This window comes from Flavobacterium sp. Arc3, from assembly GCF_041431375.1.
Classification (GTDB): domain Bacteria; phylum Bacteroidota; class Bacteroidia; order Flavobacteriales; family Flavobacteriaceae; genus Flavobacterium.
Map to the genome: position 1 here is coordinate 1 of NZ_JASMRI010000010.1, position 115343 is coordinate 115343.

Annotated in this window: 101 protein-coding genes and 1 pseudogene (1 of these 102 running past the window's edge); 55 read left to right on the forward strand and 47 right to left on the reverse strand. The window is 34.4% G+C overall.

All coding sequences use genetic code 11. The annotated features are described in order from the left end of the window. Positions 1-334: 334 nt before the first annotated feature. The 14 genes from QO200_RS08800 to dnaA form a co-directional block, all read right to left on the reverse strand. Complete coding sequence (locus QO200_RS08800; protein ID WP_371538789.1) at positions 335-871, reverse strand: hypothetical protein; 537 nt, start codon at positions 869-871, stop codon at positions 335-337. Positions 872-1264: 393 nt separating this feature from the next. Further along, positions 1265-1786: a hypothetical protein gene (locus QO200_RS08805; protein ID WP_371538791.1), complete on the reverse strand. Its 522-nt coding sequence runs from the start codon at positions 1784-1786 to the stop codon at positions 1265-1267. Between the two features lie 493 nt (positions 1787-2279). Further along, the gene (scpA, locus tag QO200_RS08810) at positions 2280-4424 is read right to left on the reverse strand and encodes a methylmalonyl-CoA mutase (RefSeq protein WP_371538793.1); all 2145 of its coding nucleotides are present in this window, start codon (positions 4422-4424) and stop codon (positions 2280-2282) included. A 49-nt stretch (positions 4425-4473) separates the two neighbouring features. Continuing rightward, positions 4474-5838 (reverse strand): methylmalonyl-CoA mutase subunit beta, encoded by a 1365-nt coding sequence (locus QO200_RS08815; RefSeq protein ID WP_371538795.1) that lies wholly within the window; start codon positions 5836-5838, stop codon positions 4474-4476. Between the two features lie 32 nt (positions 5839-5870). Continuing rightward, positions 5871-6194 (reverse strand): septum formation initiator family protein, encoded by a 324-nt coding sequence (locus QO200_RS08820; protein WP_371538797.1) that lies wholly within the window; start codon positions 6192-6194, stop codon positions 5871-5873. Positions 6195-6317: 123 nt separating this feature from the next. After that, entirely contained in the window at positions 6318-6926 is a 609-nt protein-coding gene (gene udk / locus QO200_RS08825) for a uridine kinase (RefSeq protein WP_371538799.1), read from the reverse strand. A 369-nt stretch (positions 6927-7295) separates the two neighbouring features. Further along, the gene (locus QO200_RS08830) at positions 7296-8177 is read right to left on the reverse strand and encodes an SDR family oxidoreductase (RefSeq protein ID WP_371538801.1); all 882 of its coding nucleotides are present in this window, start codon (positions 8175-8177) and stop codon (positions 7296-7298) included. A 76-nt stretch (positions 8178-8253) separates the two neighbouring features. Next, complete coding sequence (locus QO200_RS08835; RefSeq protein WP_371538803.1) at positions 8254-9381, reverse strand: methionine aminotransferase; 1128 nt, start codon at positions 9379-9381, stop codon at positions 8254-8256. Between the two features lie 127 nt (positions 9382-9508). Then, positions 9509-10003, reverse strand: a complete 495-nt coding sequence (locus QO200_RS08840; protein ID WP_371538805.1) for a DUF4440 domain-containing protein — start codon at positions 10001-10003, stop codon at positions 9509-9511. A 307-nt stretch (positions 10004-10310) separates the two neighbouring features. After that, positions 10311-10448: a hypothetical protein gene (locus tag QO200_RS08845; RefSeq protein WP_371538808.1), complete on the reverse strand. Its 138-nt coding sequence runs from the start codon at positions 10446-10448 to the stop codon at positions 10311-10313. 47 nt (positions 10449-10495) lie between these two features. Continuing rightward, positions 10496-10654: a hypothetical protein gene (locus QO200_RS08850; RefSeq protein WP_371538810.1), complete on the reverse strand. Its 159-nt coding sequence runs from the start codon at positions 10652-10654 to the stop codon at positions 10496-10498. 61 nt (positions 10655-10715) lie between these two features. Beyond that, on the reverse strand, positions 10716-11438 hold the full coding sequence (locus QO200_RS08855; RefSeq protein WP_371538812.1) for an SAM-dependent methyltransferase: 723 nt from the start codon (positions 11436-11438) through the stop codon (positions 10716-10718). 101 nt (positions 11439-11539) lie between these two features. Beyond that, positions 11540-12007 (reverse strand): low molecular weight protein-tyrosine-phosphatase, encoded by a 468-nt coding sequence (locus QO200_RS08860; RefSeq protein WP_371538814.1) that lies wholly within the window; start codon positions 12005-12007, stop codon positions 11540-11542. A 7-nt stretch (positions 12008-12014) separates the two neighbouring features. Next, positions 12015-13442 carry a chromosomal replication initiator protein DnaA gene (gene dnaA / locus QO200_RS08865; RefSeq protein ID WP_091084370.1) on the reverse strand — a complete coding sequence of 476 codons (1428 nt, stop codon included), beginning with the start codon at positions 13440-13442 and terminating at the stop codon, positions 12015-12017. 195 nt (positions 13443-13637) lie between these two features. Here dnaA and QO200_RS08870 point away from each other — a divergent pair. After that, positions 13638-14027: pseudogene (locus QO200_RS08870) on the forward strand (acyl-CoA thioesterase); the annotation flags it as partial. A 30-nt stretch (positions 14028-14057) separates the two neighbouring features. Here the strand turns inward: QO200_RS08870 and QO200_RS08875 are convergent. Genes QO200_RS08875 through ribD form a run of 3 tightly spaced genes read right to left on the reverse strand, consistent with a single transcriptional unit; the run spans position 14058 to position 16339 of the window. Next, positions 14058-14690 carry a YigZ family protein gene (locus QO200_RS08875; RefSeq protein ID WP_371538816.1) on the reverse strand — a complete coding sequence of 211 codons (633 nt, stop codon included), beginning with the start codon at positions 14688-14690 and terminating at the stop codon, positions 14058-14060. A gap of 10 nt (positions 14691-14700) precedes the next feature. Beyond that, a complete protein-coding gene (locus QO200_RS08880; protein WP_371538819.1) occupies positions 14701-15303 on the reverse strand; it encodes an HAD family hydrolase in 603 nt (200 codons plus the stop codon). Then, positions 15296-16339 carry a bifunctional diaminohydroxyphosphoribosylaminopyrimidine deaminase/5-amino-6-(5-phosphoribosylamino)uracil reductase RibD gene (ribD, locus tag QO200_RS08885; protein ID WP_371538822.1) on the reverse strand — a complete coding sequence of 348 codons (1044 nt, stop codon included), beginning with the start codon at positions 16337-16339 and terminating at the stop codon, positions 15296-15298. The genes QO200_RS08880 and ribD overlap by 8 nt, the downstream gene beginning before the upstream one ends. Before the next feature lie 120 nt (positions 16340-16459). On the opposite strand from ribD, the gene QO200_RS08890 reads away from it, so the two are divergent. Further along, positions 16460-16945 (forward strand): GNAT family N-acetyltransferase, encoded by a 486-nt coding sequence (locus QO200_RS08890; RefSeq protein WP_371538824.1) that lies wholly within the window; start codon positions 16460-16462, stop codon positions 16943-16945. 44 nt (positions 16946-16989) lie between these two features. Further along, positions 16990-17844 (forward strand): peptide chain release factor N(5)-glutamine methyltransferase, encoded by an 855-nt coding sequence (gene prmC / locus QO200_RS08895; RefSeq protein ID WP_371538826.1) that lies wholly within the window; start codon positions 16990-16992, stop codon positions 17842-17844. Between the two features lie 166 nt (positions 17845-18010). On the opposite strand, the gene QO200_RS08900 is transcribed toward prmC, so the two are convergent. Then, entirely contained in the window at positions 18011-19255 is a 1245-nt protein-coding gene (locus tag QO200_RS08900) for an ABC transporter permease (RefSeq protein WP_371538828.1), read from the reverse strand. A gap of 176 nt (positions 19256-19431) precedes the next feature. Here QO200_RS08900 and hisS point away from each other — a divergent pair, with 176 nt between their 5' ends. The 9 genes from hisS to QO200_RS08945 all read left to right on the forward strand — a co-directional run bounded on the left by hisS (position 19432) and on the right by QO200_RS08945 (position 28693). Continuing rightward, entirely contained in the window at positions 19432-21081 is a 1650-nt protein-coding gene (gene hisS / locus QO200_RS08905; protein ID WP_371538830.1) for a histidine--tRNA ligase, read from the forward strand. A 323-nt stretch (positions 21082-21404) separates the two neighbouring features. Beyond that, complete coding sequence (locus QO200_RS08910) at positions 21405-21977, forward strand: nucleotide exchange factor GrpE (protein ID WP_371538832.1); 573 nt, start codon at positions 21405-21407, stop codon at positions 21975-21977. A 57-nt stretch (positions 21978-22034) separates the two neighbouring features. Then, positions 22035-23159, forward strand: coding sequence for a molecular chaperone DnaJ (gene dnaJ, locus QO200_RS08915; RefSeq protein WP_371538834.1), 1125 nt, complete (start codon positions 22035-22037; stop codon positions 23157-23159). A gap of 128 nt (positions 23160-23287) precedes the next feature. Then, entirely contained in the window at positions 23288-24211 is a 924-nt protein-coding gene (locus tag QO200_RS08920; protein ID WP_371538836.1) for an ABC transporter ATP-binding protein, read from the forward strand. 68 nt (positions 24212-24279) lie between these two features. After that, positions 24280-25596: an ABC transporter permease gene (locus tag QO200_RS08925; protein ID WP_371538838.1), complete on the forward strand. Its 1317-nt coding sequence runs from the start codon at positions 24280-24282 to the stop codon at positions 25594-25596. A gap of 75 nt (positions 25597-25671) precedes the next feature. Further along, complete coding sequence (locus QO200_RS08930) at positions 25672-26835, forward strand: sigma-54-dependent transcriptional regulator (RefSeq protein ID WP_371538840.1); 1164 nt, start codon at positions 25672-25674, stop codon at positions 26833-26835. Positions 26836-26907: 72 nt separating this feature from the next. Next, complete coding sequence (locus QO200_RS08935) at positions 26908-27561, forward strand: DEAD/DEAH box helicase (protein WP_371538843.1); 654 nt, start codon at positions 26908-26910, stop codon at positions 27559-27561. A gap of 16 nt (positions 27562-27577) precedes the next feature. Beyond that, complete coding sequence (locus tag QO200_RS08940) at positions 27578-27796, forward strand: DUF2007 domain-containing protein (RefSeq protein ID WP_091431049.1); 219 nt, start codon at positions 27578-27580, stop codon at positions 27794-27796. A 99-nt stretch (positions 27797-27895) separates the two neighbouring features. Continuing rightward, entirely contained in the window at positions 27896-28693 is a 798-nt protein-coding gene (locus tag QO200_RS08945) for a Cof-type HAD-IIB family hydrolase (protein WP_371538847.1), read from the forward strand. A 5-nt stretch (positions 28694-28698) separates the two neighbouring features. On the opposite strand, the gene QO200_RS08950 is transcribed toward QO200_RS08945, so the two are convergent. Both QO200_RS08950 and QO200_RS08955 read right to left on the reverse strand, forming a co-directional pair. After that, positions 28699-29283: a hypothetical protein gene (locus QO200_RS08950; protein WP_371538849.1), complete on the reverse strand. Its 585-nt coding sequence runs from the start codon at positions 29281-29283 to the stop codon at positions 28699-28701. Positions 29284-29290: 7 nt separating this feature from the next. Next, entirely contained in the window at positions 29291-30907 is a 1617-nt protein-coding gene (locus QO200_RS08955) for an ABC transporter substrate-binding protein (protein WP_371538852.1), read from the reverse strand. Between the two features lie 87 nt (positions 30908-30994). On the opposite strand from QO200_RS08955, the gene mtaB reads away from it, so the two are divergent. Beyond that, positions 30995-32323, forward strand: a complete 1329-nt coding sequence (gene mtaB, locus QO200_RS08960) for a tRNA (N(6)-L-threonylcarbamoyladenosine(37)-C(2))-methylthiotransferase MtaB (protein WP_371538855.1) — start codon at positions 30995-30997, stop codon at positions 32321-32323. A 126-nt stretch (positions 32324-32449) separates the two neighbouring features. On the opposite strand, the gene QO200_RS08965 is transcribed toward mtaB, so the two are convergent. After that, a complete protein-coding gene (locus QO200_RS08965) occupies positions 32450-33166 on the reverse strand; it encodes a 3-ketoacyl-ACP reductase (RefSeq protein ID WP_371538858.1) in 717 nt (238 codons plus the stop codon). 186 nt (positions 33167-33352) lie between these two features. On the opposite strand from QO200_RS08965, the gene QO200_RS08970 reads away from it, so the two are divergent. Continuing rightward, a complete protein-coding gene (locus QO200_RS08970; RefSeq protein ID WP_371538861.1) occupies positions 33353-34222 on the forward strand; it encodes a L,D-transpeptidase in 870 nt (289 codons plus the stop codon). Positions 34223-34233: 11 nt separating this feature from the next. Here the strand turns inward: QO200_RS08970 and QO200_RS08975 are convergent, their stop codons facing one another. Then, positions 34234-35070: a hypothetical protein gene (locus QO200_RS08975; protein WP_371538863.1), complete on the reverse strand. Its 837-nt coding sequence runs from the start codon at positions 35068-35070 to the stop codon at positions 34234-34236. Positions 35071-35252: 182 nt separating this feature from the next. Here QO200_RS08975 and QO200_RS08980 point away from each other — a divergent pair, with 182 nt between their 5' ends. The 3 genes from QO200_RS08980 (at position 35253) to QO200_RS08990 (ending at position 39563) form a co-directional block, all read left to right on the forward strand. Continuing rightward, complete coding sequence (locus QO200_RS08980; protein WP_371538867.1) at positions 35253-36134, forward strand: PPK2 family polyphosphate kinase; 882 nt, start codon at positions 35253-35255, stop codon at positions 36132-36134. A gap of 129 nt (positions 36135-36263) precedes the next feature. After that, positions 36264-37706: a hypothetical protein gene (locus tag QO200_RS08985; RefSeq protein WP_371538869.1), complete on the forward strand. Its 1443-nt coding sequence runs from the start codon at positions 36264-36266 to the stop codon at positions 37704-37706. Between the two features lie 93 nt (positions 37707-37799). After that, positions 37800-39563, forward strand: coding sequence for a cytochrome-c peroxidase (locus QO200_RS08990; protein ID WP_371538871.1), 1764 nt, complete (start codon positions 37800-37802; stop codon positions 39561-39563). A gap of 78 nt (positions 39564-39641) precedes the next feature. Here QO200_RS08990 and QO200_RS08995 read toward each other — a convergent pair whose 3' ends face one another. Beyond that, positions 39642-40211 carry a hypothetical protein gene (locus QO200_RS08995; RefSeq protein WP_371538873.1) on the reverse strand — a complete coding sequence of 190 codons (570 nt, stop codon included), beginning with the start codon at positions 40209-40211 and terminating at the stop codon, positions 39642-39644. A 232-nt stretch (positions 40212-40443) separates the two neighbouring features. Here QO200_RS08995 and QO200_RS09000 point away from each other — a divergent pair, with 232 nt between their 5' ends. The 3 genes from QO200_RS09000 to QO200_RS09010 all read left to right on the forward strand — a co-directional run bounded on the left by QO200_RS09000 (position 40444) and on the right by QO200_RS09010 (position 43119). Next, the gene (locus QO200_RS09000) at positions 40444-41826 is read left to right on the forward strand and encodes an MATE family efflux transporter (RefSeq protein WP_371539107.1); all 1383 of its coding nucleotides are present in this window, start codon (positions 40444-40446) and stop codon (positions 41824-41826) included. A 74-nt stretch (positions 41827-41900) separates the two neighbouring features. Beyond that, positions 41901-42809, forward strand: coding sequence for a prohibitin family protein (locus QO200_RS09005; RefSeq protein WP_371538875.1), 909 nt, complete (start codon positions 41901-41903; stop codon positions 42807-42809). A gap of 73 nt (positions 42810-42882) precedes the next feature. Further along, on the forward strand, positions 42883-43119 hold the full coding sequence (locus tag QO200_RS09010; protein ID WP_371538877.1) for a hypothetical protein: 237 nt from the start codon (positions 42883-42885) through the stop codon (positions 43117-43119). 41 nt (positions 43120-43160) lie between these two features. On the opposite strand, the gene meaB is transcribed toward QO200_RS09010, so the two are convergent. Beyond that, positions 43161-44249, reverse strand: coding sequence for a methylmalonyl Co-A mutase-associated GTPase MeaB (gene meaB / locus QO200_RS09015; protein WP_371538879.1), 1089 nt, complete (start codon positions 44247-44249; stop codon positions 43161-43163). 176 nt (positions 44250-44425) lie between these two features. On the opposite strand from meaB, the gene QO200_RS09020 reads away from it, so the two are divergent. The 13 genes from QO200_RS09020 (at position 44426) to QO200_RS09080 (ending at position 56001) form a co-directional block, all read left to right on the forward strand. Then, positions 44426-45337, forward strand: coding sequence for an AEC family transporter (locus tag QO200_RS09020; RefSeq protein WP_371538880.1), 912 nt, complete (start codon positions 44426-44428; stop codon positions 45335-45337). Positions 45338-45614: 277 nt separating this feature from the next. Further along, on the forward strand, positions 45615-46253 hold the full coding sequence (locus QO200_RS09025; RefSeq protein WP_371538882.1) for a peroxiredoxin: 639 nt from the start codon (positions 45615-45617) through the stop codon (positions 46251-46253). Between the two features lie 1011 nt (positions 46254-47264). Beyond that, entirely contained in the window at positions 47265-47783 is a 519-nt protein-coding gene (locus QO200_RS09030) for a DUF2141 domain-containing protein (protein ID WP_371538885.1), read from the forward strand. A gap of 920 nt (positions 47784-48703) precedes the next feature. Further along, complete coding sequence (locus QO200_RS09035; RefSeq protein WP_371538887.1) at positions 48704-48850, forward strand: lmo0937 family membrane protein; 147 nt, start codon at positions 48704-48706, stop codon at positions 48848-48850. Positions 48851-49250: 400 nt separating this feature from the next. Beyond that, on the forward strand, positions 49251-49871 hold the full coding sequence (locus QO200_RS09040) for a hypothetical protein (protein WP_371538888.1): 621 nt from the start codon (positions 49251-49253) through the stop codon (positions 49869-49871). Positions 49872-49893: 22 nt separating this feature from the next. Then, positions 49894-50418, forward strand: coding sequence for a PRC-barrel domain-containing protein (locus QO200_RS09045; RefSeq protein ID WP_371538891.1), 525 nt, complete (start codon positions 49894-49896; stop codon positions 50416-50418). 140 nt (positions 50419-50558) lie between these two features. Next, positions 50559-51461: a mechanosensitive ion channel family protein gene (locus QO200_RS09050; RefSeq protein ID WP_371538894.1), complete on the forward strand. Its 903-nt coding sequence runs from the start codon at positions 50559-50561 to the stop codon at positions 51459-51461. A gap of 538 nt (positions 51462-51999) precedes the next feature. Continuing rightward, positions 52000-52434 carry a hypothetical protein gene (locus QO200_RS09055; RefSeq protein WP_371538896.1) on the forward strand — a complete coding sequence of 145 codons (435 nt, stop codon included), beginning with the start codon at positions 52000-52002 and terminating at the stop codon, positions 52432-52434. 395 nt (positions 52435-52829) lie between these two features. After that, complete coding sequence (locus QO200_RS09060) at positions 52830-53585, forward strand: MBL fold metallo-hydrolase (protein WP_371538899.1); 756 nt, start codon at positions 52830-52832, stop codon at positions 53583-53585. 175 nt (positions 53586-53760) lie between these two features. Further along, positions 53761-54744 carry a DUF389 domain-containing protein gene (locus QO200_RS09065; RefSeq protein ID WP_371538901.1) on the forward strand — a complete coding sequence of 328 codons (984 nt, stop codon included), beginning with the start codon at positions 53761-53763 and terminating at the stop codon, positions 54742-54744. Between the two features lie 219 nt (positions 54745-54963). After that, on the forward strand, positions 54964-55332 hold the full coding sequence (locus tag QO200_RS09070; RefSeq protein WP_371538905.1) for a hypothetical protein: 369 nt from the start codon (positions 54964-54966) through the stop codon (positions 55330-55332). Positions 55333-55497: 165 nt separating this feature from the next. Next, a complete protein-coding gene (locus QO200_RS09075; protein WP_371538907.1) occupies positions 55498-55728 on the forward strand; it encodes a hypothetical protein in 231 nt (76 codons plus the stop codon). A gap of 45 nt (positions 55729-55773) precedes the next feature. Then, on the forward strand, positions 55774-56001 hold the full coding sequence (locus tag QO200_RS09080) for a hypothetical protein (protein WP_371538909.1): 228 nt from the start codon (positions 55774-55776) through the stop codon (positions 55999-56001). A gap of 250 nt (positions 56002-56251) precedes the next feature. Here the strand turns inward: QO200_RS09080 and nudK are convergent, their stop codons facing one another. The 6 genes from nudK to QO200_RS09110 all read right to left on the reverse strand — a co-directional run bounded on the left by nudK (position 56252) and on the right by QO200_RS09110 (position 63656). After that, positions 56252-56833: a GDP-mannose pyrophosphatase NudK gene (nudK, locus tag QO200_RS09085; protein WP_371538911.1), complete on the reverse strand. Its 582-nt coding sequence runs from the start codon at positions 56831-56833 to the stop codon at positions 56252-56254. 105 nt (positions 56834-56938) lie between these two features. Next, a complete protein-coding gene (locus QO200_RS09090; RefSeq protein ID WP_371538914.1) occupies positions 56939-58210 on the reverse strand; it encodes an adenylosuccinate synthase in 1272 nt (423 codons plus the stop codon). Between the two features lie 75 nt (positions 58211-58285). Then, complete coding sequence (locus tag QO200_RS09095; protein WP_371539109.1) at positions 58286-58789, reverse strand: Fur family transcriptional regulator; 504 nt, start codon at positions 58787-58789, stop codon at positions 58286-58288. A 151-nt stretch (positions 58790-58940) separates the two neighbouring features. Then, a complete protein-coding gene (locus QO200_RS09100) occupies positions 58941-61160 on the reverse strand; it encodes a bifunctional (p)ppGpp synthetase/guanosine-3',5'-bis(diphosphate) 3'-pyrophosphohydrolase (RefSeq protein WP_371538916.1) in 2220 nt (739 codons plus the stop codon). 109 nt (positions 61161-61269) lie between these two features. Further along, complete coding sequence (locus tag QO200_RS09105; protein WP_371538920.1) at positions 61270-62823, reverse strand: serine hydrolase; 1554 nt, start codon at positions 62821-62823, stop codon at positions 61270-61272. Between the two features lie 47 nt (positions 62824-62870). After that, positions 62871-63656 carry a TrmH family RNA methyltransferase gene (locus tag QO200_RS09110; protein ID WP_371538922.1) on the reverse strand — a complete coding sequence of 262 codons (786 nt, stop codon included), beginning with the start codon at positions 63654-63656 and terminating at the stop codon, positions 62871-62873. Positions 63657-63869: 213 nt separating this feature from the next. Between QO200_RS09110 and QO200_RS09115 the strand changes: the two genes are divergently transcribed. From QO200_RS09115 to QO200_RS09135, 5 genes are read left to right on the forward strand one after another with little or no spacing between them, the layout of a single operon-like run. Continuing rightward, positions 63870-64472, forward strand: a complete 603-nt coding sequence (locus QO200_RS09115) for a trimeric intracellular cation channel family protein (protein WP_371538924.1) — start codon at positions 63870-63872, stop codon at positions 64470-64472. A gap of 35 nt (positions 64473-64507) precedes the next feature. Continuing rightward, positions 64508-65458, forward strand: a complete 951-nt coding sequence (locus QO200_RS09120) for a FemAB family protein (protein WP_371538927.1) — start codon at positions 64508-64510, stop codon at positions 65456-65458. Beyond that, positions 65455-66558 (forward strand): DegT/DnrJ/EryC1/StrS family aminotransferase, encoded by a 1104-nt coding sequence (locus QO200_RS09125; RefSeq protein WP_371538930.1) that lies wholly within the window; start codon positions 65455-65457, stop codon positions 66556-66558. The genes QO200_RS09120 and QO200_RS09125 overlap by 4 nt, the downstream gene beginning before the upstream one ends. A 3-nt stretch (positions 66559-66561) precedes the next feature. Next, complete coding sequence (locus tag QO200_RS09130; protein ID WP_371538933.1) at positions 66562-68049, forward strand: O-antigen translocase; 1488 nt, start codon at positions 66562-66564, stop codon at positions 68047-68049. After that, positions 68039-68776 carry a transferase gene (locus QO200_RS09135; RefSeq protein ID WP_371538935.1) on the forward strand — a complete coding sequence of 246 codons (738 nt, stop codon included), beginning with the start codon at positions 68039-68041 and terminating at the stop codon, positions 68774-68776. Before QO200_RS09130 ends, QO200_RS09135 begins: the two co-directional genes overlap by 11 nt. A gap of 4 nt (positions 68777-68780) precedes the next feature. Here QO200_RS09135 and QO200_RS09140 read toward each other — a convergent pair whose 3' ends face one another. Beyond that, positions 68781-69665, reverse strand: coding sequence for a glycosyltransferase (locus QO200_RS09140; protein ID WP_371538938.1), 885 nt, complete (start codon positions 69663-69665; stop codon positions 68781-68783). Positions 69666-69713: 48 nt separating this feature from the next. Between QO200_RS09140 and QO200_RS09145 the strand changes: the two genes are divergently transcribed. The 3 genes from QO200_RS09145 to QO200_RS09155 are packed head-to-tail and all read left to right on the forward strand — an operon-like array spanning position 69714 to position 72320. Continuing rightward, complete coding sequence (locus QO200_RS09145; protein WP_371538941.1) at positions 69714-70817, forward strand: glycosyltransferase; 1104 nt, start codon at positions 69714-69716, stop codon at positions 70815-70817. A 4-nt stretch (positions 70818-70821) separates the two neighbouring features. Continuing rightward, positions 70822-71226, forward strand: coding sequence for an FdtA/QdtA family cupin domain-containing protein (locus QO200_RS09150; protein ID WP_371538943.1), 405 nt, complete (start codon positions 70822-70824; stop codon positions 71224-71226). Then, positions 71223-72320, forward strand: a complete 1098-nt coding sequence (locus QO200_RS09155) for a glycosyltransferase family 4 protein (protein ID WP_371538946.1) — start codon at positions 71223-71225, stop codon at positions 72318-72320. The genes QO200_RS09150 and QO200_RS09155 overlap by 4 nt, the downstream gene beginning before the upstream one ends. Here the strand turns inward: QO200_RS09155 and QO200_RS09160 are convergent. Both QO200_RS09160 and QO200_RS09165 read right to left on the reverse strand, forming a co-directional pair. Continuing rightward, the gene (locus tag QO200_RS09160) at positions 72303-73211 is read right to left on the reverse strand and encodes a glycosyltransferase family 2 protein (RefSeq protein WP_371538948.1); all 909 of its coding nucleotides are present in this window, start codon (positions 73209-73211) and stop codon (positions 72303-72305) included. The two genes, QO200_RS09155 and QO200_RS09160, sit on opposite strands and share 18 nt — an antisense overlap. Beyond that, the gene (locus tag QO200_RS09165; protein ID WP_371539112.1) at positions 73211-73894 is read right to left on the reverse strand and encodes a cell division ATP-binding protein FtsE; all 684 of its coding nucleotides are present in this window, start codon (positions 73892-73894) and stop codon (positions 73211-73213) included. The genes QO200_RS09160 and QO200_RS09165 overlap by 1 nt, the downstream gene beginning before the upstream one ends. 277 nt (positions 73895-74171) lie before the next feature. Here QO200_RS09165 and QO200_RS09170 point away from each other — a divergent pair, with 277 nt between their 5' ends. From QO200_RS09170 to QO200_RS09180, 3 genes are all read left to right on the forward strand, one after another. Further along, complete coding sequence (locus QO200_RS09170) at positions 74172-77186, forward strand: tetratricopeptide repeat protein (protein ID WP_371538950.1); 3015 nt, start codon at positions 74172-74174, stop codon at positions 77184-77186. A gap of 59 nt (positions 77187-77245) precedes the next feature. Next, entirely contained in the window at positions 77246-78112 is an 867-nt protein-coding gene (locus QO200_RS09175; protein WP_371538952.1) for a PhzF family phenazine biosynthesis protein, read from the forward strand. A 97-nt stretch (positions 78113-78209) separates the two neighbouring features. Further along, positions 78210-79961 (forward strand): TonB-dependent receptor, encoded by a 1752-nt coding sequence (locus QO200_RS09180; RefSeq protein WP_371538954.1) that lies wholly within the window; start codon positions 78210-78212, stop codon positions 79959-79961. Positions 79962-80045: 84 nt separating this feature from the next. On the opposite strand, the gene QO200_RS09185 is transcribed toward QO200_RS09180, so the two are convergent. Then, positions 80046-80591, reverse strand: coding sequence for a DUF2911 domain-containing protein (locus QO200_RS09185; RefSeq protein ID WP_371538956.1), 546 nt, complete (start codon positions 80589-80591; stop codon positions 80046-80048). A 203-nt stretch (positions 80592-80794) separates the two neighbouring features. On the opposite strand from QO200_RS09185, the gene QO200_RS09190 reads away from it, so the two are divergent. From QO200_RS09190 to QO200_RS09225, 8 genes are all read left to right on the forward strand, one after another. After that, on the forward strand, positions 80795-81244 hold the full coding sequence (locus QO200_RS09190) for a hypothetical protein (protein WP_371538959.1): 450 nt from the start codon (positions 80795-80797) through the stop codon (positions 81242-81244). Between the two features lie 231 nt (positions 81245-81475). Then, the gene (gene asnB / locus QO200_RS09195; protein ID WP_371538961.1) at positions 81476-83152 is read left to right on the forward strand and encodes an asparagine synthase B; all 1677 of its coding nucleotides are present in this window, start codon (positions 81476-81478) and stop codon (positions 83150-83152) included. Positions 83153-83375: 223 nt separating this feature from the next. Next, positions 83376-85001 carry an amidohydrolase gene (locus QO200_RS09200; protein WP_371538963.1) on the forward strand — a complete coding sequence of 542 codons (1626 nt, stop codon included), beginning with the start codon at positions 83376-83378 and terminating at the stop codon, positions 84999-85001. A gap of 187 nt (positions 85002-85188) precedes the next feature. After that, positions 85189-86805 (forward strand): asparagine synthase B, encoded by a 1617-nt coding sequence (gene asnB / locus QO200_RS09205; RefSeq protein ID WP_371538965.1) that lies wholly within the window; start codon positions 85189-85191, stop codon positions 86803-86805. A gap of 179 nt (positions 86806-86984) precedes the next feature. Continuing rightward, a complete protein-coding gene (gene gyrB / locus QO200_RS09210) occupies positions 86985-88928 on the forward strand; it encodes a DNA topoisomerase (ATP-hydrolyzing) subunit B (RefSeq protein ID WP_371538967.1) in 1944 nt (647 codons plus the stop codon). 47 nt (positions 88929-88975) lie between these two features. Next, positions 88976-89911 (forward strand): malate dehydrogenase, encoded by a 936-nt coding sequence (gene mdh, locus QO200_RS09215; RefSeq protein WP_371538969.1) that lies wholly within the window; start codon positions 88976-88978, stop codon positions 89909-89911. A 224-nt stretch (positions 89912-90135) separates the two neighbouring features. Continuing rightward, on the forward strand, positions 90136-93105 hold the full coding sequence (gene secDF / locus QO200_RS09220; protein ID WP_371538970.1) for a protein translocase subunit SecDF: 2970 nt from the start codon (positions 90136-90138) through the stop codon (positions 93103-93105). 139 nt (positions 93106-93244) lie between these two features. After that, positions 93245-93862 carry an acyloxyacyl hydrolase gene (locus tag QO200_RS09225; RefSeq protein ID WP_371538972.1) on the forward strand — a complete coding sequence of 206 codons (618 nt, stop codon included), beginning with the start codon at positions 93245-93247 and terminating at the stop codon, positions 93860-93862. 107 nt (positions 93863-93969) lie between these two features. On the opposite strand, the gene lgt is transcribed toward QO200_RS09225, so the two are convergent. From lgt to QO200_RS09250, 5 genes are all read right to left on the reverse strand, one after another. Next, positions 93970-94896, reverse strand: coding sequence for a prolipoprotein diacylglyceryl transferase (gene lgt, locus QO200_RS09230; RefSeq protein WP_371538974.1), 927 nt, complete (start codon positions 94894-94896; stop codon positions 93970-93972). Between the two features lie 111 nt (positions 94897-95007). Beyond that, positions 95008-95262, reverse strand: a complete 255-nt coding sequence (yidD, locus tag QO200_RS09235) for a membrane protein insertion efficiency factor YidD (RefSeq protein ID WP_371538976.1) — start codon at positions 95260-95262, stop codon at positions 95008-95010. A 38-nt stretch (positions 95263-95300) separates the two neighbouring features. Continuing rightward, entirely contained in the window at positions 95301-96779 is a 1479-nt protein-coding gene (cysS, locus tag QO200_RS09240) for a cysteine--tRNA ligase (RefSeq protein ID WP_371538977.1), read from the reverse strand. A gap of 126 nt (positions 96780-96905) precedes the next feature. Continuing rightward, positions 96906-97577, reverse strand: coding sequence for a GTP cyclohydrolase I FolE (gene folE, locus QO200_RS09245; RefSeq protein ID WP_371538980.1), 672 nt, complete (start codon positions 97575-97577; stop codon positions 96906-96908). A 260-nt stretch (positions 97578-97837) separates the two neighbouring features. Next, positions 97838-99031, reverse strand: coding sequence for a pyridoxal phosphate-dependent aminotransferase (locus QO200_RS09250; RefSeq protein ID WP_371538982.1), 1194 nt, complete (start codon positions 99029-99031; stop codon positions 97838-97840). A 125-nt stretch (positions 99032-99156) separates the two neighbouring features. On the opposite strand from QO200_RS09250, the gene QO200_RS09255 reads away from it, so the two are divergent. Continuing rightward, complete coding sequence (locus QO200_RS09255; protein ID WP_371538985.1) at positions 99157-100485, forward strand: PDZ domain-containing protein; 1329 nt, start codon at positions 99157-99159, stop codon at positions 100483-100485. Between the two features lie 65 nt (positions 100486-100550). Here the strand turns inward: QO200_RS09255 and QO200_RS09260 are convergent, their stop codons facing one another. Further along, positions 100551-100940: a DUF1573 domain-containing protein gene (locus tag QO200_RS09260; protein WP_371538988.1), complete on the reverse strand. Its 390-nt coding sequence runs from the start codon at positions 100938-100940 to the stop codon at positions 100551-100553. A gap of 160 nt (positions 100941-101100) precedes the next feature. On the opposite strand from QO200_RS09260, the gene QO200_RS09265 reads away from it, so the two are divergent. After that, a complete protein-coding gene (locus tag QO200_RS09265) occupies positions 101101-103734 on the forward strand; it encodes a valine--tRNA ligase (RefSeq protein WP_371538990.1) in 2634 nt (877 codons plus the stop codon). A 250-nt stretch (positions 103735-103984) separates the two neighbouring features. Further along, positions 103985-104368, forward strand: a complete 384-nt coding sequence (locus QO200_RS09270) for a hypothetical protein (RefSeq protein ID WP_371538991.1) — start codon at positions 103985-103987, stop codon at positions 104366-104368. Positions 104369-104453: 85 nt separating this feature from the next. Here the strand turns inward: QO200_RS09270 and QO200_RS09275 are convergent, their stop codons facing one another. From QO200_RS09275 to QO200_RS09305, 7 genes are all read right to left on the reverse strand, one after another. Next, on the reverse strand, positions 104454-105002 hold the full coding sequence (locus tag QO200_RS09275; RefSeq protein ID WP_371538993.1) for a PepSY-associated TM helix domain-containing protein: 549 nt from the start codon (positions 105000-105002) through the stop codon (positions 104454-104456). A 50-nt stretch (positions 105003-105052) separates the two neighbouring features. Beyond that, positions 105053-107455 carry a TonB-dependent siderophore receptor gene (locus QO200_RS09280; RefSeq protein WP_371538996.1) on the reverse strand — a complete coding sequence of 801 codons (2403 nt, stop codon included), beginning with the start codon at positions 107453-107455 and terminating at the stop codon, positions 105053-105055. Positions 107456-107599: 144 nt separating this feature from the next. Next, positions 107600-108739 carry a PepSY-associated TM helix domain-containing protein gene (locus tag QO200_RS09285; protein WP_371538998.1) on the reverse strand — a complete coding sequence of 380 codons (1140 nt, stop codon included), beginning with the start codon at positions 108737-108739 and terminating at the stop codon, positions 107600-107602. Between the two features lie 75 nt (positions 108740-108814). After that, positions 108815-111136 (reverse strand): TonB-dependent siderophore receptor, encoded by a 2322-nt coding sequence (locus QO200_RS09290; protein ID WP_371539000.1) that lies wholly within the window; start codon positions 111134-111136, stop codon positions 108815-108817. Positions 111137-111514: 378 nt separating this feature from the next. Beyond that, on the reverse strand, positions 111515-112174 hold the full coding sequence (locus QO200_RS09295; RefSeq protein WP_371539002.1) for a hypothetical protein: 660 nt from the start codon (positions 112172-112174) through the stop codon (positions 111515-111517). Positions 112175-112376: 202 nt separating this feature from the next. Then, on the reverse strand, positions 112377-114689 hold the full coding sequence (locus QO200_RS09300) for a DNA topoisomerase 3 (RefSeq protein ID WP_371539004.1): 2313 nt from the start codon (positions 114687-114689) through the stop codon (positions 112377-112379). Between the two features lie 338 nt (positions 114690-115027). Beyond that, positions 115028-115343, reverse strand: the final stretch of a protein-coding gene (locus QO200_RS09305) for a formate/nitrite transporter family protein (protein ID WP_371539005.1). The gene runs 530 nt beyond the window's last position; only the last 316 of its 846 coding nucleotides appear in the window; its start codon lies beyond the right edge, outside the window — the gene reads right to left on this strand; it ends in the stop codon at positions 115028-115030.

Below are 115343 nucleotides of genomic sequence, written 5' to 3' on the forward strand. Positions count from 1 at the left end.
GGACTTAAATGTCCTTTCTTTTGAAAAAATTATCCTATCTTTTTTCCTGAGAGTTGCATTAATTAATTGAATCTAGTGTATTTATAAAGCGATGCTATATAAAGTTAGTTGTTTTTCTGAATCTATTGTGTTATTTTTTTTATTATTCATCTTAATGGAAATTACTTTTTTATTTGTTTTTTGATTAATTGGATTCCATTATTAAGAAAAGAATAGATGTTATTAATGAAAAAATTTGAAATGCGTGTAAAAATAGATTAAAGTCACCCTAATTCGAATACAAAAAAAGCTCCCCAAATTTGGGGAGCTAGAAGTTAATCTATTTTTAAAGTGCTTACCTTACAGAAAGAATTTCACCATCGGCATGAACCTTTAATTTCTTGCTTTCTTTTCCTTTTTTAATTTTTAAATTATATTGTTTTTTCAAGACATCTCCTTTTTCTTGAGAATATAAATACTTGTCATTTACAATTTGCCATCCTGGATAAGTCTTGTATACAGAATAGATGACAGAAGAAGGCAACTTAACATTCTTGTAATTTTCTACAACACGAATTAACTGTCCGTTTTCATTATAAGTTGCAGATAAAGTTCCTCCTTTTAGTTCCATATAAACAAGGTATGTTTCGTACCCTTCATAGTTTTTACCCAAATCATAGGCGATGAAATTATCTTCCAAGGCTCTTACCTTGGGATCTGCGTTTCTGTCTGGCAGATATATTGAGAAGTCATCTCCTGCACTTTTAATTACCACAGCTGGTAAATCTTCTATTTTGATAACTCCTTCTTTCGTAACTTTCTCCATTTTATCTTGCGCATAAGATGAAGTGGTCAAACCTAATAACAATAAAATAATAATAAATGCTTTCATGATAGATAGTTTTTAAATTAATATTCAGTTTAGGTTAAATAATTGAAATTTAAGGACTTGTTATGTGATCGTTAATTTTCATGATCTTTATTTGTTGAATTGTGTTTTATTGCACTGTATAATTATAGACTTATAGTAAATTTAGTCTTTTTATTGAAAATTTCATGTTAAAGCTTTCCTTTTGACATGTTAATATTTTCCGTCAATACTTTGTTTTTTTATTAGGATAAATCATCTCCTTGCGATAAAAAAATCAAACTTTATAAATATTTGATGAAGGAAATTAGCTGATTAGAGAAGGAAGTGTGTTGATAATGGGGTACTTTAATCTTGATATAAAAGGAAACTGCCCAATGTTAATTGGACAGTTAAAAAGGTTTCTATTTTGTAATTTTAGTTTTCAGCGATAAGTTCGCCATCAGGATGAACCTTTAATTTACGGCTTTCATTTCCTTTTTTTATTTTTATGTTATATTGTTTTTTTAAGATGTCTCCTTCTTCTTGAGAATACAAGTACTTATCATTTACGATTTTCCATCCAGGGAACTTGCGATAAATTTCGTAGATTAATTTACTGGGTAATACTACATTCTTGTAATTTTCTATAACACGAATTAGTTTTCCGTTTTCATTATAAGTGGCTGACAAAGATCCTCCTTTTATTTCTATATACACAAGATATGTTTCATATCCTTCATAGTTTTTACCAAGATCATAGGCAATGAAATTATCTTCTAAGGCTCTTACTTTAGGATCTGGATTTCTGTCAGGCAGATATATCGAAAAGTCCTCTCCAGCACTTTTTATTACTACAGCTGGCAAATTTTCCATACTTATGTTTCCAGTATTTTTTACTTGTGAGTAAGATGTAGTTGTCACTCCTAGGAATAACAATATTATAATATAAGCTTTCATAACAGTCGAATTTAAATTAGTAATAACTTAATTTAGAATAAATTTTAAGGTCTATGAGTTTCTTCCCCTTTTTATTACGTCAATTTAGTCTAAACTCTTTTTTTAAATAATACTTTGCGTTTTGGAGCTTTTAAATAAAATTATAATTATAGACAAATTTAAGGGTTATCGAATTTACCACTAGTTAAGGCGTTATTTAAGTTTTGTTAATTAACAATATGTTTGTAGTGTTATTAGCTTTGTTTACAGGGTTTTACTAGTTATGTTGAGGATTTGATTTCAGTAATTGCTGCCTTTATTATTTTTTCTGAATGATTAAATAATCGTTTTCTTGTAGCTTTAGGAGTACTGTTATTGAATGGTATCTATCTCATTTAAAGGTTTAGTTTTACTTTTCTTTTTCAGTTTTCAGGATGTATTTATTGTCGATTATAAATAGAAAAGCACCAACTTTTGGTTGATGCTTTTCTATTTAGTAGAGTATTTTAACTTGCTATTCTCCTATAAGAATTTCTAATATCTTTATAGCAGCATCACTAATTTTTGTTCCAGGGCCAAAAACGGCAACCGCTCCAGCATCAAATAAGAATTGATAGTCCTGTGAGGGAATTACGCCACCCACAACCACCATAATATCTTCTCGACCGTATTTTTTTAATTCTTCAATTACTTGAGGAACTAAGGTTTTATGTCCTGCGGCCAATGAGGAAACACCCAGAATATGAACATCATTTTCTATAGCCTGTTTCGCTGCTTCGGCTGGAGTTTGAAATAAAGGGCCAATATCCACATCAAAACCTACATCGGCATATCCAGTGGCAACCACTTTAGCACCACGGTCGTGACCATCTTGCCCCATTTTAGCAATCATTATTCTAGGGCGACGGCCTTCTTGTTTTGCAAAGGTATCGGCTAGTTGTTTGGCTTTTTGAAAGCTTTTGTCGTCTTTGATTTCTTTACTATACACGCCACTAAAGGATTTAATTTGTGCTTTATATCGTCCGAAAACCGTTTCTAAGGCATCACTGATCTCGCCTAATGTAGTTCGGTTTCTTGCTGCATCCACTGCTAATTCCAGTAAATTTCCTTCTCCTGTCTTTGCGCAAAGCGTTAGCTTTGCCAATGATTCCTTTACTTTTTCACTGTCTCTGGTCGCTTTAATATGATCCAATTGTTCTAATTGTTGCTTGCGAACCATTTGGTTGTCCACATCTAATATAAGCAATGGATCTTCTTTTTCCAGTCGGTATTTATTAACACCCACAATAATATCCTGTCCGCTATCAATGCGCGCTTGTTTTCTTGCTGCTGCTTCTTCAATTCTAAGTTTCGGAATTCCGGCTTCAATAGCTTTTGTCATTCCACCAAGCTCTTCTACTTCTTCGATAAGCTTCCAGGCACTTTCAGCAATGTCATTGGTTAAACTTTCGACATAATAGCTTCCGGCCCATGGATCGACCGTTTTAGTTATTTTTGTTTCTTCCTGTAAAAATATCTGTGTGTTTCTCGCAATTCGAGCGGAGAAGTCTGTCGGTAAAGCAATGGCTTCATCCAGTGCATTGGTGTGCAAGGATTGCGTTCCTCCAAAAGCTGCCGCCGATGCTTCAATGCAAGTACGAGCTACATTATTAAAAGGGTCTTGTTCTGTTAAGCTCCAGCCGCTGGTTTGACAATGGGTTCTTAAAGCCAATGATTTATCGTCTTTTGGGTTAAACTGTTTCACTAGTTTAGCCCAAATCATTCTTCCGGCACGCATCTTGGCAATTTCCATAAAATGGTTCATCCCAATTGCCCAGAAGAAGGAAAGACGTGGAGCAAATTCATCGATTTTCATTCCAGTTGATAACCCAGTTCTAATATATTCTAGTCCGTCGGCCAGCGTATACGCTAATTCAATATCAGCGGTTGCACCAGCTTCCTGCATGTGATAACCAGAAATGGATATGGAATTGAATTTTGGCATTTTCTTGCTCGTGTATTCAAAGATATCGGCAATAATTTTCATCGAAGGAGTAGGAGGGTAGATGTATGTATTACGCACCATAAACTCCTTTAGAATATCATTTTGTATCGTTCCTGACAGTAGCTCTGGTTTTACCCCTTGTTCTTCGGCAGCAACGATATAAAAAGCCATAATAGGCAATACCGCGCCGTTCATAGTCATCGAAACTGACATTTCGTCTAAGGGAATCTGATCAAATAATACTTTCATATCTTCGACAGAGTCAATGGCAACGCCTGCTTTTCCTACATCACCCACAACGCGTTCGTGATCTGAATCATAGCCACGGTGCGTAGGTAAATCGAATGCGATAGACAATCCTTTCTGTCCTGCTGCAAGATTTCGTCTGTAGAAAGCATTACTTTCTTCTGCGGTTGAAAATCCGGCATATTGACGAATTGTCCAAGGACGGCGCACATACATAGTAGTATATGGCCCTCTTAAATTTGGCGCAAAGCCAGCCCCAAAATCAAGATGCGTGAGGTTTTCAATATCTTTTTTAGAATAGGTGGGTTTGAGTTCAATGCCTTCAGCCGTAAAAAAGTCCGCGGCCGATTCATCTGCTTCGTGCAACGCTGGTTCTTCTTTTGACTTTTGACTATCTAATTGAATATGTTGGAGGTTATTTCTTATCATTTGTGACACTAATTTATACTTATTGTTGACTGATTGCAATTCTACACTATTATTCTAAATCCAGACGTTCTTGTTCTACTTTTTCGGCTAATCGTTTTTCGATTATTGGAGTTATCAACGTTTTTCTAGGTTGCACTTTTACAAAAGGAAACAATTCTAAATCTTGTTTCATCTTGTCGTCTTTGTTTGGATACTTGTTAGTTCCTAGTAAGACTTCTTTTCCTGAGTCAAAAAGTTCCTGTTCTTTGTCAGCACTTTCTTGAATTTTTCTTTTGATGATACCTTCATTCAATTGTTTTAGAAAACCACCGTTAGCTTCGATGTCTTTAAATAATGTCAATGCTTTCTCGGCTAATTGAATGGTCAGTGTTTCGATATAGTAACTTCCGTCAGCAGGGTTATTTACCTTGTCGAAGTAGCTTTCGTTTTTTAGAACTAACAATTGGTTTCTGGCGATTCTATCTCCAAATTCATTGTCTTTATGATATAGTGAATCGTAAGGTAGATTCGCAATTGCATCAGCTCCTCCTATAATTGCCGCCATACATTCTGTTGTAGTACGCAACATATTTACGTTGTAATCATACAGCGTTTTATTCCGTTTTGTAGGCGAAACTAAAAGATGGCATTCTAAATTATGATTGTATTCGTTAGCTACTAAATTAAAAAGCAATCGCAATGCTCTGAGTTTTGCAATCTCAAAGAAATAATTGGTACCCACAGCAACGGCAATAACTATCGGCTGACTAATAACAGGAATTCTATTAAAATATTCATTGGCATGTGCTAAGGTGTAAGCAAGTTGCTGTACCATGTTAGCTCCTGCATTTTGATATAAGGTAGCGTCAACACTAATTATGGAACTATTTGGAATCGCTGTGGAAAGTAAATTCAGCGAATCAAAATTATTTTTATCCTTAGTAGTAAACCAGTTTCCATCTCGGGCTAATTGCCCTATTGGGTCGAGGTTATAGTACGCAACAGCTTTTTTCTTCTGAAGGATTGCATCAATTTTTTTAACGAAATCGATTGAGAAAAAATTAAAATTGAAGTAAACAGCAACGTTTTCTAAAGGAAGTTTTTCCAAAAGTTTAGCTACGTCAATGGTGTCACTTTCTATCGTAAAACGAAGACTGTCTGCGCCTCTGCTTAAGGTGTCTAAAGCTCTTTCTACTGATTTTTCAATGTCGAAAACAAAAATGTTTTGACAAATTTCAAATTCAGAGGCTTTAGTATTTACGTCAGCTGATTTTGTAAATTCATCTCTATGATAAAAAGGTTTTACCTTAATGTCTTCTGGCGAATTCCAGATTAAGGTTTCATTGTAATCTGCCCCTTTGAGTTCAAACTGGATTTTTTGTTTCCATTGTTTGGAAGAAACAGGATCGAAATCTTCGAATAGATTAGTAGCCATTTTGATTTTGATTTTTAATAATTCAAGATTTATTATTTTTTTTCTATGCTGTCACCTTCAAATTCTATGATGTAAATATCCTCGCTGTCCTTTTTCATATAGTACTTTTCGCGAGCATATTTTTCTATTTGTTCTGGGTTCTTTAACTGCTTGATTTGCTCTTCGTCTTTTTTAATCTCTTCCTGGTAGTATTCTTTGTTGTCCTCCAGTTCGCTAACTTGGTTGTCTAGAAATCTATGGTCAAAATACGAATAGTTATCTAGAAAAACCATCCATGTTGAAAAAAACAACAACACCCAAACATATTTATTGCTTAAAAATTTAAACCAAGGTTTGTCTTTATGCGGATTTGTCATGTTTTATTTATTTCCGAGTACGGTAAAAAATTAATAGTATTGGCCTGTATTGAAACAGAAAACGCCTCCCGATAGCTATCGGGATCGTTTCTCAACTTGTAATGGTATAAAATTACAATAAATTTATAGAATTCTTTGATTTATTACGGCACGAACTACGTCAATTGCAACCGTATTGTATTTGTCATTAGGTATGATAATATCTGCAAATGCTTTCGTAGGCTCAATGAACTGCTGATGCATAGGTTTTAGGGTGTTTTGATATCTGCTAAGAACCTCGTCCATATCACGTCCACGTTCGGCAATATCTCTTTTCATACGGCGAATCAGTCTTTCGTCAGAATCGGCATGAACATAAATTTTCACGTCAAACATATCGCGTAACTCAGGGTTTGCTAGTATTAAAATCCCTTCCACAATCATCACTTTTCTAGGATGAGTAGTAATGGTATCTTCTGTTCTGTTATGAGTTACAAAAGAATAGACCGGTTGCTGGATTGTTTTCTCTTCTTTAAGCTCTTTTAAATGGGCAACTAACAATTCGAAATCTATAGCGCGAGGATGATCAAAATTAATTAAAGCACGCTCGTCAAAAGATAAGTTGTGGTTCTCTTTATAATAAGAATCCTGTGATATTATCCCGACTTCCGCCTCGGGTAATTCATTCATAATCTGATGTACTACGGTAGTTTTTCCGCTTCCTGTTCCGCCTGCAATCCCTATAATGAGCATAAAATGGTGTTGTTATAAATTGGTGGTGCAAAAATAGGAATTAAATCGGGAGTGGTTTTTGTTTTTTGTATAAAATATTGGCCTTTAAATTGAGGAGCTATTCCAGCTATCCGTTTCAAGTTTTTGTCCTCAAGCTACTTTTCTAATGCCCTAAAAAGAGCTTCTTTCAGTCGCTTTTTTAGGACAGGAAAAGCAAAGCTTTTAGACTGCAAACCTTTTCACTGCTATCTGGGCTATTAAACGATTGGCGGTTAAAAAGACGAAATTTACCAAGTTGAATTAGTGGTAAGGAAAATGAAGTGTTGTTAAACACAAAAAGAGAGAACCAAACAAATGGTTCTCTCTTTTTAAAAAGAATTCAGATCTTACTTATTTATTCTTCTTTGCTTTTATCATCATTTCCAGTTGATCCCAAAGTTCCTCAGGAATTGCTTCTAATATATTAAATTGGCCAGCACCTTTCAACCATTCACCACCGTCTATAACCACGACTTCACCGTTTACATAAGCAGAGAAATCAGAAACCAAATAAGAAGCTAAATTGGCTAATTCCTGGTGGTCTCCCACACGTTGTAGCGGCACTTTTTTTGCCATGTCAAATTTTTCAGCAAGATCCCCAGGCAACAATCTGTCCCAAGCTCCTTTGGTTGGGAAAGGGCCGGGCGCAATTGCGTTTGTACGAATACCATATTTTGCCCATTCTACAGCAAGACTTCGGGTCATTGCAAGAACTCCTGCTTTTGCAGTAGCGCTAGGAACAACATAAGCTGAACCCGTCCAAGCATAAGTAGTTACGATGTTTAACACCGTAGAAGATGTTTGTTTGCTGTCGATCCAATGTTTACCAAAAGCGAGTGTACAGTTTTTAGTGCCTTTTAAAACGATATCAATAACCGTATCAAAAGCATTGGCTGACAATCTTTCTGTTGGCGAAATGAAATTTCCAGCTGCATTATTCAATAAAACATCTACTTTTCCAAAAGTTTTTAATACGCTTTGTAACATGTTTTCGACTTCTTCATAATGACGTACGTCACATTGTATCGGCAAACAAGTTCCTCCAGTTGCTGCTTCTAGTTCTGCAGCAGTATTTTTTAGTTTGTCTAAGTCTCTGGAAGTAATCGCTACTTGCGCACCCAGTTCCAGAAAATACTTTGTCATCGCTTTTCCTAAACCGCTACCGCCACCAGTAACAACTATTACTTTTCCTTTTAACGCATCATCGCGTAACATTTTATCGGTATAGCTCATAATTTTTTTTTTTGGTATTGTAAATATAGAAAAATTAAATAGTATGCATGCATATTAAAATCAAAAGTTCAGGGACTTATATTTTGCATAATCTTTTCGCCGCCTCTTCCAGAGTTGCATTGTCTTTTGCAAAACAAAAGCGGATTAAATGAAGATCTTTTCCATTTTCATAGAAAGTCGAAATAGGAATCGCTGCCACACCATATTCCGTGATCAATCTTTTACAGAAGTCTACGTCATTTTCAGTAGAAATGGCTGCGTAGGAAGCCACCTGAAAGTAAGTGCCTTCACAAGGCAGGAGTTCGAACCGACTTGTCGTAAGTAATTTTATAAAATAATCCCTTTTTTCCTGATATAAAGTTCTAATTTCGTCAACAGAAACAAGATCTAGGTACTCGCTAATTGCCACTTGGCATAGACTATTGACACTGAAAACCAAAAACTGATGTACTTTTTTAATTTCTTTCATTAAATGTTGTGGAGCCACTAGATATCCTATTTTCCATCCAGTTACATGAAATGATTTCCCAAACGAGGAAACCATTACGCAGCGGTCTAAGAGTTTGATACGGGTGTGCGCCGAAATGTGTTTTTGTTCAAAAGTGATGTATTCGTAAACTTCATCAGAGAGTACAATAATTTTCGGATATTTTTGTAATAAGGATTCCAAGGCTTCAAAATCAGTTTGGGTCAGAATTTTTCCAGTTGGATTATGTGGATTATTGATGATGATCATTTTAGTATTGGCCGAACATGCTTTTTTGATGGTACTCCAATTAGGCGTGTAATCGTCGTTGAGTGAAACACGCACTGGCTTTGCGTTGCATAGTAGAACGGGAGCTTCATAGCAGTCATAGCTTGGATCCAGTATAATTACCTCGTCATCAGTTTGTACTAAAGCTTGAATAGTTGTAAAAATGGCCTGTGTAGCACCCGCAGTCACCAGTATTTCGATTTCTGGCAAAATGATTCTTCGGTAGGAGTTTTTGACCAGAAGTGCTATGTTAGATAGGAGAGGAGGATAACCCGCCATGGGAAGGTATTGGTGTACGTTTTCTTTGGCTAAGCGAATGACAATATCGGTTAATAGGGAAGCAACAGGAAAATTCGGGAATCCCTGCGAAAGATTTATGGCACCATGCTCTGCAGCCATTTTTGACATTACAGTAAAAATACTCGTACCAATGTTTGGAAGTTTTGACATACCTATCTTTTTAATACTCTAAAAGTACGCAAATGGTTTTAGTTAATAAACTGTTTCTATGAGATTCAGAAGTATTAGATGAAATAAAGAAAGACCCTTCGCGTGGAGTGTCTTTCTTTGTTTCTTTTTATTTTTTTTCCATGGGCATATCAGAATTTCCCATATCTCTAGTGCAAACGTATTTTCCGTCCCTTTTCTCAAAAAGACTGATAAAATGCCCGCTGTTGATTTTTGTGTCTGTGGAGTCTGTTACCTTGTAACCCCCAATTTCTACTACCATATTCCCATCATTTGAAGGATGGATTTCTTGAGTTTCGAAGGCGATTTTCGCGCCGATTGGGAAGGTAAGTAATTCACTCTTCATAGATTCATGAATCGCTTTTTTTCCTTCTAACGGCATTTTACCATTTGAAAAACTAATGGCATCTTCGGCATAATAATTTATTCCATCCGTAGCCCTGTTATTGTAGGCTTCTGCAAAAGCATTTTCCATTGCTTGAATTTCAGTTTTAATTGCCTCTTTGTCAACTATAACTGCGGGGACTTCTTTCTTTTGATTGCAGGCTGCCATCAAAGACATGATAACTACCATTAATCCTCCTTTTAAGATCTTGTTTTTCATAATTAAATTTTTAAAAATTTATAATTGTGATTTTTTTTTCAAGATAAGGGGAACTAAATTTAGTTATAAAATATTGATTATCAGGCTTAAAAGGTGTTTTTTTTATAAAACGATCTTTTGTAGCCTTCGAAGTAATGAATGTATTTTATCGCAGATTTACTTTTTTTTAGATGGAAGATTACTAAAATAACAAGCTCAAAAAAAACCAGGCTATTATAAAACGTGTCCGTTTTTGTAATAGTCTGGTTAATTATTTTTTATAGATGTTTCGTTCCCTGTTTAACAGATTTTATTTTTTGTCAATACTTTAATCAGAATTTCGACCGTTATGATATCCATCCATAAAGGCGGCTTTAGATTCTTCCCAATTATAGATTGATTCGAATACTAAAAAAGCTAGCATGCCTAATACAAATACACGAACATCTCTACTAGTTACTTTCATTTTAGATAGTTTAAAGGTTTAATTTATGAGACTAAAATAAAGCTGTTCTATTTTTTTTCAATTGCATTACCGCCTGCTGCGTAACCATCGTGAAAACCTGTAGAAATATCTTCTTTGACTTGTTTCCAATCGTAGATTGTTTGAAATGTAAAAAGTGCAAACATTCCTAGCGCAAATATTTTAATTTCTCTTTTATTTATTTTCATCTTATTTGGTTTTTAGATTAGTTAATTTTCTAAAGGTAATAATAATAATGTATTCTAAAAATTACATTTTATGGATAATAAAAATAGTTGGGCGTTTATGCAAGTCAATTGTCTCTTTTTTCCAAGCCGAAATTCTCTTAGTTTTTATGTATTCGGTTGGTAGTGTGATGTCTGTGGCAACACATAAATGAGTTTCTGGATGTAAAGTCTGTAATAAATCTTCTAGTAAGTTATTATTACGATATGGTGTTTCAATGAAAATTTGAGACTGATTTTTTTCGAAAGAGGTTCTTTCTAGAGTTTTAAAACTGGCTCTTTTCTCATCTTTATCAATAGGTAAATAACCGTGAAATGTAAAACTTTGCCCATTCATTCCTGAGGCCATCATAGCCAAAAGGATAGAAGAAGGTCCTACTAATGGTACTACTTGTATGCCTTTTTCGTGTGCCAGTTTAACGATTACAGCGCCAGGATCTGCCACGCCAGGGCATCCTGCTTCACTCATCAGACCAACATTTTCACCTTCTAATAAAGGTTGGATGAAGTCTTGGTGCTCTTTTACTTCGGTACGTTTGTTTAAAACAAAAAGAATTAATTCTGATTGTTTTTTTTCAGGATGTACTTCTTTGATTGACTTACGAGCTGTTTTTTCATTCTCAACGATATAGTAATCAATGAAATCTATGGTTCTTTTTACAGTCTGTGGTAAAACATCCATCGGGTCACAATCTCCCATTGTGGTAGGGATTAAATATAGTTTTCCTAAAAGAGTAGCTGATTTCATTATGGGTGTGTTTATATTTTTTAATCGATGTTATTTGACAAAAATACAGGATAAAATAGAGAATTAAACCTTCGTTCGATAAAAATCCAACGAATGCTAATCTAAGCGTGTTTGCTAATTAATTTGTCGGCTATTATGTCGCAAACTTCATCGAGCATAGCATAGACAATTTCGAATCCGTTTGTCATTCCGAAGTAAGGATCGGGAACATCAACATTTTCATTTGGATACAATTCATTTAGAATGATTTTCACTTTGTCTTTATGTGCTGGGTTTTCTGTAAGATCAAGTACATCCGAATAATTGGAATTATCCATCACATAAATATAGTCATAGGTGTCAAAATCAGCTGTTTTAAATTGACGTCCTCTTTGAGTGGAAATGTCAAGATTATGATTTTTTGCCTCTGCAATCGAACGTGCATCAGGAGCATGACCTATATGCCAAGAACCTGTTCCTGCAGAGTCTACAGTGAATTTGTTATTGGGAAGTTTTGAGGCTAAAATACCTTCGGCCAAAGGTGACCGACAAATATTTCCCAAACATACCATTAGAATTTTTACGGACATGATGCGTTTATAGCGTTAGTTTTTTATGGATATCCTCAACAAATTTCTTGAACTGTTTGTCAGTAGCCACTAGATTATCGACCGTTTTACAAGCGTGCAATACCGTCGCGTGATCACGATCCCCAATTTGAGAACCAATATTTGCCAATGATGCTTTTGTAAATTTCTTAGCAAAGAACATAGCTAACTGTCTTGCTTGCACGACATGTCTTTTTCTGGTTTTAGACTGTAACGTTTCTAAATCCAATTGGAAATAATCAGAAACTGTTTTTTGAATATAATCGATAGAAATTTCGCGCTTTACATTCTTCACGAATTTTTCAACGACGCTTTTTGCTAATTCGATTGTTACTTCTTTTTTGTTGAAAGAAGATTGAGCGATTAAAGAGATTATAGCTCCTTCAAGTTCTCTAACATTCGATTTGATGTTGCGGGCTACATATTCTATTATTTCTTCTGGAATTTCAACACCGTCACGATACAAGATGTTTTTCAAGATAGAAATCCTTGTCTCGTAATCTGGTTGGTGTAATTCAGCAGAAAGTCCCCATTTGAAACGAGATAATAAGCGTTGCTCGATATCTTGCATGTCAACTGGCGCCTTGTCAGAAGTAAGGATTACCTGTTTTCCATTTTGATGTAAGTAATTGAAGATGTGAAAAAATACATCCTGTGTTCCAGATTTACCAGACAGGAATTGTACATCATCAATTATTAAGACATCAATAAGTTGATAGAAGTGAATGAAATCATTTCGGTTATTTTTCTTTACCGAATCAATATATTGTTGGGTGAAAATTTCAGCTGAAATGTATAAAACTGTTTTTTCTGGATATTTATCTTTAATTTCTACACCTATCGCGTGCGCTAAGTGTGTTTTACCTAATCCTACACCACCAAAAATAAGTAATGGATTGAATGATGTTCCTCCAGGTTTATTGGCAACAGCCATACCTGCTGAACGAGCTAATCTGTTTGAATCTCCTTCAAGGAAATTGTCAAAACTATAGTTTGCGTTCAGTTGTGATTCTATTTTTAAATTTCTGATTCCAGGGATTACAAAAGGATTTTTTAATTCTGGGTCTAGATTTTTAAAAGGAGCATCAATATTTTGGGGTTTCATAGGTGCGCGGTTTGCACTTGGCAATTGTTCCGTAAACGGTTGTTTGTTGCCATAAGTGTTTTCCATCTTAATTTTATAAAGTAACTTTGCGTTTTTACCAAGTTCTTTAGTTAATGCTACTTTTAATAATTTTACATAGTGCTCTTCTAACCATTCGTAAAAAAATTTACTTGGTACTTGAATGTATAATGCGTTATCGGTAAGTTCAACTGATTTAATAGGTTCAAACCAAGTCTTGAACGCTTGATCTTGAATGTTGTCTTTTATAAAAGACAAACAGTTTTCCCACACTGATTGAGCAGTTTTGTTCATAAATTCTATGTAAATTATTTTATTTAGTAATCGTTGTCTTATTAAATAATGCTTAAAAAAGCACTATTTTTCGGGGTAACAAATATGTGAACAAATTTCTGTAAAAAAAAATATTTAGGGGTTGATTATGTAGTATTATTGTTGTAAGTAGTATTTAGAGGGTAAAATTTTGATACAAAATAAATAAATTATATAATGAAAGAACACGAATTTAATGTAAGGGTAAGGTACGCTGAAACAGATCAAATGGGGGTTGTTTATCATGGAAATTATGCCCAGTATTTTGAGATGGGACGCGTGGAATGGCTTAGAAACCTTGGGATTTCTTACAAATGGATGGAAGATAACGGAATTATGCTTCCGGTGGTTTCGTTAAATGTAAATTATAAAAAACCAGCGCGCTACGATGACCTTTTGAGGGTAAAAACTATTTTTAAAAGTCAGACTTCTGTAAAGATTGAGTTTGATTATGAAATTTATAATGAAGAGGGGGAGTTGTTAACAATTGCTAACTCAATTTTGGTTTTTGTGAACATGAAAACGGGTCGACCTACTGTTCCTCCAGAGTATGTTACTGAGAAGCTTTTAAAAAAAAAAATTAAGGAAAAAAAATATTTATTCTTTAAGTTTTATGTCTATTTCAAATATAGAATTGAAAATGTCGAATATCATTTCGGCATTTTTTTTTCGTGTTTTTACCTCGATTTTTCCTATTGGCAAACCTGATTCTTCGTTAATCTCCATTTCTTGAGTTACGATTTCTAGCTTCTTTTCTTTAATTACACGCATGACTTTATTCATGTTTTTATAATCAAAAGAAACCTGATAATGGATATCTATCGTTTTTTCGATAATCTCACAGCTTTCAAGCGTGAGTTGTGCGGTTGTTTTATAAGCGGAGATTAATCCGCCAACGCCTAGTTTTACGCCTCCAAAAACCCTAGCAACTACAATAAGTACATTCGTGAGAGAAAACGATTGAATTTGGCCATAAATAGGCATTCCGGCGCTATTGCTTGGTTCTCCATCGTCATTGGCTCGGTAAGAAAGTATATCGGTGCCTATTTGGTAGGCATAACAGAAATGACCTGCATTTGGATGTTTTTTTCGTAAACCGTCAATAATGACTTTTACTTCGTCTTCTGATTGAATGGGAAAAGCAGAACCAAAAAATTTACTGTTCTTTTCTTTGTGTAGTATTTCTTCTGATGCTAATTCGATGGTGTTGTAGGTGTCTTTTACTTCCAAAAGGGGTTTTCTAAATTATATTTTTATTGAATAAGTCTACTACATCTTCCTGACCTACCTGTAAATTCCATACTTGAAGGCCTAGAGATAGAGCAGCATCCGTGTTTTCTTTTTTGTCATCTATGAATAAAGTGCGTTTTGCCTGTAAATCATGTTTGTTTAAAACGTATTTGTAAATTTCAGGATTTGGTTTTCTCATTTCTATTTCAAATGAGAAATAGACTTTTTCAAAGCACTTGTAGAAATCACCGTAAAAAGAGGCGCCGTTATTTTGTTCGAATGTTTCGATATGGATTGCATCTGTATTGCTGAGTAAAAATAAGCGGTATTTTTTAGACAGCATTTGTAAAAATTCCAATCGGTATAGTGGGAAATCGAGTAAAATTGCACTCCATGCTTTTAAGATTTCCTCGGTGCTAGCATTCGGAATGTGTTTTTGAATACCTTCAATAAAATTATCTCGGGTAATTTGGCCGGTTTCAAATTGAATGTTTAACTGGTCGAGATCATCATTCCAGTGTGTAAGTCCTAAATTCCTTAGTCCGTCAACAGTGGCTTGTTTGTCTAAATTAATAAAGACATCTCCAAAATCAAAAATAATTGCGTTAATCATAGTTTCGGGATATTATAAGTTCATCTTGACCGATTTTATGTTTTTCCAAATAAGGTCCACCTAGAATCGGAGCCTTTGTGCCTTCTTTAAAAAAGAGATTGCCCTTAAAAACACGTGCTTCATCCCAGAGATTTGCGTCAATGAAAGTTTGTAGTGTTTGTCGGCCTCCTTCAATGATCACCGATTGAATTTGATGTTTGTACATTGCGTCTGTCACTTGACTTGCAATGTTTTTTTCAAAATCAACGATTTCAAAGATAAGGTTTTCTTTGTCGGCTTTTGTTTTTATTTTTGAAAAAACAATAGTTTTCAATTGATTGTCAAGTACTTGGCTGTTTTTTGCGATGCGATTGTGTTGATCTAAAACGATTCGTACAGGATTGTTTCCCGCCCAATCTCTCACGTCTAATTTGGGATTATCATCAATGACCGTTTGTGTTCCTACAAGAATAGACTGTTCTTCACTTCTCCATTTATGAACTAATTGTCTGGAATAGATATTAGTAATCCAAACCGGTTTTTGTTCTGATTTTACTTTTGGCGAAATGAAGCCGTCTTGACTTTCGGCCCATTTCAAAATTAGGTAGGGTCTTTTCTTCTGATGAAAAGTAAAAAATCGTTTGTTCAGCTCGTGGCATTCATTTTCAAGAATACCGACTGTCACATTTATTCCGGCTTCTATTAATTTTTTTATTCCGTTCCCTGCCACTTTTACATTTGGGTCAACCGTTCCGATAACTACCTGTGGGATTCCATTTTTTATGATTAAATCAGAACAGGGTGGTGTTTTTCCAAAATGACTGCAAGGTTCCAAACTCACATAAATGGTGGCTTTTTTTAATAGCGATTTGTCTTTTACCGAATTGATGGCATTTACTTCGGCATGAGGTTCACCCGCTTTTTTATGCCAGCCTTCCCCTATAATTTTATTTTCATAAACAATTACGCTGCCCACCATCGGATTTGGGTAGGTAGTTCCTAAGCCGTTTTTGGCTAATTGAATGCATCGCTCTATGTATTTTTCATGTATCTTCACGATGTAAAAGTAGTTATTTTTGAGGTTAGCCTATAAATTTCGAGATTAGTTTTCCAACTTCCGAAAATTACAATAAACTATTTCTATTTTTGTATTTTTATAAACAAGCAGTTACAAAGAATGGAAAATTTGATTATTAGAAAAATTGAAAAAAAGGATAATGAAGCCGTTGCCCAGTTAATAAGAGCGGTTTTTGACGAATTGAATATCCCAAAAGTTGGAACGGCGTATGCGGATCCTTATTTAGATTTGATGTTTGAAGAATACAATAAGCCTAAATCGGTTTACTATGTTGTTGAAAATAATGGAAAAATAGTAGGTTCGGCCGGAGTGGCTCCTCTTGAGAATGAAGCTGAAACCATTTGTGAATTGCAAAAAATGTATTTTTTACCTGAAACACGTGGTCAGGGAATAGGCAGTCAAGTAATGGCTGTATGTCTGGAAAGTGCAAAAGATTTTGGCTTCGAAAACTGTTATCTGGAAACAATGCCTTTTATGCATGATGCTCAAAAATTATACAAAAAAGTAGGTTTCGAATACATAGATGCTCCCATGGGAAGTACGGGGCATGTCTCTTGTCCGGTCTGGATGTTGAAGAAATTATAAGTTATGAATTATGAGTTTTCAATTCATAAAGTAATAAAGATACGATGAAAATTAAAGAATACAGAAGCCAATTTATTCAAGAACTACTTCCGATTTATGATGAAGGCGAAGCAGAAAGTTTTTTTTACCTGATACTGGAGGAGAAACGTCAGTTAAAAAGAATTGACTTGGCTCTGGATCCGCAGTTGGTTTTTTTGAATGAAGAAATTACGCTTTGGAATTCGATTTTGGAGCAACTGAAGTTGGAGATTCCCATTCAGTATTTGCTAGGGAAAACTAGTTTTTATGGTTTGGAATTCGAGGTAAACGACGATGTATTGATTCCTAGACCTGAGACCGAAGAATTGGTAGAATGGATTATTCAAAGTACGATGAGCGAAGTTACGAATACAAAGAGGAACGTATTAGATATAGGAACAGGAAGCGGTTGTATTGCTATTTCATTGGCTAAAGCCATCCCGAATGCCAAAGTGTATGCAATTGATGTTTCTGAAAAGGCTTTGGCTATAGCCAAAAGAAATGCGGTATTAAATCAAGTCAATGTAACATTCATAACTCAGAATATTCTAGAAACTGAGGACTTAAATCGACAATTTGATATCATTGTTTCTAATCCTCCCTATGTTCGAAATTTAGAGAAGCAGGAAATTAAAAAAAATGTTTTGGACAATGAGCCTCATTTGGCTCTTTTTGTTGAAGACGATGATGCCTTAATTTTTTATAAAAAAATAGCGGCATTAGCACAGAAAAATCTTTCGGACAAAGGACAGTTATTCTTTGAAATCAATCAATATTTAGGGAAAGACATGGTTGCTTTGCTCGAGAAAATGAACTTTAAAAACATTGAATTGCGAAAAGATATTTATGGCAATGACAGAATGATTAGGGGGACGATTTAAGATTTTTGACAACTACTTAGAACTCAATAAAAAGACTTGCTTTGTTATCCTGACTAAAGAGTAATCTCTATTTCTCAGCAAATTGAAACTATTTTTTATCTAAAGAACAACTACTCCTTTAATTATAAAAGGAGTAGTTGTTCTTTAATCTAAAACATATTAAACGTTACTCGTATCGCAAGGCTTCGATTGGATTTAGGTAAGCAGCTCTAATTGCAGGGTACAAACCAGAAACGATGGCAACCATGAAACTCGTAAAAAAGGCAGCCATGATCGCGCCCCAAGGAATGACAAATGCAAAGCTTAAAGCAGTTGCGATTCCGAAACCTATTAAAATGCCTAAAATTATTCCAACTATACCGCCTAGTTGACCAATGAGCAAGGTCTCTATAAAAAACTGAATAGCGACGGTAGATCTTTTGGCTCCCAACGCTTTTCTGACACCTATTTCTCGCGTTCTTTCGGTTACCGAAACAATCATAATATTCATTAATGCAATAGAAGATCCTAAAACGGTAATAATTCCTATAAGCCATGAAGCTAAACCAAGGTATTTTGTAATACCAAGGATTTTATTGATAAGGTCGTCACTACGTACAACCCCAAAATTGTTGTCTCTTACGGGGCTTAACTTTCGAACATTACGCATGGTAATGATGGCGTGGTCTATTGCTTGATCTAATAATTCCTTATTGGAAACCATGACGCTCATCGTGTAATTAATGTTTGGCGCGGTAAATAACGATCGGGCGACTTGTATTGGAATCAAAACTCTTAAATCTTGTTTGTTACCAAAAGTAGAGCCTTTCTCTTTCAGGATACCGATTACTTTGAATCGGGCACCGCGTATCGAAATTGTTTTACCAATAGGGTTAATGTCTTTAAGGAGTCCTTTTCCAAAATCAGAACCTACAATACATACATAGTTGTTGTTGTCAATGTCAAAACCTGTAAAATTTCTTCCTAAGCTTGTTTCTAAACCAGAGTTGGTCATAAAATATTCGTCAACACCAACAATAGCAATTTCCGGGTCGGTTTTTGTCGCTTCATATTTTACCTCTGCAGTTGAAGTTGCTGTAAATGAAAGGGAAGTTTCTGTAAAAGGGTAGTCGTATTTATTTTTAAAATCGACAGCTTCGGGGTAGGAAATAATAGGATTTATAATTTCACGTTCCTCTCCTCCTCGTCGTTGCGCTGTGTTTTCGTATTGTTTGACGTTAAAAGTATTAGCTCCCATGGATGCAAAATCAGAAGAGATGGTGTTCTCCAAGGCAGAAACCACAGTCAGAATACCTACTAAAGCTGTAATTCCTATAGCGATAATTAATACGGTCAGCGAGGTACGCAATATTTGGGTTCTAATGGATCCAAAAGCAATTCGTACGTTTTCTTTGAATAAATTTAGCATCATGGTAGTTTGACACGAAAATACAATTTTTGTTACAAGTTTGTTTTGGAAGGAGTATTATTTATTTTAAAAATAAGATATTTGCAACCTGAATTTACGATTTGGGAGTTTGCAGATTGGAAATTTTTGCCAATTGATATTATCCCGAATCCTAAATAGTAAAACCTAAATTAAAAATAATGGCATCAAAACCGAGCATCCCTAAAGGAACAAGAGATTTTTCACCTGCTGAGGTGGCAAAACGTCAATATATTATTCAAATCATTAAAAATAATTTTGAGAAATTTGGTTTTCAACCGATAGAAACACCATCATTTGAAAATTCAGAAACCTTAATGGGGAAGTATGGAGAAGAAGGAGATCGTTTGATTTTCAAGATTTTGAATTCGGGCGAGTATGTTTCTAAATTTAACGATACACTTGTTGAATTTATTCGCTTTTCTATAATTTATCATAAAGATTATTTAGAAAAGAAAAATGAATCTTTTGATATGAAAGATTATGATTTTCTGTATAAAAAAAATCTTACCACATATTTAAAAAGTAAAAGCTTATATATTTTTAAAGATGGAACAATATCGGAAATAGAATTATTAGATGATGTTTTCTATTTTATATTAAAGCGTCTTAAAAAAGATAATTTGCTTTCAAAATCAGATTCGGAGCTTGATGATTTTGTTAAAATCATTTTTGCAGACTTTTATTATGAATTGAAGTATAAGTATTTGACTGGTTATATTTCAGAAAAAGCCTTGCGGTATGACTTGACCGTTCCTTTTGCTCGTTACGTGGTGCAACATCAAAACGATATCGAATTCCCGTTTAAAAGATACCAAATCCAACCCGTTTGGCGTGCAGACAGACCGCAGAAAGGACGTTTTAGAGAGTTCTTTCAATGTGATGCTGATGTAGTAGGTTCAAAGTCTTTGTGGCAGGAAGTGGAATTAGTGCAGCTTTATGATACTGTTTTTACAGAATTGGGTTTGAAAGGAGTGACTGTTAAAATTAATAATAGAAAAGTATTATCTGGAATAGCTGAGGTAATTGGTGCTTCTGATAAATTGATTGACTTCACTGTTGCGCTTGATAAATTAGATAAGATAGGTGAGGACGGTGTAAAAAAGGAAATGATTGAAAAGGGAATTGGGGCCGAAGCAATTGAGAAGGTTCAGCCACTTTTTAATTTCACTGGAACTATAGCAGAGAAAATTGAAAAACTAGGGCTGCTTTTAACTTCTTCGGAAGAAGGAATGAAAGGAGTGGAAGAATTGAGGTTCATTTGTGAAAATGTAATGAAGTTAGGATTGTCGTCGGCAATATTAGACCTTGATGTTACGCTTGCGCGCGGATTGAATTACTATACTGGAGCAATATTTGAAGTAGCACCTCCTAAAGAAGTAGCTATGGGTTCTATCGGTGGTGGAGGTCGATATGATGATTTGACCGGTATTTTTGGATTGAAAAACATGAGCGGAGTTGGAATTTCTTTTGGACTAGATCGTATCTATTTGGTTGTAGAAGAGTTGAATCTTTTCCCAGAAACCGTTACGGCAACATCACAAGCGTTGTTTATTAATTATGGAGATGCCGAAGCATTTTATGCTTTACAGGCAATACAAAAATTAAGAGCCGCAGGAATAAAAGTAGAACTGTATCCAGATAATGCAAAAATGGCAAAACAGTTTCAACATGCTGATAAGAGGAATATTCCTTTTGCAGTAATTATAGGAGAGCAAGAGATTGCTTCAAATTCTTTTTCACTGAAGAACTTAGTGAGTGGAGAGCAGGTTTCTCTTGATTTTGAAGGTTTGAAAAACGCATTACTTTAAATTAAATTTTGCACATAAAAAAAAAGCTTTGTCTAAAGACGAAGCTTTTTTTAATATAAGGTAATCACGAATTAATAATATTTAGAAACCAACCTAAAATTTGTTTTTAACAGATTAAAAATTTAATCCAGATTAGATCCAGTAACAAACTTATAGAAACTAAAGTGTAATAGTCTTAAAATTTTATTAAAATTTAAATTAATATTAAAAAGATAAGCTATAGTGTTCTCCATTATAAATAGTTGCTATTAAAAAAAAGAATGACAATTTGACATTTAGTGAGAATTGGCAGTACTTTTGCAATTCAAAGAAAAGTGTAAAAAATGAAGTTTAAGAATATTTTTAAAAATACGGGTAATATGACTACTGAAAATACAGAAATCGATAAAGAGATGGATGATGTAACATTAGATAACAATGCGGCTGAAGAGCAAATTGTTGCTGATGAGTTAAGTGTTGAAGAGCGATTGACGCAAGACTTAGCGAAAGAAAAAGATAAATATTTACGATTATTTGCAGAATTTGAAAATTATAAAAGACGAACTTCAAAAGAACGTATTGACTTGTATAAGACAGCAAATCAAGAAGTTATTTTAGCTATGTTGCCTGTTTTAGATGATTTTGACAGAGCGATGGTCGAAATAGGTAAATCAGATGACCAATTACTTATGAAAGGGGTAGAACTTATTCATGAAAAATTGAAAAGCACTCTAGTTTCAAAAGGATTAGAACAAGTAGAAGTTAAAGCTGGAGATGCATTTGATGCTGATTTTGCTGAAGCAATAACACAAATTCCTGCTCCTAAGATGAAAGGGAAAATTGTAGATGTACTTGAAAAAGGATATAAATTAGGGGATAAAATTATTCGATTTCCTAAAGTTGTTATAGGACAATAATGTAGACAAGTGTAAACGCAATTATTTGCGTCAATACTTTCACAAGAAAAAATAAAAATGAAAAAAGATTTTTACGAGATATTAGGCATTTCAAAAGGTGCTGATGCAGCAGCGATAAAGAAAGCTTACAGAAAAAAAGCATTAGAGCATCATCCTGACAAAAACCCTGGAGACAAATCGGCAGAAGAAAAGTTCAAAGTAGCTGCTGAAGCGTATGAAGTTTTAAGCGATCCGAACAAAAAAGCAAAATACGATCAATATGGTCATCAAGCTTTTGATGGTTCAGGAGGTTTTGGCGGAGGCGGAGGTCATGCTGGAATGAATATGGATGATATCTTCAGTCAATTTGGTGATATTTTCGGTAGCGCCTTTGGTGGTGGTGGCGGATTTGGCGGCGGCGGCGGAGGCCAACGCAGAACTAAAGGAAGCAATTTACGAATCAAAGTAAAATTGACATTAGAAGAAATTGCAAATGGTGTTGAGAAAAAAGTAAAAGTAAAACGTAAAGTTCAGGCGCCAGGTGTGTCTTATAAAACATGTTCTACCTGTAATGGACAAGGACAAGTAATGCGTGTTACTAATACAATCCTAGGAAGAATGCAATCAGCATCTACCTGTCCTACCTGTGGTGGATCAGGTCAGATTCTAGATAAAAAACCTTCAGAGGCAGATTCTCAAGGGATGATTGTTGAAGATGAAACAGTTTCTATTAAAATTCCTGCGGGTGTAGTTGATGGAATGCAGTTGAAAGTTTCTAATAAAGGAAACGATGCTCCAGGAAACAGTGTTCCAGGTGATTTGATTGTAGCTATCGAAGAATTAGAGCATGAATTTTTGAAGCGTGAAGGAGAGAACTTGCATTATGATTTATACATCAGTTTTCCAGAAGCGGTTCTTGGAGTTTCCAAAGATATTGAAGCTATAAATGGAAAAGTTAGAATCAAACTAGAAGAAGGAATTCAATCTGGTAAGATTCTTAGACTTAAAGGAAAAGGTATTCCAAATATAAATGGCTACGCAAGTGGAGATTTATTAGTTCATGTAAATGTATGGACTCCTAAAACGATAAGTAAAGAGCAAAAGTTATTTTTTGAAAATAATATTAGTGATGAACATTTTATTCCAAATCCTGAAAAATCAGATAAATCATTTTTCGAGAAAGTAAAAGATATGTTCTCTTAATTTTTATAAAGGTTAAAAATTAAATATAAGTTTCCCATCCTTGTGAAAATAAGGGTGGGTTTTTTTATGTAACAATTATATCTATTTCGATACTAATTATTTACTTTTACACAAATTCAAATTTCAGCATGAGTACTCTACTTGAAGTCAATAAAGTCGTAAAACAATATGGCGATTACGTGGCGCTTAACGAAGTTTCATTATCAGTTCCTAAAGGCAGTATTTATGGACTCTTAGGTCCAAATGGTGCAGGAAAAACATCCTTAATCCGAATCATAAATCAAATTACGTTGCCTGATAGTGGTGAGATCATCCTTGATGGTGAAAAACTGCAGCCCAAACACGTACAATATATAGGCTATCTTCCGGAGGAAAGAGGGCTGTATACTAGTATGAAAGTAGGGGAGCAATGTTTGTATTTGGCTCAAATGAAAGGACTGTCAAAAGCAGAAGCCAAAAAGCAATTAGAATATTGGTTTGATAGATTAGGAATTCAAGGTTGGTGGAATAAAAAAATTCAAGAGCTTTCTAAAGGAATGGCTCAAAAAATTCAATTTGTCGTTTGTGTGTTGCACAAACCTAAATTGTTGATTTTTGACGAACCTTTTTCTGGTTTTGATCCTGTTAATGCTAATGTGATTAAAGATGAAATTCTAGCATTGCGAGAAGAGGGTGCTACGATTATATTTTCTACACATCGTATGGAAAGTGTGGAAGAACTGTGTGACCATATAGCACTAATCCACAAATCAAATAAACTGATTGAAGGAAAGTTAGACGATGTGAAAAGACAATTCAAAACTAATAGTTTTGAGGTGGGTATTGTATCTGATAATGTCGAAGGTCTGATGTATGATATCACTCAAAAATTTACTGTAGCTCCAGCGAATTTTAAATCATTGGGCAAAGAATTGAAACTTGAAATCCAATTGGGGAATGCCAAGCCAAATGAATTGCTACAGGTTTTGACGCAAAGGGGGCAAGTGACTCATTTTGTCGAAAAAATTCCAAGTGTCAATGATATCTTTATTCAAACGGTAAGCGAAAAGTAAATAATTTTTAATGTTATAGTTTTAGATTTCTGAAATCTAAAATCGTTAATCATAAATCATAAATCTAAATGAGTATTATTTCATTAATCATAAAAAGAGAGTTTGTTGCCAAAGTGCGTAATAAATCTTTTATTGTTATGACCTTTTTAAGTCCGTTGCTATTTGTGGGTATTGCCGCATTTGTGGGATATTTAAGTTCGATGAAAGCAGAAACGAAGCGAATTGCAATTCATGATGAATCAGGTTTGTTTGTCAAAGAGTTTTTAAAACAAAACAATCCAAAAAGTGAATACAGATACCTTGATTTATCTTTAATTGATGCGAAATTCCTGAAGGATAGTATCACTAATCTAAATTATGAGGGTTTGTTGTTGATTCCGAATACCGCTAATGTTACCGATTTAGAAAATAGAATAAAATTTATATCTAACAGTAGCCCTAGTATTTCGTTTATTGAAAAGGTTCAGGATATCGTTGCTAACAAAATCACTAAAACGAATCTGGAAAAAGCAAATTTAGATACTTTAGCGATTAAAAATGCCCAGTCAAAGGTCAATATAAGCTTGGCGAAAGCCTCAGGAGAGCAAAGTATAAAAGGCCTTAATGAAATAAAAATTGCTATTGGTGGTGGATTTGGTTACCTGATTATGATGTTTATTATCATTTATGGTAATATGGTGATGCGAAGTGTGATAGAAGAAAAAACAAATCGTATTATTGAAATAATCATCTCCTCGGTGAAACCGTTTCAGCTGATGATTGGTAAAATTATCGGAACCTCATTGGCCGGGATTCTGCAGTTTGTTATATGGGCTGTAATAGGGCTTTCACTTATGTTTGCCGCTTCTGTATTTTTTGGCGTTAATGTGGGGCCAACAGCAAGAGTTTCCCCAGAATTAATGGATCAGGCACAGCATCAATTGTCTGGTACCGCACAAATGTATATCAAGGAGTTGTGGAGTTTGCCAATAGCTAGTATATTGATCGGTTTTGTAGTTTATTTCATAGGCGGGTACTTTTTATATAGTTCTTTTTATGCTGCAATTGGTGCTGCTGTTGACAATCAGACCGATTCTCAACAATTCCTTTTGCCTATAATAATGCCTCTAATGCTTAGTGTTTATGTTGGTTTTTTTAGTGTAATGAATGATCCGCACGGTACTTTAGCAATTGTTTTTTCTATGATTCCGCTTACATCGCCTATTGTTATGCTAATGCGAATTCCGTTTGGCGTACCTTTGTGGCAAATTGTCATTTCTGTAAGCCTATTATTTGCGACCTTCTTTTCAGTGGTATGGTTTGCAGCAAAAATATATCGTGTGGGAATCCTGATGTATGGAAAGAAACCGACATGGAAGGAATTGTACAAATGGCTTAAATATTAAAGTTTACTTGGTTGCTTGTTACTTCGTTTAGTTGGAAGAATTGCAGGAAGCCAAATACTAATAATAAAAATAGATATGAGTAAAATATTAATCATAGAAGACGAAGCCGCGATCCGAAGAGTACTTAGTAAAATACTTTCTGAAGAGAACGATACCTATCAGGTTGAAGATGCAGAAGATGGTGTGGCTGGATATGAAAAAATAAAAAATAACGACTACGATCTAGTTTTGTGCGATATAAAGATGCCAAAAATGGATGGTGTTGAATTGCTTGAAGCAGTTAAAAAAATTAAACCAGAAATTCCAATTGTTATGATCTCTGGTCATGGTGATATGGAAACGGCTATAAATACAATGCGATTAGGTGCCTTTGATTATATCTCAAAACCACCAGATTTAAACCGACTATTAAATACGGTTAGAAACGCATTAGATAAAAAACAACTTGTAGCTGAGAATAAGATTTTAAGAAAGAAAGTCAGCAAGAACTACGAAATGATTGGCGAAAGTGAAGCAATAGGTCACATAAAAGTGATGATTGATAAAGTAGCCCAAACAGATGCGCGTGTACTTATAACGGGACCAAATGGAACTGGTAAGGAATTAGTGGCGCATCAGTTGCATGAAAAAAGTGAACGTGCTAATTTTCCTTTAATCGAAGTAAATTGTGCTGCGATTCCTTCTGAATTGATAGAAAGTGAATTGTTTGGACACGTAAAAGGAGCGTTTACATCAGCAGTAAAAGATCGAGCGGGGAAATTTGAAGCTGCCGATAAAGGAACTATTTTCTTGGATGAAATTGGTGATATGAGTCTTTCGGCTCAAGCCAAAGTTTTACGAGCATTACAAGAAAGTGTAATTACAAGAGTAGGAGCAGATAAAGATATTAAAGTGGATGTTCGTGTAATGGCGGCTACCAATAAAGATTTGAAAATAGAGATTGCCGAAGGCCGTTTCCGTGAGGATTTATACCATAGACTGGCTGTAATCTTAATCAAAGTGCCTTCATTGAATGAAAGACGCGAAGATATTCCGATGTTGATTTCTCATTTTGCAAACAAGATCGCTTCTGAGCAAGGTAATGTAATGAAGAAGTTTTCCGGAGATGCTGTGAAGTTACTTCAGGAATACGACTGGACCGGAAATATTCGGGAATTGCGTAATGTCGTGGAACGTTTGATCATCCTTGGAGGAAGTGAGATTTCTGAAAATGATGTGAAGCTGTTTGCCAGTAAATAAAAATAATTTAATGATTAAAAAACAGAGATTGGGATTCAATTTTGATGTTTTTTACTCTTTCAATCATACCAAATGAAATTAAAGAAAATAAACGAAAAGTTACGAGAAGGATTAGTTGATAACGGTTTAACCGAAGCCAATACTTTGCAAAAAGAAACTTTTTCTACTTTGAAAAGTGGAGCAGATTGTATAATTATCGCACCAAAAGGAAGCGGAAAATCGACTACTATTGTGATCAATGTGATCCAACAGTTAGTTTGTGAGGGGGAGCAATCGCCTCGTGCTTTGATTATCGTTGAAGATAAAGCAAAGGTCTTAGAAATGGAAGCTATCTTTGAAAAATTTGAAAGGTATACTGATTTGGTGGTTTACGGAGTTCACGATAGAGGTGATATGGAATATGATAAAAATTATATTTCTGGTGGTGTTGATGTATTAATTGGGACGCCAATTAAGTTGAATGAAATGTTTACGACTGCAGGTTTTAATGTGAACAGATTGAAAATGTTTATTATTGATGACGCAGATCCTATATTGAAATTACGTCATGAAACTAAACTGATGCGTATGTCTAATAGTATCAATAAAACACAACGGATTATCTTTGCAGACCGACTTTCAGAGCGAATAGAAAGTCTTGCTGATAAAATGATGGTAGAGCCTTATCTATTTGAAATTGAAGAAGGCGAAGAAGAGGATGAGGAAGAAGAAGAGGATACAAAATAACATAAAATAAATTACCATGGGATTAATGAAAGTGTTTTCAGGAAGTGAAATATTAGCATTGGCTTTAAAAGAAAAAATCGAAGCAATTGGCGTAGATGTAGTGAAGAAAGACAATATCCAGTCAGCAAGATTGGCAGGTTTTGGAAGTTCAGGATCGGCTGTTGAGCTTTTTGTTCAGGAAACTGAGTATGGCAAAGTGAGCCCTGTGATTGAAGAATTTAGACTTAGTATTTAATACTTGTCTGTTGCTTTAAATATAGAACCCTTGATGCTTTTCTTTGCATCAGGGTTTTCTTTTTAAAACTAGATTCGAATTATAAATTATAAAGAATATATGAAATACAAAATGTTGGTTTTAGACATGGATGATACCTTGTTGACAGATGACCATAAAATTTCGGAAGAGAATAAAGAAATGCTTTCAAGAGCACAGGAGCTAGGTGTTTATGTGATTCTGGCATCAGGGAGACCAACTCCTGCAATGACTGCTTATGCCAAAGAGTTGAAGTTGGATAATTCCTATATGATATCTTATAACGGAGCAGTAATTTCTGATTTAAAAGAGGACAAAGTAATTTTTGAACAAACCTTGACCCAGGAACAAATACACGAGTTGTATGATTATAGTCTAAAAAGCAAAACCCACATCATTACATATCTTGATGGTAAAGTAGTGAGTGAAACAAATTCAGAGTATATAGACATTGAGCTAAATATTACAGGATTAGTACACAATAAAGTGTTGGACTTTAAAGCGGCTGTTAATTCATCGGCTGTGAAATGTATTTTACTGGAAGAACCAAGTTATTTGAAAGAAGTTGAAAAGGACTTGAAACTAGCCATGCCTCATTTGAGCGTGAGTATGTCAAAGCCTTTTTTCCTCGAAGTGGCACAAAATGGTATAGACAAAGCCGCAAGCATAAAGATATTAGCAGAGAAACTGGGTATTCACCAAAGCGAAATCATCGCTGTAGGAAATGCAGGAAATGATTTGACAATGATAGAATATGCTGGACTTGGTGTTTGGGTCGATAACGTAACCCCTGAATTAAGAGGCAGAGCAAATGTTATTGTCGCGTCAAATAATGATCATGGTGTTGCTGAGGTAGTACGTAGATTTATTTTGAATTAGAGATTTTATTTCTTTTTCTTAGGTGGTTTGCAACTTTTACAAAAATCAGGATAGCTCTCAATTTGTTTTAAGACTTCGGTATGCAGCGCAGCAAGTTTTGTTGTATCAGTACCCATATTAGTATTTTTTGCTGCCATGCCATGCTCTTCGGTATATTCCTTTTGTATTTGGTCGTATAGGACTTTTAAAAAACTAATGTCAGAAAAAGTTCCTTTCTGCTCGTAGATTTCTTTGCGCAATTTACGAGCATAGAGTTCAGACAAGTCAAATTCATAACGAGCAAAATCCAGTAGTTTGTTAGCTGTAATAGCATCGGGAGCAATTACAGATCCTGCATCCCGTTGGAAAGAGCAGTTTACTTTAGAGTTGAAATTTTTGGTAAACATAAACTCTATATTACTCATCATGAATCCAAAATCAAGGCTTGAAGCAGTATGGATGCTACTGATGGTAACCCCACTTCCAATTTGTGTAGCTTGTGATTGAAAATCTGATAATTGCAGTTGGTATATACCGTCCCATTCAATACTATTTTGAGCATTTGCAGTTAGGACGTGAAAAAAAATAAAGAATATAATAGCTTTTTTCATTTGTTTATTACGATTTAGGGATGTTCTTTTTTACTTTTTTCAAACTCAACAAATTCAACGGATTAATTCCTAAGCCGCTCACCTCTTTTCTGGTGAATCTGGCTACTTTGTCATAGAAGAGTGGGATTATTGGTGCTTGATCAATAATAATTTTGTCCATTTTTTGGTATAAAACATAACGTTTTTGGTCGTCAGTTTCCTTGAATGCCTGTTCGTATAAACGATCAAATTCCTCGTTTTTAAAATGGGTATAGTTTGGCCCATTTGGAGAGAAATTTTTGCTGTAAAAAAGGGATAAATAATTCTCGGCATCGGGATAATCAGCAATCCAACTCGCTCTGAAAAAAGAAACTTTTCCAGTAGAAATAGCTTGGCGCAACGTAGAAGGAGGACTAATATCTACTTGAACGTCAAGCCCAATTTTTTGCCACTCCCTCTGTAAAAATTCTCCAATGTCTACATAAGAAGCATTAGTACTTAATTGAATTACGGGGTTTTTATCTCCAGTAGCTTTCTTGTATTCAGTCACTAACTTTTTTGCTTTTTCGATATCATAGCTGTATCCTTTAGCGTTATTAAAACTGGGTAAACCCGCAGGAATAATCCCGTTTACTGCTGGCGTTCCCATGTTATTTCGCAAATAAGTAATCATTTTTTGGCGGTCGAAACCGTAATTCATGGCTTGGCGAATACGCAAGTCTAATACAGCTTTGTCGTCGCCGTCCATTCTAAACCCAAGGTACTCTGTATTAAGATAGGGCCCAGTAATTAGGTTGATCTCATTTTTGTATTTGGGTTGTAGCTCTCCTGTTTGTGTCAGAATATCATCTTTGTAGGAAGGATCAAGACCTGAGGTGAAATCTAATTTACCTTGTATGAATTGTAGAAATCCACTTTGCTTGTCTGGTAAAAAAGTAATGGCAACGGCTTCCAGATAAGGCAGCGCATTTCCCTCTTCGTCTTTTTCGTAAAATAAAGGGTTTTTTCTTAAGACCAGTTTTACGTTTTCTTCCCATAATTTCAATTGGAAAGGGCCAGTTCCTATTGGATGTGAACGAAAATCGCTTCCATAATAGGATACAACTTCTTTTGGAACTACTGATGCATATTTCATCGTCATTAACCCCAGGAAAGCAGGAAAAGGTTTGATTAGTTTGATTTCAAAAACACTGTCGTTTTTTGCTTTGAAGCTGTCTACGTTTTGTAGAACCCAACCACCAGGAGAAGCGACTTTCTCGTCTAATAATCGGTTTAAGCTGTATTCAAAATCGGAGGCCGTTACAGTTCTAGTGCTGTCTTTACCAAATAAAATGTGTTTTTGGAAATAGATATCATTTCGCAATGTAAAAGTATAGGTTTTTGCATCGGGAGAAATAGTCCATGATTTGGCAATATCGGGTTGGATATTTAATTTTTCATCCAGTTGAAGCAAACCATTGAAAATGTGGTTGCAAGCCCATATATTCGATTGAACTTTTGAGAAAGCGGGGTCAAGAGAAGTAATATTAGAACTTTCATTGTAGCGAAAAACAAGATGATCTTTATTTTCTGTACTGTCTTTTCCACAGGAAAGAAATGTTAATACAATACAAAGCGTTGATATATAGTGAATTATTGATTTCATTTTAAAGAATATTGTACGTAAATTTGCAAACTCTTTTTACAAAGATGTAAATATAATAAGTTACTACTAAAAACGTAGTTTATCCCTATGGAAAACAGAAAAAAAGTTGCCTTTTATACGCTTGGTTGCAAACTGAATTTTTCAGAAACCTCTACGATTGCGAGAAATTTTGAAGATGAAGGTTTTGATCGTGTTGACTTTGAAGAAGTCGCTGATATGTACGTAATCAATACGTGCTCCGTTACTGAAAATGCGGACAAGCAGTTCAAGCAAGTGGTCAAGAAAGCAATGAAGCTCAATAATAAAGCCTTTGTAGCCGCTGTGGGTTGTTATGCACAGTTGAAACCGGAAGATTTAGCTGCAGTTGATGGAGTTGATTTGGTTCTTGGAGCTACAGAAAAATTTAAAATTACTGATTATATCAATGATTTGTCCAAAAATGATTTCGGCGAAGTACATTCTTGCGAGATAGCTGATGCTGATTTTTATGTGGGCAGTTACTCGATAGGTGACAGAACCCGTGCTTTCTTGAAAGTGCAGGATGGCTGTGATTATAAATGTACCTATTGCACGATTCCGCTTGCCAGAGGGATTTCCAGAAGTGACGAATTGAATAATGTTTTGAAAAATGCTTACGAAATTTCGCAGCAGAATATCAAAGAAATTGTTCTTACTGGAGTAAATATTGGAGATTACGGAAAAGGGGAATTTGGAAACAAAAAACATGAGCACACGTTCTTAGAACTAGTTCAGGAATTAGACAAAGTAGAAGGGATAGAGCGTTTGCGAATTTCTTCAATTGAGCCTAATTTATTGAAAAATGAAACTATAGAATTTGTTTCGAAAAGTAGAACTTTTGTGCCTCATTTTCATATTCCGTTGCAATCTGGAAGTAATGCTATTCTCAAATTGATGAAGCGTCGTTACCAACGTGAAATATATACTGAAAGAGTAAATAAGATTAGGGAAGTGATGCCTCATGCTTGCATTGGCGTGGACGTGATTGTTGGTTTTCCTGGTGAAACTGATGAGCATTTCTTAGAAACGTATCGCTACTTGAATGAAATGGATATTTCTTATTTGCATGTTTTCAAGTATTCTGAACGTGATAATACGGAAGCAGCAGAAATGGGTGGAGTTGTGCCTGAAAATGTACGGGTAAAAAGAAGTAAAATGATGCGTGGATTATCGGTTAAGAAACGCCGTTCTTTCTATGAAAGCCAGTTGGGAAGCACGAGGACAGTTCTTTTTGAAAGTGAAAATAAAGAGGGTTACATTCATGGTTTTACAGAAAACTATGTAAAAGTAAAAACGCCTTGGAATCCAGAATTAGTGAATACGTTGCATGAAATTAACTTGACTACAATTGATAGTGATGGTAGCGTTAGAATGGAATTTGTAGCGGTTGAGGCCTAAGTATTTTAAAATAATTATAATTTAAACTATTAAGAGATTAAGAAAATTAAGGTAAAACTTAATGAACTTAATCTCTTAATGGTTTTTTTATTTAAGTCAAAGTCTTTTTGACCTTTGTATAAGTTATTATGGGTTTGTTGACCAAATTCCTGCGTCTTTAATAAATACGCGTCGGTTTAATTTTAACTGAGCAACGATTAATTCAGCTACATCCTCAGCTTGCATTACGTTTTCAGGGTTTCCGTCAGTTAATTTTAAATCTTTAGCCATTTCGGTAGCCACTGTACTTGGGGTTAAAGCCGTAACACGAATGTTGTGTTTGCGAACTTCCTGCATTAACGATTCAGTTAGACCTAAAAGGGCAAATTTAGAAGCACTGTAGGCACTAGTCAATGCATTTCCTTTCAATCCTGCAGTAGAAGAAATATTTATGATGTCTCCAGTTTGTCTTTCGATCATATTAGGTAAAACCGCGCGGGTTATATAATAAGTTCCCATTAAATTCACCTGAATGATGCGCTCCCATGTTTTAGGTTCTAATTCTAAAAACTTACCAAAAGCGGCAATTCCTGCACTATTGATTAATATGTCAATGGTTTTAAATTTATCTAAAGCTTCTGCTACTGCTGTATCTACCGAACTCATATCAGCGACATCAACTGTAACTGCTAATGATTTCACACCTAATTTATTTACTTCATCAGCTACCTCGTCTAAATCAGATTGGGTGCGTGACATTAAAATTACATTCACGCCTTCTTTTGCCAATGCGATAGCGATTGCTTTACCAATTCCTTTTCCTGCACCTGTGATTAGTGCATTTTTGTTTTTTAAGTCAATCATTGTGTTCAAATTTTAGTTTGTTATCAGCAAAGTTAAGCCATTCTATTTTTTTAATGGCAGAACAGAAAGTAAATAAAAAGTTAATTTCTAAGGGGACGAAAATATTTAAATTTGATAAATTATTCAAATAATTATGTAACACTTAAACTGCTGAAATTGGTGAGTTTTGTAGTATAAATAATAACTATGAAAAAATTAACCCTTCTTTTTAATATTAGTGTCATGATTCTTTTTGTCTCATGCAAACAACAAGCTCAAACTGAGGTAGAAACTGTTGAAAGCGATCCAATAATTAAACGAGTAGAACCAAAAAGTGTTTCTTATCATTTAGAAAACACGAAACAGTGGTTGGCTGCACATGATAAAGATGCTAAAATGCTTCGAATAGCTTATGCTATTAACCGAACCGATGCAACCAACTTGAAGCAAAGGGATTCGATTATAATTCCAGGGGATATGAGCGGAGATGTTGAATTCTATCTTCCATTCCCAATGACTGTTTCGTACTTAAAAGACGTAAAGAAAATCATCTTTTTTTCTTATCCCACACAAACATTTGCTGCTTATGAAAAAGGGCAATTGATTTATGCCGGACCCACTAATATGGGGAGTGAAAAGCACAAAACACCAACTGGGCTCTTTTTTACCAATTGGAAAGCAGAGGAAACAACAAGTACATTTGATGATGAGTGGGATTTACGTTGGAATTTTAACGTAGAGAATAAATTAGGTGTGGGATGGCATCAATATAGCTTACCGGGTTATCCGGCGTCTCATTCTTGTTTGAGACTTCAGGAGACGGATGCTAAATACTTATATGATTGGGCTGATGAATGGCAATTAGCCGATCCAGAAACCGTTAAAGTAAAAGGGACTCCTGTGATTGTTTTTGGTAGTTATGATTTTGGTGCACCTAGACCATGGCTACAATTAGTTACTGATCCAAAGGCGTTAGCTATTTCAGAAAGTGAAATTGAGAAACAAACATCACCTTTTTTAAGTGAAATTCTAAAAGAACAGAAAAACCGAGACGCAGTTCAGTCTTCTAAAAAATAAAAAATGTCTCGTTATTTCAGGTCCACACTTAGTTTGTAAATCTTACTTTCTAAGACAGCTGTGTCTGTATCCTCACAAATTAAAAACTGGATTTGGTTCTTGGTTTTTGAAAATAAGGTTAGCCCTTCAAATTTATTTGTTGGGCTAATTTTTTTTGTAAAATCTATCTTCATGGTCTCTAAATCAATGCGACCAAGGGTGCTTCCCATAATTTCTCCATCATCATAAGTAGAGGAAGTGTTTTCGGCTGTAGCTAAGAAATAAATTTTATCGTCAACGAGAATGGCATCAGTAAAGCTGGTACGAACGCCTTTTATTTTGGGCAATTTGTACTCGTTAGAAATTAAGCTAAATTCTTCATTTAGTTTTTTAGCGTGCAAAGTATAAATGACATTCTTATTATTGCTTCCATTGGCACGGTTAAAGAAATACCAATTTTCGCCATCATAAATAGCGCCTTCTAAATTAAAATCTTCCGGTTTGATTTTCCCAAAACTCTGCATGACTGCATACAAATCAACCAAATTATTAGTAGTGGCTTTTTTTCTTGTTTTTAAATCAAATTGGATCATTGTATTCCTTTTTTCGGTGGATCCTGAACCAAAGATATAAAGCGTGTCTTGAAAATGTGTGATGGATTCAAAGTCGGGTTTGTCCTTTTTAGGAATGTTCTCGCTCGGGTTTTGCAACAGCGGATATTTGTTAAGGCTAGTGTCAGTAATGTTGTATTCGTATAAAAAGCCACTGTTGTCTCCTATTAAGTAAAGAGAATTGCCTTGAAAAAAAAGGCCTGAGGCAGAACCGATACCGATAATCGTTGTGAATAATTCTAATGTAAATTTTTTCATAGTTTGAAGTTGAAACCGAAAAGCCCTAGCCCAGATAGCAGCGAAAATCCTATTGTGCCAGTCCCGACACTTCGGGGCGGTACAATAGATTATAGCGGATAGCTGGAAAAAGCTTCAAAAAATCATCAAGACTAATCCTGATTTTTTGTTATATTTGAGAAAGTAAAGATAAAATATTTCTTATGAAGTCTATTGATCCCGATGATTTTAAAGTGACAGGTAAAATTGATTTGTCTAAAATTCCTACGAACCTATACAACAAAGCCAGTGATGATGATAAGGAGGAGAAATTAGATAAGGTGCAAGAGAAGTTGAGTGCGTTGCAGGATGTGATGTATGCGCATAATCGTTATGGCGTTTTGATTTGTCTACAAGGAATGGATACTTCTGGAAAGGATAGTTTGATTAGGGAAGTATTTAAGGAATTCAACCCGCGTGGAGTAGAGGTTTATAGTTTTAAAACGCCAAATTCGACAGAGCTGGAACATGATTATTTATGGAGGCATTATCTTGCTTTGCCTGAAAAAGGGAAATTTGCCGTTTTTAACAGAACGCATTACGAGAATGTTTTAGTGACGCGTGTGCATCCTGAATATATATTGAACGAAAATTTACCAGGCATTGAGAAAGTCGAAGATATTACGCCTCAGTTTTGGGAAAACAGAATGGAGCAAATCAATAATTTTGAAAAGCATATTACTCAAAACGGAACAATTGTAATGAAGTTTTACTTCCATATGAGTAAGGAGGAGCAGCGTCAACGCTTGTTGAGAAGACTGGAAGAAGAGGAACACCACTGGAAATTCTCGCCAGGGGATTTAAAAGAGCGTGAACACTGGGATGAATATATGCAATATTATCAGGAGGCGATTAATAAAACGGCTACTGAAAATGCGCCTTGGTATATTATTCCTTCTGACGATAAGGATATGGCTCGATATATAGTTGCCAAAATTATCTGGGAAGAAATGCAGAAACATACAGATATAAAAGAGCCGGAATTAGATGATAAGGTAAAAGCTAATTTTCAGATGTATAAAGATATGCTGAAGAAAGAAAAGTAAGTTTTTGAGTGTTAAGTTAATGTTTTTAAATATTGGAAAACGGACAAAACATTTATGTTTTAGTAATGTTTTGTTGGTTTCCTATTAAAGTATGGGCTGTTTCTTTGCTTCGAACAAAAAAACAACCAAATGAAAAAAATTATTCTTCCATTACTATTATTAACATCATTATTATCTTGTAATGATGACGCAACGGCTACAAAAACTGACGTTGTATTAGCAAGTCAATCCGTAACTCCAGTTTTATTAAAAAAACAAGCGGGATTTGAAAATTTAGAATTGTTCTCTTTAATTACTTCAGATGATGTTTTACCAGCGAGTCCAAATTTCGTTTTTGGAGGGTCAGCTGATGGATCAGGTTTACTGAAAAATGCTGATGGGACTTTTACTTTTTTAGTAAATAACGAAGATAACTTTTCAGTTTCAAGAATTACACTTGACAAAACTTTCAAGCCTGTAAAAGGGGAGTACTTATTGAATTCTAATGGGGGAACTTGGAGATTGTGTGGTGCCACTATGGCAACTCCTGCAGAACACGGTTTTGGCCCATTGTATTTAACTTGTGGAGAGTCTGGTCAAGAATCACGTACCCATGGGCTAGATCCTTATGCTGACGCAGGAACAAATAGTGTCTCAAAAGAATTAGCAGGTTTAGGACGTTTAAGTGCTGAAAACGCTTTGCCACTAAGAGCAACTGCATTTGCTGGTAAAACGGTGGTAGTTATAGGTGATGACGATTCAGGAACTTATGGAGGTCAATTATTTATGTATGTTTCAAATACTGTAGGAGATCTAGCAAATGGATCATTATACATGATGAAAAGAAATGATGACAACCAAAGAGAAAAAGATATGGTTACTAATCAAAGTTATGGAGTTTCATTTGTGAAAATTGATAATCACACTACTTTAACAGGAGCGCAAATTAATGCTTCAGTGAATACATTGAAAGCCATAAAATTTGGTAGAGTTGAAGACTTAGATTATCGCAAAGGAGGAAAGGATGCTGATCGCGAATTGTATTTTAATGTTACAGGACAAAATATTTCAGGGACTAATGCTGATGCTTCCAGAACTAAATACGGAAGAGTTTACAAATTAAATTTAGATGCCAAAGACCCTTTAAAAGGAACGTTAGAAGTTGTTCTTGACGGAGATAACCGTACAGGAATAGCGGGTAAGTTTCAAAACCCAGATAATATATGTGTTACTAAAAACTATGTATATGTTCAAGAAGATGCTAATGGGTATGGAGATGAAACTCATGATGGTTATATCTACCAATACAATATTGCTACTAAACAATTAAAAGTAGTTTTTGAATTGGATCACCGTCGTACTGCAGCTGATGCGGCAAAGTATAATGTAGGTGGTACTTCAAGTTTTGGAGATTGGGAATATGGTGCATTAATAGATGTTTCAGAGCAATTAGGAATCGATGACACCTTTTTATTAAGTGTTCAACCACATACTTGGACAGGTGATAAATACAAAGGAGTTGATGGAGGAACAGGTCGTCCTAATGAAAATCAAGCTAGCCAGATATTATTAATCAAAGGATTAGCCAGATAATTACTTAATATACTAAAATTTATAAAGCCTACAGTTTCTTAATTGGAACTGGGGCTTTTGGCTTTCAAAATTATCTCTAGTTGTTTTATTATTATGAAAAAATATTTTCCCTTATTCCTATTATTTGTTTTATTCTCTTGTCAGAAAAAAGAAAAATCACAAGAAATAAAAGACTTGTATAAAATAGACATTCAGCACGTACTACAAGAAGTTGAAAAGTTGCAAATAGCAGTAATTGCAAATGAAAGTGAGCAGCAGTTGCAGCAGCAATTTTTAAAAGCGCATGAGCAGTATAAAACTATTGAATTATTGAGCGAGTATTATTTTCCGTCAGTTACTAAGGCTGTAAATGGGCCTGCAATTCCTGAATTTGAGGAAAATGACGGAAAGCTGATTGCACCAGAAGGGTTTCAGGTAATCGAAGAGTTAGTGTTTCCTGTTTATGAGCGACAATCAAAAGAAGAGCTTTTAAAACAAATAGGAATTCTTACTGCAAATTTAAAGCGTATTCAAAAAATAGCAGATACAAATACATTAACCGATGCGCATATTTTTGATGCAATGCGTTTAGAAGTTTTTAGAATTGTGACCTTAGGAATTACTGGTTTTGACTCACCTATTGCCAAAAATTCTATTCCGGAAGTTATTCCGGCTCTACAAGCTATCCAGCGTTATTTTAAGGTTTATGCTCATAATAATGAGGAAGTATCATTAGTTTTAAAAACGATAGATAGCGGCATCAATTCATTAAAGGAGAATACAAATTTTGACAGTTTTGACCGTGCTTCCTTTATCTTGAACACTGCTAATCCATTAAGTAGAAGTTTGTATCAGGCTCAGATGAAGTTAGGTATTCCTGTTTTTAAAGAAGTAAGAGGTTTACGAACAACTGCTCAAACACTGTTTGATAAAAATGCTTTTGATCCTGAAGCTTTCTCAGGTTTTCCGGATTATAAAACAACCCCAGAAAAAATAGCCTTAGGGGAATTGTTGTTTAATGATTCTATTTTATCAGGAGATAACAGCAGGTCTTGTACTTCTTGCCATCATGCTGATCAAGCATTTACTGACGGAATGGAAAAAGCAGTTTCATTTGACGGCAAAACAGTGGTAAAAAGAAATACTCCAACCCTTAGAAATATCGCTTTTCAGCGTACTTTTTTTGCAGATTCAAAAGTTAATTATCTTGAGGACCAAGCCATAGCAGTAATTACAAATAAAGAAGAAATGCATGGGGATATGGAAGAGTCTGCAGTAAAAATTAAAACAAATAAAGAGTATGTTAAGCACTTTAAAAAGGCTTTTCCCAATAAAGAAATTAATGCTTTTACTATAAAAAATGCTTTAGGTTCTTACATACGATCACTAAGTAATTATGATGCTAAGTTTGACGGTTATATGCGTGGAGAACTTTTATTTACCCCTGATGAGAAGGCTGGTTTTAATATTTTTGCCGGAAAGGGTAAATGTGCAAGTTGCCATTTTATTCCTTTGACTAACGGAACCGTACCACCACATTTTGATCGGTCAGAAAGTGAAGTGTTAGGCGTGCCAGATAAAAACAATAAGTTAGATAGCGATTTAGGTAAATATAGGGTTACAAAAGCAAGCATACATAAATACTCGTTTAAAACACCAACATTAAGAAACATAACATTGACAGCGCCATACATGCATAACGGAGTATTTAAAACACTAGACGAAGTAGTTGATTTTTATAACGAAGCAGGAGGAGAGGGACTTGGTTTTAATCTTGATAATCAGACATTGCCAATAGATAAATTAAGTTTAACAGACTTAGAGAAAAAACAGCTTGTTGCTTTTATGAAGACGCTTTCTGACCGCGATAGTAATTAATAATAGTTTTCATAAAAATCTAAAACAAAAAAAATGCTCTGAAATTCAGAGCATTTTTTTTACTAATTCAGAATTGTATTATAGTTCAAACCCGTAAGCTAAACGTACACCAATTTGTCCAACACCTTTTCCTGTAGTTCCATTGTTGTTCACTGTTCTAAAATCAGAATAGTGCTCGTAACGTAATGAAACGTCAATGTATTTAGATGCATAACCAATACTTGGCGCTAAGATTAAAGAAGTTTGGTCAAAACCGTTAGTAACTGCAAATGCAGCACCAGCTTCTCCCATTACATAAAATTCGTCATTCCAAACGAATGCTTTAAAACCTACTTTAGCTGGAATGAATCCTAAATCTTTTCCAGTAGCTTCACCTGGAAATGCATCAGCTTCACTTACAAAAAGATTTGTAAAACCAGTAGTTAAAGTTAAAGAGTATCTTTTTGTTAAATCATATTGTAATCTTGCATCTGCACCCAAAGCTAATTTATATGGGTCCTTAGTAGCATATCCACCACTAACACCAAATCCTAATTTAAAACCTTGATCGTAATTTTTTACTGCTGTGTCTTGTGCTTGTGCATTATTTGCAAACATCATTGATACTGCAAATACAAATAACATTTTAATTTTTCCTGTAACTTTCATAATCGTATTAATTGGGTTATATAATATGTCTTTTTTGAGATGCGTAATTACACTCCTTTTGACAGGGACAAATGTATATATGAACATAGGCTGAAATGTTATAGAATTATTTGATTTTGTTACATAATATTAGACAATGCAAAAAAACACCATAAAATAGTAGTGTATATTAATTGAATATTGCAAGAACATTAAAATGGTTCTAATTATATTTGCCATCAAAAAAGAGAAATTGAATTTAGCTATCTACACAAAAGAGTTTTCGTATAATTTAAGATTAGCCTACCCAATAATTTTGGGAATGCTTGGACATACAATTGTTGGCATAGTAGACAATATTATGGTGGGAAAACTAGGGCCAACAGAACTAGCAGCGGTCTCTTTAGGTAATAGTTTTGTTTTTGTAGCCATGTCAATAGGAATTGGTTTTTCAACTGCAATTACGCCATTGGCCGCACAAGCTGATGGAAGAAAAAACATTGAAGAAGGGCGAAGTGTCTTTCATCATGGATTATATTTATGCACCATTTTAGGAGTGATCCTTTTTGGTTTGATTTTTTTCTCGAAACCATTAATAGGTTTTATGGGACAGCCAGATAATGTGGTTGAACTAGCCAAACCTTATTTAGATATAGTGGCTTTTTCTTTGATTCCGTTGATTATTTTTCAAGGATATAAACAATTTGCCGATGGAATGAGCGAGACTAAGTATTCTATGTGGGCAACTATTTTAGGAAACGTGGTAAATGTTATCTTAAATTATTTGTTTATTTACGGTGTTTGGATTTTTCCAGAATTAGGAATTATTGGTGCAGGGATAGGAACTATAGTTTCGCGTTTTGTAATGCTAGGTTATATGCATTATATGATGCAAAAAAAGGAAAGATTTCATCCTTTTTTCGAAAAGTTTTCTCTGAAAAACATTAAAAAAGAGATGAATATGAAAATTATTCATATAGGAGCGCCTTCTTCCATGCAAATGTTTTTTGAAGTGGGTTTGTTTACTGGGGGAATTTGGCTTTCAGGTCTTTTAGGGATAGTGAATCAAGCAGCAAATCAAATTGCATTAAGTTTGGCTAGTTTTACATTTATGTTTGCCATGGGTTTAAGTGTTGCGGCTTCAATTAGAGTGGGGAATCAAAAAGGTTTAGGTGATTACAAGCAATTGCGTTTAGTTGCCTTTTCTATATTTTTATTGGTTATCGTAGTAGAAACTTTTTTTGCACTAATATTTGTACTGTTCCATACACAATTGCCTGCTTTGTTTGTTGATATGAATAATGCACACGATTTAGCAGTAAATACTGAGGTAGTAGGTATCGCGGCACAATTGTTATTAGTTGCAGCAGTTTTTCAAATCTCAGATGGGATCCAGGTAGTGTTCTTAGGTGCGTTAAGAGGTTTACAAGATGTAAAAGTCCCAATGTACATCACTTTTGTGGCTTATTGGGTTGTTGGTTTTCCAATTTCAATTTATTTAGGACTCTATACGGATTTAAAAGCTGTTGGAATTTGGATTGGATTACTGGCAGGATTATCTTTTGCGGCTTTATTTTTGTATCTTCGCTTTTCTCGATTGACAAAAATGTTAATCTTAGAGAAATCTAATCTATAATGTTATTCTAACATTATAACTTCTAATTCGTTTATTGCTCTTATTTGACCAATAAACATTCTAAATTAAAAAACATGATAATAATTATTATTCTAGGCATAATCTTAGTGGTTACGAGCTTTACTTTGAAAAAAGATCAAAATCCGTTGTCAAAATTTTCCACTCTTTTTAAAATCATTGGGGTTTTATTAATTCTAGTGGGAATTTTCTCTTCTGCATTTAAGCAAATTGATGCTGGTACCGTGGGGGTTAAATCCTTGTATGGGAATGTGGAGCCGGGTATTCTTGAAAGTGGTCTGAATGTTATAAATCCACTTTTGGATGTGACTGTTTTTGACATCCAAACACAAAACTACACCATGTCTTCTACTCAAGCTGAAGGAAGTCAAGAGGGCGATGACGCGATTCGTGTATTGTCAAACGACGGACTTGAAGTAGTTATTGATTTAACGGTTTTATACCGCGTATCTGGTGTTGATGCTCCAACAATTTTTAAAGAAATAGGAGTTAGTTATATGGATAAAATTGTACGACCAGTTACTAGAACACGTATCCGTGACAACGCAGTTTATTATGATGCCGTAGCTTTATACTCTACTAAAAGGAATGAATTTCAAGACCGTATTTTTAAAACTATTGAAGCTGATTTTAAATCAAGAGGGCTTATTTTGGAGCAATTACTGATTAGAAATATCAATCTTCCCACTTCAGTAAAAGCATCTATTGAAAGTAAAATTAATGCAGAACAAGATGCGCAGAAAATGACGTTTGTACTTCAAAAAGAAAAACAAGAAGCAGAACGTAAAAGAGTGGAAGCGCAAGGTATTGCTGATTACCAAAGAATTATTTCTACTGGTTTAACAGCTAAACAACTGCAATATGAATCTATAAAGGCTCAAAAAGAACTAGCTGCATCGCCAAACACTAAAATTATTTTTATGGGTGATAAAGGAAGTTCTTCAATAATTCTTTCTGATAAATAGATTATATTTGTTGCAACGATTATTAATTTAGTCGTTGCAATGAATTTAGCAATTAATGATTTAATATTTATAAATGGAATTACCAAAATTTTTACTAGGCGACAACACTGATTTTCAAGAAGATATTTTTATCGTTCACTTAGATTATCCAAGATTTATTATCAATCTTAAAGATGATGAGGTAGAATTTATTGAAGAAGCGGAAGATCTTGATGAAGGAGAATTGAATGCCGAAATGGAAGGGCTTATAGTTTTGGCTAACGAATTTTATGATAGAGAAATGGAACGTTACGAGAAAGATAACGGTTAATATTTTTTTTACCATAAACCTGGCTGAAATATCAAATAGGTTTATCGTTTATAATACGTTTCTAATAATATTTGAGCGGCTGCAAAAGGTGATATTTCACCATTTTGCACCGCTTTTTTCGTTGAATCTAATAATTTTTGAATTTCGGTATTATTATAAAAATTAAGTTTTAGTTGTTCGTTTATGGTTTCGAGCATCCAATATTCATTTTGCTCTGAACGTTTTACATTAAAATAATCGTTGCCTTTTGTGAGTTCGACAAATTTAGAAATCGTTTCCCAAACGTCAGGGATTCCATCTTGAGTAATCGCACTACAGGTTGCGGTTGTGGGAATCCAGCCAGATCTTTTTGCAGGAAACAAATGCAATGCTCTGTTAAACTCAGTTTTTGCGAGTTTTGCTTTTCTAATGTTATCACCGTCTGCTTTATTGATGACAATCGCATCTGCCATTTCCATAATACCTCGTTTGATGCCTTGCAATTCATCACCGGCTCCGGCAATCTTCAACAACAAAAAGAAATCCACCATACTATGTACCGCGGTTTCGCTTTGTCCAACACCTACCGTCTCAATGATGATGGTATCAAAGCCGCAAGCCTCACAAAGTGTAATTGTTTCGCGTGTTTTTCTAGCTACGCCACCTAATGTATCTCCAGAAGCAGAAGGGCGAATATAGGCGTTTTTGTCCTTGACCAATTCCTCCATGCGGGTTTTATCACCCAGAATACTTCCATGAGAAATTGTACTGCTAGGATCGACAGCAAGAACAGCTACTTTTTTTCCTAATCCAGTTAAATGTTTTCCAAATGCTTCAATGAAAGTGCTTTTACCTACACCGGGAACACCAGTTATTCCTATTCGAACTGATTTATTGGCATGCGGCAAACAAGCCTTAATAACAGCATTGGCTTTAGCCAAATGATCAGGATTTGTACTTTCTATTAAAGTAATCGCCCGACTTAATGCTGTTATATTACCTGACAAAATTCCCTTTACTAGTTCATCCGAGGAAGGCTGAACTTTTCTGAATTTCTGAATATTTTTCACAACAGATGGGCTAAAAATTTCAGGTGGTGAAATTCCGGCTTTCTCATTAAGGGCAGTCTGTTTTATTTTGTCGTTTTCCAAAGCTTAAAATCATTTTAGTAAAATTAGCATTTAAACATGGATTATTAGAACTTATTCTGCTTTTTCAAGCGAATTAGTTATGAAACCGTGTTGTTGAAAAATAGTTTATTTCAACACTAAAAATTTTGAATTATACGAAGTGATAGTAGTAAATTAGCTGCTATATTTACTACAACATGACTAACTTCATTCTTATCTTTTTTTATTTAGTCCTTGGGATTGTCCTGCAACGTATAAAAAGGTTTCCTACTAACAGTTATAAGTTACTAAATAAGGTTGTAATTTATATTTGCCTTCCCGCTTTGGCCTTGTATTTTATTCCAAAAATTCATTGGAATAATCAGTTACTGTTTCCTATTGGCGTAGCATGGATTGGATTTGCAGGTTCGTTTTTACTATTTCGTTTTCTAGGAAAAAAATATGGTTGGTCTAAAAAACTTACGGGATGCTTAATCTTAACTGCAGGTCTGGGGAACACCTCTTTCCTTGGATTCCCTATTATTGAAGCGCTATATGGTCAGGAAGGCATGAAAACAGCGATATTAGTGGATCAACCTGGAACTTTTGTGGTACTTTCTACTTTAGGGATTTTGGTAGCCACAATGTATTCAAAAGGGGAGCCAAATGGTATTCAGATTTTTAAAAAAATCATGTTCTTTCCTCCGTTTATTACCTTTATTGTAGCTTGTGTGATGAACATATTAAATTTTGATTTCCATGAATGGATACAGTATATTCTCCAGAAGGTAGGTAGTGGGGTTACGCCATTAGCATTGGTTTCTGTAGGGCTGCAGCTGCGTTTTGAAAGTAGAAGCCAGCATTGGCAGTTTTTAGGACTTGGACTTTTGTATAAACTGATATTGACTCCCGCCATAATCTATGTGTTGTACGTTGTGATTTTGAATCAAAACTCTAAAATGATTGAAGTGGCCATCATGGAGTCGGCAATGGCACCCATGATTACTGCCGGTATATTAGCAACGACTCATGGTTTAAAACCTCGTTTAAGCAGCATGATGATTGGTTTTGGTATCCCTATATCCTTTATCACTTTAGCCTTTTGGTACTTTGTACTTCGTTTTATTTGATTTTTTCTATAACGATATGATTTTAAATACGGATTGAAAAACAGACAATCCTGCACTAGTTCAATAAAACGTTAATTTGTTTTGAACCAGAATAGTAGCAATAGTTATAGGAATTGTTGATGGTTTAGTATTTCTGACAATTTTCGTATTTCCACTTCGTTTTTACTCACATTAAAAGAAAGTTATTCGCAGTTAAATTTGGTTTTATTTATGAATATTCGTTGTTCATTTCGTGATTTTTTGATTAATTTTAGATGAATTTAAAAACAAAAAAGTCATGGCAACATTGCGATTAGGAGATATAGCTCCAGATTTTGAAGCAGAAACAACAATGGGTGAAATTAAATTTCACGAATGGTTAGGAGATTCTTGGGGTGTTTTATTTTCGCATCCTGCTGATTTTACTCCTGTTTGCACTACAGAGTTGGGAGCGGTTGCAAATTACTACCCTGAATTTGTTAAACGCAATACAAAAGTGATTGCGCTAAGTATTGATGGACTGGAGTCGCACTTGGAGTGGATAAAAGACATTGAAGAAGTTCAAAATGTTACTTTGCAGTACCCAATTATTGCAGACGAAAGCAAAACTGTTGCTAACCTCTACGATATGATTCACCCCAATGCAAATGAAACTTTAACTGTTCGTTCTGTTTTTATAATCGGGCCAGATAAAAAGATAAAATTGATACTTACTTATCCAGCATCGACGGGAAGGAATTTTGACGAAATCCTTCGTGTTATTGACAGTTTGCAATTAACGGCAGATTATAAAGTGGCAACTCCGGCAAACTGGAAAGATGGTGATGATGTAGTGATTTCTACTTCTATTCCAGATCATGATATACCTGCGAAGTTTCCAAAAGGATATCAGCAAATAAAACCTTATTTGAGAATGACTCCTCAGCCTAACAAATAGGAATAAATAAGAGTTAAAAAAGGAAATTCGGCAGCAGTTGAGTTTCCTTTTTTTATGGGATTTTATTTTTTGGAGCAGAAGGAGTTGTTTTAAAAACAGCTTCTAGTCCTGCTGTACATTACAATCCTCGCCCTTTAGCTTCATGCTCCGCAAAGGCTCGGGATTTTCATTTCCATCAGGGCTATTGAGAACGTTTTTGTTTCTATAATCCCGTTACAAGGTTTGTAAAGAATTAGTTCTATATTTTATATAGGATATTACGTTGTAAAATAGCGGCAATTTACTAGTTGTGCGTCATTTTAAAAAACCGAAATTCATAATGGAAAATACTTTTGAAATATTTGATATATTTATAATTTTGCTTATTTTCAGTAGGTGCAGGAATTATATCAAAAAAGGGATGTAATCGTGTTCTTTGTAGAAATTTGCCTTTAGAAACTTTGAGAAAGAAATTGAAAGATTTGGGATATACAATTAAATCCTTAACGATAATCGAAAAAAAATTATTACCTCAAAATATTGTCTTCAATCAATTCTTGATTTTTTCGTGTTTGTACTATATAAAAAACTATTATAAAACATTACTTATAAATGATTTAAAAAATAATGAAGAGTTTATTTATATGAAATATTACCAATCATTATTCCAAAGCAACAAATTTGATTTGAAAAGTAGCATAGAAAATCATTATTAATAAAAACGCTTGCTACAATTGATTCGGGCAATTGGCTTAATTTGAAAATGGTTTTATATTTGGGAGTTTTGAGACAACCGAAAAATAAAAATTTATTTAACCCCAAATCACTTGTAGCAAGGGAACGTTGTGGTGCATTTACAAAATGAACCCACGTATCTTGCACGAATTAGAATTCTATTTCAAAGATGGTAAAAATACACAATGATATTTCTATTGACTCGGCTATTTCAAGCTAACAGTCTTATTTTGTTCTCTCTAAGTTGTATTGTAACGCAAAAATGATTAACTTAGAATTTACTAAATAATATGCAAAATGGTGACTACTATTCTTTACAAGCTTTTTTTTCGCAATACTAGACATTCTAAAAAGGTCAGCATTGGCCGAAAATCTTCACAACTGCTTTTTTGGCTGGCCATAAGTTTAGTATTGCTGCCGTCAAGCGGTTTTGCTCAGATAGAATGCCCTTCCATTAATGTCAAAATCCAAAATATAAGTAACAATAGTGGGGTTATCGCCTGTGCGATTTTTGAATCCGAGGAAGGTTTTCCTAATAAATTCATGAAATTCGCATCAAACATCATGTTAACACAAATAGGAGGAAAAGATGCGAGTTTTGAGTTTTCAGATATTAAAGCGGGAAAATATGCTATTGTGGTGATCCATGATGAAAACCGCAACGGCGAACTTGACACTAATCTATTTGGGATACCGACAGAAGGTTATGGTTTCTCTAGTGGTGCAGTAGTCACAATGAGTGCTCCTTCGTTTTCTGATGCTGAATTTTCATACGATGGAGGACATCTGCAAATGACTATATCTCTTAACTATTAAATTATAAAATTCGTTTTTGTTTTTCCGAGACAAAGTTCTATTTAACCTCATTATATTAATGCCGTTGTGAAGCAAATCGAAAACTTCAGCGCATTGGACTGCAGTAAAAAGTAGCGAAGGTTGCGCCGTAATGAAATGGTAACGCGACAAACATTACGTACCACAACATCGCATTTACGCAAGAACTAGTTTTAAGTTAATTGAAGGTTTTTCCAAACCAAGAAAGTTGTAAGTTAACGGAGCGAACTCTGTTCCTATTTCCGCTCCTGCGCAAATGCGAGAGGCGTTATTAAAAACTTCACTTTCGTCCATAAAAAGCGTTTTCCATGTACCGGATTTTAATAGTAATAAGAAATTGATTGTATTGGATTCGATAGATATTTTTAAAATTTGTTGTAATAAAATGCAAAAATTAGGAGAGACATAATGCTAATTATTCATTTCAGATTCAGCCTGTTGATAGTACGATTAGATTGTTCAATTGCTTTCTGATAATTTTCTAACTCCTCGCATTGTTGCGGGCAGTTTAAAAATCAATGCTTTAACCGCTATCGTGAGTTTGTTTATTGGTACTGCTGTTTGAGGACTGGCCCGTATGGTTCTGTTTTTCCCCCTTTACCGCCTTGTTAAAGGTTGTTTGTGAAGAGTTTAATGAGCTCAAACAAATTGTAATGATCATTGGCTGAAAAAATATAAAAGAGAGCGATGGCACTGAACAATTCTTCTCTCGATGGTGGGAAAAACAGAAAACTTTTTTATAAAATACTACTATTCAGGTGATTAATGTGTGAATGATGTAACTAATTCATGATATTATGTAACACAATATAGCGTGTTAAAACATAACTTCGTATTACAAATTCAAACGGTCACAATACTATCAAAACACTAATAATACTAATAACTTAAAAAAAACAATCATGAGAAATTTACTTTACATCGTAGCGGTAATTTTAATTATTGGCTGGGCAATCGGATTTTTTGCTTTTCAAGTCGGTTGGTTTATACATTTATTGCTTGTTATTGCAGTTATCGCAATAGTTGTTAAACTCATTCAAGGCAATTGAACACTATAATTAAATGTCGATTACCTGAAAGGTTCCATTTCAGGTAATCTAAAAATTCTATATTTAATATATCTCCTTTGTATTCTTTCTGGCGATAGCTGAAAAAGAAAATGTTATCGAAGGTAGGTGCGATGCTTTTTACAGCGTAAAAAACTTAGCTTAAACTCTTTCCTTGACATGTTTCTATTATTGCTAGACCTTAAGATCAAATAATGAATATTGTTCTATATTCAAGATATTTAAATTTTTGAGAATCTAAAAGATCGGAATCAAATAATACTTTATGAAAATTCCTTAACATATTTTTAGATTAAATTTCATTAACTTTATTCTTTCAGTCATTCACTGCTGAAAAATTAATTTTTTCAAATAAATATTTTAACACTTAAAAAAAATTATTATGGCAGAAATTAAAATTGAACAGAAAAAACAGATTTGGCCGTGGTTGTTAGTTGGCCTTGTCATCATTGCATTCCTTTTATATTTTCTGGTATTTCGTGATAATGGCGAAAATACAGAGGCAGTAACTGAAACAGAGGCAGTAACTGAAGGGGATAACAGCACTAATACAAACGAATCTGACCTTTTAGGGGTAAAAGAAAATAATGGCACCGTTGTGGCTTATGTAAATTTTGTGGAAAACAGTAAAGAAAAAATGAGTCTGGATCATGAATATACAAATGAAGCGCTATTAAAATTAATTGAGGCTACTGATGCTATGGCCACTGAGGTTGGGTATGAAGTACAGACAGATTTAGAAAAGGTAAGGGAATATGCAAAAATGATTGAAAAAGACCCTTTTGAAACAACACATGCGGATAATATTAGAGAGGCGGATGATATTTTAACCAATATATTGCAAAACATCCAAAAGGCAAAATATCCAGGTTTGGCAGATGAAGTTACAGCATTAAGAAGTGCGTCAGAATCAATAAAACGGGGAGTACTTGCGCTTGAACAAAAAGATGCAATCAAGAATTACTTTGCAAAGGCTTCTGACCTTCTTCAAAAAATGAATTAGTTAATCTTTAAAAATTAAAATAATGACAGATACAAATAAAAATCTTTTTAATCTGGATGAATTATCAGGTTACAAAGTAAGCGAAAATTATAACGATGTACGGGGTTGGGATGTGAAAGATGCAAATAACCGCATCATTGGGAAAGTCGATCATTTGCTGGTGAATAAAACTGCAGAACGAGTGGTTTACCTTGATGTTGAAGGAGATACAACCTTGATTGAGGATGGGCATAAAACGTATCAAAATCGTGTAAACACCGGTGTTCATGAGTTTTTAAACAAGGAAGGGGAAAATCACCTGATTATTCCTATCGGAATGGTAATTATTGATGAGAAGAACAAACTTGTAAATACCAATCAAATTGATAGTTCGACTTTTGTTAAAGCTAAACGGTTCAAAAAGGGAGATGTTATAGATTTTGAATACGAATTAAATTTACTTCGCCACTATAGCGGAGATAACACGATTCACAGTTCGAATAGTGTTGATGGATTTTATGATCGTGAAGAGTTTAACAATACTTTTCATCACAGAGATTTGGAGTAAAATGTTATGTAATTAATCTCCTTATAATGTTTTGAAAGATGCTGGAGTAATAATTGTGACAGGACGCAGAGGAATGGTAGGCTCAGCATTAATTCATAAAATTGCTGCCCATTAAATAAAAGTCAATTTATAATAGCACAATGACACAAGACATACAAGAGCAAGTAGCGGAACCAGTACAAACGGTAGTACAAAAGTTAGAAAACTGGCTTGATACCTTCATCAACATGCTTCCCAATATGGCAGTGACCTTGTTGTTATTGATCATCTTTCTTGTGCTTGCCAAGCTTGGAAGTAAATTGTTTAGAAAACTTTTCTACAAAGCATCAAATAACGAAGCATTGGGCCATTTATTTTCCACTATAGTTTATGGCGCAATCCTGAGTATTGGGCTTTTTATTATGCTTGGCGTTCTTGGGCTAGATAAGGCTTTAACCTCAATATTAGCAGGAATTGGTGTGATAGGTTTGGCATTGGGTTTTGCTTTTCAGGATATCGCTGCTAATTTTGTTTCGGGTATTATCCTAGCCTTTAATAGACCTTTTAAAATTGGGGAAATCATAGAAGTAAATGATATAATGGGTCAAGTAACCCGAACTGGCTTGCGCGATACAGCTATTGAGACTTTTCAGGGCCAAGAAGTTTACATTCCAAATAAAGACTTTTTACAGCATGCCTTTTACAATTTTTCTGTCTTAGAAAAAAGGCGGATTGATATAGCCGTTGGAGTTTCTTACGCAGATGATCTTGATAAAGTTGAAGATGTTGTATTGAGCACAATAAAAAACTTGGACGGAGTGATAGATAAAGATTTGATGATTTTTGACTATTCTGAATTTGACTCTAGTTCCATCAATTTTAATATTCGATTTTGGATAGAATATCCTGGAGAACCCAGCTACTTCACGATGAGAAGCAAAGCCATGAAAGCGATTAAGAAAGCATTTGATGAACAAGATATTACTATTCCTTTTCCAATTAGAACATTGGACTTTGGAATTAAAGGTGGGCAAAAACTCTCCCAAATGGAATTGAATAAGTAGCGAGATGTTTAATGCGATGATTCAAATGATGAAAGACAAACCGGAAAGATGGTGCTGATGTATTGATTTCTACTTCAATTCCAGACCATGATATGCCTGCGAAGTTTCCAAAAGGATATCAGCAAATAAAGCCTTATTTGAGAATGACTCGTCAGCCGAACAAATAGGAATAAATAAGAGTTAAAAAAGGGAATTCGACAGCAGTAGAGTTTCCTTTTTTTATGGGATTGTGTTTTTTGAAGCAGAAGGATTTGTTTTCAAAACAACTTCTAGTCCTGCTGTACATTACAATCTTCGCCCTTTAGCTTCATGCTCCGCAAGGGTTCGGGATTATCATTTCCATCAGGGCTATGGAGACCGTTTTTGTTTCTATAATGTCGTTGTAAGTTTTGTAAAGAATGAGTTATATATTTGAGAGTGTATAATATGGATTCAAGTAGGGACAATCTAGCCGATTATAGGTGTATAGGCGCTATTTTGTAGCTGGTATATACAAGTTGCCTACAATGTAGCCTCAGAGTCAATAAAAATCATCTAAATGACTGAAGATAAAATAAAATTTATAAATGATATTATTAAACCTTGGGAAACTTTAAATAGAGAATTAAGTTTTCCTTTTTCTATTAATACATCCATTTCAGATTTTACAAACAGAGCAACCTCACTCGCTGTTACTCTCAAATATTTTCCAGAAAACACTCATAATTTAAAACCGAAAAATTTACTTGCGGAATCTGATGCATATAAAATATTTTCAGACTTAGCAGACTCTTTAAAACATGGTAAACTTACTGATGAGAGAAGACAATGTGTAATTTATGTCGGCTCAATGTTTGAAAGAAGTAAAGATGGATTGGTTCGCTTTCTCAGAAATACTGTTAATATTAAGCACAATACTTATGGTGAATTAGATTTTATGGAAATTTCTAGAGAAACTGCTTTTTATATAGCCTCAAAAGTTGATTTTAGGTGAGATTAGAATCCAATAATTTTAAATAATAAAGAAGATTTCTCAGATAAAATACATGTACATCCTAGTAGTGAAAACCAAATTGCATGGCAAAGTATGATATTACAATTTGTTGAACTTTCAAGCGATAACAAATGCAAAAGAGTAGACTTGAATTCTACAATTGAATTTAGGTTAACAGTTGACGATAATCTTAATACACCCACATAAATACAATGCAGGTAGCACACGTTTGTGGCTATTGCGGAATTTAGTGGAATTTCCGTTTTTATTCGTATTTTCGTTTAGCCAAAAATACTCGTTTTCAAAACTCCCGAACACGGCAAAGCGTGAGAATGTGGTGCTTAATGCTATGCGAACCGATCAAACAAACAGAAAATAAATTAAAATCAAAATAAATGGACTTACAACTCATCCGTAACGCAACAATCAAAATCAAGTTTGCTGGCAAAACTATTTTAGTTGACCCTATGTTTTCCCCAAAAAACACCTTCGACCCTTTTGCGGGAATAGCAAGAAACCCAACCGTTGATTTAACAGTTTCAATCGACAATATTTTAAATGATGTGGATTTTGTAATTGTTACACACACGCATTCCGACCATTTTGACACTTTAGCAAGCGAAAAACTTCCAAAAGACATTAAATTATTTTGTCAACCTACCGACAAAGAATTTATGGAAAAAGCAAACTTTGTAAACGCAGAAGTGGTAGAAACAAAAACAACCTTTGAAAATATTACCCTCACAAGAACAGGCGGAAAACACGGAAGTGGCGAAATATTGGCACATATGGGAGAGGTTTCAGGATTCGTGTTGCAAGCCGAAAACGAACCGACTTTATATATTGTTGGTGACAGCATTTGGTTGGAAGAAGTAGAAAATGCAATCACAACTTTTAAACCAGAAATAATTGTGACAAATTCAGGCGGAGCAATCATTCCAGGATTTGAAAACAATCCAATTTTAATGAACGAGGAACAAACTATTTTACTTGCACAGTCTGCGAAAAACGCAAAAGTTATCGCCGTTCATTTGGAAAGTTTAGACCATTGCAGAGTTACGAGAAATTCATTACGGCAAAAAGCGACCGAACACGGAATTGACGAAAATCGATTAATCATCCCAACTGACGGACAATTGGTAACACTATAAAAATGCACCGACAAATAAGTACTACGCATAAGATCGGTTTGGCAATATGGCGGCTGAAGTGCTTCTATTAAATATTTGTGCAAGGTTCAACATTCAGAATTCCATTGAAATTTTGTGCTAAAAATTCGCCACATCGCTAAGCCGAGAACCTTATGCATAATTAAATCAACACAACGTGCAAATAGACCCGAACGAAAAGGACATATATATCGAGAATAATTTCTTTTCTCAAGACATTCCTTTTGAAGAAAGAAACGCTGTTTTCAATAAACTTTTTTTTCATTACAAGAAAGACTGGCAAATTTCATTTGCGCTAATGCTAATTTTAAGTATAGGCATTGGGTCTTTAGGACTTTCTGAAAACTCATCAGCAACCATAATCGGTGCAATGATTGTTGCTCCATTGGGGCAGCCAATTGTAGCACTTGGCGGTGCTATTGCATTAGGTTGGAGAATTCAATCCTTTAGAATGTTAGGAGTAATTATTCTTGGAATGATTAGTTCTATCCTAATAGCTTATATCATAAGTCTGACATTGCCCGATATAACTCCCAATAAAGAAATGTTAATTAGGACTTCACCTGATTTAAGAGATATTGGAATAGCGATATTGGCAGGTACAGCGGGTTCTTGGGGGTATTACAGAAGTGAATTTTCCACAATATTATCAGGTGTTGCAATAGCAGTAGCGTTAGTACCTCCACTTTGCACGTGCGGTATGATGCTTGAACAGGGGCATTTTATTTTAGCATATGGAAGTATTTTATTGTTTGTTACCAATCTCATAGGAATAACATTTGCATCAATTTTGGTCTTCTTTATATTGGGATTAAAAAACAGTAAAAGTCGAAAATGGCTTTTTAAAGGCACAATTGCGACAGTCATTCTTGGCACAATCATTATTTTACCACTATCGTTAAATTACCAAAAGTTTAATTCAGGAATTTTATTCTATAATTCGATCTATGAAAAAGCGGGAAAAGTCTGTGAATTATCAGTAAATTCTCCTTCCATTAAAAAGTTATCAATACAAGGGACTGGAGTCATCATGACAATTGAACCTTTTCCGAGTGACAAAGTCGAAGAACAACGATTAAAAATCGAATTGGAACGGACGACCGGATTGCAAGTTTTTTTCCAAAGTTCTGATGGACAATAAGACAATGAATAAGAAATTAACTATACATAACAGCACATTTGTAATAGGCGGTGTTTCGTGCTCCGCAGACCATTTTGTGGTTGCCTAAATTTTTGTGATCCGCATCAACATTTGGGGTAAAAAGCGCGCCCATCGCAAATCTGCAAAACGTTATATGCCGCTTTAGGAAAGGAAGCGCACCAATGATTCAAGAAATAAAACTAATATTTATTTGAGAGAATGAAAAAAATTACCCTTGGCATATTGATCTTTTTTGTACTAACCATTGGAGTTTATTTTATATGGTGGAAATTGCCTTTGACAATTAATAGAAGTTCGGACATAAAACTTGGAGAACAGTTAATAGAAAACATTGAAAGCTATCAAAAACAAAACGGATTGCCTAACAATAACGATTGGAAAACATTGCGAAAATTTGGTTTTGAAGACAAAATCGACTTTTTACAACCAGAATATAGAAAATTAGATGACGACAACTTTGAGCTAATTTATGTGGAAGGTTTTGACGAACCATATTTAATGTGGACTTCAACAGAGAGAAAATGGAAAGAAGGATATCCGACTTTTGACAAACCGACGAAAAAATAGAATAAAAAGTGGTATGTAAGAGCGGTTTTGAAAGATTGCGATTTTTTTAGTAAATTCATATTTACGTTTCGCAATAAATTTATATTATAAAAGAAAAATAAAATGTTACGAATTGGCAGCCATCTCAAAGCGGCCAAACACTGGCAACAAGCTAAAAATAAACCTATGATACATTTAATTTGGTCAATAATAAACGGAATAATTATTTTATACTTTTTCTATCTGATTATCGGATTCATTGTAAAAGGAAAACGAATTTTTAAACCACAATTTAAAGTTGTTTCAATTTTTATGATGGTTATTGGAATTGTTCAAATCATTTCCGCTTCTAATTCGGAAAAAAATACGAACCGAATAACAATAACTAAAGATTACAACAAAAAGAATGATTTATAAATTAAACAAATAGTACTTGAAGATAATTTGACTTTTGACATAAATATGATTGTCAAATACTCGATTGACGTAAATAAATACATTCCAATAGAAAGCAACAGTTTTTTGACAGGACTGGTTAGTGGTTATGTTTGGGAATTTAATTCAATTGAAACGAATAATTACGAAACGAATTCAAAATCTGAATTTATTGCTAACGGAATTTTAAAATGGAATCTTTTTGGAATTACAGTGTATAGTGAATCAAAAAGTTTTAACGGAACCATTGAGTAAAACCCGACCCACTCCCATATGCGCAGAGGTTGGCGCAGAATTGTATTCTACCGCACAAAGAGCAGCGGCAATCAAGATCTAGAAAGTAAAAAAATCCAATAATACGCTCTTTTCCTATCTGTCTTCTGATGGAATATGGCCTTTTATACCGCTTGCAATCACAAAATTCACTAACTAAAGTAAGGTAGCGCACAATGCGAATAAAAGACCTTTTGCGTAGTTATTTTTATTCTTAAAAAAAGGGATGGTTTTATATGAGCTTGTTAATTTTAGCATGCTGCAATAAGATGATTGTCTTGGCATCTTTAATTTCGCCAGACGCAATCATCGCATAAGCTTCGTCATAAGACATTTCCATCACATCGATATTTTCCTCTTCATGTGCTACTCCGCCGCCTTCATTCACTTTCATAGATTCGTCATATTCGCCCACGAATAAGTGTAGAATTTCAGTAACAGCACCCGGAGACATATAGGATTCCATTACTTTTTCGACTTTTTTAATGCGATATCCTGTTTCTTCTTCCGTTTCTCTAATGACGCATTGTTCTGGATTGTCTTGGTCTAACATACCCGCACACACCTCAATCATCATCCCCGTTTTGTTTCCGTTTAAGTAGGTTGGTAAACGAAACTGTCTTGTAAGAATTACTGTTTTTTGTTTCGAATTATAAAGTAAAATAGCGGCTCCGTTTCCACGATCGTACACTTCTCGCTTTTGAGTAATCCAGCTATTATCGTTTTTTTGGTAGTCGAAAGTTACTTTGTTTAGTATATACCAGTTGTCAGAAAGTAGTTCGGTTTTTTTTATGTCTATTATAGGATCCTTCATTCGTATGTAGTTGTAAACTAAAGTTTTATTTTTTTTGTTTTTTGAAATGGACTTGGATAAAGTTAAAATAAAAAACGTCCCGATGAATCGGGACGTTAGTTAAACTTATTTAAGGATAGTTTGTTTTCTATCTGGTCCTACAGAAACAATCTTTATAGGAACTTCAATTTCTTGCTCAATATATTCGATATATTCTTTTAGTTCGATAGGCAATTCCTCGTATGTTGTCATACCAGTCAAATCTGCTTCCCAACCTTTGAATTCTTTGTAAACTGGAGTTACATTTTCTGGTTCAATGTTGTATGGGAAGTGAGCGATGTTTTTACCTTTATAGGTGTACTCAGTACATATTTTTAACGTTTCAAATCCTGAAAGAACATCACCTTTCATCATCATCAATTGTGTAACGCCATTTACTTGAACTGCATATTTAAGTGCAACTAAGTCTAACCATCCACAACGTCTTTGTCTTCCTGTAACAGATCCAAATTCGTTTCCTACGCGTGCCATTGTAGTACCGTCTTCGTCAAAAAGTTCAGTAGGAAATGGTCCGCTACCTACACGTGTTACGTAAGCTTTGAAAATTCCGTAAACTTCTTTGATTTTGTTAGGAGCAATTCCTAAACCTGTACAAGCTCCTGCAGCAGTAGTATTAGAAGAAGTTACAAATGGATATGTTCCAAAATCTACATCTAGTAAAGAACCTTGCGCTCCTTCACATAGTATTGATTTACCTGCTTTTTGAGCTTGGTGTAAATATTCTTCACTGTCAATAAAATCTAATTTTTTCAAATCTTCGATAGATTCAAAAAATTCTTTTTCAAGTTCCTCTAGATTATATTGAATGTTCACATCATAAAATGCAATCATTGCTTCATGCTTGTCAGCAAGCGCTCTATATCTTTCTTTGAAGTCTTCTAGTTCAATATCTCCAACACGAATTCCGTTTCTACCCGTTTTGTCCATGTAAGTTGGTCCAATTCCCTTAAGAGTAGAACCAATTTTAGCTTTCCCTTTTGAAGCTTCAGAAGCTGCATCAAGTAAACGGTGAGTTGGTAAAATTAAATGTGCTTTTCTTGAAATGATTAATTTCGATTTAATATCTAAATTAAATTTAGCTAAACCGTCAACTTCACCTTTGAAAACAACTGGGTCAATTACAACACCATTTCCAATAACATTAATATTATTGTCGTGAAAAATTCCAGAAGGAATAGTTCTAAGGACGTGTTTTATTCCGTCAAATTCTAAAGTATGTCCCGCGTTTGGTCCACCTTGAAAACGAGCAATAATATCGTATTTTGAAGTAAGAACATCAACGATCTTCCCTTTTCCTTCATCTCCCCATTGTAATCCTAGTAATAAATCTACAGTCATTCTAATTATTATTTGTTATTGAGACCACTTTTATGTTGTCCGTACTAATTAATTTTTGCTATACTATTTTAACCTTTAGTCAAGTTTTTGTTCTTCAACTTCAGCTTCAACTTCGCTTTCGAGTTTTGGTTTTTTCTTAACTCCGTATAGATATAAGGAGTGATTTGTGATTTCAATATCAAATATTTCTTCGATTGTTTTTTTGATGCTTTGTATTCTTGGATCACAAAATTCAATCACTTCTCCAGTATCTGTCATGATAATATGATCATGTTGTTTGTCGAAGTATGATTTTTCGTAATGTGCTTGATTTTGACCAAACTGATGCTTGCGAACTAAAGCACAGTCTAATAACAACTCAATTGTATTGTATAAGGTCGCTCTACTAACACGGTAGTTTTTATTTTTCATCTTGATATAAAGATTCTCGATATCAAAATGTTCCTGACTTTCATAAATTTCTTGTAGGATGGAATAACGTTCAGGAGTTTTTCTGTGCCCTTTTTTTTCAAGATACATTGTAAATACATTTTTTACAATTTCTTGGTTTTTGTTGTTATCTGTTGAAATGAGTGTCATATCTGGCAAAGATAAATTATTTATTCTAATAGTTTTCAAGTTTAAGGACTTATAAGAGCATAATTTGTGAGTTTTGAAACAAAAAGAACTTAAATCCTGTAGTCTTGAATGTATCAAAAAAATCGATAATTATGATTTCATCCCAATGCTTTTATTTTTTGTAAACACGTGTCACCTTATCGATTCCGTCAATTTTTTTAATATTATCGATTAGTTTATTCAGTAAAGTGCTATTCTGAACCACAACAATTAACTGCCCTTTGAATAGTCCGGCATCGCCGTTTAATGATATACTTTGAATATTGACCTGCATATTATTCGAAATTACCTTAGTCAACTCATTTGTAAGTCCTAAAGTATCCATTCCTGTAATATTTATGATGGCCTTAAATTCTTGTTGTGAAGAATCAATCCATTTAGCTTGCATGATACGATAGGCGTAGTTGGACTGCATTGCGATTGCATTTGGACAGTCTTTCTTATGCACTTTTATACCTTCATTAATGGTAACAAATCCAAAAACAGGATCTCCTGGAATGGGGTTACAGCAGGTTGATAGTTTGTAGTCTAGTTTATCTTGTTCCTTACCAAATACAAGCATGTCATAGTTGCTGCTCAATACTTGTTTGTGGACGTCTGCATCAGCAGTTGGTCCAGAACGTTTCATTTTACTTTTAAAGAAATTGATTAAAGTATTGCTTTTTTGAGCAGCATAATCTTTCAGTTGCTGGTTGTCAATTGAGCCCACACCAACTCTATAAAACAAATCTAAACTGGTTTTTAGTTTAAAAAAATTGACTAATTCATTAACAACACCTTCGTTTAAAGTTATTTTAAGATGTTTTAATTTACGTGTTAGAACTTCTTTTCCGTCTTCAGCAATTTTTTTAGTATTCTCATTTAAGACATTTCTAATCTTATTTTTTGCTCTGGACGTGGTAACGTAATCAAGCCAGTTGATTGTTGGTTTTTGATTTTGGGAAGTGATAATTTCTACCTGATCCCCATTTTTTAATTCATAATTTAGAGGAACTAATTTTCCGTTTACACGCGTTCCACGGGTCTTTATCCCTATTTCAGAATGTATGCCAAAGGCAAAATCCAGCGAAGTAGCTCCCTTAGGTAAGGATTTGATGTCTCCTTTTGGAGTGAAAACATAGATCTCTTTTGAATAAAGATTCATTTTAAAATCCTCAACAAAATCTACGGCACTGGTTTCTGAATTTTCGAGTGCTTCTTTAAGTAAGTTTAACCAAACATCCAAACCACCTTCTTCTGTGGCGCCGTTTTTATATTTGTAATGTGCTGCGTATCCTTTTTCTGCAATTTCGTCCATACGTTCACTGCGAACTTGTACTTCTACCCAGCGTCCTTTTGGTCCCATTACCGTAATGTGCAATGCTTCATATCCGGTAGATTTAGGCGAGGAAATCCAATCGCGTAAACGACTTGGACTTGGACGATAATGGTCGGTTACAATAGAGTATATTTTCCAAGCAAGAAACTTCTCATCATGCGGGTTTGCTTTGTAAACAATGCGAAGAGCAAACTTGTCATAGACTTCATCAAAACTTACATTTTGAGTCAGCATTTTTCTTCTGATTGAATAGATCGATTTTGGACGACCTTTTATAATGTATTCAACACCTTCAGCATCTAAAGAGGTTTTAATCACGTCAGAGATGTCTTTTATATAGGCATCCTGTTGGTCTTTGGTCTCTTTTATTTTACTTACTATATCATTGTAAATGGGTGGTTCAGTATATTTTAACCCTAAATCCTCTAGTTGTGTTTTGATGTTGTATAACCCTAGACGATGGGCAAGCGGTGCATAGATATATAAGGTTTCAGAGGCAATTTTGACTTGTTTATGGTTTTCCATGGATTCCATGGTTTGCATGTTGTGCAATCTATCGGCAATTTTTATCAGGATAACGCGCACATCATCATTAAGCGTCAATAACATTTTACGGAAATTTTCGGCTTGCATCGATACGTTCATGTCCTTTTGAACCAGAGAAATCTTAGTTAATCCTTCGACAAGTTGCGCTACTTTTGGATTAAAAATCCGTTCAATGTCTTTAACAGAAGTAGGAGTATCTTCTACAACATCATGCAATAATGCTGCAGCAATAGAAGTGGCACCAAGACCTATTTCTGAAGCGACTATTTTTGCCACAGCAATAGGATGAAATATATAGGCTTCTCCTGATTTTCTTCTTTGTTCTTTATGGGCTTCTACAGCAACGTCAAATGCCTTACGTATTAGTTTTTTGTCTTCTGGAGACAAGGTTTGGTAACTGATACGAAGTAATTCTTTGTATTCCTGAGCAATTGCTTTGTTCTCTTTTTCTATATCTATTTCTGTCATAGCGGCATGGTTCATTTTCTAAAAATAACTATAAGTTAGCATATATGCAAGCGATAAATTAAGGCCTGATATTTTATATTTTGCCTGCTCTTTCAAGGATATTTTAGGGTTATTTTTTTTCAATTCGAACAAAATCCAAATCCTGAAAATCATAACTAAAATCGGTTAGATTAGATATAGGATTCATTTTTAGAGTAATAGCTTTTTCGTTTTCATCAAAGGTAAAAAAGAGATGGGCATCTGCATGTAAATAAGCATTGTTCCATTTTACCACATAGTTTCCTTTTTTATAGAAAAACACCTCTCCACTAAGCTGAGAAGAACGTTTAGATTCAAAGAATAACCTCCCTTTTTTCTCGTTTATAACAACATCTCCAAACCATTTGTCTTGGTAGGTTCCTGTAATTGAAGCTAGGTCAACTTTTACTTTGTCTTTTTTGTTTTTTGCAACGGTAGCCCACACTTCATCGGTTACTTTATCAGCGCTCTCTTCATTAGCTTTAATGCGGTTGCTGTATATTGTAACATAATCCTCTGAAACAATATCTAAATAACTATCTTTTATGGTGTTTGTAATCGCATTAAATGCAGAACCTGATTGCTGGTTTGTCAATACAATAATACCGAGCTGTAATTCTGGAATATAAGTAGTCTGAGTTACAATTCCTTCTAAACCTCCAGTATGCGTAACTTGTTTGTACCCTTTTACATCGCTTAAAAACCAACCTAATCCATAACCATTGAAATGTGTGTTATAGGGAGCTTTCGTTTTAGTTGGAATAATAGTTTGCAATTGCCACATTTCATCATGCTCTTTCTCTGAAAATAACTGCTTGTTTTCAGGACCATATTTTCCATTATTCATTTGCATAATCGCCCATTTGCTTAAGTCATTTACGCTAGAATAGATTCCGGCCGCTGCATCAAAAAGCTGGTTTTTGTAGCGTTTGATTACTTTTAGCTTTCCATCTATAGGTACGTGAGGGGCAATAATATTAGTGGAGTCTTTTAAGCGAACAAATGAAGCTGCGCTGTGATTCATTTCTAATGGTTCCATAATACGCTCTTCAATAAAGTCACCCCAGCTTTTTCCACTAACTACATGAATCACTTCTCCCGCTACAATATACAACAGATTGTCATAATCATATTTAGTTCTAAAAGCCGAAACAGGCTTCAAATATTGTAAGTTTTGAATAATGTCAGTGGCAGTAAAATTACTTCCGTCAGGCCAAATCATTAAATCACCTGCTCCAAGACCAAGTCCGCTTCTGTGTGTTAATAAATCACGAATAGTGAATTCCTGAGTTACATAATCATTGTACATTCTAAAATTAGGAAGGTATTTAATGACTTTATCATCCCATTTTATTTTTCCTTCATCCACTAGTATGGCTAATGATGCACTTGTAAAAGCTTTACTATTAGAAGCAATACCAAATAAAGTATTGGCGTCTACTTTTTCTTTAGTATCGATAGATTTTACTCCGTACCCTTTGGCAAGAACTACTTTTCCGTCTTTTACAATGGCTACTGCAATTCCAGGGACATTAAATGCAGTTAAGGTTTTATTTACCAATGCGTCCACTTGTGGCTCTGTTATTTGAGCGAAAGAAAGTGTTGTTGTGATTAGCGTTATTAGTGCGAATAATTTATTTTTCATACTCTTGTTTTTTTTCTTGTTTAATTCTGGAATTAATAAATGTTATTTTAAAATCCTCTTTGCCTTTTGGCCTCAAAAATCAATATCGCTGCGGCAACCGAAACATTCATGCTGTCGATTTCGCCCTGCATAGGAATTATAATATTTTGGGTAGCAGCATCACGCCATTCTTGCGTTAAGCCTGTTGCTTCTGTACCAACAACTAGCGCTGTTGGTGTCGTGTAATCTTGGGTATGATATGATGTTGAGTTTTGCAAAGTAGCACAGTAGAAATTGATTTTTTTCTCTTGTAAAAAAGCAATGATTTCTGCCGTTGTTCCAGTTGCAATTTGGTTGGTAAATAAACAACCGACACTCGAACGCACAACGTTTGGATTGTACAAATCACTTTTGGGATTGGCAATAATTACGGCATCAAGATTAGCAGCATCTGCTGTTCGCAATAAAGCACCAATATTTCCAGGCTTCTCAGTAGCTTCGGCAACAAGAATCAATGGGTTGTCTGATAATTTTAAATCAGACAGCTGTTGTGATTTTGCTTTGGCTATGGCCAAAATACCCTCAGTAGTATCACGATAAGCCAGTTTTTGAAATACATCTTTGTTTATTTCAATTAGCTCCGTAGTATTTGATATCTTTTTTGCCTCAATTTCAGTGCAGATTTCAGGGTAAAATAAGAGCGTTTCTATTTCATAACCTCCTTTAAGTGCTAAGGAAATTTCTCGTTTTCCTTCAATTAAAAAAGTACCGGTTTGCTTGCGGTTTTTAGCTTTTTCTTGTAATAATACCAAAGATTTTATGAATGGATTTTGAATTGAAGTGATTTGTTTCAAGTGATTCTAAAATTTAATTATTATTGAGGAAACAAAGATACGCAGAGAACGGGCAGTTTTAAAAATTTGAAACAGAATATTTGTAAACCTGAAAAGAGATTCTACAGATATGTCTGTCAGAACTACTTTCCACAAGTATTTTTCTTTAATTTTGCAGCAATTGTTTTTAGAAAAAACAATACATTTTTCTCAATTTAAACTCACAAAAAAAACATGTTTCATTTATTGGATATCATAGGGACAATTGCTTTTGCGTTATCGGGAGCGTTGACTGCGATGAGTAAAAAATTGGACCTCTTTGGTGTGTTTATTATTGCCTTTGTTACTGCTGTAGGCGGAGGGACTTTGCGGGATGTAATGATTGGAACAACACCTGTGGGATGGATGCTTAATTTAGAGTATGTATATGTGATATGCATTGCTTTTGCTTTAGCACTGATATTTAGAAAGAAATTCGAGAGACTCCGTACATCACTATTTTTGTTTGATACTATTGGGCTTGGTGTTTTTACGCTAATTGGTCTCGAAAAAGGAATTAGTGTTGGTCTACATCCTATCGTTTGTATTGCTTTAGGAACCATGACCGCTTGTTTTGGAGGTGTTATTCGGGATATTTTATGTGCTGAGATACCAGTGATTTTTAGAAAAGAAATTTATGCCACTATTTGTATTCTGGGCGGAATTGTATTTTTTATGCTGAAAAACTTCAATTTAGATAATGATATTTTATATTTAATAACCTCAATGGTAATTATTTCAGTTCGTTTGATGGCGGTAAGATTCAAATGGTATTTACCCACTTTAGTAAACGAGTAAAAAATGATTACTTTCACGAAGTCTAAAAATTAACAGTGAAAAATTATTCCGTCAAACAATATCAAGGTAGTGATTATGCAAATTGGAATGCTTTTATAAGCAAAGCCAAAAATGCTACCTTTCTTTTTCATCGGGATTTTATGGAATACCATTCAGACCGATTTCAAGATTATTCTATACTTATTTTTAAAGACGATAAACTTATTGCAGTATTGCCTGCAAACCGCGTTGAAGAGACCGTTTATTCTCATCAAGGTTTGACTTATGGCGGACTGGTGTATTCCTCTAAAATAAATGGAGAAGTAGTAGGAGATATTATTGAATCTCTTTTATCTTTTCTAAAAGAGAAAGGAATGCAGTTTTTTTATTTTAAACCTATTCCTTTTTTTTATTCTTCTGGGGGAAATCATGAAATAGATTTTTTTCTATTTAAAAACGGAGCGTTTCTAGATAAAAAAGAAATGAATTTGGCTGTCAATTTAGCACTGCCATTAACGATTTCAAAAAGTAAATTAAAGCATTTTAGAAAAATTGAAGATCTCGATTTAGAAATAGTTGAAGAACAGCAATTACAATCTTTCTGGGAATTGGTTTTAGAACCTAGATTACTGGATAAATACGATGCTCAACCAGTTCATACCCTACAAGAAATAACAAAGTTAAAGAGTAATTTTCCGGATTACATCAAGCAGTTTTCTGTGTATTATAACAATGATATAATTGCCGGAATTACACTTTTTGAAACAGATACAGTGGTGAAATCACAATATGGTGCTACTACTAAGAAAGGGGAGGAGTTGCGTGCATTGGATTTTCTATTTATTAATTTAATACATAAATACAAGCGAGAAGGAAAACAGTTTTTTGATATGGGGATTGTGAATGACGATAATGAAAAAGGATATCATGCTGGTCTTTTGAAACAAAAAGAAGAATTAGGTTGCGCTGTTTACAGTCAGGATTTTTATAAAATGAATCTCATATGATACCATTTTTAGATTTAAAAAAAATAAACACTCCGTATGAAACTGCTTTTCAAGAGAAGATGAAAGCAGTTTTAGAAAATGGCTGGTACATTCTGGGCGAAGAAGTCAGCGCTTTTGAAAGTAATTTTGCAGTTTATTGCGGGGCTAAATATTGCATCGGGGTAGGGAATGGTTTTGACGCCTTGGCTTTGATTTTTAAAGGCTACATTGAATTAGGAAAGTTAGAAAAAGGAGATGAAGTCATTGTTCCTGCCAATACCTATATCGCAAGTATTCTAGCTATTCTCGAAGCAGATTTAATTCCGGTTTTGGTCGAGCCAAAGTTGGAAACCTATAACATCGACCCTGATTTAATTCAAGGAAAAATTACTTCAAAAACCAAAGCAATTCTAGCCGTTCATTTGTACGGACAATTAGCCGAGATGGATTCTATAAACGCAATCGCAATTCAACACAATTTACTACTATTAGAAGATGCGGCTCAGTCTCATGGCGCTATCGCAAATTATAAACCTCAGAAAGCGGGGAATCTAAGCAATGCTGCTGCTTTTAGTTTTTATCCCGGTAAAAATTTAGGCGCACTAGGTGATGGTGGTGCGATAGTTACAAATGATTCGGCATTAGCCAAAATCGTATTTTCACTTCGTAATTATGGTTCAGAAACCAAATATTACAATGATTATGCTGGAGTAAATTCAAGGTTAGATGAGTTGCAAGCTGGTTTTTTGAATGTGAAATTACCGCATTTAGATATAGAGAATGACCAACGAAGAGCAATCGCACGTAGGTATTTATCTGAAATTAAGAATGATAAAATAATGCTGCCCAAATGGGATTCTTCAAACAATCATGTTTTTCATTTGTTTGTTATTCGAACAGAAAACAGGGAAGAATTACAAAAGTATTTATATCAAAATGGAATACAGACCGTGATTCATTATCCCGTTCCTCCACACAAGCAAAAAGCATTGCTAGAGTGGAATAATATATCACTTCCTATTACTGAAAAAATACATGAAACGGTGTTGAGTTTACCTATAAGTCCCGTTTTAACAGCCGAAGAAGTAACTTTTATTATAGCAATTTTAAATAAGTACTAAATAGTGAGTGACAAAGCATCCTACGAACAAATTGTAAAAACCACTTCGCTTTTCGGAGGGGTGCAATTTTTGAATATTATCATTTCAATAGTTCGTATAAAGCTGATTGCCGTGTTTATTGGTCCAGCAGGGATGGGAATAATTTCGTTATTGAATTCGGCTATAAATATCATTAGCGGTGTTTCGGGTTTGGGAATTGAAACTAGTGCTGTCAAGCATATTTCCGGCAAGTATAAGGAAAATGATTTAAGTAGTGTTTCTACGATGGTCTCCACGGTTAAAAAACTAGTCTTGGGTACCGGAATTTTTGGTGCGCTACTGGCCATATTTTTTTCCTCGTGGTTGAGCACGATTACTTTTGGAAATACAGATTATACTTTGGCCTTTGTCTTGATTTCAGTTACGGTTTTGCTAAAACAATTGGCTTCAGGCCAATTAGTGGTCTTGCAAAGCTTGAGAAAAATGAGACTTCTGGCGAAAGCCAATTTCTATGGAAATTTAATGGGCTTGCTTGTTTCAATTCCAGTATATTATTATTACAGAATAGATGCAATAATACCAACAATGATTATTATTTCATTAAGCTCATTTTTGTTTGCATTTTATTTTTCGAAAAAAATAGAAATTCCAAAAAATAATCTCACAACCAAAGAGTTACTAATTGAAGGAAAAGGCATAGTTAAGCTGGGTATTCTATTAACAATAAGCGGATTGTTAACTTTGCTGTCTAGTTATTTAATTCAGATTTATGTTGGGAAAATAGGCGGTTTAGTAGAAGTAGGTTTTTACACTGCTGGTTTTACACTGTTGAATTCTTATGTTGGAATCATTTTTACGGTAATGAGTACCGATTATTTTCCGAGATTGTCTTCTATTAGTGATGATAATGTAAAAGTGAGAGCGAGTGTTATTCAGCAATCGTTCATTTCAATTTTGATTATAACGCCAATAGTGATTCTGTTTTTGACATTTATTCCGATGATTGTAAAAGTCATATATACTCCTAAATTCATTTCCATTATACCAATGGTTTGTTTCGGTATCTTAGCGATGTTGTTTAGAGCCGTATCTTGGTCGATGGGGTTTATTCTGATTGCCAAAGGAGATTCTAAAATGTTTATACTAACAGCTGTAGTTTTTAATGTGCTTTCCTTGGTGATGAATGTTTTGGGGTATTATTTTTATGGACTTGAAGGACTTGGGATTAGTTTTTTAATCTATTATAGCATTCATTTTGTTGCTTTAAAAGTAATTACTAAAAAGAGATATGATTTTTATTTCGAGAGTGATTTTTATATTCTTTATTTCGTCTGCATTGCAATGTGTATTACTACTTTTGCGCTAAGATATGTGCCAAATACATTTGTAAAATACACCTCAATGTTGCTGATGGCTTTGTTGTCAATACTATATGTGTTATATCACTTAAATAAAAAAATGGAGTTAAAATCATTTTTCAATACTATAATAAAGAAAAAAAATGATCAATAATCTTAAAATAGGCTACCATAAGTTGAAGTTTTACTCCGGTGTGAACTGGCCTAAAACGCTTTATTTTAATTTTAAGAAGTTTCCTTATCGCACCGCTAAGAAACTGCCTGTATTTTTTTACGGGAAAGTAAAATTAACAGATATTTCTGGTAAGATCGAAATCACTGCGCCTATTAGAAAGGGGATGATTGGCTTTGGGCAACCTTATGAAATGAACACCTTACATAAAGGAATTGCGGAAATTAGTCTTACAGGAAAATTAGTTTTTAAAGGACATCTTCAATTTGGAAAAGATTATTTTATCTACATAGGAAAGGGTGCTTATTGTGAATTTGGACATATGGCATCAATGGCTTCTAATGCTAAACTGATTGCTATTGAAAGTGTTGTTTTAGGAGATTTTGCTCGTTTTGGCTCAGAATCTCAAATTATGGATACTAATTTTCATCAAATGATTGATACAAGTACAGGAGAGCGATATAAAGTTACGCAGCCTGTAGTTATAGGGAACTATAATTATATTGGAAACAGAGTGTCTGTTATGCCAGGTACTCATACGCCAAATTACTGTACCGTAGCTTCAAATAGTTTGTGCAATAAAGATTTTTCTAAGCTAGAGGAAAACATATTACTAGCGGGTATGCCGGTTAAATTGATACGAAATATGATTTCGAGAGACTGGAAAGCGGAACGCGAATCATTAGAGGATTATCTAACTATTCGATGATTTTTTAAAGTAGAATTTTTATTCGAAGCTTAATCTCCATGGCGATGTACTTTAGTACTAACTCAAAATTTGAAGTTCGAAAAGCTAAAATTATCTCAAAATGAATTCGTTTTAAAATCGCTTTGTTTTCTTCGTTAGTTCGATTTAACTGAATCGCTTTTTTCAATATTATAAAAGTCGAATTGTTGATTTTGTTCCTTCTCTTGAAAAATGTGGTTCCTAATGAATTGGCTACGTTTCTTTTGTTAATTAAAATTTTGTCAATAAAATCAACTTCATATACGCGGGAAGAACGAATCCAAAAATCCAAATCCTCGTACGCTAGATTTTCATCATAGCCATTAAGTGCGTCAAAAACAGTTTTTTTAACCATTGACGAAACAGAACAAATGCTATTGCCACCCGTTATTACGGATAAATAGATGTCACCAGTTACTCTTTTTTGAATCACATTTTTATGGTGGTCAACTGCAAAATAATAAGAGTCAAAATCACCATTCTCATTGATTAATGCTGCATTTCCATAAACCATTCCTAAGTTTTTAAAAGGACTATTGGTAAAAGCATTACATTGCAGGCTTACACAATTGTTTAGTAAAACATCATCGGCAGCTAAGTCAATGATATACGCTCCTTTGGCTATTTTTAGGGCTTTATTAAATGATTTGGTGCTTCCTAGATTAGTTTCGTTTGCTATAAATTGAATTTCCGGATAGTCAAGAAGCCATTTTTCTATTACTGATTTAGAGTGGTCAGTACTGCAATCATCCACAATAATAAGCTCAATCAGTTTGTAATCCTGATTGATAACAGATTGTAAACTCTCTATAACATAGGGCTCTTGATTGTAACACAAGCAAATAATAGTAACTAATGATTTATCTTGCATATCTTTTTAAAAGAGTTATATATTTGATACGAAAATAAGAAATCGATAATGATATTGCCTAACAAAAAACATAAAATTGCTTTAATTGGTTACCGTCTGAGCGCTGGTGGAAGTGATAAAGTGATGGCTAATTTGTCTATTTTTTTCGAAAGTAAAGGCATTGAAATCCATAACATCATTGTAATTGATGAAGTTTCTTTTCCTTATGCAGGTAAACTGGTTAATCTAGGTTTATTGAAAAATGAAAGCAATGGGATTATTAATAAAGGCAAGCGATTGATTGCACTGCAAAAGTATCTAAAGGCTAATGATTTTGATTTTATCATTGATTTTCGCTTTCGAACTAAAGTATTTCAAGAACTTATAATTTCGAGATTAATTTATAATACCAAAACAATATTTACAGTACATAGTTTTTTGATAGATCATTATATGCCAAGAAATTCATGGCTAACAAGATTAATGTACAATCACTGTTATGCTAATGTGGCTTTAGTAGATCAGATGCAGGAATTGATTGTAAAAACGCATCAATTAGAAAATGTAGTTACGATTGCAAATCCTATTAATACTCAAGAAATCAATGAAAAGAGTAATGAAGAAGAATCACTTCCATTTCGCTATTGTATCGCTATTGGGCAGTTTGAAAACCCGATAAAGCAGTTTGATAAACTCATTATGAGTTATGCGAATTCTATTTTACCAGAAAAAAAAATACATCTTTTAATACTAGGAAACGGGGATAGAAACACATTAGAAAGTGTAGCAAAAGAGAATAATGTTGAAGATTTTGTTCGTTTTTTAGGCTATCAGGAAAACCCTTATAAATACTTGAAAAAAGCGAAGTTCTTAACTTTAAGCAGTAAAAATGAAGGGATGCCTAATGTTATTTTAGAATCGTTAGCATGTCGTACGCCTGTCGTTTCCTTTAATTGTTCGTCAGGGCCTTCGGCAATGATTTTAGATAGAGAAAACGGCCTTTTAGTAGAGGATCAAAATTTTAATAAGCTTACAGCAGCGATGAACGAAATGGTCATTGATGAAACTTTATATCAACACTGCAAGCAGAATGCAGCAAATAGTATTAAGCCTTTTCTATTAGACGTAATTGGACAGCAATGGTTAGATTTGATGAAAATTAATATTGAGTAAACAAATGAGCACACTAGAGAAAATACAATTACTGGAAATTCCGGTCGTCGAAGATGTACGCGGAAATTTAGGTTTTATTCAAAAGGATGTTTTGCCATTTGAATTTAAACGAGTGTATTATCTTTTTGATGTGCCGAGTACTGCTTTTAGAGGCGGACATTCGCATATTAAACAGGCTGAGGTATTGATTGCTTTAAGCGGAAGTTTTGAGGTTGTCCTTAATGACGGATACAGTAAAAAATCATTTGTTTTAAATAAACCCAATATTGGATTGTACATACCAACAGGTATATGGAGAGAATTAGAGAATTTCTCTTCGGGCTCGATATGTCTGGTTTTTGCTTCTGATGTATTTATAGAAGAAGATTATATCAGAGATTTTAGTGAATTTATGGATTCAAAAAAATGAGACTACTTTATATAGTACCCAATATAAATAATGAAGGTGGGGTCGCCAGAACATTAGCTATAAAAACGAAAGTGCTTATAGAGAAGTGGAATTATGAAGTGCATGTTCTTACCCAAAACAACGGTAATTCCACTCCTTTTTATGATTTTGACGATAAAATTATATTTCATGATATGATTTTAAAGGGAAATCTATTTCAATTTTTAAACACCTATAACAAGTCACTATTAAAACAAATAGCCTTAGTAAATCCAGATGTTGTTATTGTTTGTGACAACGGTATAAAAGCATTTGCAATTCCGTTTTTGATTAAAAGCGAAGTGCCAATCGTTTTTGAATGTCATGGATCAAAATACATTGAAGAGTCAAAAGACAAGTATGGGCTTTTGTCTAAAGGGATTCGGTTTTTAAAATATAATTTTAAAAGTTTTGGCGCTAAAAAATTCACGAAATTCGTTGCATTGTCTAACGAAAGTTTGGCAGAATGGGATTTGAATAATTCGATAGTAATTCCTAACCCTTCTTGGTTGCAACCCAAAAAAACAGCAGAATTAAAGAATAAAAAAGTAATAGCAGTTGCTCGAAATTCATATGAAAAAGGATTGGACCGACTCCTGTTAATTTGGCAAAAAGTGGTGGTCAAACACCCAGATTGGGTTTTAGAAATTTATGGAAAAGAGGTGACTTCCTTAAAAGCAGTAGGCGAGAAGTTAGGCATTGATTCAAGCGTGCATTTTTATGAACCGGTGCAAAATATTGCTGCAAAATATGAAGAAGCTTCTGTGTCTGTTATGACTTCACGGCAAGAAGGTTTTCCGATGGTTTTGATTGAAGCGATGAGTTCTGGACTGCCTTGCATTGCTTACGATTGTCCTTGTGGTCCTAGAGCAATTATAAAGAATGATGATGACGGATTCCTGATTCCCGATGGCGATGAGGATGTTTTTGTAGAAAAACTACAGCAATTAATGCAAGAGGAAGAGCTGAGAAAATCATTTGGGAGTAAGGCGGCTAAAAGTGTTACTCAGTATAATAGCGATTTTATACTGAATCACTGGAACGAATTGTTCTTGGAGTTAGCGAGTAAAAATTGATTTTTGATTTTGCAATTGGCAGAAATAGCCCAGCTTATAAAGATCAAAAACGAACAATGAAGGCTTTTTTGAAAGCAAATTGTTTTTTAGAACGTTTTCGCCTTTTTTAAAGGTACGCGCAATTAATCTAGTAATCCCTATCTTTTTTAACAGTGTATAAGCGGTAATTATTTTGCTCTCGGTAGTAACGTGTTTTTTTGATTCAAAGATAAAAGCTAAATTTTCTAACGCTGTTTTTGTCTTTTTTAGAAATTGTTCTGAAGTTTCTAAGTTTAGATGATAAGTAGGGTTTTCGATATGATTGACCACAAATCCATTCGATTCTAACTCGACTAGAAAACACAAATCTTCATAACCGTATTTTGTTATTGTACTGTCAAAAGGGTGTTTTGTGAAAATCTCTTTTTTAATTACTAAATTTGAAGTTAAGGCATTCCTGTTTGGATTCTTAGTCCTGAGTTCTAGTGAAAGCGCCTCTCTTTTGTTTCCGTACACCCAACGCAATAATTTTTCTGTACTTGGTTTTTTGCTTTCGTATATAATTCCGCCATAAAGAACTGTGGCATTTCCTTTTTGAATGCAGTCGACGTAATTTTGAATGTAAAGTCTGTTTTTTGGGAAAGTATCGCAATCTACAAGCAACAAATAATCTTTAGCAGCCTGATTAGCGAGTGTATTTATATTGTGGCCTCTTCCTAGATTAGTTTTGTTTCTGGAAAAAGTACAGTTTTCTAAGGTGTTTATTGTTTGATTTTCGTTTAGATATTCACTAGAACAATCATCCTGACAAAGGATCTCAAAATCAATCTTGGCTTCCAAACACTGACTATACAATTCTTTTACTAAAGGAAATGCATCGTAATTGTAGATTGGAATAAGGATGGAAAGCATTACACTGCTCTTTGAACTACTTCAAATATTTTAGTGTCTTCACATTTTAATGTTTTCGATGGGAATTTCATTAACAAAGCATAATCATGGGTAGCCATTATTATTGTTTTTCCATTAGCATTGATTTTTCTCAATACTTCAAGTACTTCGGCGCTTGTTTGTGGATCTAGATTTCCGGTTGGTTCATCGGCAAGGATAAGTTCCGGGTCATTAAGCAATGCTCTGGCAATGGCAACACGTTGTTGTTCTCCACCAGAGATTTGATGTGGCATTTTGCTGGCGTATTCTTTCATTCCAACTTTATCTAATACCTCGTCAATTTTTCTGTCCATTTCATCTTTAACAGTCCATCCTGTAGCTTTAAGCACAAATAACATATTGTCTTTAATAGTACGGTCTGGTAACAGTTTGAAATCCTGAAATACAATACCAATTTTTCTTCTCAAAAAAGGGATGTCATCTTCTTTTAAGCTTGCTAAATCAAAATCTACAATGTGTGCTTCGCCTTCTGTCAATGGCATATCAGCATAAAGCGTTTTCATCAAACTACTTTTTCCTGATCCTGTTTTTCCAATGATGTATAAGAATTCACCACGGTTTACGTCCAAATTAATATTAGATAAAATCACTTTATCTTCTTGATGAATGGTCACGTTTTTTAAAGACAGTATAGCTTGAGACATAATTAGCATTTGTTTATTGGGTAAAAGTAATAAGATAACGGTTGTATTCAAAATAAATTTCATGTAATAACTGGGATTAGTCCGAATATAAATTTATCAATGGATAATGATAGTTGTCGAAATCAAAATGAGCGATGATTTGTAGTTTTATAAGTAGCTTGAAGAGTGATTAAGCGCTAATAATTCCATTGTTAAAACATTTGTTCATAATAAAACCGAAAGGGGATTCGTTATAGACCATAGAATATGATACATTTGAATATTAAAAAAAAATAAAATGCGTAAAATTTCTTGGCTTCTCTTTTTACTGGTTTTTGTTACATCTTTTTCTGTTTCGGCACAAAAATCAACAATATATACCCATGAATTAAAAGATTTTGATAAAGCCCTTTCGTTATTTAATGACGGACAATATGCTTCGGCTAAAATTATATTCGAAAAAGTAAAGTCAGAAACTAACAATGACGAGATAAAATCAGATTGTTCTTATTATGATGCTACTTGCGCGATCCGTATGAATCAGGCTAATGCTGATATGCTCATGGATCGTTTCGTTTCAGACTATCCTACAAGCGCTAAGAGCAATCAGGCTTTTATAGAAGTGGCTCATTATTATTTTGATCAAGGAAACTATCCTCAAGCGCTACAATGGTTCGAAAAGGTAAATGAAAGCCAACTGAGTTCTAGCGATAGAGATAAGTTTAATTTCCAAAAAGGATATAGTTTCTTTAATTCGAAAAATAAAAAAGAGGCAACTACTTATTTTAATAAGGTTGTAAACTCCCAAGAATATGGTTCCCAAGCGAAGTATTATTTAGGTTTTATCGCTTATGAGGGTGATGATTATAAGGAAGCAACGAAGTATTTTGATGCCGTGTCTGGTGAAGAAAAATACAAAGAAAAGCTTTCCTACTATCAAGCTGATATGAATTTTAAGCTAGGTAATTTTCAAAAAGCGATTGAGCTAGGCGAAAAAGCCATGGCTAAATCGAATGCGATTGAAAAGTCTGAACTGAATAAAATTATTGGAGAGAGCTATTTTAACCTAAAAAAGTACGAGCAATCGATTTCTTATTTGGCAGCATACAAAGGAAAAAAAGGCAGATGGAATAATACTGATTTTTATCAATTGGGTTATGCTTATTACAAGCAAAATGATTTTGAAAATGCCATTTCACAATTCAATAAGATTGTAAGCGGGAAAGATTTTGTAGCACAAAATGCCTATTATCATTTAGGTGAAAGTTACCTGAAGTTAGATAAAAAACAAGAAGCTTTGAATGCTTTTAAAAATGCTTCTGAAATGTCATTCGATGCTTCGATACAAGAAGATGCGAGTTTGAACTATGCGAAATTAAGTTATGAAATTGGGAATTCGTATCAAAGTGTGCCAGCAGTTTTGTTGGGTTTTATAAAAAAATATCCTGATAATGCCAACCGTTCCGTAGTAGAAAAATTGTTGATTGATTCGTACATCTCTTCAAAAAATTACAAGGAAGCATTAATTTTATTGGAAAAAAATAAAAGTCCTGAAAATAAATTGGCTTATCAAAAAGTTACTTTTTACAGAGGATTAGAATTCTATGCTGACAGAGACTATGCAGAAGCATTAAAAATGTTTAAAAAATCTATAGACGGGCAAATTGACGCTGCTATTACAGCAAGAGCCACTTTCTGGAAAGCGGAAACCGAATATGTTTTGGGTGATTATAAAAATGCATTATTGAGCTTTAAACAATTTGCAGGATCATCTCGTGCTTCCTCTGCATCAGAATATAAAAACATTAATTACAATATTGCATACACGTACTTCAAATTGAAAGAATACGATCAGGCGGCTACCTATTTTCAAAACCAAATTGAAACCGCGAAAGAGGACAAAGTGCGATTGACAGATTCTTACCTAAGATTAGGGGATTGTCAATTTGTAACCTCAAAATATTGGCCTGCAATGGAGGCGTATAATAAAGCAATCGAGATGAAGGGTGTTGATGCTGATTATGCCTTTTATCAAAAAGCAATTTGTTATGGCTTTGTTGCCAGAAACGATAAAAAAATTGAAGAGTTGAATTCTTTTATACAGCTGTATCCAAGATCAAACTATAGAGATGATGCGATGTATGAATTAGCAAATACTTATGTTGCAAGTGGAAAACAAGATTTGGCTTTGAAAACATTTGACCGTCTAATTTCTGAATTTAAGAGCGGATCTTATACTGCAAAATCAATTTTGCGTCAAGGGTTAATTTATTACAATTCTGATCGAAATGCAGATGCTTTGACGAAATTTAAAAAAGTAGCGGCTGATTTCCCTAAAACTCCAGAGGCACTTGAGGCGGTTTCAACAGCACGGTTGATTTATGTTGACGGTGGAAGAGTGGCTGAATATGCTACTTGGGTGCGAACTTTAGATTTTGTTGCAGTTACTGATGCAGATTTAGATAACGATACGTATGAATCAGCATTAAAACAATTTGAGCAGAATAATAACAAGCAGGCTATTTCTGGATTTACGGCATACAATGCTAGCTTTCCAAGGGGGATTCATTCTTTACAGGCTAACTTTTATTTAGCTCAAGCATACTTCTCTGAAGGTTTAGAGGCTAAATCGGTTCCTAATTATGAATTCGTAGTAGGACAGCCTAGAAATGAATTTACAGAACAATCTTTAGCTCGTTTGTCTCAAGTTTTATTGAAAGATAAAGATAATGCAAAAGCGATTCCGGTATTGCTTCGTCTTGAGAATGAAGCTGACTTTCCTCAAAACAAAGTGTTTGCACAATCTAATTTGATGAAATGTTACTACGATAAGAAAGATTATTCAAGCTCAGTTATCTATGCAGATAAAGTTTTGAGTAATCCTAAAACGGACGATAATGTGAAGAGTGATGCACAAATCATCATTGCTCGTTCAGCAATTCAAACAGGAGATGAGGCAAAAGCGAGATCAGGATATGCTAAATTGCTAACAATCGCTAAAGGAGAATTAGCAGCAGAAGCGTTGTATTATGATGCTTATTTTAAAAACAAAGACGGAAAGTTTGAGAGTTCAAATACAGCGGTTCAAAAATTAGCTAAAAATTATTCAGGTTACCGATATTTTGGTGCCAAAGGTTTAGTTCTAATGGCTAAGAATTTCTACGGTTTGAAAGATAGTTTTCAGGCGACTTATATTTTAGATAATGTAATTGAAAATTTCACTGATTTCCCAGATGTAATATCTGAAGCGAAAAGAGAATTAGGTGCCATTAAAACGGAAGAGTCAAAAACAAATTCATCGATAACGAATTAGGAATATTTAAAAAACAACTGGAATAATGCGGTTGCTGTGAATTTAAAATTATTTAAAAAATGACTATTCCTTTTTATATTATAGATGTATTTAGTAAAAAAAAATATGCTGGAAATCAACTGGCTGTTTTTTTAGATGCAGCTGATTTAACGACGGATCAAATGCAGCAAATAGCAAGAGAAATTAATTTTGCCGAAAGTACTTTTGTTACAGCTATGGCTGCTGAAGATAATAAAGCAACAATTAGAATCTTTACTCCTGCACATGAAATGCAATTTGCAGGACATCCAATAATAGGGACATCGTGGGTTTTGATGAATAGAATATTTGCTCATCATCCAAAAGCGATTGAATTAAATGTTCTAATAGGAGAAATTTCAGTCCGTCAAGTCAAAGATTTAGTTTGGTTAAAAGCAGCTCAACCAGATTTTCTGGATGTTTTTATGAAGGAAGATTTTGCGTCTTTTAGTAATTTGAGTGTGACTGATTTTGATAATCGTTTTGTGGTTCAGGAAGTAACTACAGGAAGTGCTTTTGTAATGGTACCGCTGAAAGATAAAGAGACTTTGAACGCGGTCAAAATAGATAAAGATAAAACTGCAGAATGGCTTAAAGCAAAATGTAAAACGGACCACAAAGCTTTGTATTTTTTTACTTTAGAAAATGAAATGCTTACGAGTAGAATGTTGTGTATTGAAAACAATCAGCTTATAGAAGATGCAGCAACAGGAAGTGCTAGTACTTGTTTGCAAGCTTTTTTATTAAAATATCACTCAACTAAAATAAAAATGGTGAACAACCAAGGAGAATGCATCAATCGAAATTCTCAAATATATTTTGAAGGGCAACTAGAGGAGAATCTATTTGATATAAATATTGGAGGAGAATCTCAATTTGTTGCGCAGGGAGAATGGGAAGTAGTTTAAAAAATAAGATAAAAGAAAAAAGATTAGATAAAGTACAAAATGCCGGAAGCAAGAAAACAGCCTTGTAGATGCCTTTTTTATAATAAAACAAAAAAACATGAAATTTAATTTCCAAAATAAAATAACAATTGCCTTTTTACTTCTAGTACTTCAGGTTTCTTTCGCACAAAAGAAAGAAGAAAATATAGGTTCTGAGGTTGTAAACGTTGTGAAACCTTATACTCCTGCAGTTTCAGATGCTTTCAAGGTACAGGAGACTCCAGTTCTGGATGATGAAGGGAATGCTAAAAAAGAAACAATTAAATATTCTATTTTCTCTTTTCCAGTTGCCTCTACTTTTACACCTTCAAAAGGAAAAGCGGAAGGTGTAGAAAAGACAAAACAAGAGCATATGTATGATAATTATGCGACACTTGGATTTGGAAGTTACAGAACTTTAAATGCCGAATTGTTTGTCAACCAAGAGCTCGATAATAATGATTACGTAGGCGGAATGTTTCGTCATCTTTCTTCGCAAGGGGGAATAAGCAGTGCAGAGTTAGACGATCGCTTTTATGACTCGTCAATCGATTTGACTTATGGGGCTAACTATAATGATATGTCTTGGAATGTGGATTTAGGGTATAAAAATCAGATCTATAACTGGTATGGATTACCGGAAAATTTTGGAGCTTCTTTAAATGCGTCTGATAGATCAGATTTGATTTATGGAATTGACCCACAGCATACCTATAACACGATTTCTTTTGGGGGTAAAGTTGATTTTAATGAAGGTGTGTTGAATGAAGCAAGCATGAAGTTTAATCGTTTTACGGATGCATTAGGTTCATCTGAAAACAGATTTTACATCAAGCCGTCTTTGCAATTTGACGTGATGGACGAGTCAGTTAAAACAGATGTAATAGTTGACTATGTAGGTGGTAGTTTTAAGGAATATTACAGGAATAATGTTCAACCGTTAAAATACGGGTATACAAATTTTGGTATTGCGCCTAGTTTTGTGATGCAAAAAGAGGATTGGACGTTGAATATCGGTGCTAAAGTTTTCTATAGTTTAGATAATGAAAACAGTGATAATAAATTGTATTTGTATCCTCAAATTAGTGCTTCTTACAAGGTAGTTGGGGACTTAATGATTTTTTATGCTGGTGCCGAAGGAAACTTAGAGCAAAATTCTTATATGGATTTTGCTAATGAAAATACATTCTTGTCACCAACCTTGAATATTGCGCCTACAGACAAGCAATATGATGTTTATGCTGGTTTAAAAGGGAAAATAGTGAACAACGTGAGTTATAATATTCGCGGGTCTTATGTGAACGAAAAAAATAAAGCATTGTATAAAAGTAATGATTACAGTGAAAATGCATCAAATGAAGATTATGAGTATGGGAATTCATTTAAAGTCGTTTATGATGATATGAAAACTTTAAGTTTATCTGCAGACTTGAAAGCTGATTTTTCAGATAATGTAACTTTTGGTATCAGTGGAACTGTCAATAGTTATACAAACGATTTCCAGCAAGAAGCTTGGAATTTGCCAACCGTTAAATTAAATTCTAGTATTGATGTTAATATTACTCAAAAATGGTTTGCTGGAGCTACTGTTTTTTATGTAGGAGAGCGTAAAGATATTCAATCGAATACCGCTTTTGCATTAAACTCTTCTCCAGTAATATTAGATAGTTATTTTGATGCTAATGCGCACATAGGTTATAAATACAACAGTCAGTTGACCGGTTTTGTAAGAGCGAATAATATATCGAATAATGATTATCAAAAATGGTTGAATTACCGTGTTCAAGGTTTTCAAATCGTGGTAGGTGCAAACTATAAATTTGATTTTTAATTTGGCTTTAATAAGCTAAAACGACAGCATAAAAAAATGGCTTCCTATATGGGAAGCCATTTTTTGTATATTCTAAAAATAGTGTTATTCAGTAAATGGAACTGCAACTCTAACTTTATCCCATCCTAAGTTTAGAATGATACCTTTATCTGCTTTGGTGAAAACCATAGAAAAAGACTCTAATGAATCAGCGCCCTCAGTTACGGGAACTTTTAATCGAGCAACATCATTGGCTTCTTTGTAGGAGTAGGAACCCCAAACATTCAAGTCTTTATTGATAATTATAGTGTAGCTGTCTTTTTCTGGAATAGCATATAAAGTATAAGTACCTGCCTTAACTTTATTTTCTCCTAATTTCATGTCTTTGTAAAGCGTGATTTCTGTTGCTTCATTTGCACCTGTTCTCCATACTTTACCTGCTGGAGCAAGTTCGTTAATACTGCGTCCTTTTAGTTGCGGTCTGCTATAGATTACTTTTGCAAGTTTGTCAGCATTCTTATAATCGTTAGGATATGAAGCCGCATCCATAGGACTTTTATCTAGATCAGGAAATTTTTGAGCATTTGCATTTGAAGATAAAAGCATTGTAAAAGCAAAAGCTAATGTGGCTACTACTGTCGATTTTTTCATAGTGTATATTAAATGATTAGAATGTTAAAATTATCAATTGTGTTTTTATAAAGATAATAATTCATGTTAAAATTTTGAAAATAAATTAAAATAGGTTTTAAAAAAGATGAGGCATTTTTAGAATATTACTCTAACTTTGGTCGCGTAGAGCAAGCTTTAAGGGTTTATTGATTTTTGCTTGTTGTCTTCTAAAATGAAAAAACATGACTTTTAAAGAAAAGATATATCAGTATTACTTACAACTCGTTCAGGACAGAATTGATGTTTTTAGAGATATGATAGCGGCACTGACCGAAGATTCAAAAAATGATGCTAAAGGGTCTGCTGGAGACAAGCATGAAACAGCACTATCCATGATGCATCTTGAGCAGGAAAAACTGAATAATAAACTACGAGAAGTCGTTACGCAGAAAGCAGTCTTGGATAAAATTGACTCTTCTAAAGTTGCCGGAACCATAGTCGTAGGGAGTTTAGTGAAAGCAAACGGAATATACTTATACCTTAGTCTCGCATTACCTAAAATAAATATTGAAGGAGTTAATGTTATCGCCTTGTCTCCACAATCACCATTGGGAAATAAATTGATGGGGAATACAGTTGGATTTACATTCGAAATTAATGGAACGAAGTATTTGATAGAAGAGATTGCATAATATTCACTGCAGTTGCTCCTCTTAGATGCTCATATGATTATAGAAGACATTATGAAATTGCTATTTTCAACTTGAAAACTATTCTTACACTTCTTTTAGTTACAATTTCACATATAATTTACATATATGGTTTATATTTATAATCAAATAGGTTGTTTGTGTTTTGTAATTGTAACTGTAATTGCATCTTTGTCTTATCAAAATAAATAAAACAGTTTAAAATATATAGTTATGTGTGGAATAGTATGTGCCTTTGATCTAAAACAAAAAGCGGAAGTTTTAAGACCGCAAGTGTTAGAAATGTCTAAAATCATTCGTCATCGTGGACCAGACTGGAGCGGAATTTACAGTGATGAAAAAGCAATCATGTCTCATGAGCGTTTGGCAATTGTAGATCCAGCTTCAGGAAAGCAACCGTTGTTAAGTGAGGATGGAAAATTGATTTTGGCTGCTAATGGTGAAATTTACAACCACAGAGAATTACGTAAACAATTTGAAGGTAAATACAACTTTCAAACAGAAAGTGACTGTGAAGTTATTCTAGCGCTTTACAAAGAAAAAGGACCTCATTTTGTTGATGAAATGAACGGGATTTTTGGATTTGCTATTTATGATGTAGATAAAGATGAGTATTTTATCGCACGTGATCATATGGGAATTATTCCATTGTACATTGGCTGGGATCAACATGGAACTTTTTATGTAGCTTCAGAGTTGAAAGCATTAGAAGGATATTGTACAAAAATACAGTTGTTTCCTCCGGGACATTACATGACTAGTAAGGATGGTGAATTTGTTCAATGGTACAAAAGAGACTGGACTGAATTTGATGCGGTAAAAGACAACGAAACAAAAATCGAAGATATTAAAGTAGCATTAGAAGCTGCGGTTCACAGACAATTGATGAGTGATGTACCTTATGGAGTATTACTTTCTGGAGGACTGGATTCGTCTATTACTTCGGCTGTAGCCAAAAAATATGCTCAAAAACGTATTGAGTCAGGAGATACTGCTGATGCTTGGTACCCGCAATTGCACTCTTTCTCTGTAGGACTTGAAGGTTCGCCAGATTTAGCTGCAGCTCAAATTGTAGCAGATCATATTGGAACGATTCACCACGAAATTAAATTTACAATTCAAGAAGGTTTAGATGCGATTAAAGACGTAATTTATAACTTAGAAACATATGACGTAACTACTATTAGAGCATCAACTCCAATGTGGTTAATGGCAAGAGTAATTAAATCAATGGGTATCAAAATGGTACTGTCTGGTGAAGGTGCTGATGAGTTATTTGGAGGATATTTATATTTCCACAAAGCGCCAAACGCACAGGAATTCCATGAAGAAAACGTACGTAAATTAGGAAAATTACACATGTACGATTGTTTAAGAGCGAATAAAAGTTTAGCGGCTTGGGGAATTGAAGGACGTGTTCCATTCTTAGACAAAGAGTTTATGGATGTAGCGATGCGAATCAACCCACAAGACAAAATGATCAACAAAGAACACCCAATGGAAAAATGGGTAGTTCGTAAAGCTTTTGAAGATATGTTGCCGCCAAGTGTTGCTTGGAGACAAAAAGAACAGTTTAGTGATGGAGTAGGATATGGTTGGATTGATAAATTAAAAGAAGTAGTAGCTGTTGAGGTAACTGATGAGCAATTAGCAAATGCTAAATTCCGTTTCCCATTACAAACACCTACATCTAAGGAAGAATATTATTACCGTTCTATTTTTCATGAACATTTTCCAAGTGATGCTGCAGCCTTATGTGTGCCTCAAGAAGCCAGTGTGGCTTGTAGTACAAAAATCGCATTGGAATGGGATGAAGCATTCAAAAACATGAATGATCCTTCGGGAAGAGCAGTTGCTAATGTGCATGCTGATGCTTATGCAAAAGCATAATTTAAAGTTTATTTTTAATTAGTTAGGGAAACGTTCTCATTTATGAGAGCGTTTTTTTGTTTAAAATTAATAACAACATGGATAATGTGTTGAATTTTTAGGGGTTTATTATTCTATTTTGTTTTGAAAAATTATTATAGTATCGGGATTCGATGTAAATAACAAGGAGTAGTTTTTTTTATTTGCGCTTCTTTTTTATATTAGCCTATCTAAACCGCACAATATGAAACCCTATATTTTAATTCTTGCTTTATTTACCCTTGTTTCTTGTTTAAAAAAGGATAAAGCTACTGTTGATTCCATAATTACTGAAGCTACGATATATACTGTAAACAAAACTTTTGATACAGCAACAGCAATGGCTATAAGTGATGGTGAGATTGTTGCCATTGGTACAAATGAAGAGATACGCAATAAGTTTGAATCTACGAATACAATCGATGCGAAAGGCAAGTTTATCTATCCGGGTTTAATTGATGCCCACTGTCATTTTTATGGGTACGGGCTAAGTTTGCAGGAAGTTGATTTGCGCGGTACTAAAAGTATGAAGGAAGTGATAAGCCGTATTCAGGCTTTTCAGAAAAAGAAGAATCTTAAATTTATTGTTGGAAACGGTTGGGATCAAAATGACTGGGTGATTAAAGAATTTCCTTCTAAAGCGATTTTAGATAAGTACTTTCCTAATATTCCTGTGGTGCTTAATAGAGTTGATGGTCACGCGATTGTCGTGAATAGTAAAGTTTTGGCATTAGCCAATATCACTAAAGACACAAAAACAATTGGTGGGCAGATAGAAATTGTAAATGGAGAACCAACAGGAATTTTAATTGATAACCCAATGGAGTTAGTGTTTAATATAATTCCAAAACCAAGTAGAAAAACACAAATAACGGCATTGTTAGATGCTGAAAAAATAATGTTCGACTATGGATTGACTACGGTGAATGATGCTGGTTTAGATCCTCAGGTTATTGATTTAATCGATAGCCTGCAAAAGGCTAAGGCGATGAAGCTTAATGTTTATGCGATGGTCACAGTGAATCAAAAAAACATGGATTTATACCTAAAAAAAGGTATTTACAAAACCGATAATTTGGATGTTCGTTCTTTTAAAATGTATGGTGACGGTGCTTTAGGTTCTCGCGGTGCCTGCATGCATAAACCGTATTCAGACAGTCCTGAACAGTTTGGTGCATTAATTACGCCTATTCCAGATATGAAAGTGATTGCCAATAGAATTGCAGGTTCCGCTTTTCAGCTGAATACACATGCGATAGGGGATTCTGCAAATACGGTAATATTGAAAGTATACAAAGCGGCTTTAGAAGGCAAAAAAGACAGACGTTGGAAAATCGAGCATGCACAGGTAATACAAGAGGCCGATTTTGATTATTTCAAATTAGGAATTATTCCTTCCGTTCAACCTACTCATGCTACTTCAGATATGTATTGGGCAGGACAAAGATTAGGAAAAGAGCGTTTGAAGAATGCTTATGCTTATAAAAAATTACTTAAAAAAGCGGGGGTTATCGCGCTTGGTACTGATTTTCCTGTCGAAGAAGTGAATCCGATGTTGACTTTTCATGCGGCAGTTGCTAGAAAGGACAGTAAAGGGTATCCTAGAGATGGTTTTCAGATGGAAAATGCATTGACGAGAGAGGAGACCTTAAAAGGGATGACTATTTGGGCTGCTTATTCTAATTTTGAAGAAAAAGAAAAAGGAAGTCTAGAAGTGGGTAAATGGGCCGACTTTGTTTTGTATGATCAAGACATTATGAAAATCCAAGAGAGCGAAATTTTGAGAATGAAGCCTTCAAATACCTATTTAAAAGGAATAAAAGTTAAATAAGCGAAATGCTTAAAAGCAGTGTTTACAATTTATAGTCTAATCCTTCAGATCGGGTCTATTTTAATTTCATTTTTAATGTATTTACATGTTTTTGGTTTGTAAGTATAACTAAATATCGTACTTGTGTTTTGTATTTGTAACCGCTAACGCATCTTTGGCTTAGCAAAATAAAGAAAATAGTAGAATTATGTGTGGAATACTGGCCATTATAGGAAAAGGAAAAGATGTAGAACAAGTAAAGGAACTTTCAAAAAGGATGTCGCACCGTGGCCCGGACGAAAGTGATTTGCATGTTATGGAAAACGGATCTATTTTAAGTCACGAACGTTTGTCGATCATCGATTTGCATTCTGGTAAACAACCTATTCAAGGAAGTAATACTGCTTATGTGGTTCATAATGGTGAGGTTTACAATCATCAAGAACTAAGAGACGGTATCTTGAAAGAGCACACTTTTAGAACAAAATCAGATTCGGAAGTGATTGTTCATCTGTACGAAGAATTCGGTTATGACTTTTGTAATAAGATAGATGGTGATTTTGCTTTCGTTGTGGTAAACGGAGATGATTTTGTCGCCGCTCGAGATCCACTAGGAGTAAAACCATTATATTACGGTTTAGATGAAAGAGGCAGAATTTATTTCGCTTCAGAAATGAAATCTCTTGCGGATCAATGTAAAACATTTTCCACTTTTCCTCCCGGACATTATTACACACAAAAAACCGGTTTTGTAAAGTATTACAAACCTGTATATGAAGATTATCAAAAGGCTGATCAAAACTTAGACTTAGAGTTAATCCGAACCACTTTGACCGAGGCTACTCGCAAGCGCTTGATGAGCGATGTGCCTATCGGAGTTTTGTTGTCTGGTGGATTGGATTCGTCATTAACATCTGCAATTGCTTCGAGATTATTGGCGAAGCAAGGGAAAAAATTACATTCATTTTCTATAGGATTAGATGCAAATGCTCCGGATGCTTTAGCGGCAAGAAAAGTAGCTGATTTTTTAGGTACTGAACATCATGAAATTTACTTTACAGTTGAAGAGGGTATAAAAATATTAGATAAATTAATTTGGTATTTAGAAACTTATGATTTGACATCGATAAGAGCCAGTACGCCAATGTATTTTTTGTCAAAAGCAATTAGCGATTTAGGGGTTAAAGTAGTGTTGTCTGGAGAAGGGGCTGATGAGATTTTTGGAGGATATTTATACTTTAGAAGCGCGCCTTCTGCAGTGGAATTCCAAAAAGAAACTATTGAAAGAGTACAGAAATTATTTACTGCCGATTTATTAAGAGCTGATAAATCTACGATGGCTCATGGGCTGGAGGCTAGAGTGCCGTTTTTAGACAAGGCATTCTTAGAAATGGCTGTACGTATTAAGCCGGAAGAGAAGCAGCCTAAAACGTATGATGGTAAAGAAAAATACATATTAAGAAAAGCATTTGATACTCCAGAAGATCCGTATTTGCCTGCAGAGGTGTTATGGAGACAAAAAGAACAATTTTCTGATGGCGTAGGGTACAACTGGATCGACCAATTAATAGAATATTGTGCTTCTCAAGTTACAGACGAGCAGCTGTATGGAGCAGTTGCGGAATTTCCATACAATCCTCCAATTACGAAAGAGGCTTATTTTTACCGATCTATTTTCAATAGACATTACCCGCAAGTTAGTGCGGCACAAACGGTTAGAAAGTGGATTCCAAAATGGCAGGAAAATCAAGATCCAAGTGGAAGAGCAAATGAAGCGCATGTACAGGCAGATACTGAAATAGCTATGGCTGGCGCAAAAGTTTAAAAAACAATTGCATTTTATATAAAATTAGAACGCTCTTCATTTTGAGAGCGTTTTTTTATGCAAAAAAATCAACAATATGTTAATAACTTAACGGCTTAAAAAGCTATTTTAACGGTAATATAGCTTACATTTTTATATATTTGCGTGTTAGACGAAATTACATTATTAGAATAAATCATATGAGCGAAGAAATCAAGAAGGACAATTATTCAGCAGATAGTATTCAGGCATTAGAAGGAATGGAGCATGTAAGAATGCGTCCATCGATGTATATTGGAGATGTGGGGGTTCGCGGACTTCATCATTTAGTTTATGAAGTAGTGGATAACTCGATCGATGAGGCGATGGGTGGTCATTGTGATACCATTACTGTTGATATTAATGAAGACGGATCTATTACAGTTGAAGATAATGGTCGTGGTATTCCTGTAGGAATTCATAAAAAAGAAGGAGTTTCAGCATTAGAAGTTGTAATGACTAAAATTGGTGCTGGAGGAAAGTTTGATAAAGATTCCTATAAAGTTTCTGGGGGACTGCACGGTGTTGGGGTTTCGGTAGTAAATGCGCTATCAAATCATCTTACGGCTACGGTTCATAGTAGTGATGGAAAAGTGTACCAACAAGAATATGAAAAAGGAAAAGCATTATATCCAGTAAAACAAATTGGGGAAACTACAAAAAGAGGAACGATTGTTACTTTTTATCCTGATGAAACTATATTTACGCAAACAACTGAGTTTTCATACGATACTTTATCAGCTCGTATGCGTGAGTTGTCCTATCTTAATAAAGGGATCACAATTACATTTACAGATAAAAGAGAACTAAATAAAGACGGAAATTTTGTTTCTGAAATTTTTCATTCCGATGAAGGATTAAAAGAATATATTCGTTACTTGGATGGAAATCGTGAGCCTATTATTGCGCATGTGATCTCTATGGATAATGAAAAAGGAGAAATTCCAGTTGAGGTTGCCTTGATTTATAATACAAGTTATACTGAGAATATATTTTCTTATGTAAACAATATCAATACGCACGAAGGTGGAACGCACTTGCAAGGTTTTAGAACGGGTCTAACTAGATCTCTTAAGAAATATGCAGATGCTTCGGGAATGTTAGATAAATTAAAATTTGACATCTCTGGGGATGATTTTCGTGAGGGACTTACAGCTATTATATCTGTAAAAGTTGCGGAACCACAATTTGAAGGACAAACTAAAACCAAACTTGGAAATAGAGAAGTTGTTTCTCCAGTAAGTCAAGCTGTAGGTGATATGATTGAAGCTTATTTGGAAGAAAATCCAAATGACGCTAGAATTATTGTTCAAAAGGTTATTCTTGCAGCGCAAGCACGTCACGCGGCTAAAAAAGCACGTGAAATGGTACAGCGTAAAACCGTAATGGGTGGCGGTGGATTACCAGGAAAATTGTCTGATTGTTCTGAGCAAGATCCTGCAAAATGTGAAGTATATCTTGTCGAGGGAGATTCGGCAGGGGGAACGGCTAAGCAAGGTCGTGATAGAGCTTTTCAAGCTATTTTACCATTACGTGGTAAGATTCTGAACGTAGAGAAAGCAATGCATCACAAAGTTTTTGAAAACGAAGAGATTAGAAATATATTTACTGCATTAGGAGTTACCATTGGTACAGCCGAAGACAGTAAAGCATTGAATATTGAAAAACTACGTTACCATAAAGTAATTATTATGTGTGATGCCGATGTCGATGGTAGTCATATTTCTACTTTAATATTAACGTTCTTCTTTAGGTTCATGAAGGAGCTAATTGAAGAAGGTCATGTTTATATTGCTGCACCACCGTTATATTTAGTTAAAAAAGGAAATAAAAAAGAATACGCATGGAATGATCTTCAACGTGATCAAGCCAATGAAAGAATGGGGGGTAGCGCAGCTATTCAACGTTATAAAGGTCTTGGGGAAATGAATGCAGAGCAATTGTGGGAAACTACGATGGATCCAAGTTTTAGAACCTTACGCCAAGTGACGATTGATAGCTTAGCTGAAGCAGATAGAGTTTTCTCTATGCTAATGGGAGATGAAGTGCCGCCACGAAGAGAATTTATTGAAAAAAATGCAGTTTACGCAAATATTGATGCGTAATTAAATTATAAGAATCAACTAACTAACCAGAAATACATATATAAAAGATGAAAGTTACTATTGTAGGAGCAGGAAATGTAGGAGCAACTTGTGCAGACGTAATTTCTTATAGAGGAATTGCAAGTGAAGTAGTATTGTTAGACATTAAAGAAGGTTTTGCCGAAGGGAAAGCTTTAGATATTATGCAATGTGCTACTAATACAGGATTCAATACCAGAGTTACTGGTGTTACCAATGATTATTCTAAAACCGCTGATAGTAAAGTGGTAGTTATTACTTCCGGAATTCCTAGGAAACCAGGAATGACGCGTGAAGAATTGATAGGGATCAATGCAGGAATCGTAAAAACGGTTGTTGAAAATGTATTGGTTCATTCGCCAAATGCTATTATTGTAGTGGTTTCAAATCCAATGGATACCATGACATATTTAGCTTTAAAATCTACTGGATTACCAAAAAATAGAATCATAGGAATGGGTGGAGCTCTTGATAGCTCTCGTTTTAGAACATATTTGTCATTGGCTTTGGGTAAACCAGCTAATGATATTTCAGCAATGGTTATTGGAGGACATGGTGATACGACAATGATTCCTTTGACGCGTTTAGCATCTTACAATGGAATTCCAGTATCTCAGTTTCTTTCAGAGGAGGCTTTAGAGAAAGTAGCTGCTGATACTATGGTTGGTGGAGCAACGCTTACAGGTCTTTTAGGAACATCAGCTTGGTATGCGCCAGGAGCATCAGTTGCTTATTTGGTGGATAGTATTTTGAATGACCAAAAGAAAATGATTGCTTGTTCTGTTTTTGTTGAAGGGGAGTACGAGCAAAACGATATTTGTATCGGTGTACCTTGTATAATAGGTAAAAATGGTGTTGAAGAAATTATTGAGATTGAGCTAAATGATAAAGAGAAGGCCGTGTTTGCTAAAAGCGCAGTGGCCGTTCGAGCAATGAACGATGCACTTAAATCAATTTTAGGTTAATCAATACCTTATATAATAAAGAAGACTGCACTTTAGCAGTCTTTTTTTTGAGATTAATTAATAAATAAATTGGTTAATCTTAACGTTAATTATATATTTGCTCGGTTAAAAATAAATAATATAATTCTTGGTTTTCTTTTTTAGAAGCGAAATCGTAGTCAGGGGTTCTTTTATAAGAGTTGAAAATAAACAAATAAATATAAAATAATTAATTTTTAGTAATAATGCAGAATAAAGGACTTATTAAATTTTTCGCAATTCTATTTGCATTGGTGAGTATTTACCAACTTTCTTTCACTTTTGTCGCAAGCAAAGTAAAAAATGATGCCAAAGCATACGCTGCAGGTAATTCTGAAAAAGAAACAAAATATTTAGATTCCATCGGTAAGGAAAGTGTCTTTAACCTTGGATTTACAAATTTCACTTTCAATGAAGTAAGTGATAAGCAAATCAACAAAGGTCTTGACTTAGAAGGTGGTATTAATGTAATACTTCAAATTTCAGTAAAAGATATATTGAAAGGATTATCTAATAATTCTAAAAACCCTGTATTTAACAAGTCTTTGGCAGATGCTACGGCTGATTTAGAAGGAAACAAGTCTTATTTAGATAAGTTTTTTGATGCTTTTGCTGCAAATTCAAAAGGAACTGTAAAATTAGCTTCACCAGATATTTTTGCAAACAGAAGTTTACAAGGAGAAGGTGGAGTAGATTATCAAATGACTGACGCAGAAGTTGAAAAGGTTATCAAAAGAAAAGTTGATGAATCTGTAGAAAGTGCTTTTGGAGTACTAAGAAAAAGAATAGATAAATTTGGAGTTACCCAACCTAACATTCAAAAGTTAGGAGAGTCTGGAAGAATTCTTGTTGAACTTCCTGGTGCTAAAGATGTAGACAGAATTAAAAAATTATTGCAAAGTACTGCTCAATTAGAGTTTTGGGAAACGTACAAAATTGAAGAAATTGGTAATTTCTTGATGGCTACAAATGAGGCATTGAAAAAAACCGAAATTACTACAGTGGAGTCAAAACCAGTAGTTAAAGATTCTTTGAGCGCTTTATTAACAGACGGAAGAGATTCTGCTGCTACTAAAAAAGGAAATAACCCTTTGCTTGACAAAATTATTGTTCAAGGTGGTGGTCCAGTTTTAGGTCTTTTCTCACCAAAAGATACAGCAACAGTAAACGGATATTTTAAAAGACAAGATGTTATAAATTTACTGCCAGCAGAGCAGCGTTATGCTAAATTTGTTTGGGGAAAACTTACAACAATAAAAGACGCTAAAGATAAAGATATTGAAGCGGTAGAGTTATACGCTTTAAAAGGAAATAGAGATAACGTCCCTGCAATGAGTGGTGGAGTTGTTACTGATGCGAAAGATACTTTTGATCAGTCAGGAAAACCTGCTGTTTCTATGCAGATGAATGGTCAAGGTGCAAAAGGTTGGGAAGAATTAACAGGTAGAGCCTACACGCAAAAAAGTAATATTGCTATTGTTCTTGATAATATCGTTTATTCTGCACCAGGAGTAGGTAGCGGGCCAATCGCTGGAGGGAGATCTGAAATCTCTGGAGCGTTCGACATTACAGAAACAAAAGATTTAGCTAACGTATTGAGAGCAGGTAAACTTCCTGCATCTGCTGATATCGTTCAGTCAGAAGTGGTGGGGCCATCCTTAGGTCAAGAAGCTATCGATCATGGTACAAATTCTGCGATAGTGGGATTGCTTTTAGTATCACTTTGGATGATGGTTTATTACGGAAAAGCAGGTTGGTATGCTAATATTGCATTAGCGGTTAACTTATTATTCCTTTTTGGAATCTTGGCAAGTTTAGGTGCAGTTCTTACATTGCCTGGTATTGCAGGTATTGTTTTGACTATGGGTACGGCAGTGGATGCCAATATCATTATCTATGAAAGAGCAAAAGAAGAATTACGAGAAGGAAAATCACTAGATGAAGCAGTAAAAGCTTCGTACAGTTGGACAGGAGCAATGCGATCTATTGTAGATGCAAACGTGACGCACATCTTAATTGGTACTGTATTGTTTATTTTTGGTTCAGGACCAATAAAAGGTTTTGCAACTACATTATTAATTGGTATTATAACTTCATTGTTTACTTCAATCTTTATAGCAAGAATCTTTATCGATAGAAACATTGCTAAAAAAGCTAATTTAACATTTGTTACTAATTTTTCTAAAGACTTTTTTACAAATTTCCATTTCGATTTCTTAAAAGTAAAAAAATGGACTTATTTGTTTTCAGCAATTGTAGTTGTTGTGAGTATTGTTTCATTGGCAACAAATAAACTAGATCAAGGTGTTGATTTTGTAGGAGGAAGAACATTTCAGGTTCGTTTTGAAAAACCAATTGAAGCTGAAGTTGTAAAAGCAGAACTTATTAAAGTATTTGGTAGTGCTGAAGTTAAAATATTTGGTAAGGATAATCAATTGAAAATCACAACCAAATATAAAGTTGAAGAGCACGGTAATGAGGCTGATCAAGAAGTAAATAAATTATTGTTTCAAAGTTTGAAACAACATTACTCGGCAGGTTTAACATATGATAAATTTGTAAACGCATACGAAGGCAAACTATACGGTGTTGTACAACAGTCAAAAGTAGGGCCAACTGTTGCTGAGGATATTAAAACTAATGCATACTGGGCAGTCCTTGGATCAATGCTAATTGTATTCTTATATTTGTTAATTAGTTTTAGAAAATGGCAATATGGTTTAGGTGCAATTGCAGCTGTAGCCCATGATGTTATATTTGTATTAGGGATTTATTCTTTATGCTATAAATTTATGCCTTTCGGTATGGAAATTGATCAACATTTTATCGCGGCAATTCTTACTGTTATCGGGTACTCAATGAATGATACTGTAATTGTATTTGACAGGGTTCGTGAATTTTTAGATGGTAATACTAAAGGTACTTTTTCAGAAATTGTGAACAAATCAATTAATTCAACAATGTCAAGAACAATCAATACTTCATTAACGATGATTGGTGTATTGGCGATAATGTTCTTTTTCGGTGGAGAATCGATTAGAGGATTTATCTTTGCAATGCTTATAGGTATTATTGTTGGAACTTATTCTTCATTATTTATTGCAACTCCAGTATTGGTAGACACAATTTCAAGAGAAGATAAAAAGTTGATAGAAAAAAAACATCAAGAAAGCTAATCATTAGTTTTATAATTTACAAGGACCCAACGCAAGTTGGGTCTTTTTTTTTTGTTTTGAATTTGCCGTTAGATTATCTTTAAATTGATTATATTTAATAGTATCAAGTAAATAGTATCTTAATTTTTTAATACTGCTGATGACTAATAGTAGACTCTTTGCTTTAATTTTTATTCTAACGTTTAAAGGAGTTTATGCGCAAGAGATCAAGCGTAATTTTGCGGTTGGTATTTATTATGGTCTTGGAGATAATTTAGGGAATAAGAACTACAGTTATACAAGCCGCTATTCTAAAGTACAGCTTAGTACGCTGCTAAAACAAAGTAGGAATTTTAAGTATCAACTAATTATTCAACCTGAAATGGATTTTATAGAATATAAGCGTACAAGCAGGGATTATTATGCAAAGGAATATGTGCAGTCCACACTGGAAAGACCAAGTAAGTACAGGAGCGTAGAATACATAAAAGACTATAGTTTGAATGTAGGTTTTATTATAAGTACGCCTATTTCAGAGCGTTTTTCTATTTTTTTATTAGGGAGTGTTGGCCCCATGATTACAGATACTGAGACGGAACGGCTTTCTAAGGGGTTTGCGTTTTCTAATATTGTTTCATTAGGAATTGCATACAAAGTGTGTAATATGATAGTTGAAGTAAGACCTAATTTTAGTCATCTTTCTAATGGTGGATTGCAGAAAGTAAATATTGGTTTTAATACGCGTAATGTAGAATTTGGCTTGAATTATCCATTTTAACAGATTTACCATCATTTCTGTGGTGCTGTTTCGGCACGGGACATAGAAGACAAAAAAAGCCTCCGTTTCTGGAAGCTTTTTAATTTGGTTTTATTCTAAACCAGGTCTTAAACTTTTACTGGTTTTTTAGCTGTGAAAATAAAATATAGCCCGATAAGAATAAATGGGATACTGAGCCATTGACCTGTAGAAAGTAATCCTAAAGCGCTTTCAAATCCACCTTGGCTTTCTTTTACAAATTCGACAATGATACGTACGGAAAATAGCAGGACTAGAAAAAGTCCGAATAAAAAACCTGATTTAAGTCTGGCTTCTGTTTTCCAATACAAGAAAAATAATATTGCAAAAACAAAAACATAACAAAATGCTTCATACAATTGAGCTGGGTGTCTGGCAGGAACTTGTTCTAGTAAATTAGCAAACTGCGGATTAGTTGCAATAGCTTGATACGCGTCTTTAGGGTTTGGTATTTGTGTTGCGTTAACTGCATCTCTAGGACTAAATTGATCACGAACAAATTTTATTCCAAAAGCAGAAGTTGTCTCTTTTCCTATAATCTCAGAATTGAAAAAATTACCCAGTCTAACAAAAATAGCACCACTTGCCACAGCGATAACAATTCGGTCTAAAATCCATAGCAATGGTCTTTGTAGCACTTTCTTGCTGTAATAATACATGGCGATTATTATTGATACGGCTGCTCCATGACTTGCTAGTCCTTGATATCCGGTGAATTCAAAATTAGGAGTAAATCTAAAAGGTAAAAATATTTCTAATAGATGATTGCGGAAGTATTCCCAATCATAGAAGAGAACATGACCTAAACGAGCACCAAGTAATGTGGCAAGGACAGTCCAGATAAACAAGGAGTCTAATTTTTCTATGGATTCGTTTTCGCGATCGTAGATGTTTTTCATGATGTACCAACCCAGTCCAAATGCAATTACAAACATTAGACTGTAGAAACGAATTATAAAAAAACCTAAATCAATACCTTCTGATGGGTTCCAAACTATGTTTAAAGCGTGTGTCATTATTTTTTATTTGATGTAAAAATACATTTTTTGTTTTGTGTTTCAATAGTATATTGAAAATATGCGTTATTTTATTGTGGTATTTAAGAGTCAAATAATAGAAGTTTACCTTTATGGTTGGTGTTGATGACTGCACTTCTTTTTAGGAACTGGGTCATAACCCGTTTTGCCCCAAGGGTGACAACTTAAAATTCGTTTAACACCCAGAAATCCGCCATAAAACAAACCATGAACTTGCAATGCTTCAATCATATAAGAGGAACAAGTAGGTGCAAATCTACAGGTTGCGGGCATAAGTGGGGATAGCGCAACTTGATAAAAGCGAACTAATACTATAAAAGGAAATATGAGGATTTTTGAAATCATATTTTAGATAATTAGCATTTGAATTTCTTAGCTGATTACTAAACACTAAAGGTCGTTCCTTCTTTACCATCTTTCAATTGAATTCCATAAGCAATTAATTGATCTCTTATTTGGTCAGAAAGTTTAAAGTTTTTATCCGCTCTAGCTTGATTTCTCATGCCTATAAGCATATTAACAACAGCCTCCAATTTGTCATTGGTACCGTCTGCTATTTTCTCATCTTCCAGTCCCAATACATCAAATACAAAAGCATTCATTGTTGTTGACAAATTTTCTAAATCGACCGCATTTAAGGTTTCTTTACTATCATTTAGTAAATTGATAAAACGAACTCCTTCAAATAATTGGGCAATTAATATAGGTGAATTAAAATCATCATTCATAGCATCGTAGCATGACTGTTTCCAGCTAGCTATGTCCAGCGTGCTGTTAGGACTCGCATTTATTTGTTTTAAAGTAGCTAATGATTCCATTAGTCTTTTATACCCTTTTTCGGCTGCAACAATAGCATCATCAGAAAAATCAAGGATACTTCTATAATGTGCTTGTAGCATAAAGAATCGAGCTACCGAAGCGGGAAAGGCTTTGCTTAGTATAGAATTTTCTCCTGTTAAAATCTCTCTTGGTAAAATATTATTTCCGGTAGATTTAGCCATTTTTTTACCGTTCAAAGTCAGCATGTTAGCGTGCATCCAGTAATTAACTGGAGTTTGGCCGGTACAAGCTTCGTTTTGTGCGATTTCACATTCATGATGAGGGAATTTTAAATCCATTCCACCACCGTGAATATCAAAATGATTCCCTAGGTATTTTGTACTCATGGCTGTACACTCTAAATGCCAACCAGGGAAACCTTCGCTCCACGGAGAAGGCCAGCGCATAATATGTTGCGGCTCGGCTTTTTTCCAAAGTGCAAAATCCTGTGGATTTCTTTTGTCAGTTTGTCCATCAAGATCACGTGTATTAGCAAGCATGTCTTCAATATTGCGACCGCTTAATCTACCGTAATGATTGGTTTTATTGAATTTAACGACATCAAAATAGACAGAGCCATTGGCTACATATCCAATTCCTTTATCAATAATTGTTTTTATAATCTCAATTTGCTCAATAAGATGTCCTGTAGCTGTAGGCTCGATACTTGGAGGCAAAAAATTAAAAGCCTTTAAAATTTCATGAAAGTCAACGGTGTAACGTTGCACAACTTCCATTGGCTCTAACTGCTCTAAACGTGCTTTTTTTGCAATTTTGTCCTCTCCATCTTCTGCATCGTCCACAATATGTCCTACATCAGTAATGTTACGTACGTAACGGACTTTATAGCCTAAATGCAGTAAGTATCTGAATACAATGTCAAAAGACATAAAAGTTCGCACATTTCCAAGATGTACATTACTGTAAACCGTTGGTCCGCAAACATACATACCTATGCTGCCTTCATGAATAGGTACGAATGTTTCTTTCTCTCCTGAAAGAGAATTGTATATTTTTAACTTCTGGGTAGTATATAAAGGCATGTTTGTTTTTTTAGGAGCTGTTTCCTGCTTTCCGTTTCAATCTTTTTATTTTTAAAGAAAAAATAAAAAGGATTTCCACTTTAATCAGGGCTAATGGTTTGTGGGTAATTGACTATATAGATTACTTTAGAACTTTGTTTCTAACTTAATATAATCCAAAAATTCTCTACGAGCTTGAGGGTCTTTAAATTTTCCACCAAATTCAGAAGTAACTGTGCTACTTTCGATATCACTAATACCTCTTGAATTCACACAAAGATGTTTTGCATCAATAACGCAGGCAACGTCTTTTGTACCTAAAGCATTTTGTAATTCCTGAACGATTTGCATCGTCAAGCGCTCTTGTACCTGTGGTCTTTTAGAATAGTACTCAACAATTCTGTTCATTTTAGACAGTCCAATTACATTTCCATTAGAGATATAGGCAACATGTGCTCTTCCTATAATCGGTAACAAGTGGTGCTCACAAGTGGAGTAAACGATAATGTTTTTTTCAACTAACATTTCGCCATATTTGTAATTGTTGTCGAATGTAGATGCTTTTGGTTTTCTAGCAGGATTCAATCCTCCAAAAATTTCTTTTACAAACATTTTAGCAACACGATTGGGTGTGCCTTTTATGCTGTCATCTGTTAAATCCATTCCTAGTGTGAGTAGAATGCTTTCAACATCTTTTTTTATGCTTTCTATTTTTTCGTCATCAGTAATATCAAAAGCGTCTTCTCGTAAAGGGTTTGTTGCGCATGAACCAATATGATTATCTCCTATTTCGTCATGAATTTCTTCATTATGTTTCATTAAAAGCTACTATTATAGTGGGTGTATATATTTAAGCCGTAAAGATAATTAATAAATACTAAAGAATTTCTATCCCTTTTAATAATTAATGATTGCTTTAACATAGTGATTGGGTAAAGCGATTTTTACGGTTTTGTATTAAAAATAAACGGCAATAACTATAATGGTTATTGCCGTTGTAGGGTATTGTTTTAATTAAGAGAGCTATATCGCTATTTTTATAGCATTATAGTATCACTGTTTTCAAATTGCAGTGCTAATTACTTTGCGTTATAAACTACAATTGCTTCTTTAAGTATTTGTACTGCTCTAATTAACTCTTCTTTTTGTAAGACATAAGCAATTCGAACTTGGTTTAGACCTACACCAAGAGTAGAGTAGAATCCAGCTGCTGGTGCAACCATTACTGTTTCTCCGTCAAGATCATAACTTTCTAAAAGCCATCTTGCAAAATCATCTGCGTTTTCAATAGGAAGTTCAGCGATACAGTAGAAAGCTCCTTTTGGAGTCGCTACTTTTGCTCCTTCAATTTTATGAAGTTCAGCGATAAGCGTATCTCTACGTTCTCTATACTCTGAGATTACTTCATCAAAATAACTTTGAGGAGTATCAAGAGCTGCTTCACTTGCTACCTGAGCAAATGTTGGCGGACTTAATCTTGCTTGTGCAAATTTCATTGCAGCAGTCATTAATTCCTTGTTTTTTGAGACAATGCAACCAATTCTTGCACCGCACATACTGTATCTTTTAGAAACAGAGTCAATCATGATAGCGTTTTCTTCAAGTCCAGGAATGTTCATTACAGAATAATGAATGTCTCCGTCATAAGTGAATTCTCGATAAACTTCATCAGCGATTAAGAACAGATCGTGTTTTTTTACTAAGTCAGCAAGCTGCATCATTTCCTCTTTCGAATACAAATAACCTGTTGGGTTTCCTGGATTGCATATAAGGATTGCTTTTGTTTTTGGCGTAATTAGTTTTTCAAAATCAGCAATTGGAGGAAGAGCAAAACCAGTGTCAATTGATGAAATAACTGGAACTACATTAACTCCTGATGCAGTAGAAAAACCATTGTAATTAGCATAAAATGGTTCGGGGATGATAATTTCATCACCAGGATCCATAGTGCTTCCCATTGCAAAAAGCAATGCTTCAGACCCACCAGTTGTAATGATGATGTCTTCAAAATCAATAGGTAATCCTTGATTTTTATAGAATTGAGATAGTTTAGTTCTGTAACTTTCAAAACCGGCTGAATGGCTGTATTCTAATACCTTGATATCAAAATTCTTTACTGCATTCATAGCCACCTCTGGTGTCTTTATATCAGGTTGTCCGATATTTAGATGATATACTTTGTTTCCTTTCTTCTTTGCAATTTCAGAGAAGGGAACTAATTTACGTATTGGAGATTCAGGCATTTGTGTACCCTTGTTCGATATTTTTGGCATGGTAATAATTGTTGAAATGCAAATTTGCGATTTTTTTTTTGAACTAAATAAACTATCTAGCCTATTTATTGTTAAATGTGCAATATTCTTTAGTTTTTTCAGTAATTTTATGGAAACGTTACTCTATGAAAAAATGGATCTTTTTACTTTTTCTTTTCATATCTACCCTTAGTATTTCGGCTCAGGGTGGATTTCGATTTGAAAAAGAGGTTAACAAAATAAGTATTCCTTTTAAATTAATTAATAACCTAGTATTTATTCCCATAAATGTCAACGGCGTTGAGTTGACCTTTTTATTAGATTCTGGCGTAAAGGAGACTATTCTATTTAGCTTAGAAGAGCAAAGTGATGTGAGTCTTAAAAATATTGAAAAGATTACTTTGCGAGGTTTAGGTAGTGAAGAGGCTATTGACGGATTAAAATCTGTGGGAAATCAAATGGAGGTTAAGGGAATGAAATCTAGTAATCATCTTTTATATGTTATTGTCGATCAGAATTTTAATTTGTCCTCGCATATAGGAATTCCAGTAAATGGCGTAATTGGATCTTCTTTTTTTATAAATAATTTAATCGAAATCAATTACGATAAAAGAAAAGTGTTCTTTTACAAAGACAGTAGGAGAAATAGGAGAAGGATTGAAAGGAGATATAAAAAAGTTCCTATTACTCTTGAAGATGCAAAACCATATGTAAATGCTAATGTTGTTATTGATTCGGAACTTATTCCTACAAAATTACTTATAGATGTTGGAAATAGTGATGCGATTTGGCTATTTCAAAATGCGAATCATAAAATAAAAGTTCCAGTAAATAATTTTGATGATTATCTAGGTAAAGGCTTTAGTGGTGACGTGGAAGGAAAAAGAGCTCGAATTTCAGAATTTTTAATTTCTGATTTTAAATTTATCAAACCTATAGTAGCGTTCCCGGATTCCAGTTCTATAAAACATGTCACAATGGTTCCAGGTAGGGTAGGGTCCATCGGAGGAGAAATTTTAAGACGATTTTCAGTTGTTTTTGATTACCAAAATGAGTTTTTATATTTAAAGAAAAACAGACGCTATTTTGCTCCTTTTGTTTATAACAAAAGTGGAATTGAAATCAGGCATTCAGGCGTGCAATGGGTTAAGGAGACTGTTCAGTTACGTGCTTTTCCAATAACCGTAGATCATGTGGAAATCAATGATGATAAAAAGGCTACTGGTTTAAAGTACAAGTTTCAATTAAAACCTGTTTTTGAAATTGCCAATCTTAGAAAAAATTCACCAGCAGCAAAATGTGGTTTACTAAAAGGAGATGTAATTATTTCCATAAATAAAAACATAGCCTATAAATATTCTCTTGAGCAAATCAATTCAATGTTAAGGTCAGAAGAGGATAAATGGATAACTATAGAGGTTGAGAGAGATCATCAACTGCTAAAATTTAGATTTCAACTAATCGATATTTTGTAAAACGAAAAACGTTCCTTAAAATAATGATTAAGGAACGTTTTAATTTTTTTAAGGTATCACTAATATTATTTAGCGATTACTTCTCCTTTTAATTTTAAAGGAACTCTACCTTCGTCATAATTAACGGCATTCGATTCTACCGTAATCGTTTTTCTGATAGGTCCTACGGCCATGTTATACTTCACTTCAATTTTACTTGATTTCCCCGGTAAGACAGTATCAGTTTGTTTTGATAGGATAGTAGAACTAGCAGTGGATTGAACTGCGTATATGATAAGTGGAGCGTTACCGGTATTTGTAAATTCAAATACGCGTACTCCATTATCTTTTCCTTTAGTTATGGTTCCATAATCAACGGTGTTGTTTTCTGCTTTGAATTGAATCTTTGGCCCGTTCTGGGCAAATCCAATACTTGTAAAGAATACGACCGCTATTATTGTTGCTATTTTTTTCATAAGATTTTTTTTATAGATAAAAAGTAAATTTACTTTCTTTTAATTAAAGCACAAATTTTTATTTCGCTTTTTATAGTGTACTTAATTATTTACTTTTGTCCCCTATATGAATTACAAATATCAGACCAAAGTTTAATTTTGGTTTTAACAGTTGCTTTTTATGACAATTCCCGCACAATTTGACGCCAAGACTATTGAAGATAAATGGTATGACTACTGGATGAAAAATAATTATTTTCACTCTGAGCCTGACCATAGAACGCCATATACCATAGTAATTCCTCCGCCTAACGTTACCGGAGTTTTACACATGGGACACATGTTAAACAATACGATTCAAGATGTCTTGATTAGAAGAGCACGTCTAAAAGGATTTAATGCGTGCTGGGTTCCAGGTACGGATCATGCTTCTATCGCCACCGAAGCCAAGGTTGTTGCTAAACTGAAAGCAGAGGGAATCAATAAATCTGATTTATCTCGGGAAGAGTTTTTAAAACATGCTTACGATTGGACGGATAAATATGGTGGAGTAATTTTAGAACAACTTAAAAAACTGGGTGCTTCTTGTGACTGGGAACGGACAAAGTTCACAATGGACCCAGACATGTCAGCGTCTGTAATTCGCTCTTTTGTTGATTTATACAACAAAGGATTGATTTATCGCGGATACCGAATGGTAAACTGGGATCCAGAAGCTAAAACGACTTTATCTGATGAAGAAGTTATTTTTGAAGAAAGACAAGGTAAATTATATTTCATTCAATATAAAATAGAAGGAAGCGAAGACTTCTTAACTATTGCTACAACACGTCCCGAAACAATTTTTGGAGATAGTGCAATTTGTATCAATCCAAATGACGAACGTTTTGCTCATTTAAGAGGTAAAAAAGCGATTGTGCCTATTTGTGGTCGCGTGATTCCTATTATTGAAGATGAATATGTTGATATTGAATTTGGGACAGGATGTTTGAAAGTGACACCAGCTCACGATATGAACGATAAAACTCTTGGAGAAAAACACAACTTAGAAATTATTGATATCTTCAATGAAGATGCAACAATGAATAGTTTTGGTTTGCATTACCAAGGAAAAGACCGTTTTGTAGTTCGTGAAGAAGTTTCAGTAGAATTAGAAACAATTGGTGCGCTTGCAAAAACAGAAATACACTTGAATAAAGTAGGAACTTCTGAAAGAACCAAAGCTGTTATCGAACCAAGATTATCTGATCAATGGTTCTTAAAAATGGAAGATTTAGTAAAACCGGCGATACAATCTGTATTGGTAGACGGAGATATTAAACTGCATCCTAAACGTTTTGAGAATACTTATGCGCACTGGTTGAATAATATTCGCGATTGGAATATTTCTCGTCAATTGTGGTGGGGACAACAAATTCCAGCTTATTTCTACGGAGATGGGAAAGAAGATTTTGTAGTGGCTGAAAACATAGAAGATGCTTTAAAGTTAGCACGTGAGAAAACATTAAACATTAAACTTGAAACAAAAGATTTGAGACAAGATGTTGATGCATTAGATACATGGTTCTCTTCTTGGTTGTGGCCAATGTCTGTTTTTGGCGGAATAATGGATCCAGAAAGTGAAGATTTTAAATACTATTATCCAACGAATGATTTAGTGACTGGACCGGACATTTTGTTTTTCTGGGTAGCGAGAATGATTATTGCTGGATATGAATACACGGGTAAAAAACCATTTACAAATGTGTATCTAACAGGATTAGTTCGCGACAAGCAAAGACGTAAAATGTCTAAATCATTAGGGAATTCACCAGATCCATTAGATTTAATTGAGAAATTTGGTGCCGATGGGGTTCGTGTAGGTTTGCTTTTAAGCGCTTCTGCAGGTAATGACATCATGTTTGATGAAGAATTATGTAACCAAGGGAAAGGGTTTACTAATAAAATATGGAATGCTTTCAAATTGATAAAAGGATGGGAAGTATCTGATACAATTCCGCAACCAGAATCTTCAAAAGTGGCTATCGAATGGTATGAAGCTAAATTGCAACAAACCCTTTTAGAAATCGAAGATAATTTTGAAAAATACAGAATTTCAGAAGCATTAATGGGAACCTACAAATTAGTTTGGGATGATTTCTGTTCTTGGTTCCTTGAAATGATTAAACCGGCATACCAACAGCCTATTGATAGTGTTACTTTTGCGAAAGCAATCGAAATGCTTGAAAATAATTTGAAGGTATTGCATCCTTTTATGCCGTTCTTGACGGAAGAAATCTGGCAAATATTAGCAGATAGAACTCCTGAAGAGGCATTGATTGTTTCAACTTGGCCAGAATTAAAACCTTTTGAGACGGCTCTAATTGCCGACTTTGAAAATGCTGCCGAAGTGATTTCTGGAATTAGAACCATTCGTAAAGACAAGAATATCCCTTTTAAAGACGCGATTGAGTTAAAAGCGATTAATAACGATTCAGCTTCAACTTATTTTGATTCGGTTGTAACCAAATTAGGAAACATCACCGCATTAGAGTATGTTTCTGAAAAAGTAGATGGTGCTTTATCGTTTAGAGTAAAATCGAATGAATATTTTATTCCGATTACTGGAAACATCAACGTAGAGGAAGAGGTTGCGAAATTAACTGCAGAATTGAATTATACAAAAGGTTTCTTGAAATCAGTACAAGGAAAACTGTCTAATGAGAAATTTGTAAATGGAGCTCCAGAGAAAGTTTTGGCAAATGAAAGACAAAAAGAAGCTGATGCTTTAGCGAAAATTGAAACAATCGAGCAAAGTTTAGCCGGATTGAAGTAAAGAAAAATGTATTATACTATTCTAAACCCCATCTTGTTTTTAACAAGATGGGGTTTTTGTTTACAAGCGACTGCTGAAATAGGACTAGTCCACTATTTTTTAATAGCTTGGTAGTTACTGTTTTATCGACGAACGACATGGCTATTGTATTTCAAAGGATATTTTTCCTCTTAAACGATTTATGTGTTATTTCTGATCTATTGTTTTATATTTTTGCTTTTTATATTGTAAATACCACATCAATAATCATATGAAAGAATTATTTAGTTCCACTTATAGGAAAGGCTATTTTGATGGATACTCTATAGGTATAAATCCACTGCTAAGTTTTGAAGGAAAAAAAAATAAAGCATTTGTTGCAGGGTTTAAATCGGGCCGATTAGATTATGAAAGTTGGAATGGTTTAATTTGTTATGGAATTCCAAAACGAATTTTAACTGAAAAAGTTTTAGAAGATTTTCTAGTTGCTGGTATGTGCGGTTTTGATATTGATGATGAAGGCTACACAATTTTTCAGTTAAATATAATTTCAAACTGGTATCAAAGCGGAATTGAAAAATATGATCCTAATCAATACGCTAATCTTGAAGCATTGCTTACTGAGAAAGGAATTGAAATGATTCGAGTGTTTTAAAGTGGATTTAAAATAGTCATTAACAGAAAAATCCGTAATAATGTATACACTATTACGGATTTTTTTTGTGTCTGATTTTATCTTTTTAAGCCAATAAAAACAAGAATATTAATGGAAATAGAATTCCTGCGACGGCCAGTTTCCAACCACGTTGTTTCCAACTAAATTTACCTGCTTTCACCATTATGGTTCCGCTTAGAGCAATGATAATTAGACTAAGGGCAAAAATGTCAGAATAATAAATCCAGAAATTAGAAGTGTTTTTATGTAAACTCATGGACTGACTGATGATTGGCGTTTTTATGAAAGAAACAATCTCTCCTTTTCCAGTTTTCAAGTCAATTTCGACATCATGCTTTTCAAAAGAGATTTTAAACATTCCTTTTTTGACCATTTGACGTCTCATTTTGTCTTCAATCCCAAGTTTCTTGCCTAAATCTTTAGCAAATTCTTCGTTGATTTCGCTTTCTTGCGGCAGCGTTACTTCAATAGCTTTGGTCTCAGTGGTATATTTTTCCGGATGCCACATGTCGCGGTGATTCATCATAAGCCCTGATAAAGCAAAGGAAACGATGAGCCCAATATAGAAATAGCCTAAGTCTCTATGTAAATTTCTGAAGGTCTTTTTTTTCATGAAGTTTCTCTAGTTTTTTGTTCGGACTTTATAAGTAAAAAAGGGTTTAATTAGAACTTATATTTTAATGATGTCATTACTTGGCGCGGAGCAATTGGATTTACACTGTAATTCTCGTGAACGGTGTAGTTTAAAACGTTTGCTACGTTCGATAATTTACATAAGATAGCGAATTTATCCCATTCATAACCGGCAGATATATCTACAGTAGTGTAATCATTTATGGGTACTTGTCGGTCTCTAAGGGTTTTAACTTGAGTGTCTGGATCAATTAAGATTTGGTTGTTCCATCCAGCTACACGATTCCCTATATAATTTGCTGATGAACCGATTGAGAAGCCTTTTAATATTCCTGTTGGCAAGGTGTAGAAAAAGCTAAAATTAGCTGTGTTTGCTGGTGTTCTTGCTAGACGGTCTCCTACAATAAAACTTCCGTCACCGCCAGAGGTTTTTGTATATCGCATGTCATTGTAGCTATAACCTGCCATTATGCGCAAACCTTCAGTAGGTCGAGCTGTGATGTCTAGTTCTACTCCTTTACTTTTTGTTGCACCACTCAAAACTTTTATGCTTGAATCAGTGTTAAATGTTCCGTCAGCTCTAAGCTCTGCTGTTTGCGCTAGATTGCTATTCTCAATTTGGTATAAAGTAACATTAGTTGATAATATTCCGTTCCAGAAATCTTTTTTGATTCCCACTTCATATTGGTCAATTAAAGAAGGTTTAATCACTTTTAAGTCTACTGTTGTACCTGAGTTTGGAGTAAAAGAATTAGAATAACTAGCAAATAGGGCGATGTCTTGAGTAGGTTGATAAACAAGACCTAACTTAGGAGTAAAAGCTTGATCAATACGTTTTGCATCGGTTTTAACTGTAGTTGGCGTTTTAGTTAAATCATACGTTTCAGCCTGAGCTTCCTGCCATGACCAACGCAATCCTGCCAATACTTTGAATTTGTCAGTAAGGGAAATTAAATCTTGCGCATAGATTCCGAATCGATTAGTGTCTGTTTTTATTATTTTAGTATTTGTAGCATCTGGAATTGCTCCACCTTGATCAAAATTATCAAAATTAAAAATGTTACCGCTACCATAAGTGTTTGGTGAGAATGCATAAGTATAATTTTGCGTAAATGAATTTTCAAAATCAACACCTGTATATAGTTGGTGCTTTATCGTTCCAGTATTAAAATTTCCTTGTAAGCTAATTTGTTCGCCTAGTATTTGTTCAAGATTTTTGTTCTGTCCTAAAGGTCTTTTCCAGTACCCGTTATCTTCCGGTTGGATACGCTCTGTACCTTTAGATGTTCTTTCGTAGTTTTGAAAAGAAGAGTTGAAATTCAGTTTCCAATCATCGTTAAATTCATGTTTCACTAATCCTGAAACGCTGGCTTGTCTTGTTTGACCGTTAGACCATGTAGCACCTAAATAAGTATTTCTAGGTACATCAGCGATTTCTTTTCCAATCATTCCAGTTCCAAAATCTGGGGTCCAATCGTCGTGTAAATAATCTCCTTGTAATACAATTTCGGTTTTGTCACTTACTTTGAAAAGTAGCGATGGGTTAACGTAGTAACGTTCTTTTTTTACAACATCCCTGAAGCTTTCTGAGTTTTCGTAAGAACCTGTAAATCGATAAGCGATAGTATTATTTAAAGGGCCATAAATATCAATAGATGGCTTGTAGAAGGCGTTGCTTCCCATTTGCATGCTAATTTCTCCTCCGCTTTTAAAAGAAGGTTTTTTTGTAACCATATTCAAAATACCTCCTGGAGCTACGTTTCCAAATAACAGGGCAGCACTTCCTTTAAGTACTTCTATTCTTTCCAAAGAAGATACTTCTGGAAGGGAACCATTGCTAAAACGGAAACCGTTTTTAAACATATTATTGGAAGACATATCGTATCCTCTAGACCAGAATGATTCCTGAGCGCCACCACGGGCTGAACCAACATATACACCATTCACATTTCGAATAACATCGCTCAATCGTACCGATTGCTGTTGTGCTATAACTTGATGTCCTACTATTTGAATGCTTTGAGGCAAATCTATTGGCTTTATGTCCAGACCAGATAAAACGGTTTCTTTTTTCTTGTTCGGAGTTTGCTTAATTTTAATCACTAATTCCTTTAGGGTAGTGATGTCTTCAATTAATCTGAATTCTACAAAATTTGTTTGGTTGGCCAAAACTTTAATCTCTTTAGATTGTTTTTTCATCCCAACACCTTCAAGAGTTATAGTGTGACTTCCTACAGGGAAATTAGAGAATTTAAACTCGCCTTTGATATTCGTTTCAGTTGTTTTTGCTTCCTTACCTAATTTGATGGCAATTCCTGAAAGTGGATATCCATCAGCAGAAAGTATTTTTCCTTCGATGATTCCGTGGTCTTGTGCATTTATAAAAAATGAAGTAAAAAATAAGATAACTAGTATTGTAATTCGACTGCTCATAACTGTTTATTTGGAATAATTAAAAATAACGATGCAAATATATAATCCTGTTTTGAATTTACAAAACTTATTTAGATTAAATACAAATAAAGTTTTTAAGGGGTTGTTTTTCAGTTTTTTAAAAGGATAAAAAGACTGTTTTTTTTAGTTTAGTGGCTTTTTTTTATTCTTATTTCTTTTTTTATATCGTCCCCACCAAATAAAAAAACCCGTTACTGGTAGCGTGGCAATGAGAAGACTAATTAAAAAGGCAAATATTTTTCCGGCTAAGCCAAAGATGCCACCAGTGTGAATGTCATAATTTAATTTCAGCAATTTATCGGCAGTAGTATCATTTTTCAATCGACCCCAAATATGGTTTACCTGAATTTCCTCTAAAGTAAACTGATCAAAATAGCGGTAGTCAATGGTGCCGTAAGTTGCTTTCTTGGAATTGGCATTCGCAGCAATGGATGAAGTAGGACTCTCTGGAGGATGTACTTCTATGGATTCTGCTTCGGGATATTCACGGACCATTTGTTTCCAAACTATATCTAATGGGTTTTCAATTGTACCATTAGCCGTATTTATCTTTGATGCAGGTTCTTCATATAGTAATGATTTTTCGCCTCCCATTACTGTATAATAAGAGAAAGCAAACCATTGAAAACCCCAAACTAAGCCTGTTACGGCAAAAATAAAAGCAATGATCAAAACATAGAAACCAGTAACATTATGTAAGTCATAATTTTTTCTCTTCCATTTCATTCCCTTTTTCCACTTAAACGAAAAGCGTTGTTTGGCAGCATTTTTATTTTTTGGATACCAAAGTACAAACCCAGTGATAATCAATAGTAAAAACAGCAATGTGGCACTCGCTACTACAACTTGACCAATAGCGTATGGCAACCATAAATAAAAGTGACCATCTAAGATAAAATGAAAGAATCCTTCTTCATTATTGACCGTTTTAATCACTTTACCCGTGTAGGGATTTAAATAGCTAGTGTAGTAATAACTGGGTTCATAATGAAAAAATATAGCTTCTACGGCATCTGTTTTTGTATTGTACTTTAAGGCATGCAGATTTTTTCCAGGAAGCTGTTCCTGGGCAATTACAACTAATTTAGAGGGAGGCAAAAATGGGGATTGCTGCTCTGTTACAAATCGATAATCTTCAGTTAGGTTTTGAATTTCTTCTTGAAAGGCGTATAAACAACCAGTTATGGCAACGATAAAAACAATTATTCCAGAGGATAAACCCAACCAGAGGTGTACTACGCCAACAGTTTTTTTGAATGTCATTTTCATGTGATGTAAAAATTATAATAACTCCGCTTGAAATAAGCGGAGTTAAAGGGTGATAGATTGTCTCTAAAATTAGAATTTGTAGGCTACAGTAACTCTAGCATTGGTACCTGCCTCTGTTTGCCAGTAGTACATATCGGTATAGCTGTAATAGCCTCCCGAGTATAAATATTTGTTCAAAATATTATTGACAGTCAGGTTTATAGTTACTTTTTTTCTTTGATACGATAAACCTCCATCTACTCTATAGTAATCAGGTAGGCTAGCAGTATTGCCATTCGAAATGAACCAAGGTGCTCTTTTTACCTGATATTGGTATCCTAATGAAACACCAACTCCGCTAAATGTTCCTTTATCTATTTTGTAATTTAACCAAGCGTTCTGAATGTGCTTAGTGCTTCCTGGAACTTGCGTCCCTACCAGAGAAGCATCGCTATCTCTAGTTGTTTTTCCTTCTGTGAAAGCATAGTTTAGGATAAGATCTAAATTATTAAAGATTTCTCCTCTAATATCTACCTCAAGACCTTTTACTTTTTGCTGTCCACTTTCTCTGCTATATTGCATTGCTGCCGTAGAATGCTCTGCATCAGCAGTTAGCACATTATTCTTTGTGATTTGGTATGCAGAAACAACTGAATTCCATTTTCCGTTCAACCAGTCTCTTTTTAATCCAAATTCGATATTTCCACCTGTCTCAGGATTAAATGAATTCGCTTGCCAATCAACGCCGTAGTTTTCATTAAAAGATTGATCGTTTACAAAATAGGCAGATGTGTTTTTATTAAAGGAATAACTCAAACCTACTCTTGGTGTAAACCTGCTGTTTTTAGTATCTCCAGAGTAATAGTTTGCCGCTTTAAGCACAGTATATCTTCCTGCTAAAGTCAATCGCAAGTTGTTGTCAAAGAAACCTAATTCATCTTGTACATAAAGTGCTTTATAATTGTTTTGGTATTTTACTCCTCTGTCTTCAATATTCTTACTTCTGTCAAAAGTAGGAGAGGCAGCTAATGTTCCGTGTACCGGATTATAGATGTCTAGATCAGGCATGCTAAAGTATTGCATCCAGTCATGATAAAATGTTTTATCGCTTAAGTCAATCCCAGATAAAATTTTATGAGAAAGAGCTCCCGTTTTAACTTCACCATTTACATACGCTTGTCCCACATAGATTTTTCCTAAAATATCCCAAATACTTCCAGCGCGTTTAAGGATAGCTTTATTTGTACTATCAAAACCATTGGGCCATAATGAAAGTCCTTCTTGTTTGTAGTTTAGGTAAGAAGATTGGGCTGTAAATTTCCAGTTATCATTTATTTTATGTTCTACAATGGCAAAAATATTTCTTTCTGTCATTTTTGTAGGATCTAAATTAGCTTCAGATGTTGAGAAGCTTCTAGGCAAATCTGCATATCCTTTATGTGAATAAGAATAGTTAGACCCAACTGCATTTACTTTAGAAAATTGTTGTGTGTACTCTAATGTTACTGCTGTCTTGTCTGAAAATAGATATTTTAAAACAGGGGCAAAACTATAGCGGTCATTAAAATCAAAATCACGGTAGCTGCCTTTCTTTTCTCCCATTACATTAATTCTGTACAGTAATTTTCCATTATTGGTTAATTTCCCGTCAAAATCTAATGTACCTCTGTACATATCAAAACTTCCTAAAGTTAAACTTGCTTCTCCTTTAGTACGTCCGCTTGGTTTTTTAGTTACTACATTATAAAAACCACTTGGGTTTCCGTTGGCCAACATAAAGCCGGCTGGGCCTTTTACAAATTCGATGCGTTCCACCATGCTCATGTCTTCCGTAAGTGGCCCCCATGTTGAACTGATATTCATACCATTCCTAAAAGCGGCAACTTGACTCCCTCTCATGGTGATATTAGCATAATTGTCCCAATGCTCTACTCTGGTAGCTCCACTGACGTTACGAGTAACACCTTCCAGCATATTAAAAATTTGTTGGTCATTAATCAGTTTACCAGTAATTACCTGAATGTTTTGTGGAATTTCAATAATAGGGGACTGTAGTCGTAATGAAGAGGAAATTCTATTGGTTTTAAAAGCACTTTTATTGCTTAAAATAACGACTTGATTCAATTCGGTATTTGATAAAGAAAGTTGGATGTTAACAATTGCTGTTTCTTCATTGGTAATACTTACCTCTTTCTCAATATCATTATTTCCTATTAAACTTACTACTACGGTGTGTTTTCCTGCTGTTAGGTTTTTAAGAATAAAGACACCGTCATTATCTGTGATTGTGGTTTTGTTTTCCCCTTTCAGCTTTATCGAAACCCCTTCGGCTGCTTTGCTGGTATTGGTTAAGACCGTTCCTTTTATGGAAGCAGTAACTTGCTGTGCAAACGTGGAGTTTAGAGAAATCATGTATAAGCTAAGGAGAAATAGGAGTGTGGGTACTTTTTTATGCAAATAGATCATGGTAAAAATTAATTAAAGTTAAATGTGTAATTGTTCTTATTTAGATTTAATAAGAATAGCGCAAATCTATATTTTAATTTTTATTTAACAATAGTTATTTAGATCAAATAAAAATAAATTTTTTAACTAAATGGATTACAGTAATTTAGAACATAAAAAAAAACCTTGCTTGAAGGCAAGGTTTTAGAAAGAGAGGTTCACTCTGTATTTAATTCGTGATCGATTGTGTTTTTGATATACTTGGCTTGGTTGATCAGAAGGTCTTAAGTATTGCATTAGTTTCCTAAAAAAAAGCTCGTCTAAAAAGATCTCTAAGAGCTTTTTTTATCGAATGATTTCTTGGAATTTGCTTTTTGATTTAATTTTTTGGTTCAAATAAATGATATAAAGTGTTCCAATAATGGAGGGAGTAATCCAAGTAATTAAATTCCCAATTCCTAGTCCCGCGACGATAAAAGCGGTGATGGAAGCGATTAATGCGCCAATCATTTTTCCGATATGTTTTGTAAGCCAATTGTTTTTTGTTTTCGAAAAGTTTCTAAAAAACTGGAAATCTTTGACTGTCATAAATAATCCAAAACCACCAAAAAAGGCAAATAAGATTCCGTTTGTTGTCTTATTCGAAACAAAATAAATTCCGATGAAAATCATAACTATCGAAAGAAACAACATGACTCCTGATATTAATTTATCTATGAAATCTGCTTTGTTTTTTGACTTAAAAGTTAAGGCGCGATTACCTGATATAACCATATAAATAGTAAATATCCCAATTAGAAATAAAAATAAATTTTGGTGTTTTGGCATCCAGCAAATGGGTAATGATAATGCAGAACTAGTTATCATTCCTATTGAGAATAGTTTTCCCATTCTACGATGTAAATTGCCCCCTTTCTTAACCACAATACTTCCAATTCCCGTAATTAATCCAATTCCGCCAAAAAAGGCGTGAATGTAAATTAAAATCTTAATAGTCTGTTCCATTTTAATTTTCTTTATGTTCTATGGATCAAACTTCGTGGAATAAGTTGATTTTATAAAAAAAATAGTTCCGAACTGTTTATTTTTAGGGATGAGTTGTCAAGTAGTAAGAATGGTTATTCTTAATAAACTTCGTGGTACAAAAGAGTCCTATAGGCAAGGCTCTAAAGTTAGTTTGCAAATTGGATAGTGAACTAGGGCTTTTTTAGCTTTTTTCTTTCAGAATAGTGTAAACCAATTCTTTAGTTGGTTTTTGATCTTTCAATTTTTCTCTGACCACATCAAAAGTAACTTTAAAATCACATCCTGATTTATAATCGCTGCAACCATAAGCTGTATTCCCTTTGATGACTGTTCCTTTTTGACATTTTGGACAAGCTAAGGCATCCGAGGGAGCTTTTTTTTCTGCTGCTGGAGTAGGAGCGGCTGTCTTTTTAGCTTCTAATTTGAGTTTGAAGTTTTCATCAAAACGCAGTAAACCTTCTACTGTTCCAGCAGCTGTTTTAAACTCTTTTAAATTGACTGTAGATCCTTTTTGAAGTAAGCGCAAGTATTGGTTCTCTGATATTTTTTTCTCTGCAAAAGTAAATGGCAGTACAAAATCACAACCCGCTTTATAATTAGCACAGCCATAAGCTGATTTTCCTTTTAAAAGTGTTGCTTTTTTGCATTTCGGACAAACTTCAGCTGCGATTCCTGCTGCTTTCTTTTTCTCGACTTTGGCTTCTTGTTTTTGAATACTTCCTTCATGCGAAATATTAGCACGGGTAGTTTCACTTCGTACTTCATATACCAAAGCATCGACCATACGTTTCATGTTGTTGATAAACGCAGCAGCGGTAAACGTTCCTTTTTCAATATCTTTTAACTGCTTTTCCCAAGAGCCCGTCAATTCTGCCGACTTTACCATATCATTTTGAATGGTGTCAATCAATTGAATTCCCGTTGGCGTTGGTAAAACCTGTTTTTTATTTCTTACAATATACTGGCGTTTAAAAAGCGTTTCGATAATATTCGCTCGTGTTGATGGACGCCCAATACCATTTTCTTTCATCAGTTCCCGTAAATCTTCATCATCAACCTGTTTCCCTGCAGTTTCCATCGCACGCAATAAGGTCGCCTCCGTAAACTGATTAGGTGCTTTGGTTTCCTTTTCTAAAAAGGAGGGTTGGTGTGGGCCTCTTTCTCCTTTCACAAAGTCAGGCAATAAATCAGCTTCTTTTTCTTTAGCATCGGGGTTTTCAAAAACGACGCGCCATCCTTTTTTTAAGATTACTTTTCCAGTAGTTTTAAAATGTACATCAGCCGCTTTTCCTATCACGGTGGTATTTGCTACCGAACAATCATCATAAAAAACGGCAATAAAACGCTTGGTAATAATGTCATACACCTGTTGCTGATTGTACTGCAAATTACTCTGAATTCCTGTTGGGATAATCGCATGGTGATCTGTGACTTTTTTATCGTTGAAAACCTTAGTGGATTTCTTTATTTTCTTCCCTAAAAGAGGTTCTGTTAAAGCAGCATAATTAGTTAGCTTTTGCAAAATACCAGCCACTTTCGGGTAGATGTCATTGGGTAAAAACGTGGTATCCACTCTGGGATAAGTGACTACTTTTTGTTCGTATAAGGTTTGGGCAATTTTCAAAGTTTCCTCTGCCGAAAATCCAAACTTGGTATTGCAATACACCTGCAAGCCTGTTAAATCAAAAAGCTTAGGCGCAAATTCATTTCCTTTCTTTTTTTCGATTGATACAATTTCAAAATCACTTTCTTTTACTTTATTCGCCAGAAGTTCTCCGTCTTCTTTTTTCAAAAAGCGGCCTTCTTCATAACTAAAAAGCGTGTCTCTGTATAATGTTTGCAACTCCCAGTAGGGTTGCGGTTTGAAATTTTCTATTTCTTTCCAGCGATCTACAACCATTGCTAGGGTAGGCGTTTGTACACGTCCAATGGACAACACTTGTTTGTAACCACCATGTTTTACGGTGTACAAACGGGTTGCATTCATCCCTAGTAACCAGTCGCCTATGGCTCTGGAAAATCCAGCATAGTATAAATTATCGTAGTTGGCAGATGGTTTTAAGTTTTCAAAACCCTCTTTGATGGCTTCGGTAGTTAAGGAAGAAATCCATAGGCGTTGTACTTCGCCTTTATAATTGGCTTCGTTCATTACCCAGCGCTGAATGAGTTCTCCTTCTTGTCCCGCATCCCCGCAGTTGATAACTAACTCCGCTTTGTCAAATAGACTTTTTATAATTCTAAATTGCTTTTGGATACCCGAATTCTCCACCACTTTGGTTTCAAATTTTTCGGGAAGCATAGGTAGGTTATTCAAATCCCAACTTTTCCAATAGGATTTGTAGTCGTTAGGTTCTTTTAAGGTACATAAATGCCCAAAGGTATAGGTTACCGCATAACCATTGCCTTCATAATAGCCATCATGTTTGGTATTAGCTCCTAAAACGGATGCGATTTCTCTTGCTACACTTGGTTTTTCGGCAATACAGACCTTCATTTTCTCTTGTTGATTTGAAGCCGCAAATTAGGAATTTAGAAGTTGGAATGGAAATGAAATCTTCAGGAGTTATGAACGGGGATGGTTTTGCTGTGAAGACGCTAAGGCACAATAGTTTTTAGGACTTACTCTTGTTTTTACGCTGGTGACTAAAAGGTGCATCATGGTAGCCGGAAGTATTTTCGAAAATGAAAATAGTATTGGTAGGATATGTTGCGAACTCTACTAAGCTCGTACCCATTTTCTTTTTTAATCTACATTTTTTGTTGAGATATCAGATAATTGGCAGAGCAAGCACAAACCTTATGATCTACGACTTATTAGAGTGAGTAGTAGTTTTATTTCATATTATTTGATTCGAAAATTCTGTACTTGAAAAGTCCCACTACTACGGCGCCACCAATGGCATTTCCCACTAAGGCTAAAGACAAAAACGCTAGGTAGTCTAAAAGTGTAATTGTGTTTGAATGTAAAAAAGCTCCAAAAACCTCAATATTACCAACGATACTGTGGTGAAAACCTCCAAAACCGATGACACCAGTTATCATGAAAATGAGAAAAATACGAGTTAGTGAGTTTGTGACGCTGTTTATTAACCAGTTTAATAAACCCATTAGCCAGCCAGCAACTATTGCACTTAAAAAAAGAACCCAA

Bases quoted from the DNA above. Each gene is read 5' to 3' on its own strand.
- QO200_RS09090 (WP_371538914.1), bottom strand. From the start codon at position 58,210: ATGACTGTAGATTTATTACTAGGATTACAATGGGGAGATGAAGGAAAA.
- QO200_RS08900 (WP_371538828.1), bottom strand. From the start codon at position 19,255: ATGATGCTAAATTTATTCAAAGAAAACGTACGAATTGCTTTTGGATCC.
- QO200_RS09250 (WP_371538982.1), bottom strand. From the start codon at position 99,031: ATGCCAAAAATATCGAACAAGGGTACACAAATGCCTGAATCTCCAATA.
- QO200_RS09170 (WP_371538950.1), top strand. From the start codon at position 74,172: ATGCGTAAAATTTCTTGGCTTCTCTTTTTACTGGTTTTTGTTACATCT.
- QO200_RS09125 (WP_371538930.1), top strand. From the start codon at position 65,455: ATGATACCATTTTTAGATTTAAAAAAAATAAACACTCCGTATGAAACT.
- QO200_RS08820 (WP_371538797.1), bottom strand. From the start codon at position 6,194: ATGACAAATCCGCATAAAGACAAACCTTGGTTTAAATTTTTAAGCAAT.
- QO200_RS09040 (WP_371538888.1), top strand. From the start codon at position 49,251: ATGGCAGAAATTAAAATTGAACAGAAAAAACAGATTTGGCCGTGGTTG.
- QO200_RS09075 (WP_371538907.1), top strand. From the start codon at position 55,498: ATGATACATTTAATTTGGTCAATAATAAACGGAATAATTATTTTATAC.
- QO200_RS08955 (WP_371538852.1), bottom strand. From the start codon at position 30,907: ATGAAATCAATAATTCACTATATATCAACGCTTTGTATTGTATTAACA.
- QO200_RS08935 (WP_371538843.1), top strand. From the start codon at position 26,908: ATGAAATTAAAGAAAATAAACGAAAAGTTACGAGAAGGATTAGTTGAT.
- cysS (WP_371538977.1), bottom strand. From the start codon at position 96,779: ATGCCTTTATATACTACCCAGAAGTTAAAAATATACAATTCTCTTTCA.
- QO200_RS09010 (WP_371538877.1), top strand. From the start codon at position 42,883: ATGGAATTACCAAAATTTTTACTAGGCGACAACACTGATTTTCAAGAA.
- QO200_RS09275 (WP_371538993.1), bottom strand. From the start codon at position 105,002: ATGAAAAAAAAGACCTTCAGAAATTTACATAGAGACTTAGGCTATTTC.
- QO200_RS09225 (WP_371538972.1), top strand. From the start codon at position 93,245: ATGACTAATAGTAGACTCTTTGCTTTAATTTTTATTCTAACGTTTAAA.
- QO200_RS08850 (WP_371538810.1), bottom strand. From the start codon at position 10,654: ATGAAAATAAATAAAAGAGAAATTAAAATATTTGCGCTAGGAATGTTT.
- QO200_RS09190 (WP_371538959.1), top strand. From the start codon at position 80,795: ATGACTTTTAAAGAAAAGATATATCAGTATTACTTACAACTCGTTCAG.
- asnB (WP_371538965.1), top strand. From the start codon at position 85,189: ATGTGTGGAATACTGGCCATTATAGGAAAAGGAAAAGATGTAGAACAA.
- QO200_RS08840 (WP_371538805.1), bottom strand. From the start codon at position 10,003: ATGAAAAACAAGATCTTAAAAGGAGGATTAATGGTAGTTATCATGTCT.
- yidD (WP_371538976.1), bottom strand. From the start codon at position 95,262: ATGATTTCAAAAATCCTCATATTTCCTTTTATAGTATTAGTTCGCTTT.
- QO200_RS08805 (WP_371538791.1), bottom strand. From the start codon at position 1,786: ATGAAAGCTTATATTATAATATTGTTATTCCTAGGAGTGACAACTACA.
- QO200_RS08835 (WP_371538803.1), bottom strand. From the start codon at position 9,381: ATGTCAAAACTTCCAAACATTGGTACGAGTATTTTTACTGTAATGTCA.
- dnaJ (WP_371538834.1), top strand. From the start codon at position 22,035: ATGAAAAAAGATTTTTACGAGATATTAGGCATTTCAAAAGGTGCTGAT.
- QO200_RS09285 (WP_371538998.1), bottom strand. From the start codon at position 108,739: ATGACATTCAAAAAAACTGTTGGCGTAGTACACCTCTGGTTGGGTTTA.
- QO200_RS08815 (WP_371538795.1), bottom strand. From the start codon at position 5,838: ATGGCTACTAATCTATTCGAAGATTTCGATCCTGTTTCTTCCAAACAA.
- QO200_RS08855 (WP_371538812.1), bottom strand. From the start codon at position 11,438: ATGAAATCAGCTACTCTTTTAGGAAAACTATATTTAATCCCTACCACA.
- QO200_RS09030 (WP_371538885.1), top strand. From the start codon at position 47,265: ATGGTGACTACTATTCTTTACAAGCTTTTTTTTCGCAATACTAGACAT.
- QO200_RS09295 (WP_371539002.1), bottom strand. From the start codon at position 112,174: ATGGAACAGACTATTAAGATTTTAATTTACATTCACGCCTTTTTTGGC.
- QO200_RS09105 (WP_371538920.1), bottom strand. From the start codon at position 62,823: ATGAAAAATAAATTATTCGCACTAATAACGCTAATCACAACAACACTT.
- QO200_RS09175 (WP_371538952.1), top strand. From the start codon at position 77,246: ATGACTATTCCTTTTTATATTATAGATGTATTTAGTAAAAAAAAATAT.
- QO200_RS08830 (WP_371538801.1), bottom strand. From the start codon at position 8,177: ATGAGCTATACCGATAAAATGTTACGCGATGATGCGTTAAAAGGAAAA.
- QO200_RS09005 (WP_371538875.1), top strand. From the start codon at position 41,901: ATGATAATAATTATTATTCTAGGCATAATCTTAGTGGTTACGAGCTTT.
- gyrB (WP_371538967.1), top strand. From the start codon at position 86,985: ATGAGCGAAGAAATCAAGAAGGACAATTATTCAGCAGATAGTATTCAG.
- QO200_RS09155 (WP_371538946.1), top strand. From the start codon at position 71,223: ATGAGACTACTTTATATAGTACCCAATATAAATAATGAAGGTGGGGTC.
- QO200_RS09290 (WP_371539000.1), bottom strand. From the start codon at position 111,136: ATGATTTCTCTAAACTCCACGTTTGCACAGCAAGTTACTGCTTCCATA.
- QO200_RS08970 (WP_371538861.1), top strand. From the start codon at position 33,353: ATGAAAAAATTAACCCTTCTTTTTAATATTAGTGTCATGATTCTTTTT.
- QO200_RS09115 (WP_371538924.1), top strand. From the start codon at position 63,870: ATGTTTCATTTATTGGATATCATAGGGACAATTGCTTTTGCGTTATCG.
- QO200_RS08965 (WP_371538858.1), bottom strand. From the start codon at position 33,166: ATGATTGACTTAAAAAACAAAAATGCACTAATCACAGGTGCAGGAAAA.
- QO200_RS08990 (WP_371538871.1), top strand. From the start codon at position 37,800: ATGAAAAAATATTTTCCCTTATTCCTATTATTTGTTTTATTCTCTTGT.
- QO200_RS08945 (WP_371538847.1), top strand. From the start codon at position 27,896: ATGAAATACAAAATGTTGGTTTTAGACATGGATGATACCTTGTTGACA.
- QO200_RS09180 (WP_371538954.1), top strand. From the start codon at position 78,210: ATGAAATTTAATTTCCAAAATAAAATAACAATTGCCTTTTTACTTCTA.
- QO200_RS08800 (WP_371538789.1), bottom strand. From the start codon at position 871: ATGAAAGCATTTATTATTATTTTATTGTTATTAGGTTTGACCACTTCA.
- QO200_RS08910 (WP_371538832.1), top strand. From the start codon at position 21,405: ATGAAGTTTAAGAATATTTTTAAAAATACGGGTAATATGACTACTGAA.
- QO200_RS09145 (WP_371538941.1), top strand. From the start codon at position 69,714: ATGATATTGCCTAACAAAAAACATAAAATTGCTTTAATTGGTTACCGT.
- QO200_RS08975 (WP_371538863.1), bottom strand. From the start codon at position 35,070: ATGAAAAAATTTACATTAGAATTATTCACAACGATTATCGGTATCGGT.
- QO200_RS08925 (WP_371538838.1), top strand. From the start codon at position 24,280: ATGAGTATTATTTCATTAATCATAAAAAGAGAGTTTGTTGCCAAAGTG.
- QO200_RS08845 (WP_371538808.1), bottom strand. From the start codon at position 10,448: ATGAAAGTAACTAGTAGAGATGTTCGTGTATTTGTATTAGGCATGCTA.
- QO200_RS09045 (WP_371538891.1), top strand. From the start codon at position 49,894: ATGACAGATACAAATAAAAATCTTTTTAATCTGGATGAATTATCAGGT.
- QO200_RS09020 (WP_371538880.1), top strand. From the start codon at position 44,426: ATGACTAACTTCATTCTTATCTTTTTTTATTTAGTCCTTGGGATTGTC.
- QO200_RS08890 (WP_371538824.1), top strand. From the start codon at position 16,460: ATGGAAAATTTGATTATTAGAAAAATTGAAAAAAAGGATAATGAAGCC.
- QO200_RS08860 (WP_371538814.1), bottom strand. From the start codon at position 12,007: ATGTCCGTAAAAATTCTAATGGTATGTTTGGGAAATATTTGTCGGTCA.
- QO200_RS09060 (WP_371538899.1), top strand. From the start codon at position 52,830: ATGGACTTACAACTCATCCGTAACGCAACAATCAAAATCAAGTTTGCT.
- QO200_RS09055 (WP_371538896.1), top strand. From the start codon at position 52,000: ATGACTGAAGATAAAATAAAATTTATAAATGATATTATTAAACCTTGG.
- QO200_RS09165 (WP_371539112.1), bottom strand. From the start codon at position 73,894: ATGTCTCAAGCTATACTGTCTTTAAAAAACGTGACCATTCATCAAGAA.
- QO200_RS08995 (WP_371538873.1), bottom strand. From the start codon at position 40,211: ATGAAAGTTACAGGAAAAATTAAAATGTTATTTGTATTTGCAGTATCA.
- mtaB (WP_371538855.1), top strand. From the start codon at position 30,995: ATGGAAAACAGAAAAAAAGTTGCCTTTTATACGCTTGGTTGCAAACTG.
- nudK (WP_371538911.1), bottom strand. From the start codon at position 56,833: ATGAAGGATCCTATAATAGACATAAAAAAAACCGAACTACTTTCTGAC.
- udk (WP_371538799.1), bottom strand. From the start codon at position 6,926: ATGCTCATTATAGGGATTGCAGGCGGAACAGGAAGCGGAAAAACTACC.
- QO200_RS09300 (WP_371539004.1), bottom strand. From the start codon at position 114,689: ATGAAGGTCTGTATTGCCGAAAAACCAAGTGTAGCAAGAGAAATCGCA.
- QO200_RS08940 (WP_091431049.1), top strand. From the start codon at position 27,578: ATGGGATTAATGAAAGTGTTTTCAGGAAGTGAAATATTAGCATTGGCT.
- scpA (WP_371538793.1), bottom strand. From the start codon at position 4,424: ATGATAAGAAATAACCTCCAACATATTCAATTAGATAGTCAAAAGTCA.
- QO200_RS09095 (WP_371539109.1), bottom strand. From the start codon at position 58,789: ATGACACTCATTTCAACAGATAACAACAAAAACCAAGAAATTGTAAAA.
- QO200_RS09025 (WP_371538882.1), top strand. From the start codon at position 45,615: ATGGCAACATTGCGATTAGGAGATATAGCTCCAGATTTTGAAGCAGAA.
- folE (WP_371538980.1), bottom strand. From the start codon at position 97,577: ATGAAACATAATGAAGAAATTCATGACGAAATAGGAGATAATCATATT.
- asnB (WP_371538961.1), top strand. From the start codon at position 81,476: ATGTGTGGAATAGTATGTGCCTTTGATCTAAAACAAAAAGCGGAAGTT.
- QO200_RS09270 (WP_371538991.1), top strand. From the start codon at position 103,985: ATGAAAGAATTATTTAGTTCCACTTATAGGAAAGGCTATTTTGATGGA.
- QO200_RS09160 (WP_371538948.1), bottom strand. From the start codon at position 73,211: ATGCTTTCCATCCTTATTCCAATCTACAATTACGATGCATTTCCTTTA.
- QO200_RS08980 (WP_371538867.1), top strand. From the start codon at position 35,253: ATGAAGTCTATTGATCCCGATGATTTTAAAGTGACAGGTAAAATTGAT.
- QO200_RS09260 (WP_371538988.1), bottom strand. From the start codon at position 100,940: ATGAAAAAAATAGCAACAATAATAGCGGTCGTATTCTTTACAAGTATT.
- QO200_RS09265 (WP_371538990.1), top strand. From the start codon at position 101,101: ATGACAATTCCCGCACAATTTGACGCCAAGACTATTGAAGATAAATGG.
- dnaA (WP_091084370.1), bottom strand. From the start codon at position 13,442: ATGAACAAAACTGCTCAATCAGTGTGGGAAAACTGTTTGTCTTTTATA.
- QO200_RS09200 (WP_371538963.1), top strand. From the start codon at position 83,376: ATGAAACCCTATATTTTAATTCTTGCTTTATTTACCCTTGTTTCTTGT.
- QO200_RS09280 (WP_371538996.1), bottom strand. From the start codon at position 107,455: ATGAGCAGTCGAATTACAATACTAGTTATCTTATTTTTTACTTCATTT.
- mdh (WP_371538969.1), top strand. From the start codon at position 88,976: ATGAAAGTTACTATTGTAGGAGCAGGAAATGTAGGAGCAACTTGTGCA.
- QO200_RS08985 (WP_371538869.1), top strand. From the start codon at position 36,264: ATGAAAAAAATTATTCTTCCATTACTATTATTAACATCATTATTATCT.
- QO200_RS09255 (WP_371538985.1), top strand. From the start codon at position 99,157: ATGAAAAAATGGATCTTTTTACTTTTTCTTTTCATATCTACCCTTAGT.
- QO200_RS08880 (WP_371538819.1), bottom strand. From the start codon at position 15,303: ATGATTAACGCAATTATTTTTGATTTTGGAGATGTCTTTATTAATTTA.
- QO200_RS09035 (WP_371538887.1), top strand. From the start codon at position 48,704: ATGAGAAATTTACTTTACATCGTAGCGGTAATTTTAATTATTGGCTGG.
- prmC (WP_371538826.1), top strand. From the start codon at position 16,990: ATGAAAATTAAAGAATACAGAAGCCAATTTATTCAAGAACTACTTCCG.
- QO200_RS09050 (WP_371538894.1), top strand. From the start codon at position 50,559: ATGACACAAGACATACAAGAGCAAGTAGCGGAACCAGTACAAACGGTA.
- QO200_RS09150 (WP_371538943.1), top strand. From the start codon at position 70,822: ATGAGCACACTAGAGAAAATACAATTACTGGAAATTCCGGTCGTCGAA.
- QO200_RS09070 (WP_371538905.1), top strand. From the start codon at position 54,964: ATGAAAAAAATTACCCTTGGCATATTGATCTTTTTTGTACTAACCATT.
- lgt (WP_371538974.1), bottom strand. From the start codon at position 94,896: ATGACACACGCTTTAAACATAGTTTGGAACCCATCAGAAGGTATTGAT.
- secDF (WP_371538970.1), top strand. From the start codon at position 90,136: ATGCAGAATAAAGGACTTATTAAATTTTTCGCAATTCTATTTGCATTG.
- QO200_RS09135 (WP_371538935.1), top strand. From the start codon at position 68,039: ATGATCAATAATCTTAAAATAGGCTACCATAAGTTGAAGTTTTACTCC.
- QO200_RS08920 (WP_371538836.1), top strand. From the start codon at position 23,288: ATGAGTACTCTACTTGAAGTCAATAAAGTCGTAAAACAATATGGCGAT.
- QO200_RS09100 (WP_371538916.1), bottom strand. From the start codon at position 61,160: ATGACAGAAATAGATATAGAAAAAGAGAACAAAGCAATTGCTCAGGAA.
- QO200_RS09185 (WP_371538956.1), bottom strand. From the start codon at position 80,591: ATGAAAAAATCGACAGTAGTAGCCACATTAGCTTTTGCTTTTACAATG.
- QO200_RS08930 (WP_371538840.1), top strand. From the start codon at position 25,672: ATGAGTAAAATATTAATCATAGAAGACGAAGCCGCGATCCGAAGAGTA.
- QO200_RS09080 (WP_371538909.1), top strand. From the start codon at position 55,774: ATGATTGTCAAATACTCGATTGACGTAAATAAATACATTCCAATAGAA.
- hisS (WP_371538830.1), top strand. From the start codon at position 19,432: ATGGCATCAAAACCGAGCATCCCTAAAGGAACAAGAGATTTTTCACCT.
- QO200_RS08950 (WP_371538849.1), bottom strand. From the start codon at position 29,283: ATGAAAAAAGCTATTATATTCTTTATTTTTTTTCACGTCCTAACTGCA.
- QO200_RS09140 (WP_371538938.1), bottom strand. From the start codon at position 69,665: ATGCAAGATAAATCATTAGTTACTATTATTTGCTTGTGTTACAATCAA.